104 protein-coding genes (2 of these 104 running past the window's edge) are annotated in these 114113 nt (G+C 59.4%); 44 read left to right on the plus strand and 60 right to left on the minus strand.

The genetic code is table 11. From position 1 onward, the window contains the following. A protein-coding gene (locus HCG46_RS14245) for an ABC transporter substrate-binding protein (RefSeq protein ID WP_022999163.1) crosses the window boundary here: on the minus strand, positions 1-1157 show its 5' portion. 454 nt of this gene lie to the left of the window's left edge; 1157 of the gene's 1611 nt are visible here — the first part of the coding sequence; it begins with the start codon at positions 1155-1157; the stop codon falls past the left edge of the window. 420 nt (positions 1158-1577) lie between these two features. Between HCG46_RS14245 and HCG46_RS14250 the strand changes: the two genes are divergently transcribed. The 4 genes from HCG46_RS14250 to HCG46_RS14265 all read left to right on the plus strand — a co-directional run bounded on the left by HCG46_RS14250 (position 1578) and on the right by HCG46_RS14265 (position 5767). Next, positions 1578-3125, plus strand: a complete 1548-nt coding sequence (locus HCG46_RS14250) for a trimethylamine methyltransferase family protein (protein ID WP_168686554.1) — start codon at positions 1578-1580, stop codon at positions 3123-3125. 62 nt (positions 3126-3187) lie between these two features. Next, on the plus strand, positions 3188-4291 hold the full coding sequence (locus HCG46_RS14255; RefSeq protein WP_168686555.1) for a mandelate racemase/muconate lactonizing enzyme family protein: 1104 nt from the start codon (positions 3188-3190) through the stop codon (positions 4289-4291). Positions 4292-4304: 13 nt separating this feature from the next. Beyond that, positions 4305-5036: an SDR family oxidoreductase gene (locus HCG46_RS14260; protein ID WP_168686556.1), complete on the plus strand. Its 732-nt coding sequence runs from the start codon at positions 4305-4307 to the stop codon at positions 5034-5036. Continuing rightward, the gene (locus HCG46_RS14265) at positions 5033-5767 is read left to right on the plus strand and encodes an SDR family oxidoreductase (RefSeq protein ID WP_168686557.1); all 735 of its coding nucleotides are present in this window, start codon (positions 5033-5035) and stop codon (positions 5765-5767) included. The genes HCG46_RS14260 and HCG46_RS14265 overlap by 4 nt, the downstream gene beginning before the upstream one ends. A 15-nt stretch (positions 5768-5782) precedes the next feature. On the opposite strand, the gene HCG46_RS14270 is transcribed toward HCG46_RS14265, so the two are convergent. Next, complete coding sequence (locus tag HCG46_RS14270; protein ID WP_168686558.1) at positions 5783-6628, minus strand: LysR family transcriptional regulator; 846 nt, start codon at positions 6626-6628, stop codon at positions 5783-5785. Positions 6629-6718: 90 nt separating this feature from the next. Between HCG46_RS14270 and HCG46_RS14275 the strand changes: the two genes are divergently transcribed. Then, positions 6719-7741: a permease gene (locus HCG46_RS14275; protein WP_168686559.1), complete on the plus strand. Its 1023-nt coding sequence runs from the start codon at positions 6719-6721 to the stop codon at positions 7739-7741. Positions 7742-7763: 22 nt separating this feature from the next. On the opposite strand, the gene HCG46_RS14280 is transcribed toward HCG46_RS14275, so the two are convergent. Genes HCG46_RS14280 through HCG46_RS14295 form a run of 4 tightly spaced genes read right to left on the minus strand, consistent with a single transcriptional unit; the run spans position 7764 to position 12244 of the window. Beyond that, positions 7764-9104 carry an FAD-binding oxidoreductase gene (locus HCG46_RS14280; protein WP_168686560.1) on the minus strand — a complete coding sequence of 447 codons (1341 nt, stop codon included), beginning with the start codon at positions 9102-9104 and terminating at the stop codon, positions 7764-7766. Then, positions 9101-10600 (minus strand): aldehyde dehydrogenase, encoded by a 1500-nt coding sequence (locus HCG46_RS14285; RefSeq protein ID WP_168686561.1) that lies wholly within the window; start codon positions 10598-10600, stop codon positions 9101-9103. Before HCG46_RS14285 ends, HCG46_RS14280 begins: the two co-directional genes overlap by 4 nt. Before the next feature lie 2 nt (positions 10601-10602). Next, positions 10603-11508, minus strand: coding sequence for a dihydrodipicolinate synthase family protein (locus HCG46_RS14290; RefSeq protein WP_152507494.1), 906 nt, complete (start codon positions 11506-11508; stop codon positions 10603-10605). A gap of 25 nt (positions 11509-11533) precedes the next feature. After that, positions 11534-12244 carry a GntR family transcriptional regulator gene (locus HCG46_RS14295; RefSeq protein ID WP_031268723.1) on the minus strand — a complete coding sequence of 237 codons (711 nt, stop codon included), beginning with the start codon at positions 12242-12244 and terminating at the stop codon, positions 11534-11536. Positions 12245-12372: 128 nt separating this feature from the next. Here HCG46_RS14295 and HCG46_RS14300 point away from each other — a divergent pair, with 128 nt between their 5' ends. The 7 genes from HCG46_RS14300 (at position 12373) to HCG46_RS14330 (ending at position 19728) form a co-directional block, all read left to right on the plus strand. Continuing rightward, entirely contained in the window at positions 12373-13350 is a 978-nt protein-coding gene (locus HCG46_RS14300; protein WP_022999174.1) for a GlxA family transcriptional regulator, read from the plus strand. Between the two features lie 212 nt (positions 13351-13562). Beyond that, positions 13563-14519: a 3-oxoacyl-[acyl-carrier-protein] synthase III C-terminal domain-containing protein gene (locus HCG46_RS14305; protein WP_286185344.1), complete on the plus strand. Its 957-nt coding sequence runs from the start codon at positions 13563-13565 to the stop codon at positions 14517-14519. Positions 14520-14521: 2 nt separating this feature from the next. Continuing rightward, positions 14522-15508: an NAD(P)-dependent oxidoreductase gene (locus HCG46_RS14310; protein ID WP_168686562.1), complete on the plus strand. Its 987-nt coding sequence runs from the start codon at positions 14522-14524 to the stop codon at positions 15506-15508. Between the two features lie 5 nt (positions 15509-15513). Next, positions 15514-16329 carry an MBL fold metallo-hydrolase gene (locus tag HCG46_RS14315; RefSeq protein ID WP_353621820.1) on the plus strand — a complete coding sequence of 272 codons (816 nt, stop codon included), beginning with the start codon at positions 15514-15516 and terminating at the stop codon, positions 16327-16329. Beyond that, positions 16326-17597, plus strand: a complete 1272-nt coding sequence (locus HCG46_RS14320) for a F390 synthetase-related protein (protein WP_168686564.1) — start codon at positions 16326-16328, stop codon at positions 17595-17597. The genes HCG46_RS14315 and HCG46_RS14320 overlap by 4 nt, the downstream gene beginning before the upstream one ends. After that, complete coding sequence (locus tag HCG46_RS14325) at positions 17594-18742, plus strand: GNAT family N-acetyltransferase (RefSeq protein WP_168686565.1); 1149 nt, start codon at positions 17594-17596, stop codon at positions 18740-18742. The genes HCG46_RS14320 and HCG46_RS14325 overlap by 4 nt, the downstream gene beginning before the upstream one ends. Beyond that, a complete protein-coding gene (locus tag HCG46_RS14330; protein WP_168686566.1) occupies positions 18739-19728 on the plus strand; it encodes a Rieske 2Fe-2S domain-containing protein in 990 nt (329 codons plus the stop codon). The genes HCG46_RS14325 and HCG46_RS14330 overlap by 4 nt, the downstream gene beginning before the upstream one ends. Here the strand turns inward: HCG46_RS14330 and HCG46_RS14335 are convergent. From HCG46_RS14335 to HCG46_RS14365, 7 genes are all read right to left on the minus strand, one after another. Next, complete coding sequence (locus tag HCG46_RS14335) at positions 19713-20897, minus strand: ATP-grasp domain-containing protein (RefSeq protein ID WP_168686567.1); 1185 nt, start codon at positions 20895-20897, stop codon at positions 19713-19715. The genes HCG46_RS14330 and HCG46_RS14335 overlap by 16 nt on opposite strands. A gap of 48 nt (positions 20898-20945) precedes the next feature. Next, a complete protein-coding gene (locus tag HCG46_RS14340) occupies positions 20946-21641 on the minus strand; it encodes a ribonuclease activity regulator RraA (RefSeq protein ID WP_022999182.1) in 696 nt (231 codons plus the stop codon). A gap of 542 nt (positions 21642-22183) precedes the next feature. Then, the gene (locus HCG46_RS14345; protein ID WP_022999184.1) at positions 22184-22522 is read right to left on the minus strand and encodes a hypothetical protein; all 339 of its coding nucleotides are present in this window, start codon (positions 22520-22522) and stop codon (positions 22184-22186) included. Positions 22523-22553: 31 nt separating this feature from the next. After that, a complete protein-coding gene (locus HCG46_RS14350; protein WP_051990044.1) occupies positions 22554-23099 on the minus strand; it encodes an ATP-binding protein in 546 nt (181 codons plus the stop codon). Positions 23100-23102: 3 nt separating this feature from the next. After that, the gene (locus HCG46_RS14355; protein WP_055657017.1) at positions 23103-25487 is read right to left on the minus strand and encodes a SpoIIE family protein phosphatase; all 2385 of its coding nucleotides are present in this window, start codon (positions 25485-25487) and stop codon (positions 23103-23105) included. After that, positions 25484-26662: a class I SAM-dependent methyltransferase gene (locus tag HCG46_RS14360; protein ID WP_022999187.1), complete on the minus strand. Its 1179-nt coding sequence runs from the start codon at positions 26660-26662 to the stop codon at positions 25484-25486. The genes HCG46_RS14355 and HCG46_RS14360 overlap by 4 nt, the downstream gene beginning before the upstream one ends. Further along, positions 26659-27180 (minus strand): hypothetical protein, encoded by a 522-nt coding sequence (locus HCG46_RS14365; protein ID WP_022999188.1) that lies wholly within the window; start codon positions 27178-27180, stop codon positions 26659-26661. The genes HCG46_RS14360 and HCG46_RS14365 overlap by 4 nt, the downstream gene beginning before the upstream one ends. Positions 27181-27495: 315 nt before the next feature. On the opposite strand from HCG46_RS14365, the gene HCG46_RS14370 reads away from it, so the two are divergent. After that, on the plus strand, positions 27496-28356 hold the full coding sequence (locus tag HCG46_RS14370) for a SpoIIE family protein phosphatase (RefSeq protein WP_168686568.1): 861 nt from the start codon (positions 27496-27498) through the stop codon (positions 28354-28356). A gap of 27 nt (positions 28357-28383) precedes the next feature. Here HCG46_RS14370 and HCG46_RS14375 read toward each other — a convergent pair whose 3' ends face one another. Together HCG46_RS14375 and HCG46_RS14380 are read right to left on the minus strand one after the other, a co-directional pair. Further along, positions 28384-28809 carry an ATP-binding protein gene (locus HCG46_RS14375; protein ID WP_055657014.1) on the minus strand — a complete coding sequence of 142 codons (426 nt, stop codon included), beginning with the start codon at positions 28807-28809 and terminating at the stop codon, positions 28384-28386. A gap of 52 nt (positions 28810-28861) precedes the next feature. Continuing rightward, complete coding sequence (locus HCG46_RS14380; RefSeq protein WP_168686569.1) at positions 28862-29218, minus strand: STAS domain-containing protein; 357 nt, start codon at positions 29216-29218, stop codon at positions 28862-28864. A gap of 359 nt (positions 29219-29577) precedes the next feature. Between HCG46_RS14380 and HCG46_RS14385 the strand changes: the two genes are divergently transcribed. Further along, the gene (locus HCG46_RS14385) at positions 29578-30303 is read left to right on the plus strand and encodes a PP2C family serine/threonine-protein phosphatase (RefSeq protein WP_168686570.1); all 726 of its coding nucleotides are present in this window, start codon (positions 29578-29580) and stop codon (positions 30301-30303) included. On the opposite strand, the gene HCG46_RS14390 is transcribed toward HCG46_RS14385, so the two are convergent. Further along, complete coding sequence (locus HCG46_RS14390; protein WP_168686571.1) at positions 30279-32042, minus strand: hypothetical protein; 1764 nt, start codon at positions 32040-32042, stop codon at positions 30279-30281. The genes HCG46_RS14385 and HCG46_RS14390 overlap by 25 nt on opposite strands. Before the next feature lie 469 nt (positions 32043-32511). Here HCG46_RS14390 and HCG46_RS14395 point away from each other — a divergent pair, with 469 nt between their 5' ends. After that, positions 32512-33963 (plus strand): serine/threonine-protein kinase, encoded by a 1452-nt coding sequence (locus tag HCG46_RS14395; protein ID WP_168686572.1) that lies wholly within the window; start codon positions 32512-32514, stop codon positions 33961-33963. Between the two features lie 36 nt (positions 33964-33999). Here the strand turns inward: HCG46_RS14395 and HCG46_RS14400 are convergent, their stop codons facing one another. From HCG46_RS14400 to HCG46_RS14460, 13 genes are all read right to left on the minus strand, one after another. Continuing rightward, complete coding sequence (locus HCG46_RS14400) at positions 34000-34773, minus strand: MinD/ParA family protein (protein WP_168686573.1); 774 nt, start codon at positions 34771-34773, stop codon at positions 34000-34002. 29 nt (positions 34774-34802) lie between these two features. Further along, on the minus strand, positions 34803-35222 hold the full coding sequence (locus HCG46_RS14405; RefSeq protein ID WP_055657000.1) for a hypothetical protein: 420 nt from the start codon (positions 35220-35222) through the stop codon (positions 34803-34805). Between the two features lie 198 nt (positions 35223-35420). Then, on the minus strand, positions 35421-36650 hold the full coding sequence (locus HCG46_RS14410) for a M24 family metallopeptidase (RefSeq protein ID WP_168686574.1): 1230 nt from the start codon (positions 36648-36650) through the stop codon (positions 35421-35423). Positions 36651-36851: 201 nt separating this feature from the next. Beyond that, complete coding sequence (locus tag HCG46_RS14415; protein WP_031268731.1) at positions 36852-37706, minus strand: ABC transporter permease; 855 nt, start codon at positions 37704-37706, stop codon at positions 36852-36854. Positions 37707-37714: 8 nt separating this feature from the next. After that, a complete protein-coding gene (locus tag HCG46_RS14420) occupies positions 37715-38980 on the minus strand; it encodes an ABC transporter permease (RefSeq protein ID WP_022999201.1) in 1266 nt (421 codons plus the stop codon). A 107-nt stretch (positions 38981-39087) separates the two neighbouring features. Beyond that, positions 39088-40188, minus strand: coding sequence for an extracellular solute-binding protein (locus HCG46_RS14425; protein WP_022999202.1), 1101 nt, complete (start codon positions 40186-40188; stop codon positions 39088-39090). A gap of 81 nt (positions 40189-40269) precedes the next feature. Continuing rightward, entirely contained in the window at positions 40270-41364 is a 1095-nt protein-coding gene (locus tag HCG46_RS14430) for an ABC transporter ATP-binding protein (RefSeq protein WP_022999203.1), read from the minus strand. 483 nt (positions 41365-41847) lie between these two features. After that, a complete protein-coding gene (locus HCG46_RS14435; RefSeq protein WP_031268732.1) occupies positions 41848-42948 on the minus strand; it encodes a branched-chain amino acid ABC transporter substrate-binding protein in 1101 nt (366 codons plus the stop codon). A 146-nt stretch (positions 42949-43094) separates the two neighbouring features. Then, positions 43095-43463, minus strand: a complete 369-nt coding sequence (locus HCG46_RS14440) for a DUF6867 family protein (protein ID WP_022999205.1) — start codon at positions 43461-43463, stop codon at positions 43095-43097. 9 nt (positions 43464-43472) lie between these two features. After that, positions 43473-44204: an ABC transporter ATP-binding protein gene (locus tag HCG46_RS14445; RefSeq protein WP_022999206.1), complete on the minus strand. Its 732-nt coding sequence runs from the start codon at positions 44202-44204 to the stop codon at positions 43473-43475. After that, on the minus strand, positions 44201-45046 hold the full coding sequence (locus HCG46_RS14450; protein ID WP_022999207.1) for an ABC transporter ATP-binding protein: 846 nt from the start codon (positions 45044-45046) through the stop codon (positions 44201-44203). Before HCG46_RS14450 ends, HCG46_RS14445 begins: the two co-directional genes overlap by 4 nt. Further along, positions 45043-46377: a high-affinity branched-chain amino acid ABC transporter permease LivM gene (gene livM / locus HCG46_RS14455; RefSeq protein ID WP_168686575.1), complete on the minus strand. Its 1335-nt coding sequence runs from the start codon at positions 46375-46377 to the stop codon at positions 45043-45045. The genes HCG46_RS14450 and livM overlap by 4 nt, the downstream gene beginning before the upstream one ends. Before the next feature lie 3 nt (positions 46378-46380). Next, entirely contained in the window at positions 46381-47316 is a 936-nt protein-coding gene (locus HCG46_RS14460) for a branched-chain amino acid ABC transporter permease (protein ID WP_022999209.1), read from the minus strand. A 287-nt stretch (positions 47317-47603) separates the two neighbouring features. On the opposite strand from HCG46_RS14460, the gene HCG46_RS14465 reads away from it, so the two are divergent. The 3 genes from HCG46_RS14465 (at position 47604) to HCG46_RS14475 (ending at position 51237) form a co-directional block, all read left to right on the plus strand. Further along, on the plus strand, positions 47604-48512 hold the full coding sequence (locus HCG46_RS14465) for a helix-turn-helix transcriptional regulator (protein WP_209009459.1): 909 nt from the start codon (positions 47604-47606) through the stop codon (positions 48510-48512). A 46-nt stretch (positions 48513-48558) separates the two neighbouring features. Next, positions 48559-49023 carry a tRNA (N6-threonylcarbamoyladenosine(37)-N6)-methyltransferase TrmO gene (tsaA, locus tag HCG46_RS14470; protein WP_152504921.1) on the plus strand — a complete coding sequence of 155 codons (465 nt, stop codon included), beginning with the start codon at positions 48559-48561 and terminating at the stop codon, positions 49021-49023. A 99-nt stretch (positions 49024-49122) separates the two neighbouring features. Then, positions 49123-51237, plus strand: coding sequence for a 3-hydroxyacyl-CoA dehydrogenase NAD-binding domain-containing protein (locus tag HCG46_RS14475; RefSeq protein WP_168686576.1), 2115 nt, complete (start codon positions 49123-49125; stop codon positions 51235-51237). 108 nt (positions 51238-51345) lie between these two features. Here HCG46_RS14475 and HCG46_RS14480 read toward each other — a convergent pair whose 3' ends face one another. The 6 genes from HCG46_RS14480 to HCG46_RS14505 all read right to left on the minus strand — a co-directional run bounded on the left by HCG46_RS14480 (position 51346) and on the right by HCG46_RS14505 (position 57769). Next, positions 51346-52389, minus strand: coding sequence for a phosphotransferase family protein (locus HCG46_RS14480; RefSeq protein ID WP_022999213.1), 1044 nt, complete (start codon positions 52387-52389; stop codon positions 51346-51348). A 220-nt stretch (positions 52390-52609) separates the two neighbouring features. Beyond that, positions 52610-53845: an acyl-CoA dehydrogenase family protein gene (locus HCG46_RS14485; RefSeq protein ID WP_168686577.1), complete on the minus strand. Its 1236-nt coding sequence runs from the start codon at positions 53843-53845 to the stop codon at positions 52610-52612. 9 nt (positions 53846-53854) lie between these two features. Next, a complete protein-coding gene (locus HCG46_RS14490) occupies positions 53855-54841 on the minus strand; it encodes a nitronate monooxygenase family protein (protein ID WP_168686578.1) in 987 nt (328 codons plus the stop codon). Then, a complete protein-coding gene (locus tag HCG46_RS14495) occupies positions 54835-55332 on the minus strand; it encodes a MaoC family dehydratase (protein ID WP_353621819.1) in 498 nt (165 codons plus the stop codon). Before HCG46_RS14495 ends, HCG46_RS14490 begins: the two co-directional genes overlap by 7 nt. Then, the gene (locus HCG46_RS14500; protein WP_168686579.1) at positions 55333-56151 is read right to left on the minus strand and encodes an SDR family NAD(P)-dependent oxidoreductase; all 819 of its coding nucleotides are present in this window, start codon (positions 56149-56151) and stop codon (positions 55333-55335) included. It lies immediately after the preceding gene. After that, positions 56141-57769, minus strand: a complete 1629-nt coding sequence (locus HCG46_RS14505) for a long-chain fatty acid--CoA ligase (RefSeq protein WP_168686580.1) — start codon at positions 57767-57769, stop codon at positions 56141-56143. The genes HCG46_RS14500 and HCG46_RS14505 overlap by 11 nt, the downstream gene beginning before the upstream one ends. A gap of 184 nt (positions 57770-57953) precedes the next feature. Here HCG46_RS14505 and HCG46_RS14510 point away from each other — a divergent pair, with 184 nt between their 5' ends. From HCG46_RS14510 to HCG46_RS14520, 3 genes are read left to right on the plus strand one after another with little or no spacing between them, the layout of a single operon-like run. After that, entirely contained in the window at positions 57954-58901 is a 948-nt protein-coding gene (locus HCG46_RS14510; RefSeq protein WP_168686581.1) for a glycosyltransferase, read from the plus strand. Next, positions 58891-59952 (plus strand): glycosyltransferase, encoded by a 1062-nt coding sequence (locus HCG46_RS14515; RefSeq protein ID WP_168686582.1) that lies wholly within the window; start codon positions 58891-58893, stop codon positions 59950-59952. The genes HCG46_RS14510 and HCG46_RS14515 overlap by 11 nt, the downstream gene beginning before the upstream one ends. Before the next feature lie 37 nt (positions 59953-59989). Beyond that, positions 59990-60808 (plus strand): FkbM family methyltransferase, encoded by an 819-nt coding sequence (locus tag HCG46_RS14520; protein WP_168686583.1) that lies wholly within the window; start codon positions 59990-59992, stop codon positions 60806-60808. Positions 60809-60856: 48 nt separating this feature from the next. On the opposite strand, the gene HCG46_RS14525 is transcribed toward HCG46_RS14520, so the two are convergent. Then, positions 60857-61753 carry an alpha-1,2-fucosyltransferase gene (locus HCG46_RS14525; RefSeq protein WP_324252106.1) on the minus strand — a complete coding sequence of 299 codons (897 nt, stop codon included), beginning with the start codon at positions 61751-61753 and terminating at the stop codon, positions 60857-60859. 9 nt (positions 61754-61762) lie between these two features. Beyond that, positions 61763-62524, minus strand: a complete 762-nt coding sequence (locus HCG46_RS14530; RefSeq protein WP_168686585.1) for a glycosyltransferase family 25 protein — start codon at positions 62522-62524, stop codon at positions 61763-61765. 310 nt (positions 62525-62834) lie between these two features. On the opposite strand from HCG46_RS14530, the gene HCG46_RS14535 reads away from it, so the two are divergent. Continuing rightward, positions 62835-63515 carry an FkbM family methyltransferase gene (locus HCG46_RS14535; protein WP_168686586.1) on the plus strand — a complete coding sequence of 227 codons (681 nt, stop codon included), beginning with the start codon at positions 62835-62837 and terminating at the stop codon, positions 63513-63515. Between the two features lie 34 nt (positions 63516-63549). Here the strand turns inward: HCG46_RS14535 and HCG46_RS14540 are convergent, their stop codons facing one another. The 4 genes from HCG46_RS14540 to gmd form a co-directional block, all read right to left on the minus strand. Continuing rightward, entirely contained in the window at positions 63550-64548 is a 999-nt protein-coding gene (locus HCG46_RS14540; protein ID WP_168686587.1) for a glycosyltransferase family 10, read from the minus strand. A gap of 148 nt (positions 64549-64696) precedes the next feature. Further along, on the minus strand, positions 64697-65875 hold the full coding sequence (locus HCG46_RS14545) for a DegT/DnrJ/EryC1/StrS family aminotransferase (protein ID WP_168686588.1): 1179 nt from the start codon (positions 65873-65875) through the stop codon (positions 64697-64699). A 1-nt stretch (position 65876) separates the two neighbouring features. Then, complete coding sequence (locus HCG46_RS14550) at positions 65877-66800, minus strand: GDP-L-fucose synthase (protein WP_168686589.1); 924 nt, start codon at positions 66798-66800, stop codon at positions 65877-65879. A gap of 29 nt (positions 66801-66829) precedes the next feature. After that, complete coding sequence (gmd, locus tag HCG46_RS14555; RefSeq protein WP_168686590.1) at positions 66830-67870, minus strand: GDP-mannose 4,6-dehydratase; 1041 nt, start codon at positions 67868-67870, stop codon at positions 66830-66832. A 398-nt stretch (positions 67871-68268) separates the two neighbouring features. Here gmd and HCG46_RS14560 point away from each other — a divergent pair, with 398 nt between their 5' ends. Then, on the plus strand, positions 68269-69012 hold the full coding sequence (locus tag HCG46_RS14560) for a hypothetical protein (RefSeq protein WP_168686591.1): 744 nt from the start codon (positions 68269-68271) through the stop codon (positions 69010-69012). Positions 69013-69052: 40 nt separating this feature from the next. On the opposite strand, the gene HCG46_RS14565 is transcribed toward HCG46_RS14560, so the two are convergent. The 3 genes from HCG46_RS14565 to HCG46_RS14575 all read right to left on the minus strand — a co-directional run bounded on the left by HCG46_RS14565 (position 69053) and on the right by HCG46_RS14575 (position 71984). Further along, entirely contained in the window at positions 69053-69814 is a 762-nt protein-coding gene (locus tag HCG46_RS14565) for a hypothetical protein (RefSeq protein WP_168686592.1), read from the minus strand. Positions 69815-69884: 70 nt separating this feature from the next. Further along, positions 69885-70793, minus strand: coding sequence for a lipid kinase YegS (gene yegS / locus HCG46_RS14570; RefSeq protein ID WP_022999229.1), 909 nt, complete (start codon positions 70791-70793; stop codon positions 69885-69887). 267 nt (positions 70794-71060) lie between these two features. Then, a complete protein-coding gene (locus tag HCG46_RS14575; protein ID WP_168686593.1) occupies positions 71061-71984 on the minus strand; it encodes a LysR substrate-binding domain-containing protein in 924 nt (307 codons plus the stop codon). Between the two features lie 157 nt (positions 71985-72141). Between HCG46_RS14575 and HCG46_RS14580 the strand changes: the two genes are divergently transcribed. Beyond that, positions 72142-73359, plus strand: a complete 1218-nt coding sequence (locus tag HCG46_RS14580; protein ID WP_152504934.1) for an acyl-CoA dehydrogenase — start codon at positions 72142-72144, stop codon at positions 73357-73359. Positions 73360-73480: 121 nt separating this feature from the next. Then, positions 73481-74662: an FAD-binding oxidoreductase gene (locus HCG46_RS14585; protein ID WP_168686594.1), complete on the plus strand. Its 1182-nt coding sequence runs from the start codon at positions 73481-73483 to the stop codon at positions 74660-74662. 11 nt (positions 74663-74673) lie between these two features. On the opposite strand, the gene HCG46_RS14590 is transcribed toward HCG46_RS14585, so the two are convergent. Then, the gene (locus HCG46_RS14590) at positions 74674-75762 is read right to left on the minus strand and encodes an N-formylglutamate amidohydrolase (RefSeq protein ID WP_168686595.1); all 1089 of its coding nucleotides are present in this window, start codon (positions 75760-75762) and stop codon (positions 74674-74676) included. 388 nt (positions 75763-76150) lie between these two features. Between HCG46_RS14590 and HCG46_RS14595 the strand changes: the two genes are divergently transcribed. Next, positions 76151-77329, plus strand: a complete 1179-nt coding sequence (locus HCG46_RS14595; protein WP_168686596.1) for an aminotransferase class V-fold PLP-dependent enzyme — start codon at positions 76151-76153, stop codon at positions 77327-77329. Positions 77330-77585: 256 nt separating this feature from the next. Here HCG46_RS14595 and pap read toward each other — a convergent pair whose 3' ends face one another. Beyond that, a complete protein-coding gene (gene pap, locus HCG46_RS14600; protein WP_075283379.1) occupies positions 77586-79052 on the minus strand; it encodes a polyphosphate:AMP phosphotransferase in 1467 nt (488 codons plus the stop codon). Between pap and HCG46_RS14605 the strand changes: the two genes are divergently transcribed. The 7 genes from HCG46_RS14605 (at position 79051) to sulP (ending at position 87151) form a co-directional block, all read left to right on the plus strand. Beyond that, a complete protein-coding gene (locus HCG46_RS14605; protein WP_139314197.1) occupies positions 79051-79236 on the plus strand; it encodes a hypothetical protein in 186 nt (61 codons plus the stop codon). The genes pap and HCG46_RS14605 overlap by 2 nt on opposite strands. A 37-nt stretch (positions 79237-79273) precedes the next feature. After that, complete coding sequence (locus HCG46_RS14610; protein ID WP_022999236.1) at positions 79274-81349, plus strand: bifunctional DedA family/phosphatase PAP2 family protein; 2076 nt, start codon at positions 79274-79276, stop codon at positions 81347-81349. Positions 81350-81678: 329 nt separating this feature from the next. Next, positions 81679-82107, plus strand: a complete 429-nt coding sequence (locus HCG46_RS14615) for a YeeE/YedE family protein (RefSeq protein WP_031268741.1) — start codon at positions 81679-81681, stop codon at positions 82105-82107. Between the two features lie 4 nt (positions 82108-82111). Then, positions 82112-82546 carry a DUF6691 family protein gene (locus tag HCG46_RS14620; RefSeq protein ID WP_062491082.1) on the plus strand — a complete coding sequence of 145 codons (435 nt, stop codon included), beginning with the start codon at positions 82112-82114 and terminating at the stop codon, positions 82544-82546. 36 nt (positions 82547-82582) lie between these two features. Beyond that, on the plus strand, positions 82583-83476 hold the full coding sequence (locus HCG46_RS14625; RefSeq protein WP_168686597.1) for an MBL fold metallo-hydrolase: 894 nt from the start codon (positions 82583-82585) through the stop codon (positions 83474-83476). 127 nt (positions 83477-83603) lie between these two features. Next, positions 83604-85274 (plus strand): bifunctional protein tyrosine phosphatase family protein/NAD(P)/FAD-dependent oxidoreductase, encoded by a 1671-nt coding sequence (locus HCG46_RS14630; RefSeq protein WP_168686598.1) that lies wholly within the window; start codon positions 83604-83606, stop codon positions 85272-85274. A 92-nt stretch (positions 85275-85366) separates the two neighbouring features. After that, entirely contained in the window at positions 85367-87151 is a 1785-nt protein-coding gene (gene sulP / locus HCG46_RS14635; RefSeq protein ID WP_168686599.1) for a sulfate permease, read from the plus strand. Positions 87152-87298: 147 nt separating this feature from the next. On the opposite strand, the gene HCG46_RS14640 is transcribed toward sulP, so the two are convergent. Next, the gene (locus HCG46_RS14640; protein ID WP_031268743.1) at positions 87299-87781 is read right to left on the minus strand and encodes a hypothetical protein; all 483 of its coding nucleotides are present in this window, start codon (positions 87779-87781) and stop codon (positions 87299-87301) included. A 136-nt stretch (positions 87782-87917) separates the two neighbouring features. Between HCG46_RS14640 and HCG46_RS14645 the strand changes: the two genes are divergently transcribed. From HCG46_RS14645 to HCG46_RS14655, 3 genes are all read left to right on the plus strand, one after another. After that, the gene (locus HCG46_RS14645; protein ID WP_031268744.1) at positions 87918-88427 is read left to right on the plus strand and encodes an MmcB family DNA repair protein; all 510 of its coding nucleotides are present in this window, start codon (positions 87918-87920) and stop codon (positions 88425-88427) included. A gap of 79 nt (positions 88428-88506) precedes the next feature. Continuing rightward, complete coding sequence (locus tag HCG46_RS14650) at positions 88507-90075, plus strand: deoxyribodipyrimidine photo-lyase (protein WP_209009460.1); 1569 nt, start codon at positions 88507-88509, stop codon at positions 90073-90075. A 2-nt stretch (positions 90076-90077) separates the two neighbouring features. Continuing rightward, entirely contained in the window at positions 90078-90245 is a 168-nt protein-coding gene (locus HCG46_RS14655; RefSeq protein ID WP_168686707.1) for a DUF2256 domain-containing protein, read from the plus strand. Between the two features lie 80 nt (positions 90246-90325). Here the strand turns inward: HCG46_RS14655 and xylA are convergent, their stop codons facing one another. From xylA to xylF, 5 genes are all read right to left on the minus strand, one after another. Next, positions 90326-91645 (minus strand): xylose isomerase, encoded by a 1320-nt coding sequence (gene xylA, locus HCG46_RS14660; RefSeq protein WP_022999245.1) that lies wholly within the window; start codon positions 91643-91645, stop codon positions 90326-90328. Between the two features lie 25 nt (positions 91646-91670). Beyond that, positions 91671-93122, minus strand: coding sequence for a xylulokinase (gene xylB, locus HCG46_RS14665; RefSeq protein WP_055656948.1), 1452 nt, complete (start codon positions 93120-93122; stop codon positions 91671-91673). Between the two features lie 149 nt (positions 93123-93271). Continuing rightward, a complete protein-coding gene (locus HCG46_RS14670) occupies positions 93272-94039 on the minus strand; it encodes an ATP-binding cassette domain-containing protein (protein WP_006939086.1) in 768 nt (255 codons plus the stop codon). Positions 94040-94063: 24 nt separating this feature from the next. Continuing rightward, positions 94064-95353, minus strand: coding sequence for a sugar ABC transporter permease (locus HCG46_RS14675; RefSeq protein WP_031268746.1), 1290 nt, complete (start codon positions 95351-95353; stop codon positions 94064-94066). Positions 95354-95490: 137 nt separating this feature from the next. Beyond that, positions 95491-96522: a D-xylose ABC transporter substrate-binding protein gene (xylF, locus tag HCG46_RS14680; RefSeq protein WP_022999249.1), complete on the minus strand. Its 1032-nt coding sequence runs from the start codon at positions 96520-96522 to the stop codon at positions 95491-95493. Positions 96523-96872: 350 nt separating this feature from the next. Between xylF and HCG46_RS14685 the strand changes: the two genes are divergently transcribed. The 4 genes from HCG46_RS14685 (at position 96873) to HCG46_RS14700 (ending at position 101679) form a co-directional block, all read left to right on the plus strand. Beyond that, positions 96873-98057 carry an ROK family protein gene (locus HCG46_RS14685; RefSeq protein WP_208997797.1) on the plus strand — a complete coding sequence of 395 codons (1185 nt, stop codon included), beginning with the start codon at positions 96873-96875 and terminating at the stop codon, positions 98055-98057. After that, on the plus strand, positions 98054-99475 hold the full coding sequence (locus HCG46_RS14690) for a di-heme oxidoredictase family protein (protein WP_168686601.1): 1422 nt from the start codon (positions 98054-98056) through the stop codon (positions 99473-99475). The genes HCG46_RS14685 and HCG46_RS14690 overlap by 4 nt, the downstream gene beginning before the upstream one ends. Continuing rightward, on the plus strand, positions 99472-101130 hold the full coding sequence (locus HCG46_RS14695) for a CRTAC1 family protein (protein ID WP_168686602.1): 1659 nt from the start codon (positions 99472-99474) through the stop codon (positions 101128-101130). The genes HCG46_RS14690 and HCG46_RS14695 overlap by 4 nt, the downstream gene beginning before the upstream one ends. Before the next feature lie 144 nt (positions 101131-101274). Beyond that, positions 101275-101679 (plus strand): Rid family hydrolase, encoded by a 405-nt coding sequence (locus HCG46_RS14700; protein ID WP_168686603.1) that lies wholly within the window; start codon positions 101275-101277, stop codon positions 101677-101679. Between the two features lie 21 nt (positions 101680-101700). Here HCG46_RS14700 and HCG46_RS14705 read toward each other — a convergent pair whose 3' ends face one another. The 6 genes from HCG46_RS14705 to HCG46_RS14730 all read right to left on the minus strand — a co-directional run bounded on the left by HCG46_RS14705 (position 101701) and on the right by HCG46_RS14730 (position 107843). Further along, a complete protein-coding gene (locus HCG46_RS14705; protein WP_168686604.1) occupies positions 101701-102282 on the minus strand; it encodes an NAD(P)H-dependent oxidoreductase in 582 nt (193 codons plus the stop codon). 4 nt (positions 102283-102286) lie between these two features. Continuing rightward, positions 102287-103693: an FAD-binding oxidoreductase gene (locus HCG46_RS14710; RefSeq protein ID WP_062491106.1), complete on the minus strand. Its 1407-nt coding sequence runs from the start codon at positions 103691-103693 to the stop codon at positions 102287-102289. Positions 103694-103695: 2 nt separating this feature from the next. Then, the gene (locus tag HCG46_RS14715) at positions 103696-105000 is read right to left on the minus strand and encodes a cytosine deaminase (RefSeq protein WP_168686605.1); all 1305 of its coding nucleotides are present in this window, start codon (positions 104998-105000) and stop codon (positions 103696-103698) included. Next, positions 105000-105920, minus strand: a complete 921-nt coding sequence (locus HCG46_RS14720; protein ID WP_205838497.1) for an ABC transporter permease — start codon at positions 105918-105920, stop codon at positions 105000-105002. The genes HCG46_RS14715 and HCG46_RS14720 overlap by 1 nt, the downstream gene beginning before the upstream one ends. Next, positions 105920-106678, minus strand: a complete 759-nt coding sequence (locus HCG46_RS14725) for an ABC transporter ATP-binding protein (protein ID WP_228872661.1) — start codon at positions 106676-106678, stop codon at positions 105920-105922. Before HCG46_RS14725 ends, HCG46_RS14720 begins: the two co-directional genes overlap by 1 nt. A 154-nt stretch (positions 106679-106832) precedes the next feature. Next, a complete protein-coding gene (locus tag HCG46_RS14730) occupies positions 106833-107843 on the minus strand; it encodes an ABC transporter substrate-binding protein (RefSeq protein WP_168686606.1) in 1011 nt (336 codons plus the stop codon). A 177-nt stretch (positions 107844-108020) separates the two neighbouring features. Between HCG46_RS14730 and HCG46_RS14735 the strand changes: the two genes are divergently transcribed. Continuing rightward, positions 108021-108956, plus strand: coding sequence for a LysR family transcriptional regulator (locus tag HCG46_RS14735; protein WP_031268748.1), 936 nt, complete (start codon positions 108021-108023; stop codon positions 108954-108956). 13 nt (positions 108957-108969) lie between these two features. Here HCG46_RS14735 and HCG46_RS14740 read toward each other — a convergent pair whose 3' ends face one another. Then, positions 108970-109767, minus strand: a complete 798-nt coding sequence (locus tag HCG46_RS14740; protein WP_168686607.1) for a creatininase family protein — start codon at positions 109765-109767, stop codon at positions 108970-108972. 501 nt (positions 109768-110268) lie between these two features. Here HCG46_RS14740 and HCG46_RS14745 point away from each other — a divergent pair. The 3 genes from HCG46_RS14745 (at position 110269) to preA (ending at position 113643) form a co-directional block, all read left to right on the plus strand. Then, positions 110269-110523, plus strand: a complete 255-nt coding sequence (locus tag HCG46_RS14745) for a hypothetical protein (RefSeq protein ID WP_022999263.1) — start codon at positions 110269-110271, stop codon at positions 110521-110523. Between the two features lie 369 nt (positions 110524-110892). Then, positions 110893-112239, plus strand: a complete 1347-nt coding sequence (locus tag HCG46_RS14750) for an NAD(P)-dependent oxidoreductase (RefSeq protein ID WP_031268749.1) — start codon at positions 110893-110895, stop codon at positions 112237-112239. 90 nt (positions 112240-112329) lie between these two features. Beyond that, positions 112330-113643, plus strand: a complete 1314-nt coding sequence (preA, locus tag HCG46_RS14755) for an NAD-dependent dihydropyrimidine dehydrogenase subunit PreA (protein WP_168686608.1) — start codon at positions 112330-112332, stop codon at positions 113641-113643. Positions 113644-113754: 111 nt separating this feature from the next. On the opposite strand, the gene HCG46_RS14760 is transcribed toward preA, so the two are convergent. Beyond that, positions 113755-114113, minus strand: the final stretch of a protein-coding gene (locus HCG46_RS14760; RefSeq protein WP_168686609.1) for an EAL domain-containing protein. 1933 nt of this gene lie beyond the right edge of the window; only the last 359 of its 2292 coding nucleotides appear in the window; its start codon lies beyond the right edge, outside the window — the gene reads right to left on this strand; the stop codon is at positions 113755-113757.

Raw genomic sequence — 114113 nt, forward strand, 5'->3', positions numbered from 1 at the left:
TAGACGCTGTCCGCGGTGCTGAGGCTGACCGTGAGACCTTCCGCGCCCGCTTTCTTGAGCAGGGACTTGGCCTGGTCCGGATCGTAATCACGCTGCGGGATGTCGTCCGGCCAGTAAGGCTGGGCCGGCGAATGGTGGAAGTCATTGCCCTTGGTGGCTGCGCCGAAGGTGATCTTCTCGATGATGTCATCCCGGTTCATGGCCAGCTTAAGCGCGTTGCGCACGTCCGGATTGTCGAACGGTGCCGTGTCGCAGAACATCGGCAGCGTGATCGCGCCCGCGGACGGGATGTTGTGGATCTTGATGTTCGGATTGCGCTGCAGCAGACCCATGGTCTTCAGCTCGATCAGCGAGACCGCATCCACGTCGCCGGTCACAAGTGCCGTCTGACGAGCGTTCGGATCGTTCAGGGTGATCAGCTCGACCTTGTCGAAATAGGCGCCCTCACGGTGCCAGCCGTCATGCCGGCTGAGGCTGAACTGAACGCCGAACTCGCCGTTGTCGATCTTGTAGGGACCAGTGCCGTCGCCGGACTGCCAGTCGATCGTGCCGTCGTCGTTGGCCGGGCAGATCGCCATGTGATAGTCGGTCATCAGCCATGGGAAGTCGGCGTTGCCGCCGGACAGCTTCACGACAACGGTGTAGTCGCCATCCTTGGTGATGTCGGTGACATCCGTCAGCAGCGCCTTGGCTGCGGAAGTTGTCTTGTCGCCGCGGTGGTGGTTCAGCGATGCGATGACATCGTCAGCCGTCAGTTTCCTGCCGCTGTGGAACTCGGCGTTTTCAGTGATCTTGAAGGTCCATTCGGACGCATCCTCGCTGGCTTCCCAGCTGTCGGCCAGATCCGGCCCAAGCGACCCGTCGCCCATGATCATCGTCAGGTAGCTGCGGTGCGTGTGGGCGAGGAAAATCATCACGCGGGTCAGATAGGTGCCCGGATCGTGAGAATCTGAGGTGTTGCCGTCGTGGATCCCCCAGCGGAACGTCCCACCCTGCTTGGGCTGGGCTTTCGCCTCGGTCGACCACAGGCCTGTTGCGGTGCTTGCTGTCAGTCCGGCCAGCACGGAGTAGCGAAGGAAATCACGTTTACTGATCCCTCCCGTGCGGGCCGCTGCTTCAAGCCTTTCGAGCATCTCGGCATCTTTGGACTTCGTCATCTGTCTCCCCTTCCGGTTCTTCTTAAACAGTCACTTGCCAATTTCCCAAACGTAGCATCCGTTGTTTTTTTGTAACCATGATGCTCATTTGCGACATTTACATAGCAAAACACGAACTGCCCCTGCTCGGCCACCCCCATGGGTAAATTCCTCATTTAAAATGTTTAATGTTGACTGGTTGCCCAGATATTGTGCACAGCAACATTATTATGAATGATTTTTGATTTTCAGACAGGCACGGAAAATGCTACGCGCGTATATTCTGGTCTACTGATGCAGATCTCAGATAATTCTTTTAGATGAAAAACGATTATTCTCCAACAATGTCGGAAAATGCAGTGCCAGTTCGTATTTCGGCACTGTCGGGCGGTAAATCAGGCGCATTCTTCTTGTCAAAATAACCGATTACCGGAGAACAAGATGAGTGTTGCCCAACGCAGCCGCAGCGGCGGCCGTGCCGGCCGCCGGGCTATTCGCACCGCTCCCGACCATACCATGCTGCCCAGTCTGCGGCGCACGCTTCCCCTATGCGAACCCTTGGACGAAGAGCAGATCCGAAAGCTGGACGATGCCTCCATGGCAATCCTGGAAGAGGTTGGAATCGTCTTTCGCGATCCGATTGCCCTTGCAGACTGGAAGCGGGCCGGCGCCAAGGTCGAGGGTGAGAGGGTCTACCTGGACCGGGGGCTGGTGCGTGAGCTCATCAGTTCGATCCCATCCAGCTTCACCTATCATGCCCGCAATCCGGCAAAGAATGTCCCGCTTGGAGGAGATCGTTCGATCTTCGTGCCGATGACCGGGGCACCATTTCTGCGTGATCTCGACAATCAGCGGCGCAATCCCACGCTTGCGGACCTGGCCATGTTCCACAAGCTCAGCCACATGCTGCCGGCCCTGCATTCCAGCGCCCACCACATCGTGGAGCCCTACGACCACCCCATCAGCCACCGGCACCTGCGCATCACCTATTCTTCGATCAAGCATTCGGACAAGACCTTCATGGGCATGACGACAAGCCCGAAGAACGCCGAAGATGTCATGGAAATGTGCGCGATCCTGTTCGGTGAGGACTATCTGGAGACCCATCCGGTCACGACAGGAAACTGCAACGGCAATTCTCCGCTGGTTTGGGACGAGACCATGCTGGGAGCAATGCGGGCCTTTTCGAAACGGAACCAGCCCGTGCTCTGCTCCCCCTTCGTGCTTGGCGGTGCCAATACCCCGGCAAGCGTGGTCCCTGCCGTTGCCCAGCTCAACGCGGAAGCCCTGAGCGCCCTTGCCTACACGCAGGTGATCCGGAAGGGCGCACCTGCGATTTACGGGCATTATCTGTCGACGGTCTCGATGAAATCCGGTGCGCCGATGGCCGGCACCCCCGAGATCAGCCTGATGAACTTCATGATCGGGCAAATGGCGCGGTTCTACGATGTGCCCTGGCGGACCTCCGGATCGCTCGGCGGTGCCAAGACCTTTGACGCGCAAGCCGGGTATGAGAGCGCAGCAACGCTGAGCGCCGTTATCCATTCGGGTGCCAACTACATCTGGCACGCAGCCGGCTGGAACGAGGCCGGGATGCATTGCTCAGTTGCCAAGTTCATTGTCGACGCCGAGCAATGCGCAATGGCCTACCGCATGGCGGAGGGCCCGCGCTGGGATGATTTCGACGAAGGCCTTGCCGCCATTCGCGACGTCGGCCCCGGAGGCCACTACTTGGGGCACCCGCACACCCAGGAGAATTTCCAGCGGGCGTTCTTCATGCCGGAGACCTTCGACAACAATTCCATCGAGCAATGGAAGGCCGAGGGTGAAGTGGAGATCACCGAACGGGCGCTTGGCATCGCCCGCAAGCTTCTGTCCGAGTATCAGGAGCCTGCTCTCGAGACCGCCAAAAACGAGGCCCTTCTCGATTACATCGCGCGGCGCGAGCGTGAAATCCCGGCGGCAGATGCGCTGAACCAGGACTATTGAACCGCGGTACCGGCCAAAAACCGGGCTGCCCGTGCTTTCTCTTCTGCCCTGTGAGGCGGTTCATGAAAATCAAGTCTGTCGAGATCTTCCGCCATGACCTGCCGGTCAAGGGCGGCCCCTACAAGATGGCAAACGCCGAGGTCTGGTCTCTCCAGACCACCCTGGTCAAGCTGACCGCGGACAACGGGCTTACCGGCTGGGGGGAAACCTGCCCTGTCGGCCCGACTTACGCCGAAGCGCATTCCGGTGGAGCGCAGGCGGCGCTGCAGCAGATCGCCCCTGCACTGATAGGCCAGGACGTTCGGCCCCTGACGATCGGTCGTCTCATGAACGGCCAGCTCAACGGGCACAACTACGCAAAGGCGGCAATCGACATTGCCGTTCATGACCTGCTTGGCAAACATCTGGGTCTTAGGGTTGCCGACCTTCTCGGTGGTGTCGCCGCGGAACGCGTTCCTTCTTATTACGCAACCGGTGTCGGTGCTCCCGAAGAGATTGCCAGCATTGCCGCGGAGAAACGGGACGAAGGCTACCCGCGCCTGCAGATCAAGATGAGCGGGAAGGACGTCGAGCGCGATATCGAGACGATCCGCAGGGTCTGGGACAAGATCGCCGGGTCCGGCATGCGTCTTGCGGTCGACGGCAACCGAGGCTGGACCACAAGAGACGCGCTGCGCGTCAGTCGCGAATGCCCGGATATTCCGTTCATTCTGGAACAGCCCTGCAACCGGATCGAGGACCTGGAGAAGATCAGGCCGCAGATCCACCATGGACTTTACATGGACGAGAACGGTGTCGACCTGGCAACGGTCATCCGTGCCGCCGGGCGCGGACTGGTCGATGGATTCGGCATGAAAGTGACCCGGATCGGCGGACTGCAACAGATGGCTGCGTTCCGGGATATCTGCGAAGCCGTCTCGCTGCCGCATACCTGCGACGATGCCTGGGGCGGCGACATCATCGCCGCCGCCTGTACCCATGTTGCTGCCACGGTGAAGCCGTCTCTGCTGGAAGGGGTCTGGCTTGCGGAGCCCATGATCGAGGGCAGTTATTCCATCGGCGAAGGCGTGCGCATCCGGGACGGCCACATTGCCCTGCCACAAGGCCCGGGCCTTGGTGTCGAACCGGATGAGACCCTGTTCGGCACGGCGATAGCTACTTTCTGAACTGGAGGCCGATATGCGCTTTAAAGGCAAACGCGCCCTCGTGACGGGCGCCGCCGGTGGGATCGGCAAAGTCATTTCCGACATGCTGCGGGCAGAAGGGGCACGCCTGGCCGCAGCCGACCGGAATTGCGATGCCGTTGATGCGGAAGTCCGGATTTCGGGAAACCTGCTGGACCCGGTTTATGCAGACGCACTGCCCCGCACCGCGGCCAAGGCACTTGGCGGCCTCGACATCATCATCAACAACGCCGGCGTCATTACCCGTGGTCCCGTGACCGAGACCACCGATCAGGACTGGGCGCTGTCGATCGGGGTCAATGTCGAAGCTCCTTTCCGCATCTGCCGGGCGGGTATCCCGTTGCTGGCGGAGGCCGGAGGTGGGGCCATCGTCAACATCGCCTCTTGCTGGGGTGTTCACCCGGGCCCGAACCACGCTGTCTATTGCATGACCAAGGCGGCGGTCGCTTCGCTGACCCAGTGCATGGGCCGGGACCATGCCCACCAGGGCATCCACATCAACGCCGTCTGCCCGAACGAGGTCGACACACCGATGCTGCGGACCGGGTTCGAAAAGCGCGGCTTTGACCCCGCAACGGCGATTGCCGAACTCGGCAGGACCGTTCCGCTTGGCCGGGTGGCGCGGCCGGATGATATCGCGGACGTCGTTCTGTTTCTTGCCTCCGATGCCGCGCGCTACATGTGCGGTTCGCTGGTTGAGGTCAACGGCGGGAAACCGGTGTCATGATGCGGTTCGAAGGGAAGATTGCCCTCGTCACGGGCGGGCGAAGCGGCATTGGTCGCGCCATTGCCCGGCGCTTGCAAAATGAAGGTGCCAGGGTCTTCACGGCCCAGCGCGGCGAGGATCCGGAGTTTGAGCATGTCCGGGCGGATTTTGCCGACATGGAAGCCCCTGCCAGCATTATCGAAGACGTGGTAACGAACGGCGGCAGGCTGGATGTGCTCGTCAACAATGCCGGCCTGATGCAGGAAGTGGCGATCGAAGATATGTCGCTCGCCGACTGGCAGCACTCGTTGGCGGTCAATCTGACCGCGCCTTTCCTGATGATCAAACATGCCTTGCCGCATTTGCGCCAGACACGCGGAACCATCGTCAATGTCGGCTCCATCGAAGGCATCGGCTGCAATCCGCTGCACGCGGCCTATTCCGCCTCCAAGGCCGGGCTTCACGGCCTGACGCGCGCCGTTGCGGTCGATCACGGCAAGGACGGCGTCCGCTGCAACGCAGTTGCACCAGGCTGGATCGATACGGAACTCAATCTCGAATTCATCAAGGCGACCCCGGATCCAGATGCCTTCCGGCGCGACATTGGCAAGATCCACCCGGCTGGCCGGACGGGCAAGCCGGAGGAAGTTGCCGCCTTGGTCGCTTTCCTGGCAGCGGAGGAAAGCGGTTTTGTCACCGGTCAGGTCTACACGGTCGACGGTGGCAGAATGACCCGGTTGAGCTTGCCCTGAAGGGCTTGGAGCGGTTCAAAATGCCTGCCGAATAGCGGACTTCATTGTCCTGACGAGATCCTGATTGGCGCTGGCTGCAACGCCGATGACAAGTTTCGACAGGGGTGTCGAGGCAAACCCCTGCTCGTTACCAAGCACCTTGAGGTGGCCCGCGAGAGTAGACCGACCCAGAAGCCCAATCGCAATACCCGCTTCCACGGCAGCCGTTACGCCCGCCACGCTCTGGCTTGAAAAGGCAATCCGGTAAGGCCTCCCTCTTGCCTCAAGCGATTTGAGGGCCGCCTCACGCCACCAGCAGGCGCGGTCGAAAAGGGCGACCGGAACCGGCTCTTCGGCCAGAAGATCCCGGTAACGCGACATTACCCAGCAGGTCGGGTCCTCGAAAACCACTTCTTCGTTTCTGCCGATCGTTTCCACCTCATAGACGGCAAGATCCAACCTTCCCCTGGACAGCAGTTCCGGGAAATCGGTGCTGATCGTACAGGTTACCTCAAGCTCCACCTGCGGGTGCGATTGTGCGAAGGCAGACAGGATCTTCGCAAGCTTTGCCTGGCCATGATCGTCAGGAATGCCGAGGCGTAGCTTTCCGCGCAAACCATCGGCGGTGATTTCCCTCAGGACGGCATCCAGCCGTTCTTTCACATCCCTTGCGACCGGCATCAGGCGCTGCCCGGTCTCCGTCAGCGTCACACCGCGGCCGGTCCGCTCGAACAGATCCCGCCCGATCACCTCTTCAAGGCGCATGATCTGAAGACTGGTTGCCGATTGTGACCGGCCGATCAGGCGGGCACCTTCCGTGACGCTGCCCGTCCCGGCGACCGCCAGAAAAGTTCGGAGGAGTTCACTGTCGAGGTTATTCATCCAATTTTTCAATATCTGACATTTAAGATATTCGTTTCACCAATATTTAGATCACGCCTAGTCTGAAGCCGTCAATCACTGGAGGCCTTCATGGAAGGACAGACGGCAACAGCCACGTTTTCTGGATCCCGAAGAATTGCCGCCGGAGCCGGAGCTGGCCTCCTCGCCGGACTTGTCTGGCTGTGGCCGCAGTTCTTCAAACAGGGAATCCTGTTCACCGGACAGGGTCTCCTTCAGGTTGCCCCGCTCGTCGTGCCGGGCATAGCCCTCACGGCCTGGATCATGGCCAGCGGTGCCGACAGGATCATCGGCCGCGCGTTTGAAGGACGGCTCATGCGCGCGGTCCTCGTGGCGTCTGCCATGGGGGCGATTACGCCGGTCTGCGGGGTGACGATCCTGCCTCTGATGGCCGGGTTGCTGGCAGCCGGGGTTCCCCTTGCCCCGGTCATGGCGTTCTGGCTGTCCTCGCCGATTACCGATCCGGCTATGCTGGCGACTACGGCGGCGACCCTCGGTATTACCTTTGCAGTCGGCAAGACCGTGGCGGCCTTCGCTCTGGGTGTATTTGGCGGATCCGTCACAGCAGCGCTCACGCGTGAGCAAAGCGGTGAAGCGGCGCTGCGGTCTGGTGGGCTCGCCGCGAAGTTGACGGCGCGGTGCTGTGACGGCGCGACATCGTTTGAACCGCGTGTCTGGCGCAACAGCAGCCGGCGCAAGGCCTTCGCGCGGCAGGCAGCAGCAACCACACGGCTGATCCTGATCTGCCTGATCCCGGCCTTCTTCGCCGAATATGCGCTGAATGCAGCTCTGACCCCGGGATCGCTTGCAGCCTATCTTGGCTCGAACACCTGGTGGGCCATACCCGCCGCCGTCTTCGTCGGCGCACCGGCCTATATCGACGGTTATGCGGCCTTGCCGCTGACCCGCGGTCTCATCGACAACGGCATGTCGCCCGGCGCGGCGATGGCGTTTCTGGTCTCCGGAGGCGTTGTCAGCATCTGGGGAGCGCTTGCGATATTTCCCGTGCTGAAACTGCGACCGTTTCTGCTTTACCTGGCGCTTGCCGTTACCGGGTCACTGATCTCGGGCTATGTGTTCGAATGGGTCTACTGACCCGGTCGGCCTCTGGCCGGGATCATTCCTCGGCCGCCCGCCATTCCTTCCAGCGCAGCACGGCATTGGCGCCGATTTCCCGGAATGGCTGTGGCGGCAGTTTTTTCGGTCGGGCTTCAGCACCGAAATGACGGGTGATGCTGCTGGTCTGTCCCAGCGCAAGATCAGCAGCGCCCATGCCGGTCAGGGTTCCGCGCGCGGTGCCGAGACCATTTTGCACGCAGCCGGAAAACAGGTCCTGCTCCAGTTCTCGCATGACCGCGACACCGTTCAGCGACAGGCAAAGGTGTCCTGCCCACTTGTATTCCATCTTCAACCCTGCCAACTGCGGAAAACGCCGGTCGAACTTGCGTTGCATGACACGGGCCGCACGTTCCACGCTTGCCGGTGTCAGCCGCATGTCGGGTTTCAAGACGGCGCAGGTTCTCGTAACGATCCTGTTTCCACCCTGACCGGCGTCGATCCGGCGCAAGGTCGTCCCCATCGGATCAGATGGCGTGATGCCCCAGCGGCTTTGGCCGCCAAGTTTCTTCAACGCCTCACTGTCCAGCTCGGGCGTCATGACGGCAAACAGGAACAGCTGCATCAGCCGGTCACGTTCGAAACCGAAACTCTCCAGATGACCATTGACCGTGAGGATGACTTTTGCCGTTGAAACGGATCCGGATCGCGTTTCCACCTTCCAGCTTTCGCCTTCCCTGGTGAAAGACAGGACCGGGCTTTTCTCGAAAACCTGCACGCCTTCCCGCCGAAGTCCGGCGGCAAGTCCGCGGATATATCCGGCGGGCTGCAGCATGACCGTACCGGGGGTATAAAGTCCGCCAACGTAGTGTCTGCTTCCGGTCAGGTCCGCCATCTGTTGGCGGTCGAGCAGCTCATATTTTTCACCGAGGCTCGTCAGATGGTCGGCATAACTGCGGTTATGAAGATCGGCCTTGATGCTAGCCGCACCGTTGATCTTGCCTGCCGGATCAAAATAGTGCCTGTCGATCCCGTAGTCCTCGACCGCGCCACGCGCAAAGCCGATTGCCTCTCGATTGAGGGCGATCAGGGACTTGTCGTCACCGTTACCGGCATAATCCTCCGATGTCAGTTCATGCGGCAGGTCGATCATGAATCCGGAATTGCGTCCGGCCGAGCCTTCCGCAACCCGGCAAGCGTCGAGCACGACAACCTTGAGATTTCGGTCTGACTGGAGCAGACGGCGAGCAGCCGACAGACCGGCAAAACCAGCGCCGATGATCGTGACATCCGCGCTGATCTGTTCGCTCAGCAGCTGCGCAGGCTGTTGCTTCGGCAGGATGGTGTTCCAGGCCGCCGGGCCTTGCAGGTTCGGCAGAGTGTCGGCGGCCCGTTTCGTCATCCGACGGCCTCGTCCTCGTCGTCGGACAGATCCAGCCAGATGGTCTTCAGCTGGGTGTACTGGTCGTGTGCCGCCAAACTGTTGTCCCGCCCACCGAAACCGGACTGCTTGAACCCTCCGAACGGCGTGGTGATGTCGCCTTCGCCAAAGCAATTGACGGTCACGGTGCCGGCCCGGATCGCCCGGGCACCACGCAGCGCCTTTCTGGCGTTGCCGGTGAAGATCGAGGCGGCAAGGCCGTACTGTGTATCATTGGCCAGCGCGATAGCCTCATCGAAGCTTCTTACGGTCAGAACGCTCAAGACCGGACCGAAAATTTCCTCCCGCGCGATGGTGGACCCCGGATCGGTTTCCAGAACGGTCGGTTCGACGAAGGCGCCATCGCGGCTGCCGCCGCCCATCAACACCTTTGCACCCTTGTCCAGATAGGAACTGACCTTGGCGAAATGATCGCTGGAGACGAGCGCACCGACACGATGCTCCGGATCAAGGGGATCTCCCATCGTCCATTCCCGCGCATGGGCCAGGATGCGCTCCAGCAGTGCTTCCTTGATGTCTTCTTCCACGATCAGGCGGGAACTTGCCGAACAGTTCTCGCCCATGTTCCAGAACGCGCCATTGACGACGTGAGCAGCCACCCGGTCGAGATTTTCCGCGTCCTTCAGGACAACGCTCGGGTTCTTGCCGCCCATTTCCAGAACGACCTCCTTCAGGTTGCTGTCGGCGGCATAGCGCAGGAACCGGCGGCCGGTTTCCGTTGAACCGGTGAAGGAGATCATGTCGACATCCATGTGCCGGCCAAGCGGTTCGCCGACGTCCGGACCGGAGCCTGGAACGACATTGAAGACACCCCGCGGAATGCCGGCTTCCATGGCAAGTTCCGCAATGCGCAGGGCGGTGAGCGATGTTTCTTCGGCCGGCTTGACGATGACCGAACATCCTGCCGCCAGCGCCGGACCGATTTTCCAGGCGAGCATCAGCAGCGGAAAGTTCCAGGGCAGAACCAGCCCGACGACGCCAACCGGTTCGCGCACGATCATGGCGATGTGATCATCGGAGGCGGGCGAGACCTGGTCGTAGATCTTGTCGATCGCCTCTGCGTGCCATTTCAGGCAATGGATCGTCTCCGGCACATCCACGGTTTCGCAATCGTAGATCGTCTTGCCGCTGTCGAGGCTCTCCATCACGGCCAGCTCCCGCCGGTTGCGGGTGATGAGCTTGGCAAAGCGGATCAGCGTGTCCTTGCGTTCCGACGGATGCAGCTTCGACCACCGGCCGTCCTCAAAGGCCTCCCGGGCCTTCAGCACGGCGAAATCGACATCCTCTGCACCACAGGCTGCCACGGAGGCAAGTGTCTCGCCGGTGGCGGGATTGACCGTCTCGAAGGTCTTGCCCGATGCCGCCGGGCGGTAAGAGCCGTCGATGAAAGCATTTGTCGGCAAGGTCAGGCCGGCAGCGAGCGCCTTGTATTCCTCGCGCGTCAGAAGGTCGGTCATGATCATTCTCCCGCCGTGATGTCTTGAATGGTGGATTTCAGAACCCGGACGACCTGATCGAGCTGGCGCTTGTCGTCCTTGTTGAGTGCCTTCAACGGCGGGCGCGGCGGACCGGCATAGAGCCCGCTCATTTCCACCCCGTGCTTGACGCATTGAATGAACTTGCCGCCCTGTTCCAGCACGCGCATCAGCGGCATCATTGCCGACATGATCCGCCGCCCCTTGCTGAAATTCCCTTCGACGGCGCAGGCCCGGTAAAGGGCAACATGTTCTTCGGGCAGGAAATTCGAGCCGGCGCACACCCAGCTGCGTGCCCCCCAGGCGAAGAACTCCAGCGCCTGATCGTCCATGCCGCAGGACATCTGGATGTGCGGGTAGTCGCGTGCCAGAAGGTGGACGCGGTTGATGTCGCCAGAGCTTTCCTTGATGGCGCAGACATTGCGCGAACGGCCAACCCGGTCGAGGAATTCCTCGCCCATGTTCACCCCCATCCGGCCCGGATAGTTATAGAGCATGATCGGAAGATCGGCGGCCCGGTCGATGGTCAGGACATTGAGCGCGTTTTCCCTCTCGGTCGGCACCGAGTAGGGCGGTGTTGCCACCAGAATGGCATCGGCCCCGATCTCCGCGGCCCCTTCCGCCAGCGCGATGGAATCCGGTGTCCTCATGGTTCCCGTTCCCACGATCAGAGGCAGGCGGCCTGCAAGCTTTTGCGCGGTAAAGCGCGCCAGTTCGAGACGTTCCTCAACGGTCTGGGCATAGTTTTCGCCCGTTGATCCACCGGAAATCAGGCCGTGCACACCACTGTCGACAAGATGGTCGACAACAGCGGCCAGGGCATCCCAGACCACGTTGCCTTCGCCATCATAGGGCGTGACCACGGGCGTGTAGATGCCTTCGAACTTCATGATTGGGGTCATCGCGGTGTCTGCCTCATGCGGATTTGAGTTTGGGTGGGATGCCGAGCGGAGCTTCCAGGCCTTCAGGCATGACAAACAGTTCGATCTGGTCACGCGAGAGAGCCCAGTGCTCCAGCGCCAGTTCCGCGGCGCGGTTGTCGTCGCCCTGCTCGATCGCCTCGATCATCTCGTCATGCTGGCGGCCGGCCAGCTCGAGGCGATCTTCCTTCGCACCGGACTTGGGGCGGAAAAAGGTCATACCGATCCGGGTATGGTCGATCAGCAACCGGTCAAGGCTCGCCAGCAGGTAGCTGTTGCCCGCCATGTGGCCGGTGATGCGGTGGAAACGGTCGTTTGTAAGTGCCCGTTCAATCACGTCGCCACTTGCCATGGCGGCCCGGAACTCTTTCTGCGCCTGACGCAGTTCCTCGATCTGTGCCGGCGTCGCGTTCTGCGCGGCGAGCCGAAGCACGGCGCTGTAGATCAGCGGTGCGGCAAGGAAAAAGTCCCGCAGCGTGTAGTGGGTCATGTCGGAAACGCGCGCACCCCGATTGAGCTGCAGCGTGACATAGCCTTCACCCGCCAGCTGCTGCAGCACCTCGCGCAAAGGGGTCCGGGAGAGGCCGTAGAGATCACACAGATCGGTTTCTTCCAGCGGGCTGCCGGGCTTGCGCTCCAACGTCAGGATCGCGCGTTTCAGATCCTCATAGGCATTCGACTTTGCCGTGCCGCGTACAGGGGGCATGTGACGCTCCATTCCGAATTCAGTTGACTCGTTTGTATACATGATGTGTACAATATCAACACAATAATAATACATGCGCCCGAAAGGCCCTGATCGGCCAGAGGCGACAGAGGCCGGAGAAAAGCGACATGTCCCGAACCACTGACGTCACCTTCCTGTTGCTTGAAGATTTTTCGCATATCGCCTTCGCCTGCGCGGTGGAGCCGCTGCGTATCGCCAACCTGCTTCAGGGAGAGGAAATCTACCGGTGGCGACTGGCCTCACCCGATGGTCAAAGGGCGGTCTGCTCCAACGGAACCGTGACGCTGGTGGATCAGGGCCTCGGTCCGTTGCCCGCGCGCTCCAGCCTGTTCCTGATCTCCGGTCAGAATGTCGGCGATCGGGCGGCGCCGGAGGTGCTGAGCTTCCTGCGGCGGGAGCGTGCCCGGGGCACCCAGATCGGTGCTATCTGTTCGGGCGCCTACATTCTTGCCAAGGCTGGCCTGTTGAACGACCGCCGCGCAGCCATTCACTGGTCGTTCCACGACAGTTTCGAGGAAACCTTTCCGGACGTGCAGTTGTGCAAGAATGTCTTCGTCACGGACGAGGCCTTCGTCACCGCATCCGGCGGCACCGCGGCGACCGACATGATGCTGCACCTGATCGGCGAAGCCCACGGTACGGACCTGGCGGTCGCGATTGCGGACATGATGGTCTATTCCGGTGTTCGGCCTGCCAACGCGGCCCAGCAGATTTCGCTACAGGCGCGGCACGGAATCCGGAACCCGCATATTGCAGAGGCAATTCGTCTGCTGAACGAAAGCGCACCCTATTACCTGCCGACATCCGAGATCGCCCGGAAGATCGGCATTTCCACGCGGCAGCTCGAGCGGTTGTTCCAGAAACACCTGAAGGTGTCGCCGAAACGATTTGCCATAGACCAGAAGCTCACGCGTGCCCGCAATCTTCTGCTGCAGACCGAACGGTCCGTGTCTGAGATCGCCCTGGCCTGCGGCTACGAATCCGCTTCGCATTTCATCCGCACCTATCAAAACAGGTTCGGCGTGACACCGCACAATCAGCGTCTTTGCTCCGCGGGAACACAGGCTGCGTTTCAAAGGGCATGACCGGGTCCTGGGGCTGCGATTTGCCCGCGTTTTGAAATGCGGCCCCTATTCCTGGCAAGCCGGTTCCGGCTTCTCCGCCTGGTACTATGCCCCATCCTCCTTGCGTGTCTTCGGCCCGTGACTTAGATCCTTGTCTGAAACCGGTCCGGACCGGAACGCAAACGGAGGCCGCATCCATTCTTCCCGTCAGAATTGCAGGCACTGGACATGCCTTGCCTGCAAAGTCCGTCACCTCGGAAACCCTCGATCTTCAGCTGGGCTTTCCTGCCGGACATCTTCAAAAACTGTCCGGCGTTTCAAGCCGGTTTGTCGCAGCAGAGGAAAGCCAGATAGATCTGGCGGTTGCGGCTTGCCAAGCCGCGCTTGAAAAGGCAGGCCAAACGCCTCGGGACGTCGATCTCGTCCTCGGTGCGTGCGGAATTCCCTACCAGACCCTGCCGGCAACTGCGCCGCTGGTGATGCAGAGACTGGGTTTTGCCGATGGCACGGCGGCGGCCTACGACGTCAATGCGACTTGTCTTTCCTTCCTGACCGCTTTCGAGCTTGCCGCCAACAAACTTGCGCTGGGGCAAGCAACGTCGGTGCTGGTGTTTGCTGCGGACATCGCCTCGCGCGCACTGCCCTGGGAAGACCAGCCCGATGTTGCCGCCTTGTTCGGCGACGGAGCGGCTGCAGCAGTCCTGACGACAGGAGGCGATGACGGCCCGGGCATTGCGGCCGCGCTGCTGCGCACCTACCCCTCCGCCTATGCAGCATGCGAGATCGGGGCCGGAGGCACTCGGTTCGATTTTCACAAGGACCGCGAGGCCTTCGCCCGGCATGCCGTGTTTCAAATGGACGGCAAGGACCTCTTCCGTGTCACGCACAAGCACTTTCCGCAGTTCGTCGACCAGTTGCTGTCGAAAGCCGGATGGGCCCGGCAGGATATCGACCTCGTCGTACCGCACCAGGCAAGCCCGCTCGCGCTGGAGCACATGATCCGGGAAACCGGCATGGAGCGCAGCCGGGTGGTCGACATCGGCTGCACCCACGGCAACCAGATTGCAGCATCTCTGCCAACCGCGCTCGACATTGCCTGGCGCCAGGGCCGGATCGAGCCCGGCATGCGCGTGCTGTTGCTCGGGACATCGGCCGGTGTGACCTTCGGCGGCATGGCCCTTGAGGTTTGACCATGGGGCGCTTGCTGGTCACTGGAGCAACGGGATTTCTGGGCGGAGCCCTGATCCGTCATTTGCGCGCCAAAGGCTCCAACCCGATCGCTTTTGGCCGCAGCGAGTTGCAGTGTCAGCACCTTGAGGCCGAGGGCTTCGACGTCGTTCGCATGGATCTTTCCAACCCCTGCGACAAGGATCAAATCGCGTCTTTTGGTCCGGTCGACGCCATAGTGCATTGCGCGGCGCTCTCCGCGCCCTGGGGACCACGAAGCGCCTTCGTGGCGGCGAATGTCACCGGGACAAAACACCTGCTTGATCTCGCGGAAAAGCTTGGCGTGCGGCGGTTCGTCAACATTTCCTCGCCCACCGTCTATTTCGAGATGAAGGACAAGGAGAACGTCCGGGAAGATGCGCTGTTGCCGCCGCCCATCAACGCTTATGCGGCGACAAAGGCCGAGGCCGAACAGCTGGTGCTGACCCGCACCGACCTTGGCCCAATCAACCTGCGTCCACGCGGCCTTTATGGTGCGGGGGACACGACACTCCTGCCGCGTTTGCTCGCCGCAGCCCAGAAGCGGCCCTTGCCGGTTTTCCGGAATGGAGCTGCCTCCATCGACCTGACCCATGTTGATGATCTGCTCTCAGCCGTCGAGACGGCCCTTGAAGCCTCTCCGGAATGCGAAGGCGAGACGTTCAACATTTCCGGCGGCGAACCTTTGCCGGTGCGTTTCATTGTCGAGCGTGTCTGTGCCGCCAAGGGCATTCCGGTTCGCTGGCAGAACCGCTCCCTGGCCCCGGCTGTCCTGGTGGCCAGGCTTCTGGAGACGGCAAGTCTGATTGTGCCCGGCACCGGCGAACCTCTGGCGACACCCTATACGCTCGGCCTCTTCGCCTTCCGGCAGAGCCTCGACATTTCCAAGGCGGAGCGGTTGCTGGGCTGGCGACCGCAGATCGACTTCGAAAGCGGTCTTGCAAAAACACTTGTCGAAGGGAACGCCCGTTGACCCCGGTGTTTGCAAACAGCGCTTTTGTTTCCGCGCCGGAGCGGTTGGTGGTCCGTAGTGGTGGGCGTCACCCGCTTCGCTTCAAGGTACGCTATGGGGTTCACCAGCACCCGACCGCCGGACTGGTGCTGATCGATACAGGTTACGGCCCCCGGGTCACGGAAGGTGCCGGGCGCAGTCTGCCGCTTCGGATCTATGCCAGTCTGCTCCGGCCGAAGTTGATCGAAGAGCACCAGCCAGCCCGTGTGCTTGATCGCCTGGGCGCAAGCACAGCAGATGTTGCAGCGATCGTGCTGACCCATTTTCACGCCGATCATGTTGCCGCGCTTCACCTATTCCCGAAGGCGAAGATCTATGCGAAGGCAACAGTGCACGCTCGTGTCGAGGCGCGCTCAAGGTTTTCCAATCTGCGCCACGGCGTCTTTGACGAGTTGCTGCCGCAGGATCTCTCCAGCCGGATCGTCGATATCGACCAACTCTCGGTCAAGCCCGCTCCCAATGGGCTTGGCGAAGGGGCTGATCTCTTTGGTGATGGTGAGACGCTGGCCGTCAATCTGCCCGGTCATGCGGAAGGCCATTTCGGCATCTGCTTTGCCGCACAGCCTGTGCCATTGCTTTATGCGGTCGATACCCAGTGGTGTGCGGCAGCGCTTGATCCCGGCAAGGCCCCCGGATTGCCCGCGACTCTTGTTGCTTCGGATCGCCGGGCACTTGCCGCAAGCAGCCGCCGGGTTGCCGCCTTCCGGGAGCAAGACGGCGATGTTCTGCTGTGCCATGATCCGTCCGACAGTCCATACGATTTGCCGGAGGCCCCGCAATGAACGGGCGTTTTCAGACTGGCATTGCCTTTGCCGAAACGCTCTGGACCGGCCGCAGTGGCCGATCTCGAAAGGCTTTCGAAGACTGGCAGAAACGTCGACTGGATGGCTGGTTGCGCCAGTCGCTTCCCAAGGTCGATTTCTACCGCGACGCGCCGCCACGCCTCGACCAACTGCCGGTGATCGACAAAGCCATCGTGATGAGCCGGTTCGAGGCCTTCAACAGGGCCCGGATCACCGCCGAGGCCGGATGGCAGGCATTGGAGGCGGGCGGCGAGATCGACGGGATCAACATCGGAGCCAGTACGGGCACCAGCGGCAACCGCGGCCTCTATGCCATTACCGCACCAGAGCGGTTCCGTTGGCTCGGCACTATTCTAGCCAAGACCTTACCCCGCTTTCTCTGGCATCCGGAACGGGTTGCGATCATCCTGCCGCAGTCCTCCTCGCTTTATCAAAGCCCGGCCAGACTTCGGCAATTGCAGTTGAGGTTCTTCGATCTGCGCCATGGCATCGCTTCCTGGCTGGACGAACTGGAAACTTTCAATCCGACGACCATCGTCGCGCCGCCGAGGGTGTTGCGGCACCTGGCGGAAACGTCCGGCCGTCTAGCCCCTCGCAAGCTTTATGCAGGTGCGGAAACGCTCGACCCGATCGACCGGGTCGTTGTCGAAAAGAGGTTCGGCATTCCCCTCGGGCAGATCTACATGGCAACCGAAGGCCTTTTCGCCGTGACGTGTGCCCATGGCCGCCTGCATCTTGCCGAGGACGCCAATTTTTTCGAGTTCGAGCCGGTTGCAAACGATCTCGTCACTCCGTTGGTGACAGGCTTTCGCCGCGATTTCCAGATCATTGCACGATACCGGATGAACGATCTCCTGCGCCTGTCGTCGACACCATGCTCCTGTGGCTCGCCGCTTCAGACGGTTGATGAAGTGATCGGACGGATGGACGATATCTTTCTCTTCACCAGGGAAGCGGGAACGGACGTACCGGTTACGCCAGACATCCTGCGCAATTCGGTTCTGGATGCCTCGCGCGAGATATCCGATTTTCGCCTTGTGCAGGAAGAAGATGGATCGGTGACCCTGCTACTGCCACCGGAGGTGGCGGAGACGAGCGCTGAAGCGGCCCTTGCGGCACTTGGCAAAACCCTGAGCGCACAGGGGCTTGTGCCTGCAATTTCGCTCCGCCGGGACAGGCTGCCCCTGGAAAGCACCCGCAAGCTGCGGCGGGTGGAAAGCCGGTTTAGGCGGCAGGCTCAATCATGACCACAGCGAAGGATACGGTCATGCGGGACACGTCGGCCAATGGAGGTGTGAGCAACGCCCCCGAGACTGTTCATGCCTTCGTGCGTTTGTGCAACGACTTTGCCATGCCTGATCTTGTTGCCAACCTCACGACGCGTGTCAGCTCGCTGGAGATTGCAGGGCGGTGTTTTCCGGTGACGATCAACGAACCGAGCCGTCCACCGACGTGCTACATCTGTTCACCCAGCGCTGCCTATATCGACTATGCAGTCGAGGAAACGCGCAATTTCCTGAAGTCGCCGCTGACCTACCATCTGGTGCGACCGCTGATCCGGGCCTGCGCACCGCTGATCGCGGCCAGCGGGCTTGATCGACAGGTGCAGGTGAACAACTGGCTGCTGTCGACCAATCCAGTTCCGGAAATCGATGCAGCCGCAGCCCGCGAGATCGCCAGAACCCTGTCTCAGCGCCATCCGGAGCATGCCATTGTCATCCGCTCGCTCAATGGCCGGGCGGACCGGTCATCGATGAACGCCCTCAGGCAAGCTGGGTTCAGGCTTCTAGCGGCGCGGCGGATCTATCTCTACTCCGGTGACCAAACACCAGGACGGCCGACGCAAAACCGCTGTTACGACACAAGGCTGATGCAACAGACGCCCTATCGGCTCGCGGAAAACGACAGCTTCGAGGCCTCGGATTTTGACCGTGCCGCGGAGCTCTACAAGATGCTCTATCTCGACAAGTACACACCGCTCAATCCGCAGTATACCGCAACCTACATCCGGGAATGCCACCGCAGAGGCCTGTTCCAACTGCTTGGTTATCGCGATGACAGCGGCCAGTTGGTGGCGGTAGCCGGTTTCTTTGCCAACGGCCGCACATTGACGCAGCCGCTGGTTGGATACGACACCCGCCTGCCGCTGAAGGAGGGTCTCTACCGGCTGGTCATGGCGGCAGGCCAGGACATTGCAGACCGGCACACTCTCTTTTTCAACATGAGCGCGGGCGCCGGCCACTTCAAACGGCTGCGCGGGGCAGAACCGGAAATCGAGTTCAACGCCGTCTATGCGGGCCATCTGTCCCGGCGCAGGCAACTGGCTGTGCGAAGCCTCGAAAAGCTTCTGTCGCGCATCGGCATTCCCCTTCTGGAGGCCTTCGACCTATGACTTCATCAAAGGATTTCTGGCAGGCCGCGGCGCTCGTGAAGGATTTGAAGCGCCGACCGGCCCGTGTCGAATTCGGCGGCGAACCTGTGGTGCTGTTCAAGAGCGCGTCGGGCATTTCGGCTCTGGCCGACCGTTGTCCGCACCGGCTGATGGAACTGTCGAAAGGAAAGGTCGTCCGAGGCGAGATCGAATGCCCCTATCACGGCTGGCGTTTTGACGGCGGCGGACGCTGCACCGCCATTCCGGGACACATGGGCGACGTGCCGGGGTACCGGATTCCCGGCCTCAAGACCTTCGTGAAGGACGGCGTGGTCTTTCTTTCCAAAGGAGACCCCGCAGGTGAACCCTACCTGCACCCGATGGAAGGCAGAAAGACAGTGGTGCGCCTCGTGCGCAGCAGCACCAACTCGACATTGATCGATGCTGCCGAAAACATCCTCGATGCGACCCACACCCATTTCACCCACAAGGGCCTGCTGCGCGGCCTCAGCAGCAAGCGGCACCGGGTTCGGGTCGATATCACCGGTGGGCCTGGCTGGGTCGAGGCCGTCTATACCGGGGAGGACCGGCAGCATGGCCTGATCAGCAGGCTGCTGGAAGCCGGGCGGGTGCGGACTGTCGGGCGGTATCGCTTTCCCGGTATCGCCGAGCTGGAATATTGGGGCGAAAACGGCCTTGCACTGGCAACCACCTTCCATTTGCGGCAGGCCGCCGACGGACTTGTTGAAGGTATCGGTTGCCTGATCGGACCGAACGAGGGACTGCTCGACCGGGTCAAGTCCTGGATGTTCCAGCCGATGTTCCGCATCGCTCTGGAACAAGACCGCCGCGTGCTGAAATCCTCACTTGAAAACGCGGCGCGCTTTCCGGACGCAAGGCCTCTGATCGGACCGCTCGACTATTTGCGCCGGGACATCGAAGCAATTGAAAAGGGCGAGCTACCGGGCGCCGCGCAATCCCCAAGGACCGCTTATATCGAGCTTTGATCCGGCCCGTTCCACTCGATGTCCCTTGTGGTGGCGCTTTGAAGGCTGATGCGATTGCGCAGGGCAATGGCCGCGATTTCCAGAAAGGCGGGTATTTGTGCACGCCCGGGCGACGGATCGTCCGCGGTTCCGAGGATCTCCTCGGCCGCACCGAGAACCTCCAGGAAACGGGTGAAATCTCGTGAGCGGAGCGCTGAAGGCAGACCGTAGCCCCACATGGCCAGCCGCACGGCCTGAATGCCCGTTACATCCGGCAAGACTTCGTCACCACCTTGCAAAAGCGTGCGGACAAACCGGGCCGCGTCCTTGAAAAAATGCAGGCCGCTGGTCGCGCGCGGATTGCATTCCAGCGGGCGCACAGAGCCGTCTTCAAGGCGCATCAGGTCAAACGAAACCTGCCCGGTCCAACCGGTGTTCCCGACGAATGTTTCGATTAAAGCCCGTGCTGCCGGGTCCGTTACCGGTTCAAAACAGATCCCTGCGCCAGCACCGGCCCGGTAAAGCGAACGGTACATCGACACTGCCAGCACCTTGCCGTCGCGCGCCAGGACGTAGGCACTGATCTCGCCTCCTTCCAACCGTTCCTGGGCAACCCAGGGCATTGCAGCGCTCGGCACCACTTGCTTCAACTTGCGGGACGCTGGCGACACAAGGACCTGACCGGCGAAGCGCGACCAGACGGGCTTGAACACAAGGCTTTCGGCCTGCTTGCCAAGGTTGGTGACATCTTGCCGAGACGTCAGCAGCCGTGTTTCGGGCACGGCGATCCCGAGCCTTTCACACAGCTTGATGAAGTCATGCTTGTTGTGGGACGTTTGAAGCAGGTCGAGACCTGGCGCGAACAGCTCCGCCCCAAGGCCGCGCCTTTCCCGAATTGCCGCCAGGTAGAAGATCTCCTCGCAGGTCGGGACAATCAGGGACGGCTTTTCGCGTTCGATCAGCGCCTCGAGCGCGTCAGTGAAATCTTCCGGATGAAACCTTGGCGATGGCAGACGCTGATAGAGTGCGCAGGCACGACTTGCCCGGGAGACTGGGCGCGCGGGCATATCGGCCAGAACAACACGCCAACCAGCGGCATGAAACAGCCGGGCGTGATGCAGGGCAACAGGCGCGCGAGCACCCGTTATCAGAACAGTCTGGCCGGAAGAGGCATGGCAGCCGGGCTGCATCGTCGTCAGATTCCCTTATCGAATGCAGATCCCGGCATCCGACGCCCCTCAGCGTTCGGCTTCGTAGCGCGCTTTGGTTTCCTCGTTCATCGGGTAAAGGCCCGGTAGCTTCGCACCTGCGTCGACCTGCTCGACGATCCAGGCCTCCATGCGTTCCTGTTCGGGGGCTTCTTTCAGCACGTCATCAAGCGTGGCTGCTGGGATCACGACCGCACCATCGCCGTCTGCCACGATGATATCGCCCGGAATGATCGCAACACCGCCGCAGCCGATGGTTTCCTGCCAGCCGACGAAGGTTAGACCGGCTACCGAAGGCGGGGCCGAGACACCGCTGCACCAGACCGGCAGATCCGACGCCAGCACGCCGGCCAGATCGCGCACTGTGCCGTCTGTGACCATGCCAGCGACATTGCGTTTGCGCATACGGGCACACAGGATATCGCCGAAGACACCGGCGTCGCGGATGCCCATCGCATCGATGACCGCGACGCATCCTTCCGGCATCTCCTCGATGGCCGCACGTGTTGAAATGGGAGAGCCCCAGGAAGCGGGCGTTGCCAGGTCTTCACGCGCAGGCACGAAACGAAGGGTAAATGCCGGCCCGACGATCCGAGGCCTGGAGCGATCGAGCGGCATTGCCCCGCGGATCCAGACGTTGCGCAGTCCCTTTTTCAGAAGGATCGTGGTGAGTGTCGCCGTGCTGACGGATTTCAGGATTTCGACGGCTTCAGCGGACAGGGTCATTAAGGCCTCCGGAAGATGGCGCTGACAAGAAGCAGCAGGTCAGAAACGGTATCCAAAAAAAGCGATACCGCCAGTCCTGCCAGGAGTGGGCTGCCCGCGGCACGGGAGCCGGCGGATCAACCGGCATATTCCGCCGGATCACATTGCCGGCCAAGGGATTTTTGAAACGGGAAAGTCAGGAACCGGCCTGGCGGATTACGAGCGGTGGAAAGCCCTGCACCGCCGCGACAGGAACTTCATGGCCTGAGGCTCTGAGCAGGATTGCAAACCCTGCCCGATCACTAGACCGACACTTTGCAGGCAACCTTCACGGCACTGATAGCGCCAGCTGCGGCCTGCGCCGTGATCAGGATGGCCTTGCCGAATTTTTCTCTATCAAGTCCGGGAGACTGGCGGGACGACTGAAAGCCTGTTGCAACGAGGACGGATATTAGGCCTGCGACATGCGCAATTCATCCGGCCTTCTTGAAACCGAGGCCGGAAGTCTGCGGGCATTTCCGTTGCGCTTGCATCAGCACGTCCTCACGCGCCTGTGTGCGGGATCAGGAAATCGTCAGTTCAAGCGCCGGGTGCAGACGCTGCAGGTTGCGGAGTGATTTCGACTGCCAGGGAATGGACTTGGAGCCCAGAACCCGAACGCCGACTTCCGGCTGCTTTCTGATTTCGATCGTGAACTTTGCGAGCAGGTTGATGCCGGAGCTGTTCAGGAATTCCAGGCTTGTCAGGTCCATGGTGATGAGTTCCGGCTTGGCCGCCAGAACGGAATTCATGATGTCCAGAATAGGTGCATAGGCATCTGTTCCTGAAAGCCGCATCGTTCCTTCGTAGTGGATGGCGGAGCCTTCAGTCCAAACGCGGTAATCGTTCGTGCTGATTTCCATTGTGATTTCTTCCTTTGGAATATGTCAGCGATCAGGAAAGTCGCAAAGAAGCATATGTCGTCAACTCAACGCCTTCACTTACACGCTCAGACGCGAAAGACCAGCCCAATTTGGCCTCGTAGTCGCTCATAAGTGTGAGCAAACCCAGGCCTGAGCCGGAGGAGTCCGGGTTGAGGGCGTTCTCCTCGATGCGTTCCAGGAGCAGCTCTCCCGGTTCGCGGTCGAGCAGGGCTTTTAGGTGCCCCTGAAACTTGACGGCCGTTTCCTGGTCGATCCGGTTCACGATCCGGATTTCAAACGTCTGTTCTTCCAGCGAGCTGTGAATCGCGATGTCGCCGCCGTGACGGAACTTGATCGCATTTTCCAGAATCTCGTTGATCATGTAACTGATGCTGTGGCGGGCATCGACAGGATCGATGCCTTTGCCGCAAGCCCTGCTGAAATATTCACCGATAAAATCCGATGTCAGGCCGCAATGATGCCAGCTCAGCTCCAGCGGCTCTGCCATCAGCGTGAGACAAAATTGTCTCGCGTCTCCGCCGTTCAAAGCAGCCGTCTCTCCAAAATCCTCGACCATGCCTTACCTATGCTTCAAGACAACAAGAGTGATGTCATCAAATACCTTGTAGTCGCCGATATGCGACTTCACATCATTAATGACCGCCGCGGCAATACCTTTAGCGGATTTTTCGCGATTTTCATGGGCGCTCTGGGCAAGCCGGTCGAGGCCATACATCTCGCCCTTCGCATTTTCCGCTTCCGTGATCCCGTCCGTATGCAGGATCAGGATGTCGTCGGGTCCGAACGCAAGATCCAGTGTGGCCACGAAGGGTGAAATATCGGCCTCGAGCCCAACCGGGAAACCGAGATCCATCGTGTCGATCCGCTCGGTTTCGCCATTGGCACGAATGATCAGCACTTCCTCGTGCTGGCCGGACAAGGTGACCTGTCCGTCCTCGTAGTCGACGAAGGCAAGAGTCAGGTGCTTGTCGGAATTGGTACGGGTGATGTTCTTGTAGACAGCACGGTTGAGCACATCCAGGAAGGCAATCGGATCCTTGTCCCCCTTCTCCTGAAGCGCACGGGCAACCGACTGCACCATGAGCATCAACACGCCGCTTTCCAGGCCGTGGCCGGTCACGTCGCCGATACCGACCTTGATGCGGCTGCCGTCGAACAGAACATCGTAGTAATCGCCGCCGACTTCGTCTGCCGGTTCCATGAAGGCGGCAATCTCGATCTGCGGGATGACTTCCAGTTCGCTCAACCGTGGCAGAACCATTTCCTGAATGCGCTTGGCGACATCCAGCTCGGCTCCGAGGCGCAGGTTTTCCGATTTCAGCCGCTTGTTGAGCTCGCCGATCTCGTGGTTCGCGGTTTCCAGCTTCCTGGTCCGCTCCTCGACGAGATTTTCAAGGTTCTCCGTATGATAGCTGATCTCTTCCGCCATCCGGTTAAACGCAAGCCCCACGGCCGCAACCTCGTCGCGGGTCGGAATAGCAACGCGAACCGAATAGTCCTTGTTCTGCAGCGCACGCGCTGCGGCGGCCAATTGCGACAAGCCCTTGGTGATACGGCCGGAAATGGCATAGACCGCAACGAACACAACGAAGATACTGACGCAGAAGGCAATCAGCTGGTAGTTCAGGATGCGGGCCGTCGCCTCGGAGATGTTGTTGGTGGCATCGATCAGCGACTGGTAGATCTCGCGTTCGGAAACGACAAAGCCCAGCGTCATCGTTTCCGAGGTGATGCCGGTTCCATCCCACAGGTTGGTCGGGTTGAGCTGCTTGAGGACCAGAAGATAGGGGACCTCTTCACCGTCATTTTCAAGGAAGATGTGCTTGATGACGGTCTCGTCCTTGGCACTGAGTTCAAGGGAAGAAATGGCGGGCTGGCTGCTTTCCTTGAGGTTCCGGTTCACGCCGGTAACACCCTGGCCGCTGACGTCGCTCGAAACCAGACCCAGTGTGGCCTCTCCGGCTTTCGGCGTTGCCACCACGTTGCCGTCGGACATCGTCAGGAAGCCGAAGCCGCTTTCCGAAATCTCAAGGCTTTCGACGAGCGAAGTCAGCTGTTCGAGCGTGATGTCGACCGCGACCATGCCCGCAACATCCTTGCGATCCTGCGTCCACAGGGGATGGAAGAAGCTGACGATCAGCTTGCCCGTGATCGCATCGATGTAGGGAGCTGTGGTGACGATATTGGATTCAACCGGCTTGGAAGACGGATCCTTGATCCAGCCTTGCCAACCTTCGTAGACCCCGGGAAAGAAGAAATCCCAGAAGTTCGCGCCCTCGTTATGACCGGGGTAAAGCAGGTCGAATGTCTGCGCCTGTTCCGAATAAGGGGTCGCGCGCATGATCGACGCGTCCTTGGGGCCGACATAATAGATCTGCAGCTTGGGAGCGCCCGTCGACATCATCGAAGGCCCGACAAGGCTGAGGAAGGAGCTGTTCTTCAGCTCATCTGCGGCCTTGGGAAGCGGGTTCTTGTCTTCATCGAGCAAGTAGCCCCAGACGCTGACTGCGGAAGGAACACCCTCGGTGTTCTGCGACCAACCACCTTTTTCGTCGTAGACCAGTCCGGAGGAAAACTCCGAACTGCCTTCAATCGTGTTGCCGACCGCTTCCTGGATATCCGGGTGGTCGATCAGCGTCTGCATCGACGAGGCAAGCGTCGCAAGTTCCGAATGAACGCGCTCGATCAGAAGGTCGGCGCGGAACGCAGTCGTATCGATGTAGGTTTCCAGATAGTCTTCGGTCGCGGTGGTCAGGCCTTCACCGACCTGCTCCGTTGCATCCCTGGACAGCTTCTGCACGTTCCAGATGCCGATGCCACCGGCAAGCGCCAGATCGAAAAGCACCGCCACGCCCACGACAAGAATGAACTTGGCGCGAAAGCTTCGCAGGGAAAAGCGACCTATCTGCTTTTCACTCTGAGGGCTCTTTACCGGTGCATTCATAGCGGCTTACGCCCCGAGGCAACCCAGATCGGCCAGCCCGCATACCCCTTGGGGTGGAGCGCTGCGAAAATATGATCGTCAAAACCCTTGGCGAAACGTTCGATGAACTCGGGGCTGTCGCCGCGTTCCTGCGCCATTTTGCCGGCAAAGAGATTTTTCCACGAGGCGATGACGTCTGCGAAATCCTGCGGGTCGCCGTCGGTGTTGGTGACCATGAAGGAGCCTATGGTGACGTTTTCAAAACCACCGTCGATCAGGAGGCGCCGGCATTTCGGGCCGATTTCGATATCCATATCGAAATGGTGCCAGAGTTTGGCGACCTCGTTATAGGTCCACTGGATAGACTCCGATCTCGGTTCGCCGAGGCAATGGGAGTTCTTTTCGTTGGTCACGTAAATGCGGCCGCCCGGCTTGCAGATACGATAGAGCTCCTTGAGGATCAGTTCCGGCTGATCGAACACCTGCAGGGAATGTCGGCAGGTCACGAAGTCGAACTGATTGTCCTCCAGCAGCATGTCCGCGGCATCGCCAAAGACATAGTCAATGCCCTTGATGCCGAAGTCGGCGGCGACACGGCGTGCGTAGTCGAGGCTGGATCTGGAATGGTCCAGCGCGACAAGCCGGTCCGGCTCGAACTCCTTTTGCAGAAGCACGGCGAAATCGCCGATGCCGCAGCAAATGTCGGCCACCTGCATCCCCGGCTTCAGGCCGTGGCGGCGAAGGAGTTCCTTCTCATGGCGCCAGGTAAGCTTGGTCTGTGTCCGCAGGACATGAATGAATTCACTGTCCTCGACGAAGGACTGTCCCGGGTAGAACTCGTTGTCGTATTCGCTGACGGTGATCTTGTCGGACATCGTTTCCAGCACGGCGAACTTGCGCGTTGCCCAGCCGACGACACTCGACGTCGTCACATGAACGCTCAGATCGCTGCGGTTGCGCACAAGATCCAGGATCTTGCCGGCAAATGCGTGGAAGGCGACGTTGTTCATGCGCACCAGGCGCCTGACGTTGACGTAGAATTTTCCGCTCACCTTGGCGACGGACTGTTCCATCGCGGAAAAGCAGCCATGCAGTTCCTCGGCCCGCTGGGGGCGCAAGCTGCCATGGAGCGAGAACTCCTGATCGTTCTCGTTGAAGGTCCATTGAAAGGCCTGTGTCATATTATCAGCGATCATTCTGTGTCGTCCTCAAGCACGAGCTCTGCAACCAGGCTCATGCGGCCGTCTTCGCTCCGTCCGATGGCGAGCCGGGCGCCGTAGTCGACGCCGAGTTCCAGGAGCCCCAGGCTCGCATCCGGTTCGGCGTCGGCAAACAGCGCTTCCAGATAAAGCGTTTCGGCGTCCTCGCCGTTGACCTTCGCAATGGCGGTCTCATAGATCTTGTAGGTTTCTTCGTCCGCAGGGAAAGTCAGTTCGATCCTGTCGACATTGCCGTCGCGCTGAACCGCGCATTGCAGTTTGCCGCCTGAGCCGTGCGTGCGGTACACCGCTTCCAGCAGCTCGTTCAAAGCCGACGAATAGAGATTGGAAAACAGGAGCGAATCCAGCCGGTTGTGGCTGACCATCCGGGCAATGTATCCCGACATGAGATCGCAATGGGTCCAGTCGGTGCAAAAATCCTTGATGTCCAAATCCAGGTGAATCATCTGCGGCAGACCGGAATTTGATGATATGCCTTCAGAAGGTGCCTGCATTTTTATTCCCCCGCTGGCGTGGTCAATTGCACCTCAAAGCGATGCACTTCTGTTATACGAGAAAGCTGGAAATTTTGGCCGATTGGACTCGTGTCATCGATAATTCATGTATTTAACAATACGGTGTCGCTCATTGCCAAGGATATATCAACCGCGATTGCTCCAATGTTTTCTGCTTCATTAACATAGCAGCAGAACTCTAAACTTTGGGTTTCCACCGCGCGTCCGTAAAGGCATCATATTTACAACATGACAAGCACCAGTAATTTTGGCGCCGCTGCCCAACCAGACACTTCCGCTGGCGAACTCGCGCGAGTGCGCAGAGAACTTGAGGAATTGCGCGCTGAACATGACGACCTCAAGCTGCTTTACGAGGCAACGATCGAACATGGCGAGGCCGTGGAAGACCAGTTGGCCGAATACAACATCCTGCTGACCCGCACCCAGGAACGCCTGGAAGCGGAGCTTCGTGATGCCGGCAATTATGTTTATTCCATCCTGCCGGAAAGGCGTCCCGAAGCCCCGAAAGCGGACTGGCTTCTGGTGCCGTCAACCGAACTCGGCGGTGATTCGTTCGGATATCACGACCTCGACGACGATCATTTCGCAATTTACCTGATCGACGTGTGTGGCCATGGTGTCGGGGCCGCATTGCTGTCTGTCGCGATCATCAACGTGCTGCGCTCGAATGCGCTTGGGGGCACCGATTTTCGTGACCCGGCAAACGTTCTTGCCAAACTGAACAATGCCTTTCCGATGGAACGGCAGAACAACATGTTCTTCACAATCTGGTATGGCGTCTATCGGCGCTCGACCCGGCAACTGGCCTATGCCTCCGGCGGCCACCCTGCTGCCATTCTCATGCGGCCTTCGGCATCGGGCCTGGACGTCATCGGCCTCGGAACGCCGGAGGGCATGGTTATCGGCGCCATCCCCGATATGGAATTCGATGGCGGTACATTCGACATTCGCCCGGGCGACCGATTGCTCGTCATCAGCGACGGCACCTACGAAATCGAGGATGCGAATGGCCGGACACTGACCTGGGCCGAGCTCGCGGACAAATCGAAATCCGTGGACGGAACCGTCCCTCAAGCCATCTACGACTGGCTGGCCACATTCCACGACAATGCGCCCCTGCCGGACGATTTCTCCATGATGGAATTTGCCTTCTGAGGGAACCGCCTTGCAGCAAAGTGCCCGTCAATCCTTGGCGCGAGGCACCAGAACCGTGGTGTGGTTGACGTTTCCGATCCGTTGGGTCGCAACGTCATCGGCCAGCTGGTGCACCAGATAAAGTCCCAGACCGCCAATGCCCATGTCCTCGACTGTGTCCGCTTCCGGTGGACCGGACGGCATGCCGCTGTTGTCGAATGGTCTCGCCCTGTCGGACAGGACGAGCTTGACGTGTGTCGGCCCAAGCGCCGCCGTGACCGCGATCTGGTCCTTGCCGCCATCCGGATAGCCGTAGGCAACGGTATTGGCGAACAGCTCTTCAACGACCAGGCACAGGGTACGGCGGACCGCGTCGGACAGGCCCGCTCCTGTGCAGAACCGCTCCAGCACGGTATAGACCGCCGGCAGGTCCTCCAGGTCGTTTCGAACTGTCACCGTCTCGAGATCCACCATCCCGTTCCCTGCCGGACGTTGTTCAATTCAAGCTGCCGGGTGTGAGCTTCGTTCAACCCGCCAGCGCCTTTGCGTCTTCCCAGCTTTCCGCCACCTGCATGATCTTCAGAAAGCCGGAGATCTTGAGGACGTCGACCACGGACTGGTTCACCTGGAACAGCACCAGCTTGTCTCCGGAGGGAGCCAGAAGCTTGGCAACGATCAACAGTGATCTCAGCCCGAAACTGGTGACGTAGTCCACTTGCTCCATGTCGATCAGCAAGGTTGCCGGCTTTTCCGAGATCAGGTCCTTCAGGTAGGTTTCGAAGGTTTTTGCGCTGAGCGTGTCCAGCTTGCCGACAGGACGAACAACGATCAGGTCGCCGTCCGTCTCGTGGCCGATGGTGATTTCTGCGACGTCTGCGGTCATTGCCATTTCCCAAATCTGCATCGGTGCCCGGAGTGCAAAAAGCCGACAGCCTCCGGTTTCAACCGATGAAAGCATCTGCCACGCAATTTCGGCGTGAAACTTGTACATTTTATAAAGGCGCACCACGCGAAAGGCTACGAGACCAGGGATAAGCAAATTTTGCATGCTTCCCAGCCACTCTCGATCCGGCTCGCGTTCGGTCTGCTTGTCGGGGACAGCTATCGGGGCCCTGCGACGGGTCACCTCATCCAGAGGAGCATGACCGGCGCCTGGCTGGAAACCGGAGACTTCTTTTCCGGAGAATGACTGCGCGTTAAGATCGAACCCGGACTGGTCCTGCGGCCCTTACTCGGGAGAACGTGCGTTTGAATACGGTCGACACTTCTGCCGCTGTTGCGTTGCTGCGATCCGAAGCAGCGACCCGGCGCGGACGCCGACACAAGGTCAACCAGGACAGCCACTTTGCGGCCCCGTCGCATGGGCTCTTCACGATTGCCGATGGCATGGGCGGTCACAGAGAGGGTGACGTCGCCAGCCGTGCGACGGTTCACGCAATCTCGCAACTGACCAACATGCCGCCGAGCAGCCACGAAGCCCGGCAGATTGCCCTGGAAGCCAAGCTCAACCACGTCAATCACGGTCTTTACGCCGGTTTTCTCGCTCTCCCCGAACAAGACATTTCAGGCACGACAAGTCTCAGCCTGATCGTCAGCGGCACACAAGCCAGCTGCATCTGGGCCGGAGATTCGCGTCTTTACCTTTTGCGCCAGCAGCAACTGTTCCTCATCTCGGAGGACCATGCCGACAAAGCCGGGCGGCTGACTGCCGCTGTCGGCATCCACAACACGCTTCAGCTTGACCGCCGAACGCTGGAGATGATGCCCGACGATGTTTTCGTACTTTGCACCGACGGACTGTTGAAAGGCATGGACGAAACCACGCTGGCCAGGATGGCCACCGAGGGGACCTTCGGTCTTGCTGACCGGCTTGTTTCGCGCGCTGTGGCCGGCGGATCCTCGGATGACATCACGGTGATAACCGTTTGGACGGAAACAGATGCTCAGCCGCCGGAAGCCGGCAGATAGAAGGAATGCTGCTGGCCCGAGGCCCAGCCATTCCGCACGACTGCCGTTACGCCGATCAGATCCTGATCTTCCACCGCCATTCGTTCCACTTCGAAAGTGACCTTGTCTGAGAGGGATCTGCTCAGGACTTCCAGGCTCGTTGCGACCGCAGCCTCGCGCTCGTCAGCATCCTGCCCTGCAAACACCGCCTCCCCGAGAGCTTCCTGGAACAGGGAAAACAGGCGAGACACCAGTAGGGCCTGATCCAGCGCGCCCCGACCGTCCTCGCCAGGCTGGACCGTCACGGCCCGACGGAATACGAGGCTGGTTCTGTTGGCGACGCCCTCCAGCACGTTGATGCCGGCAAGTGCGAGCGACGATGCCGTGTCCGAACCGACGGCAAACCGTGTTGCCATGGCAACTTCGCCGCCCATCGACCGGCTTTCGACAAGCTCCAGCGCATCATAATCCTTCGGCATGCCGACGGGGAGCCGCGGAAACACTTCAGTTTCAAGCTGGACCAGTATTTCGGAAAGGGCGACAAAAGCACCCGACACAAACAACGCCGGCGCACCGTCCTCTTCGGCGGTCAACCGGGCATCGTTCCAGAACAGTGCCAGGTGAGAGGCGGTATCGCTGGCCCTCAGGCCTGCAAAACCTTCGAAGCCCGGCTTGTCGAGCAACTGATGCGGCGTTTCGATGTCGGCAACTTCCTCACCCGGTACTCCGGCAAAGTGCCCGGCAAGCGCGGCAAGCCCGACCGTGTCACTTTCGGCGCATTCCCGCGCAAGCACCTTCAGCCGTTCCGTGTCGCGTGGGCCAAGGCCGATTTCGTTCGCAAACAGGGCGATATCGTAGAGTTCTGCCTGCAGGGCCTCGCCGGTTTCGCCCAGAACCTCCTGCAGGTCGACGGCATCAAGATCATGATCGAGCTGAAGGAGGTGAAGTTCCAGCGGCAGGTCGAGCGGAACTTCACTCAGGAGCAGGTTCAATCCATGCCAGTTCAGCAGCACCTTGCTCAGTTTCGGGCTTTCGAAGAAGAGACGCGCCTGTGCCTGTTGCAGCGTATCGGCTGGCGCATCCTTCTTTTTTCCCTCGACGGGTGCACTTGAAGTCTGGCCCGTTTCCTGGAGCGTCTTTTGAATGAAGGCGTCCACGGCGGTTTTCGCAGCACTGCCGCTTTCGCCAGGAGCAGCCTTTTCCTCCGGACTGCGGATCATCGACAGGAGGGCGTCGAGCCCCTCGGTTCCCTTGCTGCTGCTCGAGGCATCGTTTTCCTTACGCTTGCCTTGCTCTGAAGTCGGCAATTCGTCGTCTTTCAGCAGTCTTTCCAGCAATGACTTCTGCTCATCCAGTGCCGACTTGCCGATCTTGTCGTAACGCTGGTCATGAACGGCAAGCTGAACCTGGTCACCGGAAGCCGCCTCAAGATCCCGCACAAAGCGAAATCCGCGCAGCAGTTTTGTCGGATGCAGATCTTTCAGGCGCGCGAAGGAGACCTGTTCTTCCAGCTCGGGTGGATGCGAACCGAGCATATTGGCCGCCGAGACGGAAAAGGATGGTGTTTTCTGTTCCAGGATTTCCTCGACGTCCTGGCCGGTAATATTGAAAGCCACGCCGGTTGCCGCAAGGCCGAAGTCTCCTGCGATCAGCACCCTGAAAGGCGGTGCCGGCTTGATCTGGACTGCACTGTGACCCTTGTTTCCGAGGCCAATCGAGAAGCTGGCGATCCCGCCTTTGATGTCGTCTTCCCCGGTCATTTCGATCAACCCCTATTGATGATTGTAAGTTTCACTCAAATTGACATGAAGGCGAATACGGCTTGCGCGATCACGATATTGCCGTCAGTCTCATACCATTGGTCTCAACACACCGTTGCAGCGGGTCAGGGTGTAGCAGAGCCGGTTTCAAGGTTGCGCGCAGTCAATTCCTCTTCCATCCCTTGCCAATAAATCACCTGCCGTCAGGGTAATCTATCAGGGGTGGATAGGCGTTTCAAAATTGCCCCCGGTTCGTTCGACGATCCGATCAACGCCCAGGTCATCCAAGCAAAAATGCGCGAAGCCAACTGGAACAAAACGACTGCAGCGCGCATACTGAGCGTCGGCTGGCAAACCATACCCCACGCGTTTTCCCAGCTCTACCTTTGTCGCCCCAACGGCTTGCGCTGCTCCTGTTCCGGGGCCAAGAGAAGCTTCGGGCCGAATTGTCGCCAGGGATCCTGCAGATTTGACGTCAGACACGACCTCCGACACGCACACGCTGATAACCGCCTTCGTGTCCGGCAAGCTGTCTTATGACGCCTTGTCGAAGCAGCTGCGGACCGGTGCACAGCAATCAGCGAACGCCCTTGATGAAACGCGGCAGGCAATTCGGGATTTTGTCGAAGCGGGCCACCTTCCGAACGAGCTCGGCCAGAGGCTTCTGAAACAGTTGCCGGCGGGCGATGCCAAACATTCCGGTTACGACGTGAAAGACAATCCGCCACGTCCACATGCTGTTCACGGCACACAGCAGGAACCGGTATCGGCACCCGCACCTGAGCAGGCAGCAACGCCCCCTGCAAACCTGCCGCCATTGCCATTGTTGAACGAGCCAGCCGGGGTAACGGGTGACGAGACACGGGGTAAGATGGACGAGGCCATTTTGACCTCACTCGTTTCGGGCTACGCCGGCTTTCGCAGTCGACGCGCAAATGCCGCCGAAGAACCACCACCTCCAGCCGACAGCGGCAAACTGGACAAATATCTGGCCGAATTCAAAAGTGCCCGGTTTCGTTCCGACGCGCGCCGCGTTTCCGGCGGCGGACAAAGAGACAGTCTCGACGTCAACAAGCTGGCGACACCCCAGGTGAAACGCGCCGGTGTCGGCTCCATTTTGCGTGACCGGTTCATTCTGGACACCGAGATCGGGAGCGGCGGCATGGGGCACGTTTATTCAGCCGTTGATCGCCGGCGCCTGGAGGCAGCTCACGACCAGCCTTATGTCGCCATCAAACTTCTGAACGAGAACTATCGCAACGACACCGAAGCCGTGCGGCTTCTGGAGGCCGAGGCGCGCAAGTCTCAGGCACTCGCACATCCGAATATCACCACCGTGTACGACTTCGATCGCGACAAGGCCGATGTGTTTATCGTCATGGAGCAGCTAAACGGCGTCGGACTGGACCGCCGGATCGGGCGGGCCCTTGGCAAACCCCTGCCTCTGGGCGAATGCGCCCGGGTCCTGCGCGGCACCTGTGCAGGTCTGTCCCATGCGCACAGCCGGGGCGTCGTTCATTCCGATCTGAAGCCCGGCAACATCTTTCTGCTGACAGATGGCACGATCAAGCTCCTTGATTTCGGCTTGGCGGCAGCGGCAAGCGCCAGTGCGGACCATCCGATCCGGGATAGCCTGACCTCGGCCTACGCAAGCCCCGAGCAATTCCGGCGCGCGGACCGTGACCCCCGAGACGATGTCTTTGCGCTTGGCTGCATCACGTACCAGATCCTGACCGGCGGCCATCCGTTCCAGTTCCGGCCGATAGACGAGGTCGCGCGGGAAGGTCTCGTGCCGGCGCCTGTCGAGGGGCTCTCCCCGCAAGCCTGGAACACCTTGCGCCAGGCGCTCGAGTTCGACCGCAACAAACGCCTTGGAGACGTCGACAGTTTCCTGAAGGGCCTGTTTGAAATGCAGGACTGAGCCGAGACCACCCGGCAACCTGGCCTGCAACTGTAATCACTCGATGGAATTGACGATCGTCTCGATTGCCCGCGTGAAACCGTGATCCGGCTGCTGGGTGCTGATCAGGCCTGTGCTGCCGATCTGGATGAGATCCGTCGACAGCGGCAGGACAGCTGCCACCGGCGTGCGGTAGTTGGAAAAGATGCGCTGTGCCAACTCGTTGAAATCGAAGGTTTCCAGAGCCTTGTTGACCACCAGAAACAGCTGCGGCACCTCAAGCTTGCGCGCCAGTTCCAATGTGACTGCGGTGCCCTGATAGTCCTGGATGTCAGGGCGAAGGATCAAAAGCAGCGCGTCGGAGATAGCGATGGAAAGCAGTGTTTCCTCGTTGACGCCCGGGTGGGTATCGATCAGCAGATAGTCGAGTTCCAGGCCCCGGCAGAGGTCCACAAAACCCCGGTTCAGATCCTCGACATCATATTTTTCCTTCAGGATCCGTGCGATCTCACCGGTCTTGATCGATGAAGGCACCAGAAAGACCTTGCCACCGTCCGGCACCGTTGGGTTGCCGTCGCCATCGACCACGTTTTCCGTGACATCGACCGCCGTATCAGTCACCGAACAATGCCCCCACAGGTAGTTGTTCAGCGTGTTGTTGACCGTGTTGAGATCGACCTTGAAGAGGGTGTGGATGCCTGGGGACTGGATATCCGTATCGACAATGCCGACCCTGTGACCACGCAGGGCAAGCACCGCGGCCAGGTTGGCCGTGACGTTGGATTTGCCCGTGCCGCCGCGATAGGAATGAGTGGAAATGATTTTGGTCACGGATCAATCTCGAAGGATGTTTTGAAAGTTCAGGACTTGTACCGGGATCGAAGATCCTTGGCGCGGGACTGCAGGGAACGGAAATAGTCGGAATCGCTCACCTGTTCGATTTCAGCCTGCGCCTGTTCCTTGTCGTAGGTGACTTCGAACTTGTCCAGCCGGGTTTTCAGCTCGGCATTTTCCTTGCGCAGCTTCGCTTCGGCCGCTTCCAGCTGGCGCTTGGTTTCCGTCAATTCCGCAATGAGCTGGCTGGAATGGAATTCGCGTGCCTCTACCTGCACGACCATGCCAGAAAAGGTTTCCGCCAAAGCGCGAATATCGGCTTCGACACCCTCGTCCGTGATCACCTGATAAAGCTCCTCGACCTCGTCGAAGCGCCCGTTGGCGATCGCTTCACAGGTCCGGGCCAGACTGGCCAGAGCAGGTTTCATGGTGTCGGATGAGGTCATTCAGCCCTCCGCAGGCGCTCGAAGATAGCCCGGTTAAATCATGCCTTGCCGGGTAACCCAAGATGTTTGTTGAAGGGTCCTGCGATCGCCCCGGAGCATTCGTTGGATTGCGACGGGTTCCTTACAAGACCGTCACTGGCGGCAAGATGCACGCACCTTGCCGCCAGGGTTCTTCCCAACACCGGAAAGTTTGCCGCCTTATCGTTTCGGCAGGATGTTGTGCTCCGGTCCAAACGGGAAACCGGTAATGTTCTCAGCCCCGGTTTCCGAAACGATCAGAATGTCGTGTTCCCGGTAACCGCCTGCTCCGGCTTCGCCTTCCGGGATCATGATCATCGGCTCCATGGAGACGACCATGCCCGGTTGAAGCACCGTGTCGACATCCTCACGCAACTCCACTGAAGCTTCACGGCCGTAGTAGTGGCTGAGCACACCGAAGGAATGGCCGTAGCCGAAGCTGCGGTACTTCAGGAGATCGTGGCTACGGTAGATGTCATTCAGCTCGCTTGCGATATCGCAGCACCGCGCACCCGGCTTGATCAGCTTCAGTCCCTCGCGGTGGACATGGCAGTTGATCTCCCAAAGCCGCAGGTGCTCGTCGGAGGCATATTCGCAGAACAGGGTCCGCTCCAGTGCCGTGTAATATCCGAAGATCATCGGGAAACAGTTGAGGCTGAGGATATCGCCGGCCTCCACCTTCTTGTTTGTGACCGGGTTGTGCGCTCCGTCGGTGTTGATGCCGGACTGAAACCAGGTCCAGGTGTCCATCAGCTCGACGAACGGGAAGGACTTCGCGATTTCCCGGATCATGGCATTGGTCGAGGCCATGGCGACTTCGTGCTCGGGAACGCCGGCCTGAACCGCCTCCACCAGAGCCGCGCCGCCGACGTCGCAGATGCGGGTGCCTTCGCGGATCAGCACGTGCTCCTCGGCGCTCTTGATCGTGCGCTGCGCCATTGCGTCGGCGGCAATGTCGACCAGCTCCACGCCCGGAAGCGCGGCTTCCAGAAGCTTCAGCATGTCGAGGGAGACGTGGTCGAACTCGATGCCGATGCGCTTGACCGCAGGATTGGGCATCCCAAGCAACGCCTGGATGGCGTGGAAGTAATTGTCCCGGCGCCAGTCGGTGTAGATCACGGTGTCGCCGTGGGTCCTGCGCCAGGGCTGACCACCGTCGATACCGGCCGCAATCGTGGTTGCCTTGTCCTGCGTGACCAGAAAGCCGTATTTGCGGCCGAAGTAACAATAGAGGAAGCCGGAGTAGTAGCAGATGTTGTGATAGGAGGTGAACAGGGCGGCATCGATCTGCCGGTCCGCCATCAGCTTGCGGAGTTTTGCCTGGCGGCTGTCCATTTCGGCAGCCGAGAAGGGCGAAAACGCCTTCTCGCCGTTGTTCATTTCATAAATGCGGATCATGTCGTTGCTCATTGAAGGCTCCTTCCGTTCGTTCGAGCTTCGGTTTCCGGGGGCCTGAAACGCAAAACGGGCCGGCTTCCGCGAAGAAGCCGGCCCGCCAGGCCCAAATTCAAAATGTCTTGCTACCGGGAGACCCTGTCTCCACCCGGTGACTGGCGTTCCGCCACCGGCTCACCTTGAAAGCAGCGGGGCGCTCCTCGAGCCCGCCCGGGATCAGCCCGGGGACAGACCTCTCAGGCGTTCGGACCTGCGGCGCAGCAGCTCCAGTACGGTCAACAGGCAGATGGAAATGGCCACCATCAGGGATGCCACCGCCAGGATGGTCGGCGAGATCTGTTCGCGAAGGCCGGTGAACATCTGCCAGGGCAATGTCTTCTGCCCGGCGGATCCTAGGAACAGCACCACCACCACTTCATCGAAGGAGGTGATGAAGGCAAACAGCGCTCCGGAGACGACACCTGGAATGATCAGGGGCATCTGCACCTTGAAGAAGGTGGTAACCGGGTTGGCGCCCAGGCTGGCCGACGCCCGCACGAGACTGCGGTCGAAACCGACCAGTGTCGCCGTCACCGTGATGATGACGAAGGGCGTTCCAAGCGCGGCATGGGCCAGAACAACCCCCCAATAGGTGCCCTGCAGGCCGATGCGCGAATAGAAGAAATACATGCCTGCCGCCGAGATGATCAGCGGCACGATCATCGGCGAAATCAGCACTGCCATGATCGCGGACTTGTAGGGCACATGGGACTGGGACAGGCCGATGGCCGCCAGGGTGCCGAAGCCCGTCGCCAAGATGGTGGCGACAGGTGCGATCAGCACCGAATTGGTCAGCGCCTGCTGCCAGTCCGGATTGGTGAAGAAGTCCTGGTAGTGCTTGAAGGAATAGCCTGCCGGGTCGAGCGCCAGCATCGCCTTGGTGAAGGTGAAGAAGTTCTCCGCGTTGAAGCTGAGCGGCAGGATTACCAGGATCGGGAAGATCAGGAAGAAGAAGATCAGCCCGCAGATCACCCGGAACGTATAGTACCAGGTCCGCTGGAGAGGAGACGCGTAGGGAGGAAGTGCACTCATGCCGCCACCTATCCGAGTTTCACGTTATCGATGCCGACGATCTTGTCGTAGACAACAAAGAGCACCAGAACCGCGACGAGCAACAACGTGCCGAGCGCTGCGCCCAGACCCCAGTTGAGCGACGACGAGATGTGGTAGGCAATCCGGTTGGAAATGAAGATGCCCGACGTTCCGCCCACCAGTTCCGGTGTGATGTAGTAACCGATCGACAGAATGAAGACGAGCACGGCACCCGCGCCGATGCCCGGCACGGTCTGCGGGAAATACACCCGCCAGAACGCGGTCCAGTCGTTGGCGCCAAGGCTCTTGGCCGCGCGCACATAGGACGGCGAAATGGTTTTCATGACCGAATACAGCGGCAGGATCATGAACGGCAGCAGGATATGCGTCATGGCGATGATGGTGCCGGTCTGGTTGTTGATCATGACCAGGCGTCCGGCGTCGCTGATGATGCCTGTCCAGACAAGGAAGTCGTTGATCACCCCCTGTTGCTGCAACAGCACCTTCCAGGCCGACGTCCGCACCAGAAGCGATGTCCAGAACGGCAGAAGCACAAGGATCATCAGCAGGTTGGAGGAGCGCAGCGGCAACGCCGACAAGAGGAACGCGATCGGATAGCCAAGAAGCAGGCACGACACGGTGATCGCGATAGACAGGAACAGGGTGCGGCCGAACAGGAACATGTAGATCCGTTCGTCTTCCGGCTTCAGTTCGATCCCGTTCGCGGTCTGCTGCGCGTCGAAGGCATTCAGGAAATAGCCGGCCGTATAGCGCGGCGAGAACCGTTTGAGGACCTGCCAGGTCTCGACATTGCCCCAGTCCTTGTCGAGGTCAATGAACTGTTCCTTGTAGGGACCGGCTTCGTCCATGCGCTTGACGCCGCGCCCTGTCTTGCGGAACAGGCTGGAAACGCCGGTTTCCTCGTAGTTGAGGCGTGAGCCGAGGCGGGTATGGGTCTTTTCTTCGACGGCGACGACCAGGTCGTCGTAAAGCGCCGCGAAGACAACCTCATCGGGCACATTGCCGGAGGTTGGATCCCACTCCTGAAGAGCGATGACGGTCTTGGGAAGCGTGTCTTCCACGATCCCGTTTTCGACCGAGCGGAACAGCATGTCCACGATCGGGGCAACGAAGGTGAGCAGGACAAAAATCAGCAGGGGCGCAATCAGCGCCAGGGCGCGCAGCTTCTCGCGGCGCAGCGCCTTGGCAAGGGCTGCCTTCAGCGGCTTGCCGTCTTGCGTCGTCAGAACCTCGCCCGCGTGGGTATCGCTCATGAAACAGTCTTCCGCAAATCCGTTGGGAGATCCGGGTGAGGCATCGCCTCACCCGGACCGGTTTCTCATCTGTCCGCGTTCATCCGAACGCGAACAGCATCAGTTGATTACTGGGCCAGCCACGCCTGGAATTTGGCGTCGATGTCGTCCCGGTAATCCGCCCACCACTCGTAGTTATAGAGGAAGGTGTTCTTGGCGTTGTTCGGGTCGGTCGGCATGTGCGGAGCCATTTCGATGCCGAGGTCGGCGTGCTTGCCAACCAGCGGTGCCGAGGACTTGCGAGCCGGGCCGTAGGAGATGTACTTCGCCTGATCCGCCAGACGCTGGGTGTCGGTGGCGTATTTGACGAAGTCCTTCACCATGGCGAGGCGGTCTTCCGGCAGACCGGCCGGAATGATCCAGCCGTCAAGGTCGAACACCTGAGCGTCCCACAGCATCTTGACCGGCTGCTTCTGCTCTTCGATCAGGGAGAACAGGCGGCCGTTGTATGTGGAGCCGATCACGACTTCCTTGTCGGCCAGAAGCTGCGGGGTTTCCGCACCAGCAGACCACCACACGACGTTGTCCTTGATGGTGTCGAGCTTCTTGAATGCCTGCTCCTGACCTTCTTCGGTCTCAAGAACGTTGTAGACTTCTTCCTTCGGCACGCCGTCGCACAGAAGAGCCCATTCCATGTTGTTGATCGGGCGCTTTTCCAGCGAGCGCTTGCCCGGGAATGTTTCCAGATCGAACACGTCACAGATGTCGTCCGGCTCCTTGCCGTTCCATTCCGCGATGTCGGAACGATAGCCGAAGGTGGTGGAGTAGACGATCTGCGGAATGAAGCACTCGGAGACCAGCAGGTCGCCGAAGTCTTCGGAAGCCTTGGTACCGTCCGGTGCATCGGCAAGGTCGGTGTCCGGATCGATTTCCAGTGCCAGGCCTTCGTCGCACAGACGGATCGCGTCGGAAGCAACCACGTCGACCAGATCCCACGTGATGTTGCCGGCTTCGTTCATGGCGCGCAGCTTGGCGACAGCCTCGTTCGAAGACTCGTCCCAGATCACGTTGATGTCGGAGTTTTCCGCGACATACGGATCGGCGTAGGCGTTTTTCTGGGAGGCCTGATAGGCGCCGCCCCAGGAAACGATGGTCATGTCCTTCGCCATGGCCGCGCTGCCGGCAAATGCCAGAGCGGTGCCTGCGAGAATTACAGTTTTGAGCTTCATGTGAGTTAGCTCCCTCTTTTAGGATTTAACGGATTTTTCCGTTGTGGTCGCTGGCGGCCGGTTGCCGGCCGCCGGGCGATTTCAGACAACCGCATCGAGCGCTTTACAGTCGTTCAGCGCCCAGCCGACGCGGACTGTCTCGCCGACGGCGAGTTTGCGCTTTTCTCCGCGGTTGCGAACCTTGACGATGAACTCGTCGTTGCCGCCCACGTTCATGCGAACGCGGATATGGTCACCGAGGTAGATGAGTTCCTCGATCCGGCCGTTGACCAGATTGTCCATCGTGTCGTGGGTGTCGAACTCCACCCGTTCCGGCCGCAGGGACAGGGTCGTCCTGTCGCCGACGGCGGACACGTTGACCTTGTCAGCCTTAAGCTTAGTGCCGTCATCGAGTTCAACAAGGCACTCAGAGCCGTTGATCTCGACGACCTTGCCGTTCAACTTGTTGTTTTCACCGATGAACTGGGCGACGAAGGAATTCTTCGGATCTTCATAGAGATCGTCCGGCGTCGACAATTGCTGGATGACACCATCGTTGAACACAGCCACGCGGTCCGACATGGTCAGCGCTTCGGTCTGGTCGTGGGTCACGTAGACGACGGTGACGCCCAGGTTCTCGTGAATGTGCTTGATCTCGTACTGCATCTGCTCGCGCAGCTGCTTGTCGAGCGCACCGAGCGGCTCGTCCATCAGTACCAGCTCCGGATCGAACACCAGGGCACGGGCGACTGCGACGCGCTGCTGCTGTCCACCGGAGAGCTGTGCCGGACGGCGATTGCCGAACGAACCGAGCTCGACCATCTCGAGAGCCCGCTTGACCTTTTCCTGCTGGTCAGCCTTGCCGACACCGCGCACCTGAAGCGGAAAGGCGAGGTTCTCGGCCACCGTCATGTGCGGAAACAGGGCGTAGTTCTGGAACACCATGCCGATGCCGCGCTTGTGCGGGGGCACGTTGTTGATCGGACGGTCGTTCAGGTAGATTTCGCCATGCGTTGCCGGTTCGAAACCGGCCAGCATCATCAGGCAGGTGGTTTTGCCGGAACCGGACGGGCCGAGCATTGTCAGGAATTCGCCCGGCGGAATATCGAGATTGAGGTTCTTTACGACCAGGGTTTCCCCGTCATAGCTCTTTTGAACGCTGTCATACTTAACAGCAGCGCCCCGTGTGTTCGCCATTGTGTCCCCAAGTCAGCTTCTATCATTATTATTAGACGCACGACCAATAACCTCCAGGTAACCTCTGTTCCTGAAGAGCTATCGATGTGTGCGAACGCGCATAGAAAAACAAAATTACTGCCTTTTGGAAAGGGGTTATGAAAAAAATTTGGATATTTTTTAGTCAGGCGCCGACTTAATATTTTGCAGCGCGGTATGAAGCCGTATTTTTTACTCAAGAAGAAGCGCCCGAAGAAAGAAATATCTTTCTCCGGGTTCGGCAATCTTTACTACACAACGATGTTCTTTGTTGTGCCTCTAGAAGAGTTTCGCGCAAGCCAACTTGCACCAATAGCCGTAGAACGTCACGGAATGCTCTGGCTGCGTCATGCGGAAAATAGCGCGACAAGGGAGACGCGGGCACCGTGCGGGCAACAAAAAACCCCGCCCGGCAACTGCCGGACGGGGCCTGACGCTAAGCATCAACCTTGCAGCGTATACGACTTATTTGTAGTCGTACTGGCCGTCTTTCCACTCGTACCAGACGTAGCCCGGCAGGGTGACGTCGCCCTTGTCGTCAAAGGAGAGGTCGCCGAGAACGGTCTTGAAGTCGCCGTCGTTCAGGGCGCCGACAACGTCGTCATACTCGGTGGAGCCGGCAGCTGCGGCAGCTGCTGCCCAAGCCTGGATGGCGGCGTAGGTGTAGAGCGCGTAGCCTTCAGCGGTCTTGCCGGCGTCTTCAAGTGCCTTCACGACCGGAGCAGCTTCCGGGTTCTTGCGCGGGTCCGGAGAGAAGGTCATCAGAGTGCCTTCGCCAGCCGGGCCGGTGATCGACCAATATTCGTCGGTCACGAGTGCATCGCCGGAAACGAGAACGGTGCTCATGCCCTGGTCGACCATCTGACGCTTCATCAGGCCGGCTTCGGTGTGGTAACCGCCGACGTAGAGAACGTCGATGTTTTCCGACTTCAGCTTGGAAACCAGCGCGGTGTAGTCCTTTTCACCGGCAGTGTAGGCTTCGTAGAGAGTTTCGTTCTTGCCGGCAGCGTTCATGACTTCCTTGGTGGCATCGGCGAGGCCTTTGCCATAGGCAGTCTTGTCGTGAACAATGGCGATGTTCTTGTCGCCGAATTCCTCTGCCAGATAGGTACCGGCAACCTGACCCTGCTGGTCGTCTCGACCGCAAACGCGGAAGGTGCCCGGGCCCGGACGTTCGTCGGTGAACTTCGGGTTGGTGGAAGCCGGAGAAATCTGGACGATACCTTCTTCCGCGTAAACGGCGGATGCCGGGATGGAAGAGCCCGAGCAGAAGTGACCGGCCATGAAGACCACGCCCTTACCGACCATCTGGTTGGCAACGGCAACAGCCTGTTTCGGGTCGCAGGCATCGTCGCCCACTTCCAGCACCAGCTGTTCACCATTGACGCCGCCAGCTGCGTTGATGTCCGCCACGGCCTGCTCGGCACCGGCTTTCATCTGCGCGCCGAAGGAGGCGTACTGGCCGGTCATCGGGCCTGCAGTTGCGATCACGATGTCTGCAAAAGCGGCGGTGGACATGGCCACACCGGCAACTGCAGCAACGCTAGCCAAAAGATACTTTTTCATCATCAACTCCCCTGGTTCCAGTTATCTGGACCACTTGGAATGGAAGCCCGTGCTTCCGTTTTGGCCGGGCCAGGGACGATTCTTGTTGTTTTTCGTCCATTCCCAGCCGGTTCCCCATCGGTGCGGAAAACGCACCTCCGGAATTCTCAATCCTTGGCGTATTTGTCCGTCTGGCCGGTCTTCAACCGCCAACTGAAGGGACTCGTCTTTTCGTAAAGCCAGACATACTGCGTCGTCATCTGGTTGGTGCGTGTATACCGCCATCCCGCCAGGCCGATTGCAAGCAGAATGAGATAGTCTACAACCAGATAGTGCACCGACAGTAGCGTTCCGTCGAACAGGGCGAAGGTCAGGAACCTGATCGCCAGGCTCAACAGGAACACGAACCAGAACAGCACATAAAGCGGCCGCCAGGTGTTGGCACAGGCACGTCCCGTCATCCAGGCCGCGCCGCCGCCAAGGCAGCACAGCAGGACGAGAAACACGCCGAAACTGGTCTGATAAAGAATACCCATAGCGCGCTCCTAGTGTCTTCCGCCTTCGAGATAGGCCGCCTGCACGTCCTCGCGGGCGAGCAGTTCCTTGCCGGAACCCGACATGGTGATCTTGCCGTTCACCATCACGTAGGCCCGGTGTGCCAGTTTCAGCGCATGATAGGCGTTCTGCTCCACCAGGAAGACGGTGAGACCGTCGCTCTGGTTGAGATCCCGGATTGCATCGAAGATCTGTTTCACGATCAGCGGTGCAAGGCCGAGAGACGGTTCGTCCAGAAGCAGAAGACGCGGGTTGGACATCAGGGCCCGAGCGATCGCCAGCATCTGCTGCTCACCACCCGAAAGCGTGCCGCCGCGCTGGTTCCGGCGCTCCTTGAGGCGCGGAAACAGGTCGAAGGCGCGCTGAAGTCCGGCTTCCAGATCGTGGTTGCCGGCCATTTCCGCACCCATGATCAGATTTTCCATCACGCTCATGCGCGGGAAGATCCGCCGCCCTTCCGGAGACTGCGCAATCGACTTGCGCATGATCTGGTGGGTGGGCATGCGGGTGATGTCTTCGCCGTCGTAGATAACCTGGCCGGAACTGGCCTGCGGCGTGCCGCAGATGGTCATCATCAGCGTCGACTTGCCGGCGCCGTTGGCCCCGATCAGGGAGACGATCTCGCCCCGGTCGACGGTCAGATCGACACCGCGCAGCGCGATGATCTTGCCGTAGTGGGTCTCGACGTTCCTGACTTCCAGGAGGTGGTTGGAGGTTGTCATATGCCGACCTCCTCTTCCACGGCGTCGACTTCCTCGTCCGGTACGCCCAGATAGGCGGCGATCACCTTCGGATCGTCCTTCACTGCGGCCGCCGTGCCGTCGGAGATCTTCTCGCCATAGTCCAGAACCACGACGTGATCCGAAATTTCCATCACAACGCTCATGTCGTGTTCAATCAGAAGGATAGAGGTGCCGTGCTCCTTGCGGATGTACTGCAGGAGCGCGTTCAGTTCGCCACTTTCCTTGGGGTTCAGGCCCGCAGCCGGTTCGTCCAGACACAGCAGCTCCGGACCGGAGCACATGGCCCGGGCAATTTCCAGACGGCGCTGGTCGCCGTAAGGCAAGTCAGCGGCCGGGGCGTCCGCCCGGTCGATGAGCGCTGTCTTTTCCAGCCAGTAACGCGCCTTTTCGACTGCCTGACGCTCTGCCTTGCGGAAGGTTGCCAGACCGAAGATACCCGCAAGCGAATAGCCCGAAGCCAGCATCAGCGGATTGTGCTGCGCGACCATCAGGTTCTCCAGAAGGGTCATGCCGCCGAACAGGCGGATGTTCTGGAAGGTACGGGCGACCTTGGCTTTCGCAGAGATCTGGAAATCCGCCATGCGCTCGAGCAGGTAATGCTCGCCGTTGGTGCGGTTCATCACGACCCGCCCTTCGGTCGGCTTGTAGAAGCCGGTAACGCAGTTGAAGACGGTGGTCTTGCCGGCGCCGTTCGGGCCGATGAGGGCGGTAATGTCACCGCGCCCGACATTGAACGACAGATCGTCGATGGCGACCAGGCCGCCAAAGCGCATGGTCAGATGCTCGATCGTCAGGACAGGGTTTGTATCCCAGGAGCTCATCCGTGGCCCTCCTGAACGAGGTCGGCACTGATGCCCTTGGCCTTCTTGCCGCTGAGGGTTATCGACGGCATGCGGGTGGAGATGAGGCCGCGCGGTTTCCAGACCATGATGACGACCATCAGAAGCCCGAACACCAGCATGCGGTATTCTTCCAGTCCGCGGAAGAACTCGAAACCACCGATCATCACGACTGCGGCGATGACGACACCGATCTGGCTGCCGAGACCGCCGAGAACGACGATCGCCAGGATGACCGCGGATTCGATGAAGGTGAAGCTTTCCGGCGAGATGAAGCCTTGCCGGGTGGCGAAGAACGAACCCGCGAAACCGCCGAACATCGCACCGAGCGCAAAAGCGGTCAGCTTGGTGTTGGTGGTGTTGATGCCGAGCGAGCGGCAGGCGATTTCATCCTCGCGCAGGGCTTCCCAAGCCCGCCCGACCGGCAGCTTGCGCAGACGCATGGTCACGAAGTTGGTGACCAGAGCCATGATCAGGATCAGGTAGTAGAGGAAGATGATGCGGTGAATGGAATTGTATTCCAGACCGAAGGTGTCGGCGAAGCCGCCCGGGCCGCGCTCGAATTCGATACCGAAAAAGCTCGGCCGCGGAATGCCGGAGATACCGTCCGGGCCACCGGTGAAGTCATACCAGTTGAGCAGGACCACCCGGATGATTTCCCCGAAGGCCAGCGTCACGATGGCAAGATAGTCCCCCCTGAGACGCAGCACCGGGAAGCCCAGGATGATACCCCAGAAAGCGGCCAGGATGCCGGCGAGCGGCAGACAGATCCAGAAGGAGAAGCCTAAATACTGGGCCAGCAGCGCGTAGGAATAAGCACCGACCGCGTAGAAGGCGACGTATCCCAGATCAAGCAGGCCGGCGAGGCCGACCACGATGTTCAGGCCCCAGCCGAGCATCACGTAGGTGGTCACCAGAATGGCAAGGTCGAGATACTGGCGCGACCCGCGCGATCCATAGGCCGACATCAGCAGAAACGGCAGGACCACAGCCAGGATCAGAAACACCGGCATCGCGAACTTGCCGAGTTTGGCCAGGGGCTTGGCGCTCGGCAGGAAACCTTTCGCCGTTTCGGTGACCGGCTTGTCGGCCTTCCAGACGAACAGGTTGAGGAGCAGCCGCCCACCGAAGACGATGGCGACTGCAATGGCAACGGCTGCCCAGCGGTATTCAATGCCGAGCTGACCGCCAAGGCCGCTTGCGACCTCGGCTTTCATGCCGATCAGGACACCGAACAGGGCAAGCGCGATCGCACCCCCGGCCGCCGCATCCTTGAGCGACACCATGAAGAGGTTCTCAGATTTTGCTGACATGGATCAGACCTTCTCCACTTCCGGCTTGCCGAGCAGGCCTTCGGGCATGAAGATCAGCACGATCGCCAGGATCGAGAAGGCGGCAACGTCCTTGTACTCGACCGAGAAATAGCCGGACCAGAAGGTCTCGATGAGGCCGATCAACAACCCGCCGAGCATGGCACCCGGCAGCGAGCCGATACCGCCAAGAACCGCAGCGGTAAAGGCTTTCACACCGGCCAGGAAGCCGATGTAGAAGTCGATCACGCCGTAGTAGAGCAGGAACATCAGACCTGCGACGGACGCAAGGCCTGCACCCATGACGAAGGTCAGCGAAATCGTCCGATCGACGTTGACACCGACGAGCGACGCCATCTTGCGATCCTGCTCGCAGGCGCGCTGCGCACGGCCCAGAGAGGTCTTGTTGATCAGGAAGGTGAAGCCGACCATCAGAACGACGGTCACCACGATGATCAGGATCTGCGTGTAGGACAGCTGCACGATGAAGCCGGTTCCGTCCGGTCCGCCGTCGCTCAGCGTGAAGCCGCCGGAGATCAAGGGCTGCAGAGGCTTGTTGCGCGCGCCCTGCGAGATCTGAACGAAGTTCTGAAGCGTGATGGAAGCGCCGATCGCCGTGATCAGCGGTGCCAGGCGGAAGGAGCCGCGCAGAGGGCGGTAGGCGATCCGCTCGACCGTCCATCCCCAGGCCGCCGTCAGGGCCATCGAAATGACCAGGACACCGATCAGCGCCAGAATGAGGAGCGCCACTGGCAGGCCTGCCGTGATGCCGAAAGCGACGATGAAGATCAGCGCGATGAAGGCGCCGACCATGAAGATGTCACCATGGGCGAAGTTGATCATCCCGATGATGCCGTACACCATCGTGTAGCCAATGGCGATCAGGCCGTAGATCGACCCTAGCGTCACGCCGTTGATCAGCTGCTGTAGAAAGTAATCCATATTCTTTTTGTTACCCCCGGAAGCCATTGCTGCTTCTTTGAACGAGGCATTTTTGCCTTCATTAAAGCTTCATTAGCAAGTCACGCGAGGTGAGACAATTCCTCTCGTATCCGGCAAAAGATAAAAATAAAAGATTTCCTCTTTTCGAACTTTGAGGAAATTTATTCCACTTTTTAAAAAATCAGGTCAGAAAAATCCGGCCCGGGCGGTACGGTTTCCTTTATCCGTCAAACCGACCAGACGAAGTCTTTCCGGACAGTCTTGTCTCTCCGGAAGTTCCTCCGATAATGTCCCTAGAATCAATCATGGGCAACACCTTGCACGACACCGGCACACAGCAGCTTCAGTTCCTGACCACGAAGGAAGTGGCCGACCTTTTGCGGGTCAAGGAACGCAAGGTTTACGACCTTGCCGCCGCCAACGAGATCCCGCATCGGCGAATCACGGGCAAACTCCTGTTTCCCGCAGCCGAACTGCGGTCCTGGATCGAAGGTCCGACTGCCGCCGCGACACCGGAACGCCCGGGCGTTCTGGCCGGATCACACGACCCCCTGCTGGACTGGGCGGTTCATGCTTCCGGTTGCGGACTGGCCATGCTGTGCAACGGCAGCGCGGACGGTCTGAACCGCTTTGCCGCCGGAGACGCCGCCCTTGCCGGCCTGCATCTGCCGGAAGAAAACGGCTGGAATGTCGCGTCAATCAGCGAGCTGGGCCTGAAGGACGCGGTCTTGATCAGCTGGGCATCCCGCAAACGCGGCCTTCTGGTTTCCCGGGAGGCTGCGCCGACTGTTCGATCCGTTGCCGATCTGAAAGGCAGGCGCGTTGCCATGCGCCAGCCGGGCACCGGCACTGCCCTCCTGTTTTCCAGATTGCTTGCCGATGCCGGCCTGAGCGAAGCAGATCTGACCACCGGCCCTGCCACCGCCCACACGGAAAACGATGCGGCGTCGGCCGTTGCCGCCGGTGAAGCCGATGCCGCGCTCGGCATCGAAACCGCGGCAAGACCTTTCAAGCTGGCCTTCGTGCCGCTGGCCGAGGAATGCTTCGACCTGCTTATCGACCGGCGCTCCTTTTTCACCCCGCCTGTTCAGATGCTGTTCGAATTTGCACGAACGTCAGAGTTCCGGGACAAGGCCGCGGCGCTCGGCGGTTATGACCTGGCCGGCCACGGCTCCGTCCGCTGGTTGTCCGCTTGACCCGCGCCGCCTTCAGTGTTCCGGCATATATTCAGGAAAGACAACGATGAGCGATATCCGCCCGCATGAAATTTCGGTTCCGATCCAGGAACCGGACGATGCAAGGCTCTTCTTCATCGGCAGGATCCACACTCCTTGGAAAGACCGCAAGGATTGCCCGCGTCAGGGCAAGGTGGACGGACCAGAGTGCCGGATCGAGATTTTCGAGCCCTGGGTCCCGGCACTGAAGGGCATCGAAGAATACGACAAGATTGAACTGCTTTACTGGCTCGACAAGGCCCGGCGGGACCTCATCGTCCAGAACCCGGCACATAGCGACAACATTTTCGGTACCTTTGCCCTGCGCTCGCCCGTCCGGCCGAACCCGATCGGCACCGTTCTGGCAAAACTCGTTTCCGTCGATGGTCCGAACCTGATCGTGCGCGGGCTTGACTGCCTCGACGGCACCCCGCTTATCGACCTGAAACCTGACCGCTGTGCTTTCACACCGAAAGCACCGCCGAAGGACTGAACACTTCGCTTGCCCTCTTCGGTCACCTTGACAAGCTCTGCCCGGACCTGACAATCCGGCCCAAAATTCGCGCCCCGACTGGCGCCCTGGGAGGAATTCATGCCTACGGAAACCCCTGCCGGCGAAACCGGTATCAACGACGTCGTCTCGATCGAGATCAACGGCTCTGTCGGCCTCATCGCTCTCGACAATCCGCCGGTGAATGCTGCCTCCCACGCGATCCGCTCCGGCTTGTGGCAGGCAGTGGAAACCCTGCAGCAGACCGACGGCGTTGAGGTGATCGCGCTTTATGCGAAGGGACGGACCTTCATTGCCGGTGCCGACATTCGCGAATTCGGCAAGCCGCCGCTCGACCCGTGGTTGCCCGAACTGTGCAACTTCATCGAAAGCGCCTCCACGCCGATCGTCTGCGTCCTGCACGGCACCACGCTTGGCGGCGGCCTGGAAGTTGCCATGTCGTGCCACGCGCGCGTCGCCTTGACGGGATCCAAGGTGGGCTTGCCCGAAGTGACGCTCGGCATTCTGCCGGGCGCCGGCGGCACCCAGCGTGCCCCCCGGCTTGCGGGCATCGCGACGGCTCTCGACATGATTACCAGTGGCAAGCCGATGAGCGCCGACGAGGCCCTGGCCAACGGCCTGATCGACCGGATCGTTGAAGGCGATCCGCGTGACGTTGCCCTCTCCTCCGCCAAGGATCTTCTGGCCGGTGATCTGCCGAACCGCAAGACGGGTGATCTGACCGCCGAACCGGATCCCGCCGCCATCGAGGCGATGCGGGCAAAGCTCGCCAAGAGCCAGCCGCTGCTGTTTTCGCCGCACAAATGCGTCGATGCCGTCGAAGCCTGCCACCTGCCGATCCGCGACGGCATGAAGGAAGAGCGCCGGCTCTACGAGGAATGCATGGCAAGCCCCCAGCGGGCCGGCCTGATCCACGCCTTCTTTTCCGAACGCGCCGTCACCAAGATCCCCGAAGCCACCGCGACCGCGCGCGAGATCAACTCTGTCGGCGTCATCGGCGGCGGCACCATGGGCTCCGGCATCGCAACTGCCATCTTGCTGGCCGGCCTGCCCGTAACCTTGACCGAACGCGACCAGGACGGACTTGACCGCGGTGTTGCGACGATCACCAGGAACCTTGACGGTGCGGTCAAACGCGGCAAGCTTTCGGAAGCTGGCCGCGACGACATTCTGGCCGCAAAACTCGGCACCTCGACGGATCTTGGCGCGTTATCGGATGCAGATCTCGTCATCGAGGCTGTTTTTGAGGACATGGGCGTCAAGCGCGACATCTTCCAGACGCTGGACAAGGTCTGCAAGGCAGGCACCGTGCTTGCCTCGAACACGTCCTATCTCGACATCAACGAGATCGCCGCGACGACCTCCCGTCCGCAGGATGTCATCGGCCTTCACTTCTTCTCGCCCGCCCACGTAATGCGGCTTCTGGAAGTGGTGGTTGCCGACAAGACCGGCGACGACGTGGTTGCGACTGGCTTCGCACTGGCCAGGAAACTGAAAAAGATCGCCGTGCGCTCGGGCGTCTGCGATGGCTTCATCGGCAACCGCATCATGACCTTCTACAAGAAGGCCGCCGATTACATGATGATGGATGGCGCCTCGCCGGAACAGATCGACACGGCCATGCGCGGCTTCGGCTTTGCCATGGGGCCCTATCAGGTGGCCGACCTTGCCGGGCTCGACATCAGCTGGGCCGCCAACAAGCGCCGCGCCGCCACCCGCCCAGCCGAGGAACGCTATATTCCAATTGCCGACCGACTTTGCGAGAACGGCTGGTTCGGGCGCAAGACCGGTCAGGGTTTCTACATCTACGATGATCAGGGTTCCCGGCCGAACCCGGAAGCACTCGCGATCATCGATGCGGAACGGGAAAAGGCCGGTGTCACACCGCGCAGCTTCACCGAAGACGAAATCGTCAGCCGCTTCATGACCGCGATGATTTCCGAAGCCGTGCGCGTTCTGGAGGAAGGCATCGCGCTTCGCCCCATCGACATCGACGCCGTCTTTCTCAACGGCTACGGCTTCCCGCGTTTCCGCGGCGGCCCGCTGCACACGGCAGATGTCATCGGCGCGGGTGAACTGGTTCGCCGGATCGAAGAGTATGCCAAGGAAGACGCCTACTACTGGAAAGTCCCGGCTCTCCTGCGGCAGATCGCCGAAACTGGTGGAACCTTTGCGGAGATGAACGCGAAGGGGTGACCAAGGGCGGCAAACCGCGCCGCTGCGCGCGGTGTTGATGGGGAAAAGCATACGCCACCACACAAGATGTCACCCCGGACGAGCCTCTTGCGGCTTTCTGGAGGGTGTCTAGCCTTGTCGGGCCGCCTTCAAGCCGCCAGCGGCGTAGTGCGGAACGCTCTCGCCCAGCTTCAGACCGAGCTCCGGATTGGAGGCATTTCCGTCGAGGGCGCGTTTCTTGACGCCCTGAAGGATCGCCCCCATTCGGAAGAAGGCGAAGGCCAGGTAGAAACCGAAACCCGGAATGCCGGTGAGCCCCATGCGGGCGCAGTATGCGTCGATGAAGTCCTGGTCTTCCGGAATGCCCAGCGACTTCCGGTCAACGCCAGCCAGCCCCCGGCCTTCGGTGCCGGGCGGGTGCTGCCACTGCATGATCAAGGCTGCCAGATCCGCAAAAGGATGGCCGATGGTGGACAGTTCCCAATCGAGCACGGCAACACAGGCTGGCCCATCTACCGCGAACAAGAGGTTGTCGATGCGATAGTCGCCATGCACCAGCGTGCGCCGTCCGTCGTCTTCGGGCACATTGGCGTCTAGCCAGGCAATGAGTTCGTCCATCGCGGGAATAGGGCCGGTTTCACTTGCCCGGTATTGCTTGGTCCAGCGGTCGATCTGGCGGCGGTAGTAATTCCCGCCGGGGCCGTAGTCGGCAAGCTCGCGCGCTTCCAGATCAATGCCATGGATGGCCGCCAGGACGCGGTTCAGCTCGTCGTAAATGCCGCGCCGTGTTTGCGGATCCAGATCCGGCAATCGCGGTTCATCGAAATTGCGGCCCCGGACGAGATCCATGACGTAGAACGCAGACCCGATCACGCTGTCGTCCTCGCACAGGACATGCATGCGTGCGACCGGCACATCCGACCCGGCCAGCGCCTTTTGCACACGGAACTCACGCTCGACCGCGTGCGCTGATTTCAGCAGCACGCCGGGTGGTTTGCGGCGAAGGACATAGTCACCAGACGCTGCGCTGAGCCGGAACGTGGGGTTGGACTGCCCCCGGTTGAACTTCTCGGCCTTGAGCGGGCCCTTGAAGCCGGGAAGGGCCCCTTCCAGCCAGCTACTGAGGGCCGTGAGGTCGAGGTCCGTGCCCGGGGTCATGAGCGGGACGCCCATGTGGTGAAACCCATTCCTTGAACCAGTCCATCGGCCGCTTTCCTCCCCACCTCTTCATCCTGAGGAAGCGCGCAGCGCTGTCTCGAAGGATGGGCGGCAAACTCTGGAGCAAGGGGCCCATCCTTCGAGATGCCGCAAGGGCGGCTCCTCAGGATGAGGAGATGGGGCGGTAAGGCGTCGTGGCAGTCGCTCCTGATTGAAAGCTGAAGAAAGTCCATCCTCAAAGCTTCCCGTTGGAATATTTCCGCAGCTCCGTGCGCGCTACCTGGCGACGGTGGACGGCGTCGGGGCCGTCGGCAAAGCGAAGAGTGCGCAGGTGTGTCCACATGGCCGCCAACGGAAAGTCCTGGCTGATGCCGGCGGCGCCATGCACCTGCATGGCCTCGTCGACCACCTTCAGGGCGGTGAGGGGCGCCACCACCTTGATCTGGCTGATCCACGGCTGCGCCGCACGGGTGCCCTGTGTGTCCATCACCCAGGCTGCCTTGAGGCAGAGCAGACGGGCCATTTCAATTTCCATGCGCGCATTGGCGATGATGTCGTAATTGGCGCCAAGATCCATCAGCTTCTTGCCGAAGGCCTCCCGGCCCATGGCTCGCTTGCACAGAAGTTCCAGCGCCTTTTCCGCCTGGCCGATGGCCCGCATGCAGTGGTGAATGCGGCCCGGACCGAGGCGTCCTTGTGCAACCTCGAAACCCCGACCTTCACCCAGCACGAGGTCTTCCTGCGGCACCTGCACATTGGTGAAACGGATATGCATGTGGCCGTGCGGCGCATCGTCGGCGCCGAAGACATGCATCGGCCGCAGCACTTCGATGCCCTCGGCATCCGCCGGGATCAGGAACATGGAATGGCGGCTGTGCTTGTGGGCGTCCGGATCGGTTGCAGCCATGACTATGTAGAGCGCGCAGCGCGGATCGCCCGCACCCGTTGCCCACCACTTGTCGCCATTCAGCACCCAGGCATCGCCATCGCGCACAGCCGTCAGCGCGATGTTGGTGGCATCCGAGGAGGCAACATCGGGTTCCGTCATCAGATAGGCCGAGCGGATATCGCCCCGAAGCAGAGGCTTCAGCCACTTTTCCTTGTGACCCTCGGTGCCGTAGCGCTCCAGCACTTCCATATTGCCCGTGTCGGGGGCATTGCAGTTGAAGACTTCCGCGGCAATGCCGACCTTGCCCATTTCCTCGGCCAGATAGGCATATTCCACGGTCGTCAGGCCGAAGCCTTTTTCGCTGTCCGTCAGCCAGAAATTCCAGAGGCCGCGTTCCTTGGCCGTGGCCTTGAGGCTGTTCAGAATTTCAAGCTGGCGCTCCGTCATCCGGAACCGATCACCGGACGGGTGACGGCCGACTTCCTCGTGATATTCCCGGTCGAGAGGGGCGATTTCGGTTTCCACCATCTGGCGCACCTGCTCGATCAGCGGCCGCACCCGTTCGGTCATTCCAAGATCCATCACTTCCCCCTAACAGATATCGGCGCGCAGCCGCTCAATGGCGGCGCGGTATTCGGTTTCCAGGCGCTCGACCACGGCGGCTGCCGGTCCAACGGACTTGATCGCGCCGATGCCCTGGCCAGCGCCCCAGATTTCCCGCCAGGCCTTCGGCTTGGGACTGTCGTCCGGCATGACGCTGACATCCCACTCGTCCGGCAGATGATCGGGATCAAGACCGACCTTGCGAATGGAGCCTTTCAGGTAGTTGGCCGGATGCCCGGTAAAGAGCGAGGACGTCAGCACGTCCTCGGCCCCGCCTGCGACCATCATGTCCTTGTAGGTCCGGTCCGCGTTGGCTTCCTCCGTCGCAACGAAAGGCGAGCCGACATAGCCAAAATCGGCGCCCAGAACGCGTGCCGCCAGCAGCGCTTCGCCGGTGGAGATGGCCCCGCCCAGAAGCAGCGGACCGTCGAACCATTCCCGGATCTCGCGCACCAGCGCGAAAGGTGACTGCGGGCCACCGTGACCACCTGCCCCTGCCGCCACCGCAATCAGCCCGTCGGCGCCTTTTTCGACGGCCTTTTTTGCGTAAGTGTTGTTGATGACATCATGCAGGGCGATACCGCCGCAGGAATGGGCCGCCTCGTTCACCTCGACCCGCGCGCCCATGGACGTGATCCAGACGGGCACCTTCCACCGCGTGCAGATCTCGACATCCCGCTCCAGTCGCTCATTGGACCGGTGGACGATCTGGTTGACCGCGAAAGGCGCGGCAGGCCGATCCGGATTTTCCTGGTTGTGCCGGTCCAGCGCTTCGGTGATCTCCTTCAGCCAGGCTTCCAGAACAACCGGACCGCCAGGCTCGTCCCTTGCGTTGAGGGCCGGAAAACTGCCGACAATCCCGGCCTTGCACTGGGCGATCACCAGCTTCGGACAGGAGACGATAAAGAGTGGTGCCGCGACAGCCGGAAGCCTCAAACCCTGCAAAGCCTTGGGAAGGGATCTTGCCTTCAACATGATTTGTCCGCCTCTTCTTCCAGGTAGAACCTGTTCAGCCATTCGGCGACCAGCGCAGGCCGCTTGCCGTTCTCGATCTCCACCGTCGACTGCCAGACGATATCAACCTCTTGCGGTTTCGGCCTTGAAAGACGGGCGAGGACAAACCGCCCGCGGACCCGGCTGCCCACCTTTACGGGTGCAAGAAAACGCACCTTGTCGAAACCGTAATTGATGCCCATCGTTGCGCCCTTGATCTTCGGCTGGGCTTCAACACCCATCGCGGAGAGGAGCGACAGCGTCAGAAACCCGTGCGCGATCGTACCTTCGAAAGGTGTTTCCGCCGCCCTTTCAGGATCAACATGGATGAACTGGTGGTCCTGCGTCACCTCGGCAAAAGCGTCTATCCTGGCCTGGTCGATCAGGTACCAGGAGGACACGCCGACCTCCGTTCCGACAAGCGTTTCCAGCTCGCTTGCGGCAAGGGTGCGTGACAGCGTATCAGTGCTCACTCAATAGGCCTCCTGGAAGAGGTCTGGCCCGGTTTCCACATTGATACCGCCGCTGATGGGCAGAATGGCGCCGGTGATATAGGCCCCGCCTCGCCCGCACAGATATTGCATGGCAGCTGCGATATCCTCCGGCCGGCCGACACGGCCGAGTGGCACCTGGGCCCCCACACGCGAGCGGACATCCTCGTCCGCCGTTGCAAAGGCCGTCATGTTGCTGACGAAAGGTCCCGGGGCCAGCGCATTGACTGTGATGCGCCGTTCCGCCAGCTCCTTGGCAAGGATCCGCGTCAGATGATGAACAGCAGCCTTGGAGGCCGCATAGCTGTAGGCCCTGTCGCCATGGGCCGTTTCCCCCATGACCGAGCCGACGTTGACGACCCGTGCAGGATCGTCGTCGCTCGCGCCAGCTTCCAGAAGCGGCAAAAGGCCTTGCGTCAGCTGGAACAACCCGGTGACATTCACCCGCATCACCCGTTCCCAGGCGTGATAGGGAAAGTCGCCAAGCGGCTGGCCCCAGCTTGTGCCGGCATTGTTCATCAGAATTTCCAGGCTGCCGGTGCGCTTGCCGATTTCGCCCACCAGCGCCGCAACACCTTCTTCCGTTGCAACGTCCCCGGCAAAGCCTTCCGCCTTTCCGGAATAGCCGAGCGCGTTCAGCTCTTCGGCAGCCGCCTGGCAGGCTTCCAACTTGCGGCTGGCGATCATCACCCGCGCACCCGCGGCTATCAGCCCCTCGGCGGCCATGCGGCCGACCCCGGTCGCACCGCCGGTGACCAGTGCCGTTTTGCCGCCAAGGCCGAACAAGTGATCAGGCGTCATGCGGTGCCTCCGGGAACTGTTTTCTTAAGGTGAGTTTCGACACCTTGCCCGTTGCCGTCATCGGCAACGCATCGACGAAGACGACGTCATCCGGCACCTGCCACTTGGCGACCCGTTCCGCCAGATGGCAGAGGATCTCCTCCTTCTGCGGCTGCGCCTCGTCCGACGGCTGAACGATGAGCAGCGGACGCTCGTCCCACTTGGCGTCGGGTACCGCGATCACCGCACAATTCGCCACACTGGGATGGGACATGACGATGTTTTCCAGGTCGAGCGAGCTGATCCATTCGCCGCCCGACTTGATGAGGTCCTTGGAACGGTCCGTGATCGTCAGGAAGCCTTCAGGACTGATGGCGGCGATATCGCCGGTGCAGAACCAGCCTTCCTTGTCGAACACGGGTTTCGAGGCTTCCGGATCCTCGTAATAGCCGGAAGTGATCGTGTTGCCGCGCACATAGAGATGGCCCGGGGTCGTTCCGTCATGCGGCAGGCGATTGCCGGCATCATCGACGATCTTCATGTCGACACCGAAGATCCGCCGCCCTTGGCTCTGCTTCCTGTCGATGCGCTGGTCGAACGGCAGATCCGCCATCTCTGGCGGCAGGTTGCACTGGGTGCCGAGCGGGCTCATTTCCGTCATGCCCCAGGCATGGCAGACATTGATGCCCTGTTTTTCGAAGGCCTCGATCAGAGAGCGCGAGGCAGCCGATCCGCCAACGACGATATCGCCGAAGCCTTCGGGAATGCGGCCGCGCTGGCGGATCTCGTTCATGAGACCTATCCAGACAGTCGGCACACCCCAGGCGGAGAAGACCTTTTCGCGGTCCATCAGGTCGAACAGGCTTTTGCCGTCCAGTGCTCCGCCCGGAAAAATCAGGCTGGAGCCGGAAAGAGGCGCGCCATAAGGCAGGCCCCAGGCATTGACGTGAAACAGCGGCACCACCGGCAGGATGCGCGAGCCCTCGTTGAGGACCCGGGGAATGGTGACGCACATGTCGTAGGCATGCAGCACCGTGGAGCGATGCGAATAGAGCGTGCCCTTCGGATTGCCTGTCGTGCCGGAAGTGTAACAAAGCCCGGCGGCCTGGTCCTCGTCGAAATCCGGCCAGTCGATTTCACCCGGCTGTCCGTCAAGGATTTCCTCGTAACAGAGCACACCTTCCAGTGTCGTTTCGGGCATATGCGCACGATCCGTCATGATGACGATCCGCAGATCTGCCGGAAAATGCGGCCGAAGTTTTTCAACGATCGGCACGAAGGTAAGATCAACGAACAGCACCCGGTCCTGGGCGTGATTGACGATATAGATCATCTGTTCCGCTGAAAGCCGCGGATTGATGGTGTGGCAGATGGCGCCGATGCCGGAAATTGCATAATAGAGCTCGAAATGGCGGTAGCCATTCCAGGCAAGTGTCGCCACCCGGTCGCTTTCAGCGATGCCGAGTGCCTTCAGGCCATGTGCCAGCCGGGCGATCCGGCCGGCGGTTTCCTTATAGGTGGTGCGGTGAATATCGCCTTCCGTCCTCACGGACACGATCTCACCGGCCGGATAGGTATCCGCTGCAAAGGTGATGAGGTCCGCGATTTTCAGCGGACGGTGCATCATCATTCCCTTCATGTGTTTCCTCCCAGAACACGGCCGCTTCATACGGTCCCTCAAAGGGTTGAAGGAGAAGCCTAGCGCGCGGCTGACGCGCTGGAAAGGTCAATTTCCTCGGATGGCTTTTCCCGAAACCCTTTGACAGCGGCAGGCACATGCGCCAAACCCTGCCCAACCCAAGAGGAATGGTTGAGACCCCTTCATGACCCAGAAACTGGTCATTGCCGTTTGCACCGCGCAGCGGCCGAAAATGCTGCAGGCGTGCCTGGATAGCCTCGACAATCTAATCGCCCCCGCGAACACGGAGATGGCGATCGTCGTTGTGGAAAACGATCCCGTGCCGCATTTCACAGGTGCTGCAGCAGAAGATGTGAAGAAGAGGCTGTCTCTGCCGGTCTTCTTCCATCACGAAAAACGCAAGGGCATCCCCTTTGCCCGCAACACGGCCTTGGAAGCGGCACTGGAACACGCCCCGGACTGGGTGGCGCTGATCGATGACGACGAACGCGCGGAACCGGACTGGATCGAGAAACTTCTGGCCGCCTGCCTGGAACACAAGGCCGAAGTCGCCAACGGCCCCGTTCGCCGGATTTATGAAAAGCCGGCCCCGCACTGGTGGAAATCGCAGCTCCTGAAGCCACGGCCGACCGGCTCGATCATCACCGAAGCACCGACCAACAACGTGTTGCTGAGCGGCCGTATCATCTCTCGGGACGGTCTTGGCCTGCGGTTCGACGAACGCCTGACCTTCGGCAGCGAGGATATCGACTTCTTCCGCCGCACCCATGCGGCCGGCGCAAAGATGATCTGGGTGGATGATGCCTTCGTCGAGGAGGACATTCCGGCTTCGCGCGTCACCACCGGCCGCCTGCTGAGCCGTATGCACATGGCGGCAACCTCCGGCGCGTTCAACATCGTGCTGCGCGAAGGCCGGCTGAAAGCTGCCCTGCATTTCATTCCCAAAAGCCTGCGGCGCATGTTCTTCGGCCTCTTGGCGACAATCGTCGGTTTCGTGCTGAAACCCTTCGCCAGAAAGCGCGGCGAGAAACTCTTCTACTATGGCCTGATCCGTCTCATGAAAGGCTCCGGCAACCTGCGCGGACTTCTGGGCCGGGCGCATAACTACTACGATGTGATCGATGGTCACTGACACGCAGATGCAGCCTAAAAAACTCGCGCACATTCATCTTGGCGTTGATGGCGGGGCAGAACGGTTCTTCGTGCGCCTGACAGGCGCCCTTGCCCGGCGGGGCGTGGAGCAGATCGCCTTCATCCGAAAGGACCGGCCTTGGCGCGACGACCTTGCCAGACACTGTGATGTGCGCGAGATGACCTTCAGCCGCTCGCACCTGAAACGCCATGTCATCCGCTGGGACATTGCCCGCCAGATCAAGGCATTCGGCGCGCGTTCCACCATGGGCTGGATGAGCCCGGCCAGCAAATGGATGCCGAAACCCGGCCCCAGCATGCGCACCTTCCTGCGTCTTGGCGACTGGCCGGACGGCTTTCACACCTATGGCAATGTCGAGGACCTGATCGGCAACACGCCGGAGATCATCCGTCAGGCCATCGAAATGGGCTGGCCTGCGGAACGCGCCCATGTGATCAGCAACTTTGTCGATCCGTTGCCCGCGGATCTGAAGCCGGTCGACCGGGCAGACTACAACACGCCCGAAGACGCCACGGTGCTGATCCACCTTGGCCGCTTCGTCGAACGCAAGCGCTTCGACCTTGCCATTCAAACGGTCGCCGGCCTGCCGGCGACCGTTCATGCCTGGCTGATCGGCGACGGCGAGCTGATGTCCGACATGAAGGCCCTGGCATCAAACCTCGGCGTTCAGGACCGCGTCCACTTTCTCGGCTGGCAACGCGACCCCTCGCCTTTCCTGAAAGCTGCCGATATCCTGCTGTGCCCGACCGACGAAGAACCGCTCGGCAACGTTGTCCTGGAAGGCTGGACCGCCGGGCTGCCCGTTGTCGCAACCGCCTCGCCCGGCCCAAGCTGGCTGATCGACCACGGCAAGACCGGGCTGCTGTCGCCCTGCGGGGATGTCGACGGGCTGGTGGGGTCGGTCAAACAGCTGCTCGGCAAGCCGGATCAGGAAAATGCATTGGTTGACGGTGGCAAACGCCGCCTTGAAAGCCAGTTTTCCGAAGACGCCATTTGCAAGACCTATTCCACGCTGCTTTTCGAGAGCTGACACCGATTACCGCAAGGCAACCCACGCAGGCGCGAACATGAAAAAGAAAAAAAGATTATACAATTTCATCGTCCGTCACCCGAACCGGCAGACCTTCGCAAAGCTTTTCAATTGGTATGTCACGTTCTCGAATGCGCTGCGGAGCAAGAAGCGCTGGAACATCAAGGTTGTTTCAGATGAACCGGTCTTCCGCGTTCTGGACGATAAGGGCAAGGAGATCTCCTTTCTTCACAGCGAGCGCGTCGGCTTTTACCGTTACGGCGTTCAGCCGAGAACCAAGGGCCTTCTGGACGACTATTTCATCGACCCGGCAATGATTTCAGACGGCGACGTTGTCATCGATTGCGGCGCGAACATAGGCGAGATCGGCCTCGGATTGCGCCTTGAAGGCAAGTCCGTCCGCTATATCGCCTTCGAGCCCGGCCGGGACGAGGCCGCCTGCTGCAAGCTCAACAACCCGGGTGGCACTGTCGAACAACGCGCCCTGTGGCACGAAAAGACGACACTCAAATTCTATGAGAAATCGGACACGGCCGATTCCTCCCTCATCGAATTTTCCGGCTACGGCTCTGTTGTTGAGGTGGAAACGACGACTCTCAACGACTACTGCGAAGAAAACGACATCCGCTCGATCAAACTCTTGAAGATCGAAGGCGAAGGCGCCGAGCCGGAAATCCTGAAAGGTGCCGACAAGATCCTGGACCGCGTCCACTACATCTGCGTCGACTGCGGCCCCGAACGCGGCCTCACCAAAGACCCCACCCTGCCAGCCGTGTGCCATTTTCTGGTCGAGCAGGGGTTCCGGTTTGAGAAGATTTCAACGAAGAGATTGACGGCGTTGTTTGTGAGACACTAGCAATAAGATAAACAGATATTGAAGTATACATTAGCGATGACATCTGATCTAAAGGCGTTCCCAGCCAGTTGGGATCAAGTCTATGGTTTTCATCGATTGGGAATTAAACCATTTGTGAGGCACAATTACGCGCTTATCCTTATTAGGGTTTAACCACGCGCCCCACCAGCTGAATGTACTATTTGCAGTAATATGGTTTTGGCAGACTGACATTAGGTACATGTCCTCGAAGTCATGGCCGTCTTCATTGGGCTCAACCCAAATGACATTGCAATCTAATTCAATATTTTTCTTAACCCAATCAATGTCATCGGAAAAAACAACTGGTGTAATCTCCGCTGAATTTTTTCTAATTTCTTGTATTGCCTTTGCGTACCATTCAGGTTCGCACGTTCCATGAAATGCGTTTGCCTTCGCGTTACTAACGTAATCACCCCGTCTAACGTGAATAGAAACAGGTTTTCTGGAAGCCCGTATTTCTTTACGGATTTTCTCTCGGCTTTGAGCAAGTTCTTTTTTAAGCACAAACTCCTTTCGGATATGGGTTTCGATATTTTTAAAATATTTCTCACTTTGCCAATATCCAGAAAAATAAGTCGATGTTTTCAAATTCAACACTTCGGGATTGAATGTGAACCCCTCTTCTTTCACATAATTTATTGATCTGCGATTTGTAAATGGAAACTTAAATTCTCTCTTTTTCTTCTTTACTTCATGAATTTCTTCTCTGGAAGCAATCTCAGCTTTTATGTTTAACCTATCAAGTAAAAATGAATGAGGTTTATAATTCTCGTAACTTGAAATATCCAATTTCAATGGCATGCTAGACTGCTCAGACAGTGATCGTCCCATAGCATACTGAAACATCTGATTGCCTAGCCCACCAGTTATTTGAACAATAATCAACTGACTTATACTTTCTCTGATACGTCTCTTTCCAGATATTTCGAAAAACTATTTATGTTTCCAACGACCTATATATGGAATGTTTACAAAAAATCGCCGCAAAGAGTCATTCAAACGAATGAAGCGAGTATTTTTCTTGAATTCTTTTGGACGACTACCGCGCCGTTTTCCTTGCCAAATTTCGGAATCAGCCTCCGAAGTAGCAACGTGCGAGACAGGGAAGGGTTGAATCCCGAAACTCTCAACGCCGTGACTCCAAAATCTATCCAAATGAACATCAACCGGTTCGTACCAAACTTCAGCCTTACTAATCAGCTTCTTTGCTGCAAGAGGTGAAAGTGCATATGACGATGTCCCGTGCGGACCTCGCTTAAAACGAACGATTTTTAGTTCTCTTATTTGCTCGCAGATCGCATATTTTCTGATTTTGTGTCCGGATAAACGGAGGAGACCGTATTCGTGAACTTTTTGAACAGCAAGCTCATATGCTGAATTGAAATTAAAGTTGAACTCAATGTCATCTTCTAAAATCAGAATTGGCTTATCTTTTTCAACGCAGAGCTGCCAAAGAAGGAAATGACTGGCATAACAACCAAGTTCCCCAGGCGCGAGTTCGAACCCATAATGCTTTAGCGCAGAACGCTCACTATATCTTACAAACAGGGGGTGATTTTCGATTCGACCATCAACCGCATCAAAAAACTCATAGGGAATGTTCAATGCATCAAGTTTCGTAGACATTTCAGATCTACGTTTTTCTGATCGCTCCAAGTTTACAACATAGGTGTCTATTGTTTTGAGCTGTTTCATTCGATGCGACCGTGCCATTTCGTTAATTGCTACCAACTAATACCTGTCGACAACGGCTCATACATACCACTTTCTTCACATTAAGGTTACACTGAAATACGGATGTCACCAAATAGCGCTCGCATTCGAAACATTTGTTGAAAAGGCCATTTTAACGCGGCGTATAATGGATAGTTGATCATATTTCTTGGTTATGTATAAAATTTGCAGTCGCACTAAGGCCTATTCTAGGCAATTGCTTCAGGCTTTAGTTGTGTGCAATTATCCTCCGATAATAACATTAAGCTCAACGCTAGGAAGATTTTTCGCAATGCTAAGCTGGATAAAACGTCTATTTCTTTTCCGTAAACAATCTTCACTTCAAAACTCGGAGAATGAAGCGCCCCTTACAGAAGTAAAACGGTGGTTTCGGGATAAGGGAGATGAGACATTGAGATTATCATATCCACTTAATGAGGATTCAACCGTATTTGATTTGGGAGGGTTTCAAGGTGACTTTGCAAACCAAATCAACATTCGGTACCGTTGCAACGTTTATTTGTTCGAGCCTAGCGTTGAGTTTTTTGAGAAATGTGAAAAAAGGTTTACTCAAAACTCAAAAGTACATTGTTTTAATTTTGGACTATCTGACGAGAACGGTCGATTTACACTCTCCAATGAAGGTGACGGCTCATCCATACTACATAAATCTGACGCTAATGGCATCGAAACTGTGACTGTTAAGAAATTTTCAGATGTTTTCGACTCTTTACATATCAAGAATGTCGATCTTATCAAGATAAATATAGAAGGTTCTGAATATCAACTCCTAGATCACATGATTTCGTCGGGGTTAATTGAAAAATTTGAAAATATACAAGTACAGTTTCATGATTTTGTAGATAATGCAAAAGAACTTCGGAACACGCTCACAGAGAAACTCTCGAAAACACATCATAGAACATGGTGCTATGAGTTTGTTTGGGAAAATTGGCAGAAAAACTCCAACTAATCTAATCGAACTGTTTTCTGCAAACAACAATTGGCTACTCGCCTAATAAATTTACAATCCTACGCGATAGGCGTTTCCGATATCGCTTGAGAGTTGAGGTATTCTTTATGAAAAACTTTTCCGACTCAATTTTTTTGTAACCTCCGTATTTATCTTGATTTAATGAGATGGCTATTTTGGCCAGAACAGAAAACAAATTGTGTTCAAACAAGACTCTTCGTCTACTTTCTTTTAATAGACTTTCGGATTCTTCAGCTAAACTCGAGTTAATAATATGCTCTATTTTAGAAATAGATTCTTCCGTATCACGAATGTCGATTTTTGATAGTGCGCCTTCTGGAAAGTAGTCATCTACGTTTGGACAACCGTGATATATTGGGTATGTCAGAGTTAAGAAAGGGTCTGAGAGTTTTTCGGTCCAATAATCTAAGATTGCGCAGTTTTCTAATGAGATATGATATTTATACTGTGAAAGAGTTTCCATTTTATCTGTAAACGAGCAAATGTTTCGGCCGAAATAGTCAATTCTATCTCCGAAATGACACTTAAGAGCGTCCACAAAGCGCAATCTCGCTCTATGTTCCTCCGTAAACGCCTTATCTGACGAAATTACAGAGATCAATTTAGATTTCTTAGGTTGGTAGTCCCTGAAAAAATCGAAGGTAAGTGGAAGATTACTTAATCGGTTGAATTCGCTCCAAACACCGACATGCCAAGGCAATCCAGGCTGCTGATAGACAGCATTTGGGTGTTGGCTAGTCTTGTCAGTCGTCACGATAAGGTCAAATTGTCTCAAGAAATTCGAAGAATATACTTTCACGTTCTGCGGTTCTGAAGCTATAAACACGCATTTTCGAGCTTTAATTTTGCCGCAATATGTTATTGGTAATGCATCAAACACAAAGAGTATATCACAATTTTCCAAATTATTGGAAAAATCAAAATAAACATTGTTCCAGATTGGTTCTAGATTGGGAAATTGACGCGTCCAAACCCAATTTTCCGACGAAGACACAAAAGCTGCTTTTATCAACAATATCTCCGCAAAGGTTTGAGGACAAAACCGCTACGATAGTTCGCGGACAATTCGATTAGCTGTTTAATATTACGATTCTCAAACATATCCAGCGAACCAAATCTCATTTCTTGAATTGCAAATTACAACTCTCTGCAAGAATAAACTAAATTTGACCGTTAACAACCGCAGTCAGAACCCGATCCAATACTTCAAATTCATCCGATAGCGAGAAGTGATGATTTCCAATGAAGAACCCATTTTGGTCAAGATCATTTGCATTTTTGAGATCGCCATAAATTGAATAGTCAAACCACTTCATCGTTTGGTTTTTTGTAAAATTACCGGCGACGATAGGGCGTACTTCGATACCTGACTTGTTCAGTGCAGCAATGATCTGCCCTCTATCATAGCCCATGTCTGATTTGACGGTGAATGCGAACCCAAACCAGCTGCTCTGGCCAATTTCCCGTTGAATTCTCAGAAATGGGTATTTTTCCATCAAATCACGAAACTTTTCAGCATTCCTCCGACGCTCAAGCACCATATCTGGAAGCTTCTTGAGTTGTTCTATCCCTATTGCGCCACTCATCTCCAAAGGGCGTACATTGTAACCAGGTAAAATGAACCGGAACGATTCCTCGAAAGGATTATCGCTCATTGGGGCGACATGATTTTCTTTAGGTAAGTTACGCGTCCAACCGTGTGCACGAAGGCAAAGAAGAATATGATACAATTCTTCGTCGTCGGTTGTGATCAAGCCACCTTCCATTGTGGAGATGTGATGGCTGAAGAACGAACTGTAGCTTCCCATCAGTCCGAACGTACCAGCTTGTTTGCCACCAAAAAGTGCACCTAAAGACTCGCAGTTGTCTTCTAGGAGCAAGATGTCCCTGCCTTCGACAATTTTGTTTATAGCTGCGAAGTCATTGGGATTTCCGAGTAGGTTTACAACCATGATGACTTTAGTTGCGGGCGTGATTGCCCCTTCCAACTGTTCCAGGTCGTAATTCAGAGTTTCGGCATCGACGTCAACGAACCTAAGTTTAAGCCCATACTGATAAAGGGGATAATAGGTGGTACTCCAGGACACTGCCGGGACAATTACTTCCGTGCCCGGCAGAATGGGTGCGTTAGACCTATATCGCAATGCCGCAACCATGAGCAAATTTGCTGAAGAGCCGGAATTGACCATGACTGCATGATTGCTGCCTACAAATCTTGCAAATTCCTGTTCAAACTCAGCGACTTTCTTCCCCATTGTGAAAATGCCGGACTCAATTACTCGCTGAAGCGCCTCATATTCACGCTCGTCCCAAGTTGTACTTGCAAGTGGGTAATTCATTTTATTCTCCAAGGGACAGGAAATATTCGTAGGTCTGGCGAATACCGTCATTCAGGCTAGTCTTGGGCTTCCAGCCCATTTCGGACTGCAAGCTGACATCTAGCAATTTTCGCTTCATGCCTACCGGCTTGGTCAAATCATGCGTAAATTTGCCGGAAAAGCCTATAACATTAGATGTTATCTCGTAGTATTCATTAATGGTGAAGTCTTTCCCAACACCAACATTTGCTACCGTAGGCAGCTTCTCAAACTTACCCAAAAAGAAAACGATTGCGTCCGCCAAGTCCTCTGCAAACATGAATTCTCTGCGCGCTTCTCCTGTTCCCCAGATCTCAACCGTTTTGTTTTTGGCAAGTGTTGCCTGATGGATTTTGCGTATGACAGCAGGGACCAAATGGGAGACAGCAGGATCAAATTTGTCGAAGCGTCCATACAAGTTGCATGGAATTATCGTTTTATATTGAAACTCTGGCGTTTCACGAACGATGTATTCGCAAAGCCTTGCAACGGCACATTTGGCAAGAGCGTAGCCCTCATTGGTGGGTTCCAATGAGGCGCTGAGAACTTGAGCTTCTTTAAGGGGCGTGTCCTGATCCTTGGGATACATACAAGAACTGCCGATATTCAGGAGTTGAGGAACCCCTGCAGACCGAGCAGCCGTAATCAAGTTGCTGCCCATATTCCAATTGTCGGTCAAAAAGCGGACTGGGCTCGCGATATTGGCTTGAATCCCGCCAACGACGCCGGCGGCGTGCACAATGATGTCCGGCTTCTCTCGCTTCAGAAAAGCTTCGGTTTGGTCGAAATTCAGAAGATTGAGTTTCGAGCTGTCAGGAGCAATAAACTCAAAGTTGTCGGGGCGCTCATGCGCGAGCAAATTCTTCCCAACCATACCGGAACCGCCGGTCAGCAAAACTCTTGGCATTACAGTCCGAATCCCTGAAGCATTTAAGGCTAAGGCTTCATTTCCCGCAGATCGCTTGTGACCATTTCCGAAATGAGATCGCGAACACTTCGATCATGCTTCCAGCCCAGTTTTTCGAATGCTTTCGTGGCATCACCAAGCAGTAGATCGACTTCTGTCGGACGGAAGTACCGAGGGTCGATCTCAACAACAACCTTTCCGGTTGCCGCATCGACCCCTTTTTCATCTACACCGAAACCTTGCCACTCTAACGCGATATCTACTTCAGAGAATGACCAATTAACAAAATCACGTACCGAGGTAGTCTTGCCTGTCGCCAGAACATAATCATCCGCCTTGTCCTGCTGCAGCATCAGCCACATGCCGCGGACGTAGTCTTTTGCATGCCCCCAGTCACGTTCGGCGTCCAGGTTGCCAAGGTAGAGCTTGTCCTGAAGACCCAGTTTGATCGCGGCGGCGGCGCGAGTGATCTTGCGGGTCACGAAGGTTTCGCCGCGGATCGGGCTTTCGTGGTTGAAGAGGATGCCGTTGCTGGCGTGCATGCCGTAGGCTTCGCGGTAGTTGACGACGATCCAATAGGCGTAGAGCTTTGCTGCGGCATAGGGGCTTCTTGGATAGAAAGGTGTGGTTTCCGACTGCGGAACTTCCTGTACCTTGCCGTAGAGCTCAGACGTGGATGCTTGGTAGAAGCGCGTTTTCTCGCTCAATCCGAGAAGCCGGATGGCCTCGAGCAGGCGCAGGGTACCGAGGGCGTCCGCGTTTCCCGTATATTCCGGGGTCTCAAAGGATACCTGAACGTGGCTCTGCGCGGCGAGGTTATATACTTCGTCCGGCTGCGTTTCCTGCATGATGCGGATGAGGTTCGTTGAATCCGTCATGTCACCATAGTGCAGGTGCAGCTTCACATCACGGTCGTGCGGGTCCTGATAGAGATGATCGATCCGTCCTGTGTTGAACGACGATGACCGTCTCTTGATGCCGTGAACCGTATAGCCTTTCTCTAGCAGCAGTTCTGCGAGATAGGCGCCGTCCTGGCCAGTGATCCCCGTGATGAGAGCTGTTTTTTGCATCGGACTCTTTTGTCTCAATCCAGTTCCGTGAGAGCTTCTTCAAGAAGCAATGCGGACGTGAGTTTCATTTCTGCGGCGCTGGTGTTTGACAGAGTTCGCAAACGGTGGGTCATTCGCTGGCGTGCGACCGGCACCTCAATTCGCACCGAAGATTCCGGGCGTTATAGTCGGTTCCAAAATCAAAAGAAAGAGAACCCTGACCTCCGAGTGCGTTGAACATGCACTGGCAACAGCAAAAGTCATAATGATATGGCAGCGTGCAGGTCAAAGATCGCTGGCGTTCGGGCTGATGGCTTGGCATAACCGCGACGGCAACGAGCCGCCAGGCGAATTCAGGCGATTTCAAGCACGGGTGGATTAAAGATGGTCACTTCCGGCTTCATTTGCAGACAGGTTTGATGACAGACGCAGTGAAAATCGACGTACTCCTCGTTTCGGGGGCAAGGCCTGCGCTGTTGGAGAAAACTCTGGCAAGCTTTTCACAGCGGTTGTTCAGGCATTTCGAGATCGGAACGCTTTACGTCAACATCGATCCCTTTGAAGGCGGACTGGTGGAGGTTGAGGCCTGCGAGGAGATCTGCAAACAGTATTTCGCCAATGTCGTCACCCGCAAGCCTGACAAGCCTCACTTTACAAAAGCAATCCGCTGGCTCTGGCGACAGCCGGCTGCGGACTGGTGCTTCCACCTGGAAGACGACTGGGTGCTGAACCGGGAGGTCCGCCCAGAAGAAGTCAGTAAGGCAATGACACGCAACGTTCGCCAGATCAGCCTGATGACGCGGGAAAAGAACTGGGGCTACCGGTCCTTCTATCATTATGAACCCGACCGCAGGACATTCCTCGGAATGGATCTCGGCAAGGGTCTCAACAAGAAGCGGCCGATCTTCGGAACCAGCCCCTCCTTCCTGCGCAGTGATTTCGCCGCAAGATGTGCCGAGCTGATGGATGAGACACTCGATCCGGAAAAACAGCTGAACTACATGAACCCAGACCTGAATGCCTTTACCGCACAATTCAGGAACAGGTTCATCGGCGCGCGGCGGGAATATGTGGCAATCGACATCGGCCGGGAACACCGCGATGCACTTGGGATAACCAAGGAAGTTATCGATGGAAACAGTGTCTGGAGCCGGACAGAGTAAGGCGCATCTTCAAGCACACAAAATACTGTCGCACTTGAGGTCAGCTGAAAAAGACGTTCCGTGTTGCCGGCGTATCGAAATCGAAGCCGAACAGTTCGATTTCGGTTTTGTACCAGTCGGCGACGATCCCGATATTCCTGTCGGTGTAGAATTTTCGCTGGTCGGCACGGGCATTGCGGGAGATATTGCGCTGTTCGAGCGTGTCATCTGCCCCAAGATATCTTGCCAGTTCCGGACCCAGTTTTTCCTGACGCAGGATATTGACCGCCACCTGCCCCCTCTCGTCGATCACATAGTCGCTTTGCGGGTACCAGCCAAGCGAGGCGCGGTGCCAGAAAAAATCAACCTTGCCCCACTCGTGGCGTGTCTCCAGAAATTCCTCGAACCCCTTAACTGTCAGATCGAATTCCGCCTCGTGGGATCCGCTTGTCTGCAGGTAGAACTTGAATCTGGAAAAAGTCCGTGCCCAGGGGTTGCGCACGACCGCAAAAGGCACCGTGCCAGCACGCACCGAAAGGTCGATATCCCGCAGCCGGGCATGTTCGTAGCCCGGATGAAGCCCGCGCTCCTTCATGAAGGTCATCAGCGCGTTTGCATAAGCCTTGCTTTTCAGGCGGCGCCGGTTGGCAAGAACCAGATTGCCTTCCAGCGCCTTGGCATGGCGCACCGACATGCCGCCGTTCTTGGGAATGTGGACGAGCAGGTGTTTTTTCGGCACCAGCCCCAGCCTGGCAGGCGCGAACTTGAGGAAATTCTTGAGCTGGTATTCGTCCATGCTGTCCATCTCTTGAAAGCCGTGCACTGCGCCTTCCCGCACCTTGCACGGCTGACGGACAGACGTCGTTTCAGCCTGCTGCCGGGCGCGGCGACCGTCAGCGCCTGAGGTCGATCTGGTGGTGCCTTATCCCAATCTGCCAGGACTGTCCATTCATCGGCTCGCCGTCCAGATTGAACTGCACGGGCTGCTGGGTCTCGATTTTCAGATTGCGCACCTTGCGCTGGATCGGGCCGCCGTTGATGTCGTCAACGCCGCTGTCCAGCAGCACCGACAAAAGGTCGATGACCTTGCCCGACTGCGGGAAGGGAACGATGGTCAGATCGAGGAAGCCGTCATCGAGCTTGGCATCGGGGCACAACCGAATGCCGCCACCGGCGCGGCGGCCATTGCCCACGGCGAGGGCCAGGAACGAGCCCTCCCAGGAGAAATCATCCGCCTCGATACGGGCTTCACAGGCCGAAAGTTCCGAAAACCGCTGCAGACCTGTGAAGAGATAGGCAGCCCCGCCAAGAACGCGCTTCAGGTTCGGGTCGGTCTGTGATGTCACCTGTGAACCAAAGCCGCCGGTTGCCATGTTGATGAACACACAGCCGTTGACCTCGCCAATGTCGGTCGGTTTGGCGGATGCGCGCACGGCAAACCTCAGGCAGGAGGTGATGTCCGCCGGATCAAGGCCAATGTGATTGGCAAAGTCATTTGCCGTTCCAAGAGGTAGAACCGCAAATGAAAAGGGAGGCTTTTCCCCTTCGGGCAAATCATGCAGGGCCGCATCCAGAACCTCGTTCAATGTGCCATCACCTCCGCCGCTGACAAGCGTGTCGATCCGCTCGCTCTCGTGATCGCGCAGGGCATCGCGAACCAGTCTCTCGACATCGCCGGCCTCATAGGTCACGCGAACGGAGACATTGTGGCCCATGGACCGTACGGCCTCCACCGCACTGCGGACATCGTCGCGGCCGGCGGACTTGCCATTGAGGATCAGGCGCAGATGGTGCTTTTCCAATTACGTCTCCTTGTCCCTGCTGCTTTCCTACACGAGCAGGGAAAATTGCCATCAGGCATGGCAGCAGATCATAACCCGGGGCGGGGCTATGGCAGTTTGAAAGCGGGACTGGTCTCTCCGAATGGTGCCTTTGAGCAAAACGCCGGCAAGGTGCAATCGTTCCGCTGAAAAGTGGGCCATGTGCCCGCCGGTTTCAATTTCTGCCGATCGCTAAAAAGTCGGGTCCAGGGGAACCGTCGTGCCGGACGCACTGTCTTGACGCCTGCTTCAGCCCGGCAGCATGGTTTCCCGGCGCGTCCGTGCGGTGCGGGCTTCCTCCATCAGCCATTTTCGGAATGCAGACACCACCGGCCGCATCGTCCGGCCCTCCGGATAGACGAAATAATACGCCGTCTGCTGTGACACGGAGAGGTCGAAAAGCCGGACGAGACGTCCTGAGGCCAGTTCCGCCTCGACGAAAAATCGCGGGATCAGCGCGGCTCCGGCGTGGTGGATCGCAGCCTCGGAGATCATGACGAATTGTTCGAAACGTGCGCCTTGGAAGGCGGCATCTGTTTCCACGCCTGCAAGATCAAACCACTGCCGCCAGGCAAGCGGGCGTGTTGCAAGCTGCAGGCGCGGCACGCGGGCAAGATCGGCAGGTGTGCGGATCTGGTGCCGATCGCGAAAGACGCGTGAGGCAACGGGGATGACTTCCTCGTCGAACAGCCGTTCGGCGATCGCCCCCGCCCAGACCGGGTCGCCGTGGTGAATGGCGCCGTCAAACGGCTCCTCGTCAAAATCGAACGGCTGCAGGCGCACACTCAGATTGAGGCCTGCGTCCGGATACCGGCGCCCGAAATCGGCAATCCGCGGAGCCAGCCAGCGGGTACCAAAGGTCGGCAGAACCGCAAGGTTGAGGACGTCCGCACTGCCGGCATAGGACATCACCTGCCGCGTGGCTGCGGTCATCTGTTCCAGCGCCCCTCGGATATCGTGAAGGTAGATCCGGCCTGCGTCGGTCAGGACAATGCGCTGGCGAACCCGCCGAAACAGCTCGACGCCCAGCCTGTCTTCCAGCTGGCGAACCTGCTTGGACACTGCGCCCTGCGTCAGGTGCAGTTCCTCCGCGGCGCGGGTAAAGCTCAAATGCCGGGCGGCACATTCGAACGCGATCAGCGTGTCTGCCGGCGGGACGAAGGCGCGCCGCATGGCAAATTCCCCCACTTCATTCCATTTCGTCATGAATGATGGACGAGGTTTCGCTTTTACGCAAACGGATTTGAGGCAAGACTAGAGGAAATAGAATGACCCTGGCCGTCAAGCGGCCGCACATCATTGGCCGGATCACGGCCTGGGAGACACGACCATGAACGCACCCGCGAATGTTAAGTCCTCACCGGCCGGTGGCGGCTCCTTCGACTGGCAGGACCCGTTTCACCTGCGCGACCAGCTGAAGGAAGACGAACAGCTGATCCAGGATACGGCTCGCGCATTTGCCCAGGAAAAGCTGCTGCCGCGCGTCATTGAAGCCTACCGCGAGGAAAAGACCGACCGGGGCATCTTCAACGAAATGGGTGAACTCGGCCTTCTGGGTGTTACCCTGCCGGAGGACTACGGCTGCGCCGGTGCATCCTATGTCGCTTACGGTGTCGTTGCCCGCGAGATCGAGCGTGTCGACAGCGGCTATCGCTCCATGATGAGCGTGCAGTCCTCGCTGGTCATGTACCCGATCTATGCCTACGGCTCGGAAGAACAGCGCCAGAAATACCTGCCGAAACTGGCAAGCGGCGAGTTTGTCGGCTGCTTCGGCCTCACCGAGCCCGATGCAGGTTCCGATCCGGCCGGCATGCGCACCCGCGCGGAAAAGATCGACGGCGGCTACAAGCTGACCGGCTCGAAGATGTGGATCTCGAACGCTCCGATCGCAGATGTCTTCGTCGTCTGGGCGAAGTCGGAAGCTCATGACGGTGCCATCCGCGGCTTCGTGCTCGACAAGGGCATGAAGGGCCTCACCGCACCGAAGGTCGGCGGCAAGCTTTCCCTGCGTGCCTCCATCACCGGTGAAATCGTCATGGACGGTGTGGAAGTGGGTGAAGATGCCCTGTTGCCGAATGTTTCCGGCCTGAAAGGCCCGTTCGGCTGCCTCAACCGCGCACGCTACGGCATTGCCTGGGGCGCAATGGGCGCTGCAGAAGACTGCTGGACCCGCGCCCGTCAATATGGCCTCGACCGCGAACAGTTCGGCCGCCCGCTGGCTCAGACCCAGCTCTTCCAGAAGAAGCTGGCGGACATGCAGACCGAAATCACGCTCGGCCTGCAGGCAGCGCTGCGTGTCGGCCAGCTGTTCGACGCCGGCAAGGTGGCGCCGGAAATGATCTCGCTGATCAAGCGCAACAACTGCGGCAAGGCCCTGGATATCGCCCGCCAGTCTCGTGACATGCACGGCGGCAACGGCATCCAGGAAGAATACCACATCATGCGCCACGCCCAGAACCTGGAAACGGTCAACACCTATGAAGGCACGCATGACATTCATGCGCTGATCCTCGGTCGTGCACAGACCGGCCTGCAGGCGTTCTTCTAAGACCCTGAAGTCATGACATTTGACGCGGGCGGCCAAGCCGCCCGTCTCTCGTTCGGTTCTCTTGAAAAGGGTTTGCGTCAGCAGGCCCGTTGTTTTTCCTGACAGCGCTTGAGGAGGCTCCATGGCGGACCAGACTGCGGATGTCGTCATCGTAGGGGGAGCCGTCATGGGCTCGTCCGTCGCCTGCCACCTGGCAATGCGCGACGATTTTTCCGGACGCATCGTCGTTATCGAGGCGGATCCCGCCTATGAAACCTGCGCCTCAGCGCGGTCGGCAGCGTCCATTCGCCAGCAGTTCTCCAGCGCCATCAACATCGAGATTTCGCTTTACGGCATCCGCTTTCTGCGGGAGATCGGAGCAGCACTCAACGTGAACGGCGACAGGCCCGCTATCGATCTTCACGAGGGTGGCTACCTGTTTCTGGCAACGCCCGACAAGCTCAATATCCTTCAGGAAAATCACCGGCTGCAGCAGCAGCTCGGCGCGGATATCGCCTTTCTTGACCCGGACGGTCTCAAGGTGAAGTTCCCCTGGCTGGAGGTTTCCGACCTTGCCGCAGGCTGCCATGGCGTCACAGGCGAAGGCTGGTTCGACGGCTACGGCCTGATGCAGGCCTTCCGCAAGAAGGCCCGGTCGCTGGATGTCGACTACATTGCCGCAAAGGCCAGGGTGGCATCCGACGGCAATGGCGGCTGGAGCGTTGAGCTATCGACGGGCGAGAGACTGTCGACACCTGTCGTCGTCAACTGCGCCGGAGCTTCCGGCGGAGCCGAACTATGCCGTCAGGCCGGAATGGACGTTCCGATCGTTTCCAAAAAGCGCTGCGTCTTTACCTTTGAATGCAAGGACAAGCTGGAGCGTTTTCCGCTGCTGATCGATCCGAACGGCACCTATGCGCGCCCGGAAGGCACCGGCTACATCTGCGGTTCGGCGCCGCCTGAAGATCGCGATCCGGACTGCCACGATTTCGACGTCGATTATGGCCTTTTCGAAGAACATATCTGGCCGACACTGGCAACGCGCGTTCCCGCTTTCGAGGCAATCCGGCCGGGGGCTGCCTGGGCCGGCTGCTATGACATGAACCTCTTCGACCACAACGCCTTTGTCGGCGCAGTGCAGGGGCTGGACGGGTTCTATCTGGCACTCGGGTTTTCAGGACATGGCCTGCAGCAGTCACCCGCGGTTGGGCGCGGCCTTGCGGAACAGGTCGTGACAGGCGGCTATCAAACGCTGGATCTCTCACCGCTGGCGTTCGACCGGCTGGCTGCCGGAACACCGATTATCGAAAAGAACGTGGTCTGACCGTCTGACGCTTACTCGGCCACCAGCAAGGGCGTGACAGGTCCGTCCTCGACCTTGCTCGTCTGGGCGCTGGATACCTTGGGCAGGGTCAATGGATTGGCGGGGCTGATCTCCGCCTTTTCCAGTGCCGCGTCAGGCGTTTCCGCCGAAATATCGTCCGGGATTTCTGCCGCGCCTTCCGTCAACGCTTCGGCATTGTCGGTAACCGGGCCAGCGTTGCTGCCGCTGTCTTCAGCGTCCGCCGTCTCCACCAGAGGCTCTTCCACCGGCAAGGGCAGGCTTTCAATCTGGTTCTGACCAGATGAAGCACCACCCACCGACGTCCAGTCCACCAGCCGGGTCATTGCATCCTGCAGGACGGCCGTCAGACGGGCCATTCGCACCTTGTCCGGCTCGAAAGGCGGTGACTCATGGCGCAGGTAAGAGCGTTGTGCCAGCAGCAGCGTCATCGCATGCAGGCCGCGGTCCGGTCGACCGAACGTATGGGTGATGAAACCACCCTGGGTCTGCTCATCGACGCTGACCGTATACCCTTCCCGCCCCTTGAACGAGCCGACCAGCACATTGCGCAGGTCCGGATCACACGACTTTCCATCCGCCGTGCCGATACTGACCAGCGGCAGTCCATTTTCGGTAACGCCCTTGATGTTCGAGCGCATGGACTGGCAATCGAGCACGATCACCTTGCGATGACTGCGCAAAAGCCGGTCGATCTGGCGGCGCAGAGCCTTGTGGAAGGGCGTATAGAAAAGCAGCGTGCGTTGTTCGATCTCGGTCGGGCCAGGCTCTTCGCCTTCCTGATAGATGCGCTTGCCATCCAGCGTGGTGGCGGGACACAAGGCGCGCGCTGGATCCTGCGCAGCGCTGACAGGTGTCTTGGGATCGCGGTCCAGATCGACAACGTAGCGGGAAATGGTAGAGCGCAGCACTGTCGCGCTCAACTCTCCGTGAAAGTCGAACACGCGTTCCAGGCGCCAGGCGAGATCGGCCTGAAGACGGCCCGTGGCGTTCAGCCTTTTTTCGACAGCGTTCGGGATCTCCGTGCCCGAATGGGGCAGGCAGACAATCAGCGGGCTTTGTCCTTCTTCAACCAGGATCATGCTGCAACGCCTAAACGACGAGACCAAACGGCCTCTAACTTGGAGAATTTACTTAACGGAAACAAGACATTTTCTTTACAACCAGAAGACACGTAACCACACCCGCGACAAGGCATGGTCGAATAGATCATTGTTTCCAGCAGCTTGCCAACCCTTATTGCCTGCACCGCTTCCGGGTGAAAGCCGTTTCCGGTCCGAAGCTCTCTTTCCCACACTATTTCGCGGTCGCACAAACCATCGTATCGCGCATGTTAATCCGGCGAGCTGACCAACTGGCGTCTTGACGGATGCCTGCAGGCGGGCAATTTTCACAGCAACACATCTTTCGGCGGCCAAGGCCGTCCCATCCCCTTCCGTTCAGGATCTGCCTTCAAACGAGGACCCGGCCATGACGCTTCGCAATGGCAAAGAATTTCTGATGATTCCAGGACCAACCAATGTGCCGGAGGAAGTCCTGCGGGCCATGCACCGGCCTGCAGTAGACATTTATGAAGGCCCTTTGCTGGAAACGACCGAATTCTGCCTGCACGGTTTGCAGCGTCTGTTCCGGACCGAAGGCAAGACCTACATCTACGCAGCCAACGGTCATGGAGCCTGGGATGCCGCCCTGTGCAACACGCTGAAGCGTGGCGACAAGGTGCTCGTGCTGGAGTCCGGCCGCTTTGCCCTTGGCTGGGGAGAAGCTGCCAACGTGCTGGACCTCGATATCGAGGTTCTGCCCGGTGCCTGGGACAAGGGGGTCGACCCTGCCCACCTGCAGGAACGGCTGAAACAGGATACCGCCCACGAGATCAAGGCCATCCTGGTGGTTCAGGTCGATACGGCCTCCGGGGTCTGGAATGATATTGCCGCCTTGCGCAAGGCGATCGACGCAGCTTCACACCCTGCCCTGTTCATGGTCGACACCATTGCCTCGCTAGGCTGCATGCCGTTCGAGATGGACGCCTGGGGTGTCGATGTGGCGCTGACGGGATCGCAGAAGGGCCTGATGTGCCCGCCGGGACTCTCCTTTGTCGCCGCCGGCCCGAAAGCCGACAAGGCACATGAAACGGCGGAGCTGCGGACCAACTACACCGACTGGACTTTTCGGCAAGGACCGGAGCACTACCAGAAATACTGCGGAACCCCGCCCGAGCACCTTCTGTTTGCCTTTCACAAGGCTCTCGATCTCATTTTCGAGGAAGGGCTGGAGAAGACCTGGCACAGGCATGCCCTTCTGGGTGAGGCAACCCGGCGGGCCGTTGCGGTCTGGGCGGAAAAGGGCGCGGTCGACTTCAACATCACCGACGCGCATGCCCGCTCGAACTCCGTCACCGTTGTGCGGTTCAACGAAGGCGACGTGGCGGCGCTGAGGACCTTTACCAAGGAAGTCTGCGGCGTCACCATCGGTGGAACGATCGGCGAATTGTCCGGCAAAGGCATCCGCATTGCCCACATGGGCCACGTCAACGCTGTCATGCTGCTCGGCACGTTGTCATCCATCGAACTCGGCTTCCAGAAACTGGGCATTCCCCATGGGCGGGGCGGAGTGCAGGCGGCGATGGATTACCTGGCTGGGGCTCTCTGAGAACGGTGGGACGCGTCCTGGAAAGAGTCTGAATTTTTAGCGCGATCGACCGCCTTCCACACGGGTTTAAATGCCTGGCAATGCTTGCTGCGCGGCATTTTCACCAGTCCCTTCAGCAAAACGGTCCTCATCCTGAGGAAGCGCGCAGCGCTGTCTCGAAGGATGGGCGGCATAATCCGGTACAAGCGGCCCATCCTTCGAGACGGACCTGACCGGTCCTCCTCAGGATGAGGGTTGTTTTGAAGTCTTTTTCTTCCTAAAGCTTTTCCTCCAGCCGGTCGCAGATCGTTTTCAGAACCTTGATCCGGGCATGGCGCTTGTCTTCGGAGGAGACCAGCGTCCAGGGGGCGTAGTGGGTTGATGTGCGATCGATCATGTCGCCTGCGGCGATGGCGTATTGGTCCCATTTCAGGCGATTGCGCCAGTCGTCATCCGTGATCTTGTGCTGCTTGTAGGCCGTGTCCTCGCGCGCCTTGAACCTGCGCAGCTGCTCGTCCTCGGAAATGGCGAGCCAGAACTTGCAGACAATGTAGCCAAAGTCCGTGAGTTCCTGCTCGAACTCGTTGATTTCGTTGTAGGCGCGCAGCCAGTCGTCGTGTCCGGCGTAGCCTTCGACACGCTCCACCAGCACGCGTTCGTACCAGGACCGGTCGAAGATGGCGAAATGTCCCTTGGCCGGCACCCGCCGCCAGAAGCGCCACAGATAGGGGCGGGCCTTTTCCTCGTCGGTCGGTGCCGAGATCGGGTGAACCTTGTAGATGCGCGGATCGAGCGGACGGATCACCCTGCGGATCGCACCGCCCTTGCCGGCGGCATCATTGCCCTGAAACACCAGAACAACACCCGTCTTGGAAAGGGACTTCATGTCCGACAGATCGGACAGTTGCTTCTGGTACTTGTCGCGAAGCTCTTCGTATTCCGACTTCTCCAGCTTTTCCGTCAGGTCGATGGTGTCGACTGCCGTTTCGCGCTTCAGCCCGCCGACCACGGGAGGTGCGGCAATCGAATGCGGTTCGCCGTCCTCCAGCTTCAGCTTCATGGCATTGGCAACCGTTTGTGCCAGCGCGGCATCCCGGTACTCGGGATCCTGCGAGGGGATGACAAACCAGGGCGCGTAGCCCTTGCTGGTTTCCAGAATGATCTTTTCGCCGGCCTCGCTCGCCTTCTTGTGGTGCTTCAACGCTGCCCAGTCGGCCAGCACATGGCGCGCGGCATGTTTTTTCTCGATGTGCTTCAGCCGTTCTTCCTGTTCCTTCTTGGGCAGGTAGAACCAGAATTTCAGGATCAGCACATCCTCGTTGGCGAGCATTTCCTCAAACCGGCGGATCCGGGTCAGGGCCTTGTCGAAGGCGTCCTCGTCGATCTTCTTGTAGATCCAGTCCCGCAGAACGGTCTGATACCAGCTCCCAAACACGATGGCCGTCTCGCCCTTGGGCGGCAGATCGCGCCAGTAGCGCCACAGCGGCGGGCGTAGCCGGGCCTCGTCCATCAATTCGCCATAGGCGTTGCAGACAAGATGGCGCGCATCCATCCAGCCATAGAGCCGGGCAACCGCTTCGCCCTTGCCCGCGCCATCCAGGCCATCAACCAGGATCATCGTCGAAAACGGCTGTTTCTCGACAACGGGCAGCTGGGCCGCCAGCAGCGCCTCGCGCAACTGCGGCTCCAGTTTCTTGAAGGTTTTCTTGTCCATGTTCTGCGGCAGGCGGGCGGATTCAAACATGAAGACCTCAAAAGAAAAGACGCACTGGCTGCATCTTGAAACACCCGCACTTAAAAAACCATCTCTTGCTTCAATGTTCCCGAATGGCAGGAGATTCCAATTTTTCGCTATCGGATGGAAGAAGGCGCAACTATATGAAGCGGTAACCGTTTGCTTCACGTCTTTGAAGGCACCCGGCATTTGACAGTTTTTCACTTTTCTCGACCAACACGACCGACCCCGTGACCGAATTTCTTGATCCTGTTCTGACCTTCATCGCGGAAAACCCGTCCCTGGCAGGTCTGATCTGTTTTCTGGCCGCCATGGGCGAAGCGCTGTTCCTGATCGGCCTTTTCGTGCCGACGACGGTGGTGCTGGTGGGCGCCGGAACGCTTGTCGGGCTCGGCAAGCTGGATCCCGTGCCGCTGTTCATCTGGACGACCCTGGGAGCGACCGCAGGCGATGCGATCTCCTACTGGATCGGCTACACCTTCAAGGACAAGATCAAGACCATGTGGCCGCTGAACAAATATGCGGACATTGTGGAAAGCGGCGAGAATTTCTTCAAGAAACACGGTGGCAAGAGCGTCTTTATCGGCCGCTTCGTGCCTGGTGTAAAATCGGTGGTTCCAGGCATCGCCGGCATGGCCGGCATGAATTTCACCCGCTTTTCGGTGGTCAACGTCACCTCCGCCTTCGCCTGGACGATCGTGCATATCGCCCCCGGTATCATTGCAGGTTCCGCACTTGATGCCATCGGCCAGATCAGCGGACGGCTGGCCCTGGTGCTCGGCGCTCTCCTGGTCATCGTCTTCCTGGCGGTGATGCTCGGCCGCTGGCTTATCCTGATTGTCCTGCCGCTGTTTCCCAACACCCATGCGGCCATCGTCAAACGCTTCGCCAGGCGTCAGGACCGGGTGTCCCAATGGATCGCGCGCAATTTCGACCCCGCGCATCCACGCTCGGCAGGCATGCTGGCCTCGGCGCTGATCCTGCTGATTTCCTTGCCGGCCTTCTTCTGGATCGTCGGAGAAATCGCCCCCGGCGAACCGATGGTGCGGGCCGACCTTGCCATCCTGAACCTGTTCGACAGCCTGCGCACGCCGGTCGGCGACCGGATCATGGTGTTCGTGACATCGCTCGGCGACGGGATCGTCGTTACCGCCGTCACCGTTGCGGTTGCCGCCTATCTGTTCCTGAGGAAAGCCTGGCGACGCGGCATCGGCTTCGTCATCGCGATGGCCGGCACCGCCATGTTCGTGCCGCTGTTCAAGCTGATGCTGCATCGCTCGCGGCCGATCGAACTTTATGCGGGTGCCGACGCCTACAGTTTCCCCAGTGGCCATGCGACGCTGAACGCAGTGCTCTACGGCATTTGCGCCGTGTTGATCGCCCACGATCTCAGCCGTTGGGCCAAGGCCAGCATTTTCACCATCACCGCGACACTGGTCATTACCATCGGCTTTTCGCGTGTCTACCTTGGCGCCCACTGGATGTCGGACGTCCTGGCCGGACTGTTGTTCGGCATTGGTATGGTTTCCGCCTTCGCCTTCGTGTTCGGCCCGATCCACAACGAGAAGATCGGCCGGACGACACTTGCCGTCATTGTCGTTGCTACACTCGGCATCTTCGGCACCTGGCACCTTTCAGGTACCTATGACAAGGCACTTCAGATCTATGAGCCGCGCACCAACACCGAAGCGCTGACAGCAACGGGCTGGCTTGCAGGCGGTTGGCGGGCATTGCCTGCTGAGCGGATCGAACTGAATGGCGATACCGAGGAACCGCTGGTGATCCAGTACACCGGGTCCCTGGACCGCTTTGCCCAGGCTGCAGAAGCCGATGGCTGGCAGAAACCGCCGAAATGGTCCCTCTCGAGTGCAGGCGGGTTCGTGGAAGGCAAGACACCGCCGGATTCCCTGCCGATCCTGCCCCGAAGCCAGAACGGTCGCCAACCGTCTCTCGTTCTCATCCGCAAGGATCATTCCGCCGACGCAGACAAAAGCGGACGCTGGGTGCTGCGGCTCTGGCCGAGCCGCTATGCCATCCTGCAAGCCGGCAGCCTGCATCCGCTGTACCTCGGCAGCGTGGTACATGAGGATATCCTGCGCCCGATGGGCGAGTTCTCCGGTCCAAAAACGGATATCGAAACTCCGGATCCGACCGACAATCCGGCCCATCTGTTGCCTGGCGCGATAACGCGAAAGCGAGCGGACGGGACGGAAGTCGTGCTCGGCTTCAGCTATGGTCCGGTACCTCCGGCTGCGTCCGGGGTTCCCGCAAAAGATACGCCCGTGGCTGCACCGCAGGCTCAGTAATCTCGCCATCGCAGCAGTTCGGGTCTGGTGCCTGCAACACGTTCCGGACCAGCCCCTTGCGCTGGTTTAGAGACGGTTGATCTGTTGAGCCTCCACACAACGCGGTCCCAAAAATGTCCTAATGGGCCGCCATTCTCTTGCGAGACCTATTCGGATCCAGGCTTCGTTTCACGCCAAAAGATGCCTTTATTCCAGCGGGTTAGGCACCAATGGCCGAGTTTGTTTTTCGTGTGTCAGCTCCCCGTTCCCGGAAGCGCGATCGAAAATTACCCCTTGATACTTTTTTCGTATATTCATATATTTGAATATATCGTAATCAAGGGCACATCATGACTGACTTTACACCCCTTATGAGTTTCCTGGGTGGAACGCTGATCGGCGTTGCCACGGTTGCCCTGATGGCCGTGCTCGGGCGCATTGCCGGCATCAACGGCATTGCCAGCGGCTTTCTGACCACGCAGTTCAACCAGGACTGGGCCTGGCGCGCCGCCTTTCTGGCCGGCATGGTCGCCAGCCCGCTGATCATGCTTGGCGTAACCGGGCAGCTGCCGGAAATCACCGTGCCGTCCTCCCCGCTGCTGCTGGTGGTCGGCGGTTTTCTGACCGGTATCGGCACGACCTATGGTTCCGGCTGCACGAGCGGCCATGGTGTCTGCGGCATCTCGCGCCTGTCGGCACGGTCCATCGTGGCAACCGTCACGTTCATGGCAACCGCGGGTGTGACCGTCTACCTGACCCGCCACGTCTTTGGAGGATAACGGCATGAAACTTCTTTCCGCTTTTGCCATTGGCCTCCTCTTCGGCTGCGGCATCCTGATCTCGGGCATGGGCGACCCTGCCAAGGTCCTGAACTTCTTCGATGTGGCCGGCACCTGGGACCCGAGCCTTGCCTTCGTGATGGGCGGTGCGCTGCTTGTGACGGCCATCGGCTATCGTCTGGTCTTCCGGATGAACACGCCGCTGCTGGCACAGGGCTTCAACCTGCCTTCGAGAACCGATCTCGACGCCAAACTGATCGGCGGCTCCGCGGTTTTCGGCATCGGCTGGGGCCTGAGCGGTTTCTGTCCGGGTGGTCTCGTTCCGGTGCTGGGTCTGGGCATGGAGCCTCTGCTGACCGCCGGTGCTATCGTTGCCGGCATCTTGACCGCAAGATGGATGATCGCCCTCGGCCATCGCCAGCAACCCGCAAAAGCCTGACCCGGCTCGGCCGGCAAAAACAAACGGGAGATTGTTATGAGCAACTCAAACTATCCGGTCGACATGGGTGTCAAACCTGACGTCACACCCTTTTTCGATCCGGCCACCAACACGATCAGCTACGTGGTCAAGGACCCGGCTTCCAACGCCTGCGCCGTTGTCGACAGCGTGATGGATATCGACTACGCCGCCGGCCGCATCACCTATGACCATGCCGATCAGATCATCGCCTATATCCGCGAGAAGGATCTTAAGCTGGAATGGCTGATCGAGACACATGTTCATGCCGATCACTTGTCGGCAGCGCCGTATATCCAGCAGAAACTGGGTGGCAAGCTGGGCATCGGCGACAAGATCACCGTCGTCCAGGAAACCTTCGGCAAGGTGTTCAACGAAGGCACGGAGTTCCAGCGCGACGGCAGCCAGTTCGACTGCCTGTTCCGTGACGGGGACGTCTATCAGATCGGCGAGCTGACCGCCTTTGCCATGTATACACCCGGCCACACTCCGGCGTGCATGGTACATGTGATGGGCGATGCCGCCTTTGTCGGCGATACGCTGTTCATGCCCGACGGTGGCTCAGCGCGTGCCGATTTCCCGGGTGGTGATGCGGCAACGCTTTACGACAGCATCCAGAAGGTGCTGGCCCTGCCGGACGACATGCGCCTGTTCATGTGCCACGACTATGGCCCGAACGGCCGCGACATCCAGTGGGAGACCACGGTGGGCGCCGAGAAGGAACACAACATCCACGTCGGTGGCGGCAAGACGAAAGAAGAATTCGTCAAGTTCCGCACGGAACGCGATGCCCAGCTCGACATGCCGAAGCTGATCATCCCCTCGCTGCAGGTAAACATGCGCGCCGGCAAGCTGCCGCCCGCGGATGAAAGCGGCAAGACCTTCCTGAAAGTGCCGGTCAACGGCCTCTGATCGAGGCCAATGACCGGCCCCTCTAGCAGAACCGAAGCAGGCGGCTGATCCCCGTGTATCCACGCGGGGAGGGCGTCTGCAGAAAATCGGTCGAGACTTCATCGCCGGGAGGAGGCGGACAGGACCCATGAAAGCAATCAATTCCCAGATATCGGTAGCTCCCCAGGTAAAACCCGAGGACATGGCCGACTTTGCACAACAGGGCTTTCGCTCGGTGATCTGCAATCGCCCGGATGGCGAAGGTGCCGACCAGCCCTCGTTCGAGGAAATCGAAGCGGCTGCCGGCAAGCTCGGTATGGAAGCGCGGTATCTGCCCATCGTTGCCGGCAAGGTGGGCGATACGGATGCCGAAGAGTTCGGGCGGTTGATGGAAAGCCTGCCGAAACCGATCCTGGCCTATTGCCGGACCGGTACGCGCTCGGCAACGCTCTGGTCGTTGTCCCAGGCCGAAAAGCTGCCACTCTCCGACATCCTCTCCAAAACCAAGGCCGCCGGCTACGACATGGCTGGCGTGGTGCGGCGCATCGCCAACGGCGGCCGCACACCGACCGAAACTGCCGAGGATGCGCGTTTCGACGTCGTCATCGTGGGCGGTGGCGCGGCCGGCATCTCGGTGGCCTCCAGCCTGCTTTCCCGCAAGTCGGATCTGGAAATCGCCATCATCGATCCGGCAGACGTTCACTATTACCAGCCCGGCTGGACGATGGTCGGCGGCGGCATCTTCGAGGCCTCGGACACCGCCAAGACCATGGGCTCCCTCATTCCGATGGGCGTTCACTGGATCAAGTCGGCTGTCGCCGCCTTCGAACCGAAGGACAATGCCGTCGTTCTGGACGGCTGCCGTGTGGTCAAATACGGACGGCTGGTGGTCTGCCCGGGCCTGAAGCTCGACTGGCACAAGGTCGAAGGCCTTGTCGACACGCTCGGCAAGAACGGCGTGACGTCCAACTATCGATACGACATGGCTCCCTACACCTGGCACCTGGTGCAGACCATGAAGGCTGGACGGGCGCTGTTCACCCAGCCGCCCATGCCGATCAAATGTGCCGGTGCGCCGCAAAAGGCCATGTATCTTTCGGCAGACCACTGGCTGAAATCCGGCACTCTGGACAAGATCGACATCCAGTTCATGAATGCCGGCGGTGTGCTGTTCGGCGTGAAGGACTATGTGCCTGCGCTAATGGACTACGTGAAGCGGTACAATGCCGGCCTGAACTTCTTCCACAATCTGGTTGCCGTCGACGGGCCTGGCAAAAAGGCCGTCTTCGAGGTGAAGGAACCGGAAAAGGATCCACGCCAGGTGGAAGTCGAGTTCGACATGATGCATGTGACGCCGCCGCAGACAGCGCCCGATTTCATTCGCGTCTCGCCGCTGGCGGATGCCGCCGGCTGGGTCGATGTCGATCAGTCCACGCTTCGCCACAAGACCTTCGACAACATCTGGTCGCTCGGCGATGTGATGAACGCACCGAATGCCAAGACGGCCGCTGCCGCGCGCAAACAGGCACCGGTGGTCGCGGAGAACATCGTTTCCGATATCGCAGGGCACAGCGCGACGGCCCAATATGACGGCTACGGCTCCTGCCCGCTCACCGTTGAACGTGGCAAGATCGTCCTGGCCGAGTTCGGCTACGGTGGAACGCTGTTGCCGAGCTTCCCGCGTTGGCTGGTGGACGGGACCAAGCCAACGCGCACCGCATGGCTCCTGAAGGAGCGAATCCTGCCTCCCATTTACTGGCTTGCCATGTTGCGCGGCAAGGAATGGCTGGCCAAGCCGGAAAAAGTATCGGCAGCATAACAAGCCCGGAAAACGGGCCCATCGTACCAACCTGCAACTCGAGCCGGCTACCCGGCTCGAGTTTTTACCAGCCCCGACAAAGGCCAAGAAAAATGATCCGCCTAAAGCGCTATCTGCCCATTCTCGACTGGGGCAAAAGCTATGACAGGGAAACGGCGACAAACGATCTCGTTGCGGCGGTGATCGTGACGATCATGCTGATCCCGCAGTCTCTTGCTTATGCGCTTCTGGCTGGCCTGCCGCCCGAAGTCGGCCTTTATGCATCCATCCTGCCGCTTGTCGCCTACGCCCTGTTCGGCACCAGCCGTGCGCTGGCCGTCGGGCCGGTTGCCGTGGTCTCGCTGATGACGGCTTCCGCCGTTGGCGAACTGGCCAGGCAGGGCACCCCGGAATATCTGGGTGCCGCCATCATTCTCGCTTTCCTGTCCGGCCTGATGCTGATCGCCATGGGCCTGTTCCGGCTCGGGTTCCTGGCGAACCTCCTGAGCCACCCGGTGATTTCCGGCTTCATCACCGCGTCGGGCCTGCTGATTGCGTCCAGCCAGCTCAAGCACATCCTCGGCGTCAAGGCGAACGGGCATACGCTTTACGACATCCTCGGCTCCATCCTGCAGCACCTTGCCGAGGTCAACTGGATCACCTTCGCAATCGGCGTATCGGCCACGGCTTTCCTCTTCTGGGTGCGCAAAGGTCTGAAGAAGCTGCTGCTTGGTATGGGAATGAAGCCGTTTTTTGCCGATATCCTGACCAAGGCCGGACCGGTGGCAGCCGTAGCGGTGACCACGATCCTGTCCGCCGTCTTTCAACTCGGCGACAAAGGCGTGCGTGTTGTCGGCGACATTCCCTCCGGCCTGCCGGTGCCGCATCTGCCAGCCTTCGACAGCGAGTTGTGGCTGGCGCTTGCCGGTCCCGCGCTGCTGATTTCGGTCATCGGTTTTGTGGAATCCGTTTCCGTTGCGCAGACGCTGGCAGCCAAGAAGCGTCAGCGGATCGAGCCGGATCAGGAGCTGATCGGCCTCGGCGCCTCCAACATTGCCTCCGCCATTTCCGGTGGCTATCCGGTCACCGGCGGGTTCGCCCGCTCGGTCGTCAATTTCGATGCCGGGGCAGCGACCCCGGCAGCTGGTGCCTTCACCGCCGTCGGCATTGCGCTGGCCACCTTGTTCCTGACCCCGCTGCTGACGCATCTGCCACAGGCAACTCTGGCCGCCACCATCATCGTTGCCGTGCTGTCGCTCGTCGATCTCGGCGCGATCAAGCGGACCTTCGCCTATTCGAAGAGCGATTTCGCGGCCATGGCTGCGACGATCCTGATCACCCTGTTCTTCGGTGTCGAGCCGGGCGTGGTGACCGGCGTTGCCCTGTCGATCGCGCTTTATCTCTACCGCAGCAGCCGGCCACATATGGCAATTGTCGGTGTCGTGCCGGGAACCGAGCACTTCCGCAATGTAGACCGGCACGCCGTGGTGACGGGTGACCGGGTGCTGACGCTACGGGTCGATGAAAGCCTGTTCTTTGCCAATTCGCGGTTTCTGGAAGACCGGATCTATGCACTGGTGGCCGAAAAGCCCGATATCGAACACGTGGTGCTGATGTGCCCGGCCGTGAACGAGATCGACGCCAGTGCCCTGGAGAGCCTTGAGGAAATCAACCACCGCCTGTCGGATTCCGGTGTTTCCTTCCACCTTTCGGAGGTGAAGGGACCGGTGATGGACCGACTGAAGCGGACCGATTTCCTGAAGCATTTGAGCGGGCAGGTGTTCCTCAGCCAGTATGACGCCCTTTGCACGCTCGACCCGCTGACGGCGCATATCTCGGAAAGCCGCACGCCGAAGAAGACCGCGAAATCGAACCTGTGGAGCGGGCCGGAGATCTGATCCGGCTCCGGCTATTTTGCTGTGAGAGGGTCGAACCGGTTGTTACCGCATTTCTGTCTGATCCACCGCTCCTCAGGATGAGGCATTTTTGCTGTCAGGCGCTTGAGGCGAGAGCTGCTCGCCCCCAAACCAACCGGCAAAAGGGCGTCAGTTGCTGTTTGACGACTGGAGGATCGGCACGATCTTCTCGCAGAAGCGGAAATGGACCGGCGGCTTCTCGCCTTCCTGAACCATGAGCCCTTCGGTGCCGCGAGGCTGAACGGTGACCAGTTCGATCGCCTCGCCGCCATCCGTCAGCAGGCAATTGATGGCCGCACGCTGGGTCATCTTGCCGCTCTTTTCAGCCCCATAGACCTGGCAGATGCGCCCCGGGGTTTCCAGAAGGCCGCGGTAGATGGCCAGCGTCGAGCCAGGTGCGCTACGGTCGATCCGCGGAGCCGGACAATCCTGCAGTTCCCGCACCCATATGCCTTGCGCGAAATCCGCAAAACGCAGATCCAGTGCCCGCCCTTGCAAAAGGGGTGCGGATTTCGGCACCTGGAACATCAGGTCTCCCTTGCCTGCAAGCGCAGGCCCGCACGCAAACGCCAGTGCAACGCCCAACAAGGCATTTCGTGTGAAACCGTTCAACCGCTACCCCCTCCCGGAGTGACAAGATCCAACCGGATTATCCGATGCGCCGAAACATCGCGCAAGTTGGCAGGAAAGGTCAATGTCGCCAACGGCAAAACTTGCAAAAAACGAACAAATGTGGAACAAAATGCGCATGGAACCCGATCATCAGCCACTAGCGGGGCGGATTCAGCTGGATGACCCGCTCAAGGACGGACGTCAGTCGGAAACCGCGCTGAAGGTCTGGCGCGGGGCCGCGCGGCTGTTGCGACAACTCGATTTCGCCTGCCTGCCGGAAGTCACCCTTGCCTCCGCCCGGCGGGCGGACCTCCTGGCGCTTGGGCCGAAACATGAGCTCTGGATAGTCGAGGTCAAATCCTCGATTGCCGATTTCCGGGCGGATACCAAGTGGCCGGACTACCGCCTTCATTGCGACCGCCTGTATTTCGCGACGCATCCGGACGTCCCGCTGGAGATCTTTCCCGAGGAGGCCGGGCTGATTGTTTCCGACGGCTTCGGGGCGGAGATCCTGCGCGAAGCACCGGAACACAAGCTGGCGGCAGCGACCCGGAAATCGGTAACCCATCGTTTCGCCCGCCATGCCGCACACCGCCTGCACAACCTGTCAGACCCGGACGGCGCACAGATCTTCAACCGGTTCTGACAAACGCCTCCGACACAAATCCAACGCCCTGTTCACGCGTATCAAGGAAGAACGCCTTCCTGGACGGGAACAGAATGTCGTGACGAAAACCATCCAGATCGTCTGGTTCAAGAAGGACCTGAGGATTGAGGACAATGCAGCGCTCAAACGGGCAAGCCTTCACGGTCCGGTACTGCCGCTCTACGTCATCGAACCCGACCTCTGGCAACTGCCCGACATGGCCGGACGCCACTATGCGTTTTTGCTGGAATGCCTTTCCGAATTGAGACGAGACCTGGCAGCGGTTGGCCAGCCGCTGGTCATCCGCACGGGCGAGGTTACCGAGGTTCTTGGTGCCTTCTTGCGATCAAACGGAGTTGCAGGGCTCTGGTCACATGAAGAGACGGGAAACGACTGGACGTTTGCCCGGGACAAGCGTGTTGCCGCCTGGTGCAGGGCTCAGGGAATTCCCTGGACGGAGTGCCGGCAAACCGGCGTAATTCGACGCCTTCAAACACGGGATGGCTGGGCCGCGCATTGGGACCGCTTCATGGCAGAAGCGCCTGTCGATCCACCCCGCTTGTCGCCACTTGCCGAAAGCAATCCCGGTATCGATCTCGGCAAGCCTCCAGCAGCATCGGAACTGGGTTTGCCCAACGACCATTGCCCGAACCGACAGCGCGGCGGGCGGTCCCCTGCACAGGCAACTCTGCACAGCTTCCTGTTCCAGCGCGGCAAGCCTTATCGGGCTGCCATGGCAACGCCGGTCAAGGCCTTCGATGCCTGCTCCCGGCTTTCGCCATATCTGGCATTCGGTTCGCTGTCGCTGCGCGAGGTAACCCAGGCGACCTGGAGCCGCCAGCGCGATCTGAAGCACTCGGAGTTTCCCGGCCGCAGCACATGGCAGGCAGCCATGAGGTCCTTTTCGGGCCGTCTTCACTGGCATTGCCATTTCATGCAAAAGCTTGAAGACGAACCCTCTCTGGAGTTCCGCAACCTGCACCCCGCCTACGAGGGTCTTCGACCGGCCCAGCCTGACCGAGAACGGCTTGAAGCCTGGCAGAAAGGGGAGACGGGCCTGCCCTTTGTCGATGCCTGCATGCGGGCACTCGCGGCCACCGGATGGATGAATTTTCGAATGCGGGCAATGCTGATGGCAGTTGCCAGCTATCATCTGTGGCTGGACTGGCGAGCACCGGGCCTGCATCTGGCGCGGCTTTTCACCGATTATGAACCCGGCATTCACTGGCCGCAGGTGCAGATGCAATCGGGAACCACCGGGATCAACACCATCCGGATCTACAATCCGGTGAAGCAGGGTCTCGATCAGGACCCGCAGGGTCTGTTCGTTAGACGGTGGGTGCCGGAGCTGAAGGACATTGCGACCGCGCATGTTCACGAACCCTGGAAGGCAGATAACGCAGGCAAGGTTCTGGGCAAATGCTATCCCTTCCCGGTCGTCGATTATCTCGAGGCGGCGCGCGAGGCGCGGGACAAGGTCTGGGCTGTACGGAAGGGACAAGCATTCCGCGGGGCAGCGGCAGATATCCAATCGAAACACGGCAGCCGGAAAAGCGGGATTGCAATGCGCGGCCAGGAGAAAGCCCGGCGCGGCAGGAAACCGCGGATCAATCCCGACCAGGCAGACCTTTTCGGGCCAAACTCATGAAGATGCGCAAGAAAGGGGATCTGCCGGTAAAGCTCTGTGCCACTTGCGGACGCCCCTTCACCTGGCGTCGAAAATGGGCCCGTGACTGGGAAGAGGTGCGCCATTGCTCCGAACGCTGCAGGCGCAACAAGGACGCGAAACAAGGGACTTCATCGGAAATGCGCGGCTGAGGCAGTCTGCCAGCCAAGCGGTCAGTCGAATTAAGGAGGTCGCGGTCCCCGTGACCTCCGTTCTTGTGTGCAGGCAGTCCTCAGACGAACAGGTTGACCAGGCTTTCCAGGTATTCCTGCTTGCCGGATTTCGGCTGCGGTTCCAGGTCGGCCTTGTGAACGCGCTCGGCCAATGTCTCGAGCGAGGAGCCGCCCTTGAGGATGTCGGCGTTTTCCGGCTTCTGCCAGCCGGCATAACGGTCATCAACGAAGCCCTTCAGTCGGCCGTCCTCGATCATGGCTGCCGCGGCCTTCAGACCGCGGGCAATCGCGTCGGCTGAGCCGACGTGCGCCTGGATCAGATCGACCGGGTCGAGTGACTGGCGACGCAGCTTGGCGTCGAAGTTCGTGCCGCCGGTGGTGAAGCCGCCCGCCATCAGAATCTCGTAGTAGGCGAGCGCCAGTTCCGGCACGTTCATGCCGAAGTGGTCGGTATCCCAGCCGCACTGATAGTCGTTGCGGTTCATGTCGACGGACCCGAAGATGCCGAGCGAACGGGCCATGTGCAGCTCGTGCTCGAACGAGTGGCCAGCCAGAATGGCGTGGCCCTGCTCGATGTTCATCTTGACGTCGTTTTCCAGCCCATAGGCCTTCAGGAACCCATAGACGGTGGCGACGTCGTAGTCGTACTGGTGCTTGGACGGTTCCTGCGGCTTCGGCTCGATCAGGATCGTGCCCTTGAAGCCGATCTTGTGCTTGTACTCAACCACCATGTTGAGGAAGCGGCCGAACTGGTCCAGCTCCTGTTTGATGTTGGTGTTGAGCAGGGTCTCGTAACCTTCGCGGCCACCCCAGAGCACATAGTTTTCACCACCGAGGCGATAGGTGACGTCCATTGCGTTCTTCACCTGTGCGGCGGCATAGGCGAAGACGTCCGGATCCGGATTGGTGGCCGCACCGCCCATGAAGCGGCGGTTGGAGAACATGTTGGCCGTGCCCCAAAGGAGCTTGATGCCGGTGTCGGCCATCTTCTTTTCGAAGATGTCGGCAATCGCGTTCACGTTGGCATTGCTTTCGGCAAGCGTCCGGCCTTCCGGCGCGACGTCGCGGTCATGGAAGGTGAAGAACGGCATGCCCAGGATCTGGAACATCTCGAAGGCAACGTCTGCCTTCAGTTTGGCCTGTTCCATCGGATCGCCGCCAGCCGCCATCCAGGACCGGTTAAAGGTTTCGCCGCCGAACGGATCGGACCCCGGCCAGCAGAAGCTGTGCCAGTAACACACGGCAAGACGCAGATGGTCTTCCATGCGTTTGCCGAGGACGACCTCGTCCTTGTTGTAGTGGCGATAGCTCAGCGGCTCGGTGCTTGCCGGCCCGGTGTATTGGATCGGCTGAAGATCGCCGAAGAACCCAGTGCTCATGTTGTCATCTCCTTGAATATGTTTCCTAAAAGCCGGCTTGTTTGAGCGCCGGATAAAGCTTGCGCCAGCGCTCGTAGCCTTCGGCATATCTTTGTGTGAGGGCCGGCACCGGATCGATGCTGGCCTTGAGGGCCGGCTTGGTGAAAATGCCCTCGGTGCTACCGAGCGCGGCGGCCTGACCGAGCCTGGCCGCGCCAAGCGAGCCGCCGAAGTCGCCATCCACCGGAACGTCGACCGGAACATTGAGCAGGCTGGCGATGATCTCCAGCCAGACCGTCGAGCGAGACCCGCCGCCGACCGCCAGAACGCGTTCGATACCGGTGCCGGCAACGCTGAGCGCTTCCAGGCAGTCCTTTAGCGCAAAGGCGACACCGTCGAGTACCGCGTGGCAGAGTTCGGCATCGTCGGTTCCGTGGGAAATGCCGAAGAAGCCGGCGCGGATGTCGACGTCGTTGTGCGGCGTCCGTTCGCCGCCGAGATAAGGCATGAAGGAAACGGGCGAAGGCCCTTCCACATTGCCAACCAGACCGGTGAGTTCACCCGGATTGCGCTTCAGTACCTTTGCGAGCCAGTTGAGGCTGTCGGTTGCCGAAAGGATCACCCCCATCTGGTGCCAGGTGTCCGGCACGGCATGGCAGAAGGCGTGAACCGCGCTGTCGACGTTGGGCGAGAAGCGGTCGTTGGTCACGAACAGCACGCCGGAGGTCCCGAGCGAGACAAAGGCCGAGCCTGGATCGACCGCACCGACACCGCAGGCAGATGCGGCATTGTCGCCGCCGCCGCCGGCCACCACCGGAGCGGCGTCGAAACCCCAGCGGCCACAAAGATCCGCCTTGAGTGTGCCCGAGCTTTCGGAGCCTTCGACAAGGCGCGGCATGTTCTCACGGGTGAGGCCCGTGGCGGCCAGAAGCGCGTCGCTCCAGTCGCGTCTGGCGACATCCAGCCAGAGCGTTCCGGCGGCATCGGACATTTCGCCGACGTACTCGCCCGTCAGCTTGAAACGGACATAGTCCTTGGGCAGCAGAACCATGGTGGTTCTGGCGAAGATTTCCGGCTCGTTCTCGCGCACCCACTGCAGCTTCGGCGCGGTGAAGCCCGGCATCACCCGGTTGCCGCCGAGCGTCAGGAATTTCGGCTCGGCCGCTTCCAGTTCCGAGCACTGCTTGCCCGACCTGCCGTCGTTCCACAGGATGCAGGGGCGCAGCGGCTTACCGGCGGCATCCAGAAGCGTGGCGCCGTGCATATGGCCGGACAAGCCGATGCCACGCACCGCGGCCATGGCCTTCGGCGCTTCCGCCTTGAGCGCGTCCAGAACGGTTTCGCAAGCCCGCCACCAGCTGTCCGGGTCCTGTTCCGACCAGCCCGGATGGGGACGCTGGACCGTCAACTCCGCGGTTGCCGATGCAATCAGGGACTGGTCCTCACCAAGAAGAATGGCTTTGACCGAACTGGTACCGATATCGAGGCCGATATACATGAGGTGCGTTCCTCAAAAACAATCAAAAAGAATGCCGATGGCCCGTGACCGGGTGTCGGCATGAGGGTCCACACCGTCCGAACAGGGCCAGGCCATCTGTTCAAACCATGAGGAAGTCCCGCGGGCAAGAGCCCGCGGGTCCTGTCGGTTTATCCGACCACTGTATCGTCCACAAGAGCACCTGGACCCGGGATCGCCCCTTCCGGGCATTTACCCAGAATGATCATGCCGAGCACGTCGTCATCAGTGACGTCGGTCGTGCGGGCGGTGCCGACTAGCTGACCGTTCTTCATGACCGCGATACGGTCGCAAAGCTGGAAAACGTCGTGGATGTCGTGGCTGATCAGGAAGATGCCGAGGCCCTGTTTCTTCAGTTCCTGGATGAGTTCAGCCACCATCTGCGTTTCATGCACGCCAAGCGCGGCGGTCGGTTCGTCCATGATCAGGATCTTGGCATTGAAATAGACCGCGCGGGCAATGGCCACCGACTGGCGCTGACCGCCCGACAGGGCTTTCACCGGCGCATGGAACTTTTTGAAGTTCGGGTTGAGCCGGCCCATGATCTTGCGGGTTTCCGCTTCCATGGCATCGTCGTCGACAAAGCCGAGCGGCGAGGTCAGTTCACGGCCGAGGAACAGGTTGGACGCGGCATCGAGATTATCCGCCAGAGCAAGCGTCTGGTAGATGGTCTCGATGTTCTGCGCCCGCGCGTCGCGCGGCGAGTGAATGTGCACTTCCTTGCCGTTGATGCGGATTTCGCCGCTGTCGGCCTTGTAGGCACCGGAAAGGATCTTGATCAGGGTCGACTTGCCGGCACCGTTGTGGCCAAGCAGACCCACGACTTCACCCGGATAAAGATCGACAGAGACATGATCCACGGCCTGCACCCCGCCGAAGGAGATGCACATGTCTTTCATTTCTACGAGAGGCGCGTCCATGTCTCAGTCTCCCGTGCGCTTGCGATAGATGATGTCGACGAGGACGGCGATGACGAGCACGGTGCCCACGACGATATTCTGCAGCGGGGCGTCGACGCCGACCATGGCCATGCCCGACTGCAATGACTGCATGATCAGCGCGCCCAGGATGGCGCCGTAGATCGTGCCGACACCGCCGGCAAGCGCGGTGCCGCCGATCACTGCCGCGGCGATAACCCTGAGTTCGTCCAGCGTGCCGATGTCGTTGGTCGAAAAGCCGAGGCGTGCGGCCGCGACAGCGGCTGCGAGCGCGCTGAGGCCGCCCATGATGGCAAACACCTTGACGGTCAGAAACCTGGTGTTGATGCCGGAAAGCTCCGCGGCATCCGGATTTCCGCCGGTTGCGAAGATGTAGCGTCCGAGACGGGTGCGGCGTGCGACGATGGTCATGACGACGGTAACCACGATCAGAAGCAGCACCGAGTAGGGAATACCGTAGCCCATGACCAGGCCTTCCGGCATGGTTTCGCCCCGGGCCTCGAAGATCCGCTCAAGACGGGCGGTGGGAATGTCATAGGCATTCAGCACCCAGACGAACCCGAGAATTGCCCCGGTCGTGATGACACCCATGGTGACTTCCGCCCAGCCGGGTTTGACCGGGAACCCATGCGCAGCCTTGCGGCGGCGCGAAGAGACCTGCATCCACAACGCAACGGCGACGGCCAGAACGCCGAAGATCCACGATCCCGTTTCGCCCATGGTGCCGCCGATACCGCCGATCATGGTGAAGGTTTCATCGAGCGGGCCGATCGTCTGACCGGAGGTGATGAACCAGGCAACGTTGCGCCAGACCAGGAGGCCACCAAGCGTCACGATGAAGGCCGGAATGCCAAGATAACCGACCATCCAGCCCTGGAAGGCACCGATCAGCACACCAACAACCACACCGGCCAGAATGGCCAGGATCCAGATAGCCGGATTGCCGAGGCCGAGCAGCGGCGGCAGGACATCGGTCTGGACAACCGCCATGACCGCCGCAACGGTCGCCAGAACGGAGCCGACGGACAGATCGATGTGGCGGGTGACGATAACGAACACCATACCGGTGGCCATGATGGCAACGGACACGGTCTGGATCGTCAGGTTGAAGATGTTGCGCGGCGTCAGGAACCGGCCATCCGTAATCACATTGAACACCAGGCACAGGACGATGAACGCCCCGATCATGCCGAGAAGCCGTGTGTCCAGCTGCAATGCGGCAAACAAGTTTCGTGCTGTCGGGCTTTTGGGCCCTGACAGTGCGGTGTCAGACATAGAGGTTACTCCTGCTTGGAGACCATTACGCTTACGCATCGGGTGGCCCATCCCGGGGAGCGGCTTTCGCAGCAGCTGTCCCTGTTATTACGGCCCCGGTTAACAGTAACCGGGGCCGCACATTAAGCGTAGTGTTATTAGTTACAGGGAGCCGGGCCGTTCTCGACGCCCTGGCACAGATCATCCTTGGAGATCCAGCCTGCATCGACGACCGCGGTCAGGTTGTCCTTGGTGACCGGAAGCGGTGCCAGGAACTTGGCGGTCAGCTCGGTGCCGGACGGAGACGTCCAGGCAGCTGCGCCATCGACGCCGCCCATCTCGGTGCCACTGGCCAGGCTGACGGCGATTTCACCGGCGGCCTTGCCAAGTTCACGAGCGTCCTTCCAGACGGAAACCGTCTGCGTGCCCTTTGCAACACGGTTCAGAGCGGCATGGTCGCCGTCCTGACCGGACACCGGAATGCCGTCCATGCCCTGTGCGGTCAGAGCGGCCACAACACCGCCGGCCGTACCGTCGTTGGAAGCAACAACCGCGTCGACCTTGTTGTCGTTGGCGGTCAGGATCTGTTCCATGTTGCGCTGTGCGTTCGCCGGCAGCCAGCCGTCGGTGTAGGCTTCGCCAACGATCGTGATGTCACCCGCATCGATTGCGGACTGCAGGACTTCCTGCTGACCACCGCGGAGGAAGTCCGCGTTCGGGTCGGTCGGGGAGCCCTTGATCATGACGTAGTTGCCCTTCGGCGCGGCAGCCAGAACGGCGCGAGCCTGCATGCGGCCAACTTCGACGTTGTCGAAGGTCAGGTAGAAGGCGCGCGGATCATCGATCAGGCGGTCGTAGCCGACAACCGGGATGCCTTCGTCGGCAGCAGCCTGCACGGCCGGGCCGATTGCCTGGGAATCCTGCGCCAGGATGATGAGGGCAGTCGCGCCTTGTGCGATCAGTGCCTCAACGTCGGAAAGCTGTTTTGCGGACGAGCTCTGCGCGTCGGCGGAAATGTAAGTCGCACCGGCTGCCTCAAGGGCGCCCTTGATGGCGGCTTCGTCAGTCTTCCAGCGTTCTTCCTGGAAGTTGGACCAGCTCACGCCGACAATGACGTCTTCTGCGTGGGCCAGGTTCAGTGCGGTCGCGGACAGCAGAGCGCCCGCCAGCAAAGTGGTGATTTTACGCATTGCGATGTTTCCTCCAGTTGGCGCATCCCACGTCGGACGGATGTGCCTGAAATGCGTCAGTGTCGAAGCGCCTTTTCGAGGCGCCTTCAGAAAGGACAGCCTTATTGTTATTTTTTTTGGTGCCCGAAAAAAAGTTGCAGGAAAGCGCTGCTCCTGTCAACATGGTTTTGCAAAACACTGTTCCGCGGGGTTTGACACACCCGGTGAGAAGCAGGAAAACCGGGAGAAACCCGGGACAGAGGAAACACCTTGGGAAGAGCTGAGCGAGCATGACACGCAAGGCGGACCGGGATCAGATCCGGCGGCAAAACAGAAGTATTGTTCTACAGGCCCTGCGCCGAAACGGCCCTATGGCGCGGATAGATCTCGGCCAGATGACACGGCTGAGCCCCGCGACGGTGACGGCCATCACCTCCGATCTTCTGGACCAGGGATTGATCCTGAGCCTGGAGAGCGAGGAGCCCAAAACACCCCAGGCGCGTGGACGGCCACGCACCCTTTTGAAGCTCAAGCCGGACGCGGTCTATACGGTTGGCGTCCGTCTTTCGGTCAACAACATCGACCTGTCGCTGGTGAATTTCGCCGGCGAGGTGGTGTGCGACAGGCGCAGCCATTTTGACAGCGCCACCGAAGATGCCGACAGCTTTCCCGAAACCCTGATCACCGCGATCAGGCAGTTCCTCGACGAGGCCGGCATCGGCCCGTCACGGGTTCGGGAAATCGGCGTTGCCGCACAGGGTGTCGTTGAAACGGAAACCGGCGTCGTTGCCTGGAGCCCCGCCTTTGCCGGGCGCAAGATTCCTGTCGTCGGTCCATTGCACGAAGCCTTCGGGGCGGATTGCTACATTTCCAACGACACCAACATGATCACCGAAGCGCTGCACTGGTCGGACCCGAACAAGTACAGCGGGACATTTGCCGTGATCATGCTCGATTACGGTGTCGGCATGGGGCTTTACCTCGACAACCGGCTGTTTTCGGGAGCAAGCGGCACGGCCGCCGAGTTCGGCCATGCCAACCATCTGCCCGGCGGGGCGCTCTGCCGATGCGGCAAGAAGGGCTGCCTTGAGGCGTATCTATCCGATTACGCGCTGGTGCGGGCTGCCTCTCATCTGCCGGAGAACACCGATCCGGGCACCATCAAGGCGGGCGTCAGCGGCCTTGCCCGGCTGATCGAACTGGCCGGCTCGGGAGACAAGGACGCCTGCAACGCGTTTCACGACGCAGGCCGGGTTCTGGGCTATGGTCTTGCCCGGGTGATTGCGATGATCGACCCCAAGCGCGTGGTGCTGACCGGCGCTGCGATGCGAGCCTTCTCCTTCATGGAAAAAGGCATGTGGGAAGGGCTGGAAGAGGCTCTCGTTTCCGATCTCAGGAACAATTTCTCCCTGGACGTGATGCCGTGGAATGAGGACTTCATTCGCAGCGGCCTGATCGCCCAGTCGATGGAACGTCTCGACAAGGATTTTCTCGGCAACGCAACTCCGCCCTCAGGCCGCATAGCGCGGCTCGACCGCAAGGAGGCGACGGCATGACAGGCAAATCCCGGCTCGCAGTCTCTGCTCTCGTCCTCGGCATCACCCTGCCTGCATCAGCACTTGCCGATCCCGCACCCTGGAGCGAACGGGCCATCAAGGAAGACGTCGATATCGACGCCCTGGCGCAATCGGGTGAAGATGCGATCACCGTGCTGCAGCCGCTTGGAGAAGAGCTGTTCAAGGCCAAGTTCACCACACTGGATGGCGCAGGCCGACCGGACGCGACACGGGCTATCGTGCCGACAAAAGTGCGCCGCAAGGCACCGCAGGCGTTCCAGCGTCTTGCTGGAATGGACGCCAATTCCTGCTCTTCCTGCCACAACGAGCCTGTGATCGGTGGTTCCGGTGCGTTCACAGCAAACGTGTTCGTTTCCGAAGGCTTCGAAAGCGCCGACTTCGACACCACGGATCCGCAGTTTTCCAACGAGCGCAACACGGTCGCGCTTCAGGGAGCCGGGCTGATCGAATTGCTTGCCCGGGAAATGACCACGGACCTGCGCAGCCAGCGGACGGATTTGCTGGCCAGGGTGCGGAAAAGCGGTCAGGAAGAAACCGTCAGCCTGGAAACGAAGGGGGTCTCCTTCGGCAAGTTGACCGCCTTTCCTGACGGGACACTGGACGTTTCCCGTCTCGAGGGTATCGACGACGACCTGACCTTGCGGCCTTTCAGCCAGAAGGGTGTCTTTGCCTCGCTTCGTCAGTTCAGCGTGAACGCCACCAACGATCATCATGGCATACAGGCGGTCGAGCGGTTCGGCGCCGAGTGGACAGGATCGGACGACTTCGACGATGATGGCCATACGGTCGAAATTTCGCCGGGTCAGATCTCGGCGCTGGTCGCTTTCCAGGCAACCCTTCCCGCGCCCACCCGAAAACAGGATCTGCCGGATGTCTGGCAGCAGGCGGCGGCAAAGGGAGAAGCGCTTTTCGGCACCATCGGCTGCAGCTCGTGCCACATTCCCGAATTGCCGCTCGAAAGCCTCATCTTTCAGGATCCCGGCCCGTTCGACACCGCCGGTACCCTGCGCCAGAGCGACGTGAAGGCACCGCTCGAACTTGACCTCGGCACGCTGGACTGGGTGAAGGCCCTGCCGCGCGATGACCAGGGCCGGGTGCTGGTTCCCCTTTACGGCGACCTGAAGCGCCACACGATTGCCGATGCGGCCAATGACACCTTCGGCAATGAACTGCTGGCCCAACGCTTTGTTGCGCGCGACGTTTTCATCACGTCCGAACTCTGGGGCATCGGCAGCACGGCGCCCTATGGGCACCGGGGCGATATCACGACGCTGGAAGAGGCGATCCTGGCCCATGGCGGCGCTGCTTCCGACAGCCGCAAGGCCTATGCAGGTCTGACGGAAACAGAGCAGCAGACGATCATCGCCTTCCTGCGCAGCCTGGAGATCGCGGAATGAAGCCTTTCAGCCTTACCGTGTCCGGTGCGCTGTTGAGCGTAAGCCTCGCGGCCCCGGCTCTGGCAGACGACACCCGTCAGGTTTCCGTTGCGCCCGTCCCCTCGTTTGTGGAAGAGGCTTCGGCTGCGGGCATCGAGCATTCCTATGACGGTGCGTGGGAATTCTTCGTTGGCGGCGGCACCGCGATCTTCGATTGCGATGGCGACCGCAAGCCGGATCTGTTCTTTGCCGGCGGCAAGAACCCGGCGCAGCTTTTTCGCAACGAAAGCCGTGTGGCAGGTGCGCTGAAATTCACCGCGGTGGAAACAGGCCTCAATGAAAAACAGGCCACCGACGTGCTCGGCGCCTATCCGCTCGACATCAACAACGACGACATTCTGGATCTCGTCGTGCTGCGCCTGGGTGAAAACCTGATCCTGGAAGGCAAGGGCGCCTGTACCTTCGAGGTCGCCAACCGGGCTCTTGGCTTCGACGGCGGCCGCGAATGGAGCACTTCCTTTTCCGCCACCTACGAACCAGGGCTCGATTATCCAACGCTTGCCTTTGGCAATTATGTCGATCGTTCTGCCCCCGGTTCGCCCTGGGGCACCTGTCACGACAACTTCCTGTTCCGGCCGGAAAAGGCGGAGGACGGCAGCCCGCTCTACGCGGAAGCAACCCGTCTGTCGCCGGGATATTGCAGCTTGTCGATGCTGTTCACAGACTGGAACCGCTCCGGCGAACCGGCGCTCAGGATCTCGAACGACCGGCAATATTACCGCGGTGGCGAGGAGCAGCTCTGGGCTATTGCGCCCGGCAGGCCGCCTCGCCCCTATCGCAAGTCCGATGGCTGGCAACACCTGAAGATCTGGGGCATGGGCATTGCGTCTATCGACCTGGATGTGGACGGTTTTCCCGAGTATGCGCTCACCAGCATGGGCGACACCAAGCTGCAGAAACTCGATCCGGAATCGGACGAGACCGTGCCGGTCTATCAGGACATTGCCTTCGACCTCGGCGTTACTGCGCACCGGCCCTATGCGGGCGAAGACCTGAAACCCTCAACCGGATGGCATTCCGAGTTTCAGGACGTCAACAATGACGGGCTCTGGGACCTCTTCATTGCCAAGGGCAATGTGGAAGCCATGCCCGACTTCGCGGCCTATGACCCGGATAATCTCTTGCTCGGCCAATGGGACGGCCGCTTTGTGGAAACCGGCGACACCGCCGGGATTGCGCTGAACCGGCGCGGACGCGGTGCGGGTCTGGCGGATTTCAACGCCGACGGACTGGTGGATCTGGTTGTCGTCAACCGATCCGGACCGGTGAGCCTGTTCCGCAATACCGGACAGGGCACGGCAGAAGAACCGAAACAGCTCGGCAACTGGCTGGCTGTGGACGTGCGCCAGCCGGGCAAACCCAACTCCCGCGCAGTGGGTGCCAAGATCAGCGTGAAGACGGGAAACCGGACCGTGGTGAAGGACATCCAGGTAGGGGCAGGCCATGCCTCCGGCCAGATGGGCTTCGTTCACTTCGGCCTGGGTGTAGCGGAACGTGCCAACGTGCGAATCAAATGGCCGGACGGCGACTGGAGCCACGGCTACAGGGTCTTTGCCAACGGTCACGTGATCATTGAACGGGGTGCGGAAAAGGCAAAGCTCTGGTATCCGGAGTAGGCCCCGGCAAGGCACCTTTCCGGTTCTGAATAACTGGTTCGCGAGACGATCGTAAATTCAGAAAAGCTGCATTTTTTCAATGACTTTCCGGCTCTTATACCGGAACATGCATGACAAGATGCAATTTCTGGAGAACCTGCGCTCATGGCCGGTCCAACCGACAAGAAATCCTTCAATCCCCCTTCTGTTCGAACACCCTTTGGGCAGTACAATCACGGCCTTTACGTGCCACCCGGCGCCAGCCTTCTGGTGACCTCCGGCCAGCTCGGTATCCGGCTGGACGATACGATTCCGCCGGACGTGACCGGTCAGGCCGAAGTTTGCTTCGACGCCATCGCCGCGATCCTGAAGGAAGCGGACATGGGCTTCGAAGACGTCATCCGCATTTCCGGCTTTGTCACGCGGCGGGAAGATTTCGCGGACTATATGGCCGTTCGAGACCGCTACACCGGAGCGCTGAAACCGGTCTCGACCCTGTTGGTGGTCGGCGGCTTCACGCGTCCGGAATTTCTGGTGGAAGTGGAAGTGACCGCGGCGAAGGTATTCTAGCCCAGCCAGCCTGGAGCGGTGTCAGAACCGCTCCATTTCCTTGCCGACCTTCTCCAGAAAGGCACCGGTCGAGGCCGGGGTGCAGTTGTTCATGTCGTAATGGGCCAGATATTTCACCGATGCGCCAATCTTGATCTGTGCCCGGATGACCCGATTGACCACCTTGCGCGGCGGATCGCCAACCAGAAACGCCCGCCACCGGCTGCCGCCATAAGTCATGACGGCCGCCATCTTTCGGATATGGCGCAAGGTCGGCGTCAAGGTGCCGTCTTCCAGATGAAACGAAACGCCTGGCAGCCAGACACGATCGAAGTAACCTTTCAACATCGCGGGAAAACCGAAGTTCCAGACCGGCGTGCAGATGACCAGACCTTCCGCCGCCAGCAGGCGCTCGCAGTAATTGTCGACCAGCTCCCGGTTGTCGGGGACCGTGTGATAGATGTCCCTGTCGCGGGCGGAGAGGACGGGGTCGAACCCTTCCTCATAGAGATTGCAGCCGTCGACCTCATGCCCGGCCTTCGCCAGGCTTTCACAGGTCTTGTGATAGAGCGCCCGGCCGAAACTGTGCTCCTGCGGGTGGGAATGGAGAACCAGTACGCGCATCTGATCAGGCCTCGGCAAAGGCCTGAAGGCCCGGGAAAAGATAGTTCTGGCCGGAATTGAAGTCGAAGTCCGGATTGTCCCAGGCGATCATCTTGCCCGGATTGAGCAATCCCTCCGGGTCCGTCTCCTTCTTGAAGGCGAGCTGGACCTGGTCGGTCTGTTTCATGCCGCCCTCTTCAAGGGTGTAGCGATGTGGGTTGAACACCCGGCAACCGTTTTCCTCGTGCAGCCGGATGATCTCGTCCAGCCGTTCTTCCGTCGTGTAGCGGATCAGGGGAAGGCCAGAACATTGCACCTGACCATCGAACCGCAGGAACTCTAGGTGTCCGAAGATCTCGCCCGGGAACATTTCGGTGGTCTTGCGCACAAGCTCCACGTGGTTCGGGCCCGGATACTGCGTCTGCAGGTAGGTGAAGGAACTGTCGAATTTCAGCGCCCGCAGTGTCGTGTGGTTCCAGGCAAGCTCATAGACATGCGGAATGCCCTTCATGCTTTCCACTTCGTCCGACCGGAAGCGCACTTCGCCCTTCATCCGTTCCGCAAGCGCAAGCATTGCCGACATGGAATGCGGCGCCACCATCAGCACGGTGACCGCCTCGCCTTCCTTCAGCCAGGGCTTGTGCCGCGTGAAGAAATCGAACGGAATGGGTGCAGCAATCGGGGCGACTTCCTTCAGCAGAATACCGTTGCTGCGTGCCAGCTTGTCGGAAAAGACGACCGCGTCCATGAAGGTTTCGTGGCCGACGATCACGTCCACCCAGTCATGAGCCGTTGTCAGCGGCATTTCGACTTCGGTGATGATACCGTTGGTGCCATAGGCATGACTGACCTTCTGCAGGTCCCAGGTGGACAGCTCGATCACCCTGGGTTCGGCTTCCATGGTCACGATGCGCAGGCGCAGGATGTTGCCGAGATCGCGCAGGCCGCCCCAGTGAACCGAACCGACACCGCCGGAGCCACCGGCGATAAAGCCGCCAATGGTCGCGGTTTGCGCGGTTGAAGGATGGAAGCGCAGTTCCTGGCCCGAATGTTCTTTTGTAATCTTGTCGAGCTTTGCGATGACGATGCCCGGACCGCAGACAACCCGGCCCGGTGCGATTTCCTTGACTTCGTCCATCTTCGACATATCAAGCACGATGCCGCCGGACAGTGGCATCGCCTGGCCATAGTTGCCCGTGCCCGCACCACGCGGCGTGACCGGCACACCGTGCGCAAATGCCGTTTTCAGAACCTTTATGACTTCCGCTTCATTTTTCGGCGAGACCAGAAGATCTCCGGTGACATTGTCGAGCTGGGCCTTGAGGACCGGCGAATACCAATAAAAGTCACGGCTCTTGGCCTGAACCAGACGCGGATTGTCCTCAACCGCAATGCCATCAAGTTCGGCCTTGATTGTCTCGTAATCGGCCATGGTCAGCCTTTCGTCAGCGGGTCAAGTTCAGAATAATCCGGCAGGCGACGGTCGATGCCCATGCCATTCCGCATCACGATGCGGTCCGCCTGCGGACGGGACAGAAATTCGCTCCAGCTTCGAGCGTTGAAGATGACAAGATCGGCGCCCAGCCCCTCGGCAATCCGCCCGACTTCGGGGACTTGCAGGATGTCGGCCGGAAGGCTGGTGACCACCTTGGCCGCATCATCAAGCGGGTGGTCCAGATGCGCAATACGCACCGCCTCGCGGAACACTTCCACCATGTCGAGATCGCCATAGGCGTAGAAAGGATCGCGGGTATTGTCCGATGAAACGGCCACCGGCACGCCTGCGGCCCGCAGTTCGTGCAGCAGTGTAACGCCACGCGACCGTGGCGTGCGGCCCGGGTGCCGGTCCTGCAGATACATGTTGCACATGGGCAGGGAAACGACGGAGAGGCCTGCCTCCCGCACCTTGTCGATTGTCGCCTTGGCCTTGTCGTCGTCCTGGCGCGCCAGGGAACAGCAATGGCCGACCGTCACCGCGCCTTCGAACCCGTTGCGCAGCTTGGCTTCCGCAATAGCAAGCAGCGTCAGGACGTTGGCATCCTGGGTCTCATCAACATGCAGGTCGATATTGAGGCCGTTGTCCGCGGCCGTGCGAAACAGGATATCCAGCCTGCGGTCTAGATCCGGCAACGGGAAGGTCACGCCGCCAAGCAGCCCGCCGTTTGCCACGACAACCTCCACCAGGTCGGAAAAATAGGCGTCGTCATCGATGGCATCGATCGGAAACAGGGCGGCAGCCTGCAGGGCGATCCGGTCTTTCCAGCGTTCGCGCATGTCGGCGAACACCTCGAAGGAAATCCGGTGCTGCGGTGCCAGGCTGTCGAGATGGGTGCGCAGGAGGCTGGTCCCGTGCGCATAGGCACAGCGCAGGGAGAAGTCCATGCGCGTTTCAACGTCCCTGGCCGTCCAGTTTGCCTCCCGGTCGGCCCTGACAGCGGCAAGTGCACCGTCGAAATCGCCGGTCGGGTTGGGTTGCCGGTCCCAGATATGGCCCTTGTCGATGTGGGTGTGCATGTCGGCAAAGCAGGGCCAGACCATGCGCCTTTGCAGATCAACGCTTTCTATGTCCGCGGGGGCTGTCCCAGCCGGTAGGATGGCCTCAATGCGCCCGTCTGAAATGATCAGATCGGCCGACGACAGGCCCTCGCGCGCAGGAAGCGCCAACCCCGGCGTGACTGCAGCGGGCAGAGTTGCGGTGCGCAGCGCGAACCGGCCGGTTTTGGGAAGGTCGAGTGTCATCAGTTTTCCCGCTTCAGGCTGCTTTCGTGCCAGCGATGCAGTGTCCACCAGGAGATGAAGGACGTCAAAGCGAAGATCAGCACACCCAGGCTGGCAAGCAGGAACAGCGCTGCGAACAGACGTGAAATATTGAGCCGGAACTGGGATTCCAGAAGGCGGAAGGCAAGTCCCGAGCCTGCACCGGCCGATCCGGCCGCAAATTCGGCAACGACCGCCGCAATCAACGCAAGACCGCCACCGATGCGAAGGCCGGTCATGAAATACGGCAGGGAAGCCGGCAGCTTCAGATAGATCAGCGTCTGCCAGCGCGAGGCGCCATAAAGTTCAAACAGGTTCAGGAGGTTGTGATCCACGCTTTTCAGGCCCTGCACCATGTTGGACAGGATCGGGAAGAAGGCGACGACAAAGGCGCAAATCAAAAGCGCTGCCTGTGTTGACGGAGCGTAGATCAGGATCAACGGCGCGATCGCAATGATCGGCGTGACCTGCAGGATAACGGTGATCGGATAGAGCGCCGTCTCGATCCAGCGCGACTGCACAAGCAGGATCGCCATGCCGCCACCGCCGATCAACGCCAGCGCAAGGGAGGCAAGCGTGATCTTGGTCGTCACCCAAAGGGCGGGCAGCAGGATGTGCCAGTCGGACATCAGCGAATTCACCACCAGTCCCGGGCCGGGAAGAATGTAGTGGGGAATGTCATTCACGGTGACCATGACCTGCCAGAGCGCGATCAAGCCTGCGATGACGAAGATCGGCACCAGAACCGTCAGGATACGCTCCCGCCGCTTGGCAGCGGCAGCGCTTTCCTTTGTCGGCAGCTTGGCTGCTGATGCCAGCCTTTTGCGCGCGACCTGCGCTTCGCTGTCTGGTTCCTGCAGCACGTCGGCGGGTGCCAGTGTTTCGTTTGCTGGTGCGGTCATCAGTGCTCCTCGCCTCCCATGGCTTCCGACAGCATGGCAGAGACTTCCGCACAGGCCTGCCTGTACTCCTCGGAGGTACGGTACTGCGCATCCCGCTCCAGACTGGTGTGCAGGGGAAAGTCCGAATGCACGCGGCCCGGCCGGGCTTTCATCACCACGATCCGGTTTGCCAGATAGGCGGATTCATAAACGGAATGGGTCACGAAGATCACCGTGATGCCTGTCGCCTTCCAGAGCGCCAGCACATCGTCATTCAGCTTTTGGCGCGTGATCTCGTCAAGGGCCGCGAAGGGTTCGTCCATCAACAGCAGCTTGGGCTCGGTTACCAGCGCACGCGCAATGGAGACACGCATCTTCATGCCGCCGGAAAGTTCGCGCGGATAGGCATCGGCGAAGTCCTTCAGGCCTACGCTTTCCAGCGCGGTCATGATCCGTTCCGATGCCGCTTTCTTCGAGATGCCCTTGAGGCGCAGGGGAAGGTAGACGTTGCCGAAAACGGTCTGCCAGGGCATCAGCGTCGGTTCCTGAAACACGAAGCTGATGTCGCCGTCAGGCAGCCCTCTGGAGTTGATGCGGAAACTCGGCCAGTCGATTTCGCCTTCCGATACGCCGCCAAGGCCGGCGATGATCCTGAGCGCGGTCGACTTGCCGCAACCGGACGGCCCCAGCAAACTTATGAACTCTCCGGGCCGGACCGTCATGGACATGCCGGAAAGGGCCAGCGTCCCGTTGGAGAATACCTTCGAAACATTATCCATCGCCACCAGCGGGCGGGACGATTTCACACTGCGGGCCGACGGCGTCTTCGTTTCTGCGCTGCCCTGTTCGGCGATGACCATGCTCAACTCTGCATCTGGAGGCGGCCGCTTCGCACGCCGTGGCGCGAAGCGGAATGTATTTGCCAAACCGGCCTTACTTCTTCAGGTCGAGGCCGACACCCTTGCAGACGAAGTCCGTGGTGTAGGACTGCTTGTAGTCAAGAGAGGCATCCACGACGGCGATCGAGGCCAGCGTATCGAAGAACGCCTTGAAATGCTCGTCGGTCATGCAACCGATGCCCTTCTCTTCCGTGTCGCCGGAATCCACGATGCCGTATTCCTTCATCTTCGCAAGGGAATAGGCGAGCTGACCGTCGGTCATTTCCGGGTTGTCTTTCTTGATCAACTCGTTTGCCGCGGCGTTGTCGCCATACAGGTAGTTGTACCAGCCCTCGATGGAAGCATCGACGAAACGCTGCACCAGATCCGGGTTTTCCTCGACCAGCGCCTTGGAAGTGGTGATCATGGTCGAGTAGGGCGTCCAGCCTTCATCAGCCAGAAGGAACACTTTCGGCGCCCAACCCGCCTGGTTTTCGATTTCATACGGCTCGGAGGTCAGATAGCCCTGCTGCGCGGACTTGGGATCGACAATGAAAGGAGCCGGGTTGAAGGTGTAAGGCTTGAACTGGGCGTCGGAGAAGCCTTCGAAGTTCTTCTTCATCCACTCGAAATAGGTGACGTAGCCGTCCTTGCCCATGTAGATGGTTTCAAGCTTGGCAAGGTCGGTGAACTTGTCGATGCCCTGATCGGGATGCGCCACGAGGATCTGCGGATCCTTCTGGAAGATGCTGGCGACGTTGATCAGCGGAATGCCTTCCTTGACGTAGTCGAAGCCCTTCAGCGTCCCACCCATGTAAAAATCGATCTTGCCGGAAATCAGCAGCGCATCGTTGGCAGCCTGCGGGCCGCCCGGCGCGATCGTGACCTTCAGGCCGTATTTCTCGTAGGTGCCGTCGGCAACGGCCTGGTAAAACCCGCCGTGTTCCGCCTGCGCGAGCCAGTTGGTGCCGTAGCTGACCTCATCCAGCGCCAATGCCTGGTGAGTGGCGGTTCCGGTGAGAAGAACCGCTGCGAGAAGCGTCTTCGCAAATGGGAAAACTGTCATTTCGTACCCTCCAGTAAAAAAAACTACCGTGAAACCGCACATTTCCGAAAATATTTGATCCCTTGCAGCGCACGTTGAAAAGCATCAAAATTCGCCTGCAGCGATGCCTTATTGTCATCGCTATCTTTTCTGACGATCAATTGTGCCGCATGCACAAAAAGGAGGCACTTCTTGGCCCTGCTCCACTCCCGCAAGCTGCTTTACCTGGATGAGATCGCGCGCTGCGGCTCCATTCGGAAGGCAGCTGATCGGCTGAATGTGTCGTCCTCCGCCATCAACCGGCAAATCCTTGCCCTCGAAGAGGAATTCGGCGTTCCCCTGTTCGAGCGCCTGCCGCGCGGGCTGCGGCTTACCGCGGCTGGAGAGCTGTGCGTTGAACATATCCGGGGCGTTCTGAAAGACTATGCCAGGCTAGAGACCCGGATCCGGGCGCTGAAAATGCCGCAGGCCGGCCAGGTTTCGCTGGTGACGACCGTCGGCCTCGCTTCGGGACCGTTGTCGGAAATCATCGCGAAGTTCATCGAGAAGAACCCGCGCGTTCACATCAAGCTGCGCAGTGACGGCGGCACGACGACCATCAATCCGGTCCTGACAGGCGAAGTCGACATCGGCCTCGGCTTCAACATTGCCGCAACGCCGGGCCTGCGGACGCTGGCCACCTTCGACATTCCCATTGGTGCGGTGGTTCCGCCCGGACACAAGCTGGCGCAGGAAACCGGGCCGGTCGATCTCGTGGATGTGGTTCAGGAGCGTCTGGTGCTGGCCCAATCGGGAACCAGCCTGCGGGACGTGATCAATCTGGTGCTGTCGTCCGTGCCGATCCCGGTGGAACCGATCCTGGAAACGAACTCCTCGGAAACGGTTCGCCAGCTTGTCCGGCGCGGCATCGGCATCAGCCTGCTCAATCCACTGGACGTTCTGGCCGAATGCCGGCGGGGCGAGCTTGTTTTCCGACCGCTGAACGTTGCCCGGACACATCACCAGCCGATGAAGCTGTTTACTCGGGCGCGAGCCTCGATGGACGCGGCAACGAGCCTGTTCGTCGAATTCCTGCTGCAGGAACTCGTTGCTCAGGTGGAGGAATTGCAACGGGAAGGCAACCTGCCCGTTTAAGATCCGAAGATCGTTATGGCTTATACAGGTTGGTCAGCGAATAAGCTGTGAAGTCACGCAGCATCTCAATGAAACCGGCTGCCTGATGAGCACTGATCACCGCTCCTTTTTCCGCCGTCCCCTTGGAGGCATCACCAACGACGCCGGCCGGATTGAGATCGTGGGCGATCCAGGCCAGGGCGTGGGGCGGCGTCGGCTGGATGTATTTGGAGTTTTCCAGCATCTCTTCTGCTTTTGAGATGAAGTTCTCGGCCTTGTCCATGCGGACCAGTTCAGGCCGGAAATGCAGCATCAAGGACGTTTCGACCTCGCCGCCATGAATACCGAATTTGGACTCGTGAGCGGAAATCATGCCGTCCGGATGGCCGAAGCGGCCCCAATGCGTCACCAGAACAGCCATTTCGTAACGCACGCGCAGTTCGCGCGAGACGATGCTGATGATGTCGGTGTTGCCACCATGGGAATTGACGATCACCATCTTGCGAATGCCGGCTTCCGACACTTTCTGGCCAATGGCGGTCCAGACGGGGATCAGCAACTCAGCCCCGAGAGACAATGTTCCCGGGCCGTAGACATGTTCGTTCGCCTTGCCGATTTCCTGCACCGGCAACACCAGGATATCGAGATCTTCCGGCAGCTGTTTGCGCGTTTCGGCAAGCATTCCCTGGGCGATTGCGACATCGGTCGCGATCGGCAGATGCGGGCCATGTTGCTCGGTCGAGGCGGTCGGCAGGATTGCGATGGTCCGCTCGGGATCAAGCGCCGCGAAATCCGAGGCATTCAATTCGTTCCAGAAAAAATGCTTGGCCATCGGCGCTGCCCCAACTCTGTTGCCGTGATGCGTTCCTGTTTGGCGTAGGCAAGTCGGCGACACTTGAAAAGCATCATTATGTCTTCAGCCCGCTGCCTTTTTGTGTGCAGTGGGTTTCAAGCCCTTTACCGACCCGGGGCAAAATATGGCGACATCCGTCCGCCACTTTGTACTCAATCGAAAAATATTTTCCTTTTCTGTCCACAAACATGTCCACAGGCGCAGGGTTCCGAAAACAGGCTGAAACCGGTCATTTTCCCACCACTGCAAATCCGGAAACCTTTTGTTAACCATGCAGTTAGCGGGAGCTCCCCAAGGAGATGCGCTGCATTCCGGGTTAACCCGCCCGACCCGGATGGCGAAAGTTTGGGCGCACCTATGCCTACCCAGAAGCGAAACGGCCACATTTACACCAAAGATTTGCCTTGTGATGTGCGAGGTAGGACGCCGCATTGAGGCTCGGGATGCGGCATTGGGTAAAATGTAAGGTGGGTAACCGACATGTATCTCCTGTTCTTCATGGGAGCCGTCCTCTATGGCGCCGTTACGCTGGTGTTTCTGATCCTGTCGTCTGCGGAATTGCTTGATAGCGGACTGAGCACACCAAAGCGGCTGCTGGGAGTTCTGGTCACATCGATCTTGTGGCCTGCGACTCTTGTTGCAGTCAGTCTTGTGCTCGCGTTCCAGAATGTGGCCGGACGGGTTCAAAGCCCCCGTCAGACAGCGCCCCTGCGCCTGTCACACCACTCGCACTAACCGGACACGGTTCCGGAACCAACGCTACCAGTTTGCCTGGCGGCCGCTTCAACTCCGGTGCACACAGGTGCGCCGGAGCTCTTCGGCGTGCGTGCGCGTTGATCTGTCCTGTTTTCCCCGCCAATACACCGTGACAGGCAGCTGTCAGGCCGGATTTTGCGCCATGGCGCAAATTTCATCACAGCGCCTTTTTTGCGTTAAGATGCTGTTTTTCCGGTAATTTTATTGCTGATTTTTTCCCTCAAGTTTTTAATCATTCCAAAAAAAATTTGACTAACTGTTCAAATTTTCTTCCAATGCATTCCTGAGCCTCCTCATCAAACGAAGGAAGCCACCTTGAAAACGATCGCCAACCTTCCGGAGATCTCCATGACCCAGACCAAAGCCGGCCCGGACATTGCCGCCGGGCGCTTGCCTGAGGACGCATACGCTGAGAATTTCAGCGACCTGCACCCGCTGCTGGACCAGCACGAAGCGCAGGTCGAAGCCGACCGTTGCTACTTCTGCTACGACGCCCCTTGCATGCAGGCATGCCCGACCAGCATCGACATTCCGCAGTTCATTCGCCAGATCTCGACCGGGAACCCGACCGGGGCCGCGAAGACCATTTTCGCCCAGAACATTCTGGGCGGCATGTGTGCCCGCGTCTGCCCGACCGAGACACTGTGCGAACAGGTCTGCGTGCGCGAAGTTGCCGAAGGCAAGCCGGTGAAGATCGGCGAGTTGCAGCGGTATTCGACTGATCACTTCATGTCGGAGTTCAGCTCGACGCCGTTCACGCGTGCTGCTGCAACCGGCAAGAAGGTTGCCGTCGTCGGCGCCGGACCTGCGGGTCTTTCCTGCGCCCACCGGCTGGCGGTGCACGGTCACGACGTCACCCTGTTCGATGCCCGCGAAAAAGCCGGCGGCCTCAACGAATACGGTATCGCCTCCTACAAATCGGTCGACGACTTTGCCGCGCGGGAAGTGGATTTCATCCTGTCCATCGGCGGTATCGAGGTTCGGACCGGAATGCGCCTCGGCACCAATCTGGATCTTGCGACCCTGCGTGCCGAATATGATGCCGTGTTCCTCGGCATCGGCCTTGGCGGCGTCAATGCGCTTGGCCTTGAAGGCGAAGACAAGAGCGGCTCGATCGATGCCGTCGACTACATTGCCGACCTGCGTCAGTCAAAGGATCTTTCCCAGCTTCCGGTTGGCCGGCGCATCGTGGTGATAGGCGGCGGCATGACTGCGGTCGACATTGCGGTCCAGACCAAACTGCTGGGCGCCGAAGACGTCACGATCGCCTATCGCCGCGGTCAGGACCGGATGAACGCCTCAGAATACGAACAGCAGCTGGCCCAGACCAGCGGCGTCCGGATCATGACCTGGGCCCAGCCGAAGGGTCTAGTCGGTGAAAACGGTGCGATTACCGCGATTGAACTGGAGCGGACCCAGGAGCAGAATGGTTCCCTGACCGGTACCGGCGAAGTCATCACCCTGCCTGCGGACATGGTGTTCAAGGCCGTTGGCCAGACCCTGGTGCAAGCGGATCTCGGCGATGCGCTGTCCCTTGAAAAGGGTCGCATCGTGGTTGATGCGGACCGCAAGACCAGCCTTGCCGATGTATGGGCGGGCGGTGACTGCGTGCTGGGCGGTGAAGACCTCACGGTTGCCGCTGTCGAGGATGGCAAGATTGCCGCCGAGAGCATTAACGCTGCCCTGACCGCCTGAGACTTGCGCGCCTGAAACCTGAGCGACTGGGACCTGAGCGCCCGGCAGCAGCTGACGCGCTCGGCGCCACCGATTTGAGGGAGAGCCACCATGGCTGACTTGCGTACTGATTTTATCGGCATCAAATCGCCGAACCCGTTCTGGCTGGCATCCGCGCCGCCGACGGACAAGGAATATAACGTCGTCCGGGCCTTCAAGGCCGGCTGGGGTGGCGTCGTCTGGAAGACGCTTGGGGAAGATCCGGCGGTGGTCAACGTCAACGGTCCGCGTTACGGCGCGATCCATGGCAAGGACCGGCAGCTGATCGGCCTCAACAACATCGAACTGATCACCGACCGTCCGCTGGAAGTGAACCTGCGCGAGATCAAGCAGGTAAAGCGCGACTGGCCGGACCGGGCGCTTGTCGTCTCGCTGATGGTGCCCTGCGAGGAACAGAACTGGATCGACATCCTCCGCCGCGTCGAAGAAACCGAAGCCGACGGTGTCGAACTGAACTTCGGTTGCCCGCACGGCATGAGCGAGCGCGGCATGGGCTCCGCCGTCGGCCAGGTGCCGGAATACATCGAAATGGTCACCCGCTGGGTGAAGCAGCATTCGCGCATGCCCTGCATCGTGAAGCTGACGCCGAATATCACCGATGTCCGCAAACCGGCGCAGGCCGCCAAGGCGGGTGGTGCTGATGCTGTTTCGCTGATCAACACCATCAACTCGATCATGGGTGTCGACCTCGACATCATGTCGCCGTCCCCCTCTGTCGACGGCAAGGGTGCGCACGGCGGTTATTGCGGCCCGGCCGTAAAGCCGATTGCACTCAACATGGTCGCCGAAATCGCCCGCGACCCGGTGACCCACGGATTGCCGATTTCCGGCATCGGCGGCGTGACCACCTGGCGTGACGCGGCCGAGTTCATGGCGCTTGGCGCAGGCTCTGTGCAGGTCTGCACGGCCGCAATGACCTATGGCTTCCGGGTTGTCGAGGACATGATCGAAGGCCTCAGCGACTGGATGGACACCAAGGGCTATACGTCCGTCGACCAGTTTGTCGGCAGCGCGGTGCCGAATGTGTCCGACTGGCAGTACCTCAACCTCAACTACATCGCCAAGGCCAAGATCGATCAGGATCTTTGCATCGAATGCGGCCGCTGCCACATCGCCTGTGAGGACACGTCCCACCAGGCAATCACCAACATGGTGGACGGCGTTCGCAAGTTCGAGGTGATCGACGAGGAATGCGTCGGCTGCAACCTGTGCGTCAATGTCTGCCCGATCGAAGGCTGCATCACCATGGAACCCATGGAGGCCGGCAGCATCGATCCGCGCACCAGGAAGCCTGTCGAAAAAGACTACGCCAACTGGACGACGCACCCGAACAACCCGATGGCCGTCAAGGAAGCAGCCGAATAGGCAAAGCTCCGGCGGTCACCTTCAACGCGGGCAGGATCCTCCCTTGCCCGCGTTTTTTTGTTCGCTTTTCAGTCTAGGGAACCTTGAAAGGGATTGCCGCAAGCAGGCAGATCAACCGCCGGCCCGACGGATGCCTTCCATCTGCGACAAAGGATCAGGCGGCATCAACTCGTTGAACGGCAGCGGCCTGTCGAAGAGATAGCCCTGCAGGAACTCGCAACCCGCCTCCACCAGGAAGTCGCGCTGTGCTTCCGTCTCGACCCCTTCGCCGACGCTTTGCATGCCCATTACCCGGGCAAGGCTCAGCATGGAGCGGACGACCATGTCCGCTTCCTCGTCCTCGCCGATACGCGACACGAAACTGCGGTCGATCTTCATCTTGTCGAAGCGATACTTGTGCAGGTAGTTCAGGCTGGAAAATCCGGTGCCGAAGTCGTCAATGGCGAGCCCGACACCAAGATCGCGCAGCT

It is taken from the genome of Labrenzia sp. PO1 (assembly GCF_012273635.1).
GTDB lineage: Bacteria > Pseudomonadota > Alphaproteobacteria > Rhizobiales > Stappiaceae > Roseibium > Roseibium algicola.

What these genes read in the sequence shown, in the direction of transcription:
- HCG46_RS14250 (WP_168686554.1), top strand. Translation starts at nt 1,578, where the DNA reads ATGAGTGTTGCCCAACGCAGCCGCAGCGGCGGCCGTGCCGGCCGCCGG.
- HCG46_RS14255 (WP_168686555.1), top strand. Translation starts at nt 3,188, where the DNA reads ATGAAAATCAAGTCTGTCGAGATCTTCCGCCATGACCTGCCGGTCAAG.
- HCG46_RS14260 (WP_168686556.1), top strand. Translation starts at nt 4,305, where the DNA reads ATGCGCTTTAAAGGCAAACGCGCCCTCGTGACGGGCGCCGCCGGTGGG.
- HCG46_RS14265 (WP_168686557.1), top strand. Translation starts at nt 5,033, where the DNA reads ATGATGCGGTTCGAAGGGAAGATTGCCCTCGTCACGGGCGGGCGAAGC.
- HCG46_RS14270 (WP_168686558.1), bottom strand. Translation starts at nt 6,628, where the DNA reads ATGAATAACCTCGACAGTGAACTCCTCCGAACTTTTCTGGCGGTCGCC.
- HCG46_RS14275 (WP_168686559.1), top strand. Translation starts at nt 6,719, where the DNA reads ATGGAAGGACAGACGGCAACAGCCACGTTTTCTGGATCCCGAAGAATT.
- HCG46_RS14280 (WP_168686560.1), bottom strand. Translation starts at nt 9,104, where the DNA reads ATGACGAAACGGGCCGCCGACACTCTGCCGAACCTGCAAGGCCCGGCG.
- HCG46_RS14285 (WP_168686561.1), bottom strand. Translation starts at nt 10,600, where the DNA reads ATGACCGACCTTCTGACGCGCGAGGAATACAAGGCGCTCGCTGCCGGC.
- HCG46_RS14290 (WP_152507494.1), bottom strand. Translation starts at nt 11,508, where the DNA reads ATGAAGTTCGAAGGCATCTACACGCCCGTGGTCACGCCCTATGATGGC.
- HCG46_RS14295 (WP_031268723.1), bottom strand. Translation starts at nt 12,244, where the DNA reads ATGCCCCCTGTACGCGGCACGGCAAAGTCGAATGCCTATGAGGATCTG.
- HCG46_RS14300 (WP_022999174.1), top strand. Translation starts at nt 12,373, where the DNA reads ATGTCCCGAACCACTGACGTCACCTTCCTGTTGCTTGAAGATTTTTCG.
- HCG46_RS14310 (WP_168686562.1), top strand. Translation starts at nt 14,522, where the DNA reads ATGGGGCGCTTGCTGGTCACTGGAGCAACGGGATTTCTGGGCGGAGCC.
- HCG46_RS14320 (WP_168686564.1), top strand. Translation starts at nt 16,326, where the DNA reads ATGAACGGGCGTTTTCAGACTGGCATTGCCTTTGCCGAAACGCTCTGG.
- HCG46_RS14325 (WP_168686565.1), top strand. Translation starts at nt 17,594, where the DNA reads ATGACCACAGCGAAGGATACGGTCATGCGGGACACGTCGGCCAATGGA.
- HCG46_RS14330 (WP_168686566.1), top strand. Translation starts at nt 18,739, where the DNA reads ATGACTTCATCAAAGGATTTCTGGCAGGCCGCGGCGCTCGTGAAGGAT.
- HCG46_RS14335 (WP_168686567.1), bottom strand. Translation starts at nt 20,897, where the DNA reads ATGCAGCCCGGCTGCCATGCCTCTTCCGGCCAGACTGTTCTGATAACG.
- HCG46_RS14340 (WP_022999182.1), bottom strand. Translation starts at nt 21,641, where the DNA reads ATGACCCTGTCCGCTGAAGCCGTCGAAATCCTGAAATCCGTCAGCACG.
- HCG46_RS14345 (WP_022999184.1), bottom strand. Translation starts at nt 22,522, where the DNA reads ATGGAAATCAGCACGAACGATTACCGCGTTTGGACTGAAGGCTCCGCC.
- HCG46_RS14350 (WP_051990044.1), bottom strand. Translation starts at nt 23,099, where the DNA reads ATGGTCGAGGATTTTGGAGAGACGGCTGCTTTGAACGGCGGAGACGCG.
- HCG46_RS14355 (WP_055657017.1), bottom strand. Translation starts at nt 25,487, where the DNA reads ATGAATGCACCGGTAAAGAGCCCTCAGAGTGAAAAGCAGATAGGTCGC.
- HCG46_RS14360 (WP_022999187.1), bottom strand. Translation starts at nt 26,662, where the DNA reads ATGATCGCTGATAATATGACACAGGCCTTTCAATGGACCTTCAACGAG.
- HCG46_RS14365 (WP_022999188.1), bottom strand. Translation starts at nt 27,180, where the DNA reads ATGCAGGCACCTTCTGAAGGCATATCATCAAATTCCGGTCTGCCGCAG.
- HCG46_RS14375 (WP_055657014.1), bottom strand. Translation starts at nt 28,809, where the DNA reads ATGGTGGATCTCGAGACGGTGACAGTTCGAAACGACCTGGAGGACCTG.
- HCG46_RS14380 (WP_168686569.1), bottom strand. Translation starts at nt 29,218, where the DNA reads ATGACCGCAGACGTCGCAGAAATCACCATCGGCCACGAGACGGACGGC.
- HCG46_RS14390 (WP_168686571.1), bottom strand. Translation starts at nt 32,042, where the DNA reads ATGACCGGGGAAGACGACATCAAAGGCGGGATCGCCAGCTTCTCGATT.
- HCG46_RS14405 (WP_055657000.1), bottom strand. Translation starts at nt 35,222, where the DNA reads ATGACCTCATCCGACACCATGAAACCTGCTCTGGCCAGTCTGGCCCGG.
- HCG46_RS14410 (WP_168686574.1), bottom strand. Translation starts at nt 36,650, where the DNA reads ATGAGCAACGACATGATCCGCATTTATGAAATGAACAACGGCGAGAAG.
- HCG46_RS14415 (WP_031268731.1), bottom strand. Translation starts at nt 37,706, where the DNA reads ATGAGTGCACTTCCTCCCTACGCGTCTCCTCTCCAGCGGACCTGGTAC.
- HCG46_RS14420 (WP_022999201.1), bottom strand. Translation starts at nt 38,980, where the DNA reads ATGAGCGATACCCACGCGGGCGAGGTTCTGACGACGCAAGACGGCAAG.
- HCG46_RS14425 (WP_022999202.1), bottom strand. Translation starts at nt 40,188, where the DNA reads ATGAAGCTCAAAACTGTAATTCTCGCAGGCACCGCTCTGGCATTTGCC.
- HCG46_RS14430 (WP_022999203.1), bottom strand. Translation starts at nt 41,364, where the DNA reads ATGGCGAACACACGGGGCGCTGCTGTTAAGTATGACAGCGTTCAAAAG.
- HCG46_RS14435 (WP_031268732.1), bottom strand. Translation starts at nt 42,948, where the DNA reads ATGAAAAAGTATCTTTTGGCTAGCGTTGCTGCAGTTGCCGGTGTGGCC.
- HCG46_RS14440 (WP_022999205.1), bottom strand. Translation starts at nt 43,463, where the DNA reads ATGGGTATTCTTTATCAGACCAGTTTCGGCGTGTTTCTCGTCCTGCTG.
- HCG46_RS14445 (WP_022999206.1), bottom strand. Translation starts at nt 44,204, where the DNA reads ATGACAACCTCCAACCACCTCCTGGAAGTCAGGAACGTCGAGACCCAC.
- HCG46_RS14450 (WP_022999207.1), bottom strand. Translation starts at nt 45,046, where the DNA reads ATGAGCTCCTGGGATACAAACCCTGTCCTGACGATCGAGCATCTGACC.
- livM (WP_168686575.1), bottom strand. Translation starts at nt 46,377, where the DNA reads ATGTCAGCAAAATCTGAGAACCTCTTCATGGTGTCGCTCAAGGATGCG.
- HCG46_RS14460 (WP_022999209.1), bottom strand. Translation starts at nt 47,316, where the DNA reads ATGGATTACTTTCTACAGCAGCTGATCAACGGCGTGACGCTAGGGTCG.
- HCG46_RS14465 (WP_209009459.1), top strand. Translation starts at nt 47,604, where the DNA reads ATGTCCCTAGAATCAATCATGGGCAACACCTTGCACGACACCGGCACA.
- tsaA (WP_152504921.1), top strand. Translation starts at nt 48,559, where the DNA reads ATGAGCGATATCCGCCCGCATGAAATTTCGGTTCCGATCCAGGAACCG.
- HCG46_RS14475 (WP_168686576.1), top strand. Translation starts at nt 49,123, where the DNA reads ATGCCTACGGAAACCCCTGCCGGCGAAACCGGTATCAACGACGTCGTC.
- HCG46_RS14480 (WP_022999213.1), bottom strand. Translation starts at nt 52,389, where the DNA reads ATGGGCGTCCCGCTCATGACCCCGGGCACGGACCTCGACCTCACGGCC.
- HCG46_RS14485 (WP_168686577.1), bottom strand. Translation starts at nt 53,845, where the DNA reads ATGGATCTTGGAATGACCGAACGGGTGCGGCCGCTGATCGAGCAGGTG.
- HCG46_RS14490 (WP_168686578.1), bottom strand. Translation starts at nt 54,841, where the DNA reads ATGTTGAAGGCAAGATCCCTTCCCAAGGCTTTGCAGGGTTTGAGGCTT.
- HCG46_RS14500 (WP_168686579.1), bottom strand. Translation starts at nt 56,151, where the DNA reads ATGACGCCTGATCACTTGTTCGGCCTTGGCGGCAAAACGGCACTGGTC.
- HCG46_RS14505 (WP_168686580.1), bottom strand. Translation starts at nt 57,769, where the DNA reads ATGAAGGGAATGATGATGCACCGTCCGCTGAAAATCGCGGACCTCATC.
- HCG46_RS14510 (WP_168686581.1), top strand. Translation starts at nt 57,954, where the DNA reads ATGACCCAGAAACTGGTCATTGCCGTTTGCACCGCGCAGCGGCCGAAA.
- HCG46_RS14515 (WP_168686582.1), top strand. Translation starts at nt 58,891, where the DNA reads ATGGTCACTGACACGCAGATGCAGCCTAAAAAACTCGCGCACATTCAT.
- HCG46_RS14520 (WP_168686583.1), top strand. Translation starts at nt 59,990, where the DNA reads ATGAAAAAGAAAAAAAGATTATACAATTTCATCGTCCGTCACCCGAAC.
- HCG46_RS14530 (WP_168686585.1), bottom strand. Translation starts at nt 62,524, where the DNA reads ATGAAACAGCTCAAAACAATAGACACCTATGTTGTAAACTTGGAGCGA.
- HCG46_RS14535 (WP_168686586.1), top strand. Translation starts at nt 62,835, where the DNA reads ATGCTAAGCTGGATAAAACGTCTATTTCTTTTCCGTAAACAATCTTCA.
- HCG46_RS14545 (WP_168686588.1), bottom strand. Translation starts at nt 65,875, where the DNA reads ATGAATTACCCACTTGCAAGTACAACTTGGGACGAGCGTGAATATGAG.
- HCG46_RS14550 (WP_168686589.1), bottom strand. Translation starts at nt 66,800, where the DNA reads ATGCCAAGAGTTTTGCTGACCGGCGGTTCCGGTATGGTTGGGAAGAAT.
- gmd (WP_168686590.1), bottom strand. Translation starts at nt 67,870, where the DNA reads ATGCAAAAAACAGCTCTCATCACGGGGATCACTGGCCAGGACGGCGCC.
- HCG46_RS14560 (WP_168686591.1), top strand. Translation starts at nt 68,269, where the DNA reads ATGACAGACGCAGTGAAAATCGACGTACTCCTCGTTTCGGGGGCAAGG.
- HCG46_RS14575 (WP_168686593.1), bottom strand. Translation starts at nt 71,984, where the DNA reads ATGCGGCGCGCCTTCGTCCCGCCGGCAGACACGCTGATCGCGTTCGAA.
- HCG46_RS14580 (WP_152504934.1), top strand. Translation starts at nt 72,142, where the DNA reads ATGAACGCACCCGCGAATGTTAAGTCCTCACCGGCCGGTGGCGGCTCC.
- HCG46_RS14585 (WP_168686594.1), top strand. Translation starts at nt 73,481, where the DNA reads ATGGCGGACCAGACTGCGGATGTCGTCATCGTAGGGGGAGCCGTCATG.
- HCG46_RS14590 (WP_168686595.1), bottom strand. Translation starts at nt 75,762, where the DNA reads ATGATCCTGGTTGAAGAAGGACAAAGCCCGCTGATTGTCTGCCTGCCC.
- HCG46_RS14595 (WP_168686596.1), top strand. Translation starts at nt 76,151, where the DNA reads ATGACGCTTCGCAATGGCAAAGAATTTCTGATGATTCCAGGACCAACC.
- HCG46_RS14605 (WP_139314197.1), top strand. Translation starts at nt 79,051, where the DNA reads ATGAAGACCTCAAAAGAAAAGACGCACTGGCTGCATCTTGAAACACCC.
- pap (WP_075283379.1), bottom strand. Translation starts at nt 79,052, where the DNA reads ATGTTTGAATCCGCCCGCCTGCCGCAGAACATGGACAAGAAAACCTTC.
- HCG46_RS14615 (WP_031268741.1), top strand. Translation starts at nt 81,679, where the DNA reads ATGACTGACTTTACACCCCTTATGAGTTTCCTGGGTGGAACGCTGATC.
- HCG46_RS14620 (WP_062491082.1), top strand. Translation starts at nt 82,112, where the DNA reads ATGAAACTTCTTTCCGCTTTTGCCATTGGCCTCCTCTTCGGCTGCGGC.
- HCG46_RS14625 (WP_168686597.1), top strand. Translation starts at nt 82,583, where the DNA reads ATGAGCAACTCAAACTATCCGGTCGACATGGGTGTCAAACCTGACGTC.
- HCG46_RS14630 (WP_168686598.1), top strand. Translation starts at nt 83,604, where the DNA reads ATGAAAGCAATCAATTCCCAGATATCGGTAGCTCCCCAGGTAAAACCC.
- sulP (WP_168686599.1), top strand. Translation starts at nt 85,367, where the DNA reads ATGATCCGCCTAAAGCGCTATCTGCCCATTCTCGACTGGGGCAAAAGC.
- HCG46_RS14645 (WP_031268744.1), top strand. Translation starts at nt 87,918, where the DNA reads ATGGAACCCGATCATCAGCCACTAGCGGGGCGGATTCAGCTGGATGAC.
- HCG46_RS14655 (WP_168686707.1), top strand. Translation starts at nt 90,078, where the DNA reads ATGCGCAAGAAAGGGGATCTGCCGGTAAAGCTCTGTGCCACTTGCGGA.
- xylA (WP_022999245.1), bottom strand. Translation starts at nt 91,645, where the DNA reads ATGAGCACTGGGTTCTTCGGCGATCTTCAGCCGATCCAATACACCGGG.
- xylB (WP_055656948.1), bottom strand. Translation starts at nt 93,122, where the DNA reads ATGTATATCGGCCTCGATATCGGTACCAGTTCGGTCAAAGCCATTCTT.
- HCG46_RS14670 (WP_006939086.1), bottom strand. Translation starts at nt 94,039, where the DNA reads ATGAAAGACATGTGCATCTCCTTCGGCGGGGTGCAGGCCGTGGATCAT.
- HCG46_RS14675 (WP_031268746.1), bottom strand. Translation starts at nt 95,353, where the DNA reads ATGTCTGACACCGCACTGTCAGGGCCCAAAAGCCCGACAGCACGAAAC.
- xylF (WP_022999249.1), bottom strand. Translation starts at nt 96,522, where the DNA reads ATGCGTAAAATCACCACTTTGCTGGCGGGCGCTCTGCTGTCCGCGACC.
- HCG46_RS14685 (WP_208997797.1), top strand. Translation starts at nt 96,873, where the DNA reads ATGGCGCGGATAGATCTCGGCCAGATGACACGGCTGAGCCCCGCGACG.
- HCG46_RS14690 (WP_168686601.1), top strand. Translation starts at nt 98,054, where the DNA reads ATGACAGGCAAATCCCGGCTCGCAGTCTCTGCTCTCGTCCTCGGCATC.
- HCG46_RS14695 (WP_168686602.1), top strand. Translation starts at nt 99,472, where the DNA reads ATGAAGCCTTTCAGCCTTACCGTGTCCGGTGCGCTGTTGAGCGTAAGC.
- HCG46_RS14700 (WP_168686603.1), top strand. Translation starts at nt 101,275, where the DNA reads ATGGCCGGTCCAACCGACAAGAAATCCTTCAATCCCCCTTCTGTTCGA.
- HCG46_RS14705 (WP_168686604.1), bottom strand. Translation starts at nt 102,282, where the DNA reads ATGCGCGTACTGGTTCTCCATTCCCACCCGCAGGAGCACAGTTTCGGC.
- HCG46_RS14710 (WP_062491106.1), bottom strand. Translation starts at nt 103,693, where the DNA reads ATGGCCGATTACGAGACAATCAAGGCCGAACTTGATGGCATTGCGGTT.
- HCG46_RS14715 (WP_168686605.1), bottom strand. Translation starts at nt 105,000, where the DNA reads ATGACACTCGACCTTCCCAAAACCGGCCGGTTCGCGCTGCGCACCGCA.
- HCG46_RS14720 (WP_205838497.1), bottom strand. Translation starts at nt 105,920, where the DNA reads ATGACCGCACCAGCAAACGAAACACTGGCACCCGCCGACGTGCTGCAG.
- HCG46_RS14725 (WP_228872661.1), bottom strand. Translation starts at nt 106,678, where the DNA reads ATGGATAATGTTTCGAAGGTATTCTCCAACGGGACGCTGGCCCTTTCC.
- HCG46_RS14730 (WP_168686606.1), bottom strand. Translation starts at nt 107,843, where the DNA reads ATGACAGTTTTCCCATTTGCGAAGACGCTTCTCGCAGCGGTTCTTCTC.
- HCG46_RS14740 (WP_168686607.1), bottom strand. Translation starts at nt 109,767, where the DNA reads ATGGCCAAGCATTTTTTCTGGAACGAATTGAATGCCTCGGATTTCGCG.
- HCG46_RS14745 (WP_022999263.1), top strand. Translation starts at nt 110,269, where the DNA reads ATGTATCTCCTGTTCTTCATGGGAGCCGTCCTCTATGGCGCCGTTACG.
- HCG46_RS14750 (WP_031268749.1), top strand. Translation starts at nt 110,893, where the DNA reads ATGACCCAGACCAAAGCCGGCCCGGACATTGCCGCCGGGCGCTTGCCT.
- preA (WP_168686608.1), top strand. Translation starts at nt 112,330, where the DNA reads ATGGCTGACTTGCGTACTGATTTTATCGGCATCAAATCGCCGAACCCG.